This is a genomic window from Bacillus sp. RC51 (assembly GCF_044908115.1).
In the GTDB taxonomy this organism is placed as follows: Bacteria; Bacillota; Bacilli; order Bacillales; family Bacillaceae_G; genus Bacillus_A; species Bacillus_A mycoides.
The window spans coordinates 1-115,343 of the sequence record NZ_JBIYCW010000014.1 but is presented as its reverse complement, the minus strand read 5'-3'; the positions used below and the strand labels follow the sequence as shown (position 1 = coordinate 115,343).

97 protein-coding genes and 6 pseudogenes (1 of these 103 running past the window's edge) are annotated in these 115,343 nt (G+C 33.0%); 19 read left to right on the top strand and 84 right to left on the bottom strand.

Annotated features, from left to right (window positions below; translation table 11 throughout):
• Positions 1 to 211 carry the 5' portion of a hypothetical protein gene (locus ABH959_RS23415; RefSeq protein ID WP_000237377.1) on the bottom strand. 5 nt of this gene lie to the left of the window's left edge, so only the first 211 of its 216 coding nucleotides appear in the window; the start codon lies at positions 209 to 211; its stop codon lies beyond the left edge, outside the window.
• 431 nt (positions 212 to 642) lie between these two features.
• On the opposite strand from ABH959_RS23415, the gene ABH959_RS23410 reads away from it, so the two are divergent.
• Entirely contained in the window at positions 643 to 840 is a 198-nt protein-coding gene (locus ABH959_RS23410) for a hypothetical protein (RefSeq protein ID WP_113936464.1), read from the top strand.
• A gap of 286 nt (positions 841 to 1,126) precedes the next feature.
• On the opposite strand, the gene ABH959_RS23405 is transcribed toward ABH959_RS23410, so the two are convergent.
• From ABH959_RS23405 to ABH959_RS23345, 13 genes are all read right to left on the bottom strand, one after another.
• Entirely contained in the window at positions 1,127 to 3,067 is a 1,941-nt protein-coding gene (locus ABH959_RS23405; protein ID WP_113936465.1) for an AMP-binding protein, read from the bottom strand.
• 49 nt (positions 3,068 to 3,116) lie between these two features.
• Complete coding sequence (locus ABH959_RS23400; protein WP_113936466.1) at positions 3,117 to 4,658, bottom strand: acyl-CoA carboxylase subunit beta; 1,542 nt, start codon at positions 4,656 to 4,658, stop codon at positions 3,117 to 3,119.
• A 2-nt stretch (positions 4,659 to 4,660) separates the two neighbouring features.
• The gene (locus ABH959_RS23395; protein WP_113936467.1) at positions 4,661 to 5,449 is read right to left on the bottom strand and encodes an enoyl-CoA hydratase; all 789 of its coding nucleotides are present in this window, start codon (positions 5,447 to 5,449) and stop codon (positions 4,661 to 4,663) included.
• Between the two features lie 4 nt (positions 5,450 to 5,453).
• Positions 5,454 to 6,365 carry a hydroxymethylglutaryl-CoA lyase gene (mvaB, locus tag ABH959_RS23390; RefSeq protein WP_113936468.1) on the bottom strand — a complete coding sequence of 304 codons (912 nt, stop codon included), beginning with the start codon at positions 6,363 to 6,365 and terminating at the stop codon, positions 5,454 to 5,456.
• Positions 6,366 to 6,386: 21 nt separating this feature from the next.
• Positions 6,387 to 6,602, bottom strand: a complete 216-nt coding sequence (locus tag ABH959_RS23385; RefSeq protein WP_001985297.1) for an acetyl-CoA carboxylase biotin carboxyl carrier protein subunit — start codon at positions 6,600 to 6,602, stop codon at positions 6,387 to 6,389.
• A 26-nt stretch (positions 6,603 to 6,628) separates the two neighbouring features.
• Complete coding sequence (locus ABH959_RS23380; protein WP_113936469.1) at positions 6,629 to 7,966, bottom strand: acetyl-CoA carboxylase biotin carboxylase subunit; 1,338 nt, start codon at positions 7,964 to 7,966, stop codon at positions 6,629 to 6,631.
• A 15-nt stretch (positions 7,967 to 7,981) separates the two neighbouring features.
• Positions 7,982 to 9,127, bottom strand: a complete 1,146-nt coding sequence (locus ABH959_RS23375; protein ID WP_002032227.1) for an acyl-CoA dehydrogenase — start codon at positions 9,125 to 9,127, stop codon at positions 7,982 to 7,984.
• 216 nt (positions 9,128 to 9,343) lie between these two features.
• Positions 9,344 to 10,312, bottom strand: coding sequence for a YbgA family protein (locus tag ABH959_RS23370; RefSeq protein WP_113936470.1), 969 nt, complete (start codon positions 10,310 to 10,312; stop codon positions 9,344 to 9,346).
• 4 nt (positions 10,313 to 10,316) lie between these two features.
• Positions 10,317 to 10,970 carry a TetR/AcrR family transcriptional regulator gene (locus tag ABH959_RS23365; RefSeq protein ID WP_002065518.1) on the bottom strand — a complete coding sequence of 218 codons (654 nt, stop codon included), beginning with the start codon at positions 10,968 to 10,970 and terminating at the stop codon, positions 10,317 to 10,319.
• A gap of 24 nt (positions 10,971 to 10,994) precedes the next feature.
• On the bottom strand, positions 10,995 to 12,014 hold the full coding sequence (locus ABH959_RS23360) for an ABC transporter permease (protein ID WP_113936472.1): 1,020 nt from the start codon (positions 12,012 to 12,014) through the stop codon (positions 10,995 to 10,997).
• Positions 12,011 to 12,736 (bottom strand): ABC transporter ATP-binding protein, encoded by a 726-nt coding sequence (locus ABH959_RS23355; protein ID WP_404493228.1) that lies wholly within the window; start codon positions 12,734 to 12,736, stop codon positions 12,011 to 12,013. Before ABH959_RS23355 ends, ABH959_RS23360 begins: the two co-directional genes overlap by 4 nt.
• 183 nt (positions 12,737 to 12,919) lie before the next feature.
• Complete coding sequence (locus ABH959_RS23350; protein WP_002017002.1) at positions 12,920 to 13,171, bottom strand: hypothetical protein; 252 nt, start codon at positions 13,169 to 13,171, stop codon at positions 12,920 to 12,922.
• A 216-nt stretch (positions 13,172 to 13,387) separates the two neighbouring features.
• Positions 13,388 to 14,230 (bottom strand): metallophosphoesterase, encoded by an 843-nt coding sequence (locus ABH959_RS23345; RefSeq protein ID WP_113936474.1) that lies wholly within the window; start codon positions 14,228 to 14,230, stop codon positions 13,388 to 13,390.
• Between the two features lie 599 nt (positions 14,231 to 14,829).
• On the opposite strand from ABH959_RS23345, the gene ABH959_RS23340 reads away from it, so the two are divergent.
• Positions 14,830 to 15,399, top strand: a complete 570-nt coding sequence (locus ABH959_RS23340) for a hypothetical protein (RefSeq protein ID WP_002065511.1) — start codon at positions 14,830 to 14,832, stop codon at positions 15,397 to 15,399.
• A 421-nt stretch (positions 15,400 to 15,820) separates the two neighbouring features.
• Positions 15,821 to 17,236 (top strand): phosphatidylinositol-specific phospholipase C, encoded by a 1,416-nt coding sequence (locus ABH959_RS23335; RefSeq protein ID WP_404493227.1) that lies wholly within the window; start codon positions 15,821 to 15,823, stop codon positions 17,234 to 17,236.
• Between the two features lie 152 nt (positions 17,237 to 17,388).
• On the opposite strand, the gene ABH959_RS23330 is transcribed toward ABH959_RS23335, so the two are convergent.
• Complete coding sequence (locus ABH959_RS23330; protein ID WP_063218804.1) at positions 17,389 to 18,765, bottom strand: lytic polysaccharide monooxygenase; 1,377 nt, start codon at positions 18,763 to 18,765, stop codon at positions 17,389 to 17,391.
• A 288-nt stretch (positions 18,766 to 19,053) separates the two neighbouring features.
• A complete protein-coding gene (locus ABH959_RS23325) occupies positions 19,054 to 19,629 on the bottom strand; it encodes a TetR/AcrR family transcriptional regulator (protein WP_002136431.1) in 576 nt (191 codons plus the stop codon).
• 147 nt (positions 19,630 to 19,776) lie between these two features.
• Here ABH959_RS23325 and ABH959_RS23320 point away from each other — a divergent pair, with 147 nt between their 5' ends.
• Positions 19,777 to 20,901, top strand: coding sequence for an alpha/beta fold hydrolase (locus ABH959_RS23320; RefSeq protein ID WP_113936476.1), 1,125 nt, complete (start codon positions 19,777 to 19,779; stop codon positions 20,899 to 20,901).
• A gap of 182 nt (positions 20,902 to 21,083) precedes the next feature.
• Here the strand turns inward: ABH959_RS23320 and ABH959_RS23315 are convergent, their stop codons facing one another.
• Positions 21,084 to 21,377, bottom strand: a complete 294-nt coding sequence (locus tag ABH959_RS23315; RefSeq protein WP_113936477.1) for an ArsR/SmtB family transcription factor — start codon at positions 21,375 to 21,377, stop codon at positions 21,084 to 21,086.
• A 459-nt stretch (positions 21,378 to 21,836) separates the two neighbouring features.
• Here ABH959_RS23315 and ABH959_RS23310 point away from each other — a divergent pair, with 459 nt between their 5' ends.
• From ABH959_RS23310 to ABH959_RS23290, 5 genes are all read left to right on the top strand, one after another.
• A complete protein-coding gene (locus tag ABH959_RS23310) occupies positions 21,837 to 22,160 on the top strand; it encodes a hypothetical protein (RefSeq protein WP_002127477.1) in 324 nt (107 codons plus the stop codon).
• 1,697 nt (positions 22,161 to 23,857) lie between these two features.
• Positions 23,858 to 24,901: a Fic family protein gene (locus ABH959_RS23305; RefSeq protein ID WP_016091364.1), complete on the top strand. Its 1,044-nt coding sequence runs from the start codon at positions 23,858 to 23,860 to the stop codon at positions 24,899 to 24,901.
• 842 nt (positions 24,902 to 25,743) lie between these two features.
• Positions 25,744 to 27,252, top strand: coding sequence for a spore germination protein (locus tag ABH959_RS23300; RefSeq protein WP_113936478.1), 1,509 nt, complete (start codon positions 25,744 to 25,746; stop codon positions 27,250 to 27,252).
• Positions 27,239 to 28,342, top strand: a complete 1,104-nt coding sequence (locus ABH959_RS23295) for a GerAB/ArcD/ProY family transporter (RefSeq protein WP_002085467.1) — start codon at positions 27,239 to 27,241, stop codon at positions 28,340 to 28,342. The genes ABH959_RS23300 and ABH959_RS23295 overlap by 14 nt, the downstream gene beginning before the upstream one ends.
• Entirely contained in the window at positions 28,339 to 29,466 is a 1,128-nt protein-coding gene (locus tag ABH959_RS23290; RefSeq protein ID WP_404493226.1) for a Ger(x)C family spore germination protein, read from the top strand. Before ABH959_RS23295 ends, ABH959_RS23290 begins: the two co-directional genes overlap by 4 nt.
• 426 nt (positions 29,467 to 29,892) lie before the next feature.
• Here ABH959_RS23290 and ABH959_RS23285 read toward each other — a convergent pair whose 3' ends face one another.
• Entirely contained in the window at positions 29,893 to 31,329 is a 1,437-nt protein-coding gene (locus ABH959_RS23285) for an MBL fold metallo-hydrolase (RefSeq protein ID WP_016101976.1), read from the bottom strand.
• A gap of 66 nt (positions 31,330 to 31,395) precedes the next feature.
• Positions 31,396 to 32,595 (bottom strand): NAD(P)/FAD-dependent oxidoreductase, encoded by a 1,200-nt coding sequence (locus ABH959_RS23280; protein ID WP_113936481.1) that lies wholly within the window; start codon positions 32,593 to 32,595, stop codon positions 31,396 to 31,398.
• A gap of 511 nt (positions 32,596 to 33,106) precedes the next feature.
• On the opposite strand from ABH959_RS23280, the gene ABH959_RS23275 reads away from it, so the two are divergent.
• Positions 33,107 to 33,373 carry a DUF5065 family protein gene (locus ABH959_RS23275; RefSeq protein WP_087944691.1) on the top strand — a complete coding sequence of 89 codons (267 nt, stop codon included), beginning with the start codon at positions 33,107 to 33,109 and terminating at the stop codon, positions 33,371 to 33,373.
• Positions 33,374 to 34,054: 681 nt separating this feature from the next.
• On the opposite strand, the gene ABH959_RS23270 is transcribed toward ABH959_RS23275, so the two are convergent.
• From ABH959_RS23270 to hblC, 4 genes are all read right to left on the bottom strand, one after another.
• Positions 34,055 to 36,664 (bottom strand): putative mucin/carbohydrate-binding domain-containing protein, encoded by a 2,610-nt coding sequence (locus ABH959_RS23270; protein ID WP_113936482.1) that lies wholly within the window; start codon positions 36,662 to 36,664, stop codon positions 34,055 to 34,057.
• A gap of 511 nt (positions 36,665 to 37,175) precedes the next feature.
• Positions 37,176 to 38,309, bottom strand: coding sequence for a hemolysin BL binding component B (hblA, locus tag ABH959_RS23265; RefSeq protein WP_113936483.1), 1,134 nt, complete (start codon positions 38,307 to 38,309; stop codon positions 37,176 to 37,178).
• A 31-nt stretch (positions 38,310 to 38,340) separates the two neighbouring features.
• Positions 38,341 to 39,567 carry a hemolysin BL lytic component L1 gene (hblD, locus tag ABH959_RS23260; protein WP_002136363.1) on the bottom strand — a complete coding sequence of 409 codons (1,227 nt, stop codon included), beginning with the start codon at positions 39,565 to 39,567 and terminating at the stop codon, positions 38,341 to 38,343.
• Positions 39,568 to 39,632: 65 nt separating this feature from the next.
• The gene (hblC, locus tag ABH959_RS23255) at positions 39,633 to 40,952 is read right to left on the bottom strand and encodes a hemolysin BL lytic component L2 (RefSeq protein WP_404493225.1); all 1,320 of its coding nucleotides are present in this window, start codon (positions 40,950 to 40,952) and stop codon (positions 39,633 to 39,635) included.
• A gap of 603 nt (positions 40,953 to 41,555) precedes the next feature.
• Here hblC and ABH959_RS23250 point away from each other — a divergent pair.
• A pseudogene (locus ABH959_RS23250) lies at positions 41,556 to 41,645 on the top strand (undecaprenyl-diphosphatase); the annotation flags it as partial.
• Positions 41,646 to 41,652: 7 nt separating this feature from the next.
• On the opposite strand, the gene bla reads toward ABH959_RS23250, so the two are convergent.
• Entirely contained in the window at positions 41,653 to 42,579 is a 927-nt protein-coding gene (gene bla, locus ABH959_RS23245; protein ID WP_395922005.1) for a class A beta-lactamase Bla1, read from the bottom strand.
• Between the two features lie 392 nt (positions 42,580 to 42,971).
• Entirely contained in the window at positions 42,972 to 45,107 is a 2,136-nt protein-coding gene (locus ABH959_RS23240) for a peptidoglycan D,D-transpeptidase FtsI family protein (protein WP_404493224.1), read from the bottom strand.
• 434 nt (positions 45,108 to 45,541) lie between these two features.
• Between ABH959_RS23240 and ABH959_RS23235 the strand changes: the two genes are divergently transcribed.
• Positions 45,542 to 47,302, top strand: a complete 1,761-nt coding sequence (locus tag ABH959_RS23235; RefSeq protein ID WP_404493223.1) for a peptidoglycan D,D-transpeptidase FtsI family protein — start codon at positions 45,542 to 45,544, stop codon at positions 47,300 to 47,302.
• An 11-nt stretch (positions 47,303 to 47,313) separates the two neighbouring features.
• Here ABH959_RS23235 and ABH959_RS23230 read toward each other — a convergent pair whose 3' ends face one another.
• From ABH959_RS23230 to ABH959_RS23095, 28 genes and pseudogenes are all read right to left on the bottom strand, one after another.
• Positions 47,314 to 48,141, bottom strand: coding sequence for an SH3 domain-containing protein (locus tag ABH959_RS23230; protein WP_113936486.1), 828 nt, complete (start codon positions 48,139 to 48,141; stop codon positions 47,314 to 47,316).
• Positions 48,131 to 48,664, bottom strand: a complete 534-nt coding sequence (locus tag ABH959_RS23225; RefSeq protein WP_002127457.1) for an RNA polymerase sigma factor — start codon at positions 48,662 to 48,664, stop codon at positions 48,131 to 48,133. The genes ABH959_RS23230 and ABH959_RS23225 overlap by 11 nt, the downstream gene beginning before the upstream one ends.
• Before the next feature lie 203 nt (positions 48,665 to 48,867).
• The gene (locus tag ABH959_RS23220; RefSeq protein ID WP_016101987.1) at positions 48,868 to 49,548 is read right to left on the bottom strand and encodes a lipoprotein BA_5634 family protein; all 681 of its coding nucleotides are present in this window, start codon (positions 49,546 to 49,548) and stop codon (positions 48,868 to 48,870) included.
• Positions 49,549 to 49,583: 35 nt separating this feature from the next.
• Positions 49,584 to 51,521 (bottom strand): FtsX-like permease family protein, encoded by a 1,938-nt coding sequence (locus ABH959_RS23215; protein ID WP_404455302.1) that lies wholly within the window; start codon positions 51,519 to 51,521, stop codon positions 49,584 to 49,586.
• A complete protein-coding gene (locus tag ABH959_RS23210; RefSeq protein ID WP_002017024.1) occupies positions 51,496 to 52,266 on the bottom strand; it encodes an ABC transporter ATP-binding protein in 771 nt (256 codons plus the stop codon). Before ABH959_RS23210 ends, ABH959_RS23215 begins: the two co-directional genes overlap by 26 nt.
• A gap of 128 nt (positions 52,267 to 52,394) precedes the next feature.
• Positions 52,395 to 53,381, bottom strand: a complete 987-nt coding sequence (locus ABH959_RS23205) for a sensor histidine kinase (protein WP_404448875.1) — start codon at positions 53,379 to 53,381, stop codon at positions 52,395 to 52,397.
• A 2-nt stretch (positions 53,382 to 53,383) separates the two neighbouring features.
• Positions 53,384 to 54,088 (bottom strand): response regulator transcription factor, encoded by a 705-nt coding sequence (locus ABH959_RS23200; RefSeq protein WP_002085493.1) that lies wholly within the window; start codon positions 54,086 to 54,088, stop codon positions 53,384 to 53,386.
• A 396-nt stretch (positions 54,089 to 54,484) separates the two neighbouring features.
• Positions 54,485 to 56,458: a penicillin-binding transpeptidase domain-containing protein gene (locus tag ABH959_RS23195; RefSeq protein ID WP_483862348.1), complete on the bottom strand. Its 1,974-nt coding sequence runs from the start codon at positions 56,456 to 56,458 to the stop codon at positions 54,485 to 54,487.
• Between the two features lie 451 nt (positions 56,459 to 56,909).
• Complete coding sequence (locus tag ABH959_RS23190; protein ID WP_113936488.1) at positions 56,910 to 57,503, bottom strand: SGNH/GDSL hydrolase family protein; 594 nt, start codon at positions 57,501 to 57,503, stop codon at positions 56,910 to 56,912.
• Between the two features lie 169 nt (positions 57,504 to 57,672).
• The gene (locus ABH959_RS23185; RefSeq protein WP_113936489.1) at positions 57,673 to 58,704 is read right to left on the bottom strand and encodes a VanZ family protein; all 1,032 of its coding nucleotides are present in this window, start codon (positions 58,702 to 58,704) and stop codon (positions 57,673 to 57,675) included.
• 162 nt (positions 58,705 to 58,866) lie between these two features.
• Positions 58,867 to 58,998: pseudogene (locus ABH959_RS23180) on the bottom strand (Fic family protein); the annotation flags it as partial.
• A gap of 89 nt (positions 58,999 to 59,087) precedes the next feature.
• Positions 59,088 to 60,245, bottom strand: coding sequence for an acyltransferase family protein (locus ABH959_RS23175; RefSeq protein WP_113936490.1), 1,158 nt, complete (start codon positions 60,243 to 60,245; stop codon positions 59,088 to 59,090).
• Between the two features lie 142 nt (positions 60,246 to 60,387).
• Positions 60,388 to 60,903 (bottom strand): transglycosylase SLT domain-containing protein, encoded by a 516-nt coding sequence (locus ABH959_RS23170; RefSeq protein WP_002141806.1) that lies wholly within the window; start codon positions 60,901 to 60,903, stop codon positions 60,388 to 60,390.
• Between the two features lie 754 nt (positions 60,904 to 61,657).
• Positions 61,658 to 62,971 (bottom strand): D-alanyl-D-alanine carboxypeptidase family protein, encoded by a 1,314-nt coding sequence (locus ABH959_RS23165; RefSeq protein ID WP_002185854.1) that lies wholly within the window; start codon positions 62,969 to 62,971, stop codon positions 61,658 to 61,660.
• 523 nt (positions 62,972 to 63,494) lie between these two features.
• Positions 63,495 to 64,574, bottom strand: coding sequence for a HAMP domain-containing sensor histidine kinase (locus ABH959_RS23160; protein WP_404493222.1), 1,080 nt, complete (start codon positions 64,572 to 64,574; stop codon positions 63,495 to 63,497).
• Positions 64,571 to 65,257 carry a response regulator transcription factor gene (locus ABH959_RS23155; RefSeq protein ID WP_016126979.1) on the bottom strand — a complete coding sequence of 229 codons (687 nt, stop codon included), beginning with the start codon at positions 65,255 to 65,257 and terminating at the stop codon, positions 64,571 to 64,573. The genes ABH959_RS23160 and ABH959_RS23155 overlap by 4 nt, the downstream gene beginning before the upstream one ends.
• Positions 65,247 to 65,834 (bottom strand): class I SAM-dependent methyltransferase, encoded by a 588-nt coding sequence (locus ABH959_RS23150; RefSeq protein ID WP_016126978.1) that lies wholly within the window; start codon positions 65,832 to 65,834, stop codon positions 65,247 to 65,249. The genes ABH959_RS23155 and ABH959_RS23150 overlap by 11 nt, the downstream gene beginning before the upstream one ends.
• A 160-nt stretch (positions 65,835 to 65,994) precedes the next feature.
• Positions 65,995 to 67,146, bottom strand: a complete 1,152-nt coding sequence (locus ABH959_RS23145; RefSeq protein WP_420196575.1) for an ABC transporter permease — start codon at positions 67,144 to 67,146, stop codon at positions 65,995 to 65,997.
• A 26-nt stretch (positions 67,147 to 67,172) separates the two neighbouring features.
• Positions 67,173 to 67,847, bottom strand: a complete 675-nt coding sequence (locus tag ABH959_RS23140; protein ID WP_016126976.1) for an ABC transporter ATP-binding protein — start codon at positions 67,845 to 67,847, stop codon at positions 67,173 to 67,175.
• Positions 67,844 to 68,947 carry an efflux RND transporter periplasmic adaptor subunit gene (locus ABH959_RS23135; RefSeq protein WP_078422521.1) on the bottom strand — a complete coding sequence of 368 codons (1,104 nt, stop codon included), beginning with the start codon at positions 68,945 to 68,947 and terminating at the stop codon, positions 67,844 to 67,846. Before ABH959_RS23135 ends, ABH959_RS23140 begins: the two co-directional genes overlap by 4 nt.
• A gap of 207 nt (positions 68,948 to 69,154) precedes the next feature.
• Positions 69,155 to 70,237: a HAMP domain-containing sensor histidine kinase gene (locus tag ABH959_RS23130; protein ID WP_404493221.1), complete on the bottom strand. Its 1,083-nt coding sequence runs from the start codon at positions 70,235 to 70,237 to the stop codon at positions 69,155 to 69,157.
• Entirely contained in the window at positions 70,234 to 70,920 is a 687-nt protein-coding gene (locus tag ABH959_RS23125; RefSeq protein ID WP_113936495.1) for a response regulator transcription factor, read from the bottom strand. Before ABH959_RS23125 ends, ABH959_RS23130 begins: the two co-directional genes overlap by 4 nt.
• A 344-nt stretch (positions 70,921 to 71,264) precedes the next feature.
• The gene (locus ABH959_RS23120) at positions 71,265 to 72,431 is read right to left on the bottom strand and encodes a hypothetical protein (protein WP_113936496.1); all 1,167 of its coding nucleotides are present in this window, start codon (positions 72,429 to 72,431) and stop codon (positions 71,265 to 71,267) included.
• A 538-nt stretch (positions 72,432 to 72,969) separates the two neighbouring features.
• Positions 72,970 to 74,817, bottom strand: a pseudogene (locus ABH959_RS23115) (FtsX-like permease family protein).
• A 16-nt stretch (positions 74,818 to 74,833) separates the two neighbouring features.
• Positions 74,834 to 75,556, bottom strand: coding sequence for an ABC transporter ATP-binding protein (locus ABH959_RS23110; protein WP_404455278.1), 723 nt, complete (start codon positions 75,554 to 75,556; stop codon positions 74,834 to 74,836).
• A gap of 722 nt (positions 75,557 to 76,278) precedes the next feature.
• On the bottom strand, positions 76,279 to 76,938 hold the full coding sequence (locus ABH959_RS23105; protein ID WP_113936498.1) for a CatB-related O-acetyltransferase: 660 nt from the start codon (positions 76,936 to 76,938) through the stop codon (positions 76,279 to 76,281).
• Positions 76,939 to 77,692: 754 nt separating this feature from the next.
• Complete coding sequence (locus tag ABH959_RS23100; protein ID WP_002069316.1) at positions 77,693 to 77,842, bottom strand: hypothetical protein; 150 nt, start codon at positions 77,840 to 77,842, stop codon at positions 77,693 to 77,695.
• 359 nt (positions 77,843 to 78,201) lie between these two features.
• A complete protein-coding gene (locus tag ABH959_RS23095) occupies positions 78,202 to 79,671 on the bottom strand; it encodes an aminoacyl-histidine dipeptidase (RefSeq protein ID WP_016102002.1) in 1,470 nt (489 codons plus the stop codon).
• A 251-nt stretch (positions 79,672 to 79,922) separates the two neighbouring features.
• Between ABH959_RS23095 and ABH959_RS23090 the strand changes: the two genes are divergently transcribed.
• The gene (locus ABH959_RS23090; protein ID WP_033733970.1) at positions 79,923 to 80,312 is read left to right on the top strand and encodes a YxeA family protein; all 390 of its coding nucleotides are present in this window, start codon (positions 79,923 to 79,925) and stop codon (positions 80,310 to 80,312) included.
• A gap of 19 nt (positions 80,313 to 80,331) precedes the next feature.
• Here ABH959_RS23090 and spoIISB read toward each other — a convergent pair whose 3' ends face one another.
• From spoIISB to ABH959_RS23025, 13 genes and pseudogenes are all read right to left on the bottom strand, one after another.
• Positions 80,332 to 80,508 (bottom strand): stage II sporulation protein SB, encoded by a 177-nt coding sequence (spoIISB, locus tag ABH959_RS23085; protein ID WP_172798766.1) that lies wholly within the window; start codon positions 80,506 to 80,508, stop codon positions 80,332 to 80,334.
• Positions 80,509 to 80,583: 75 nt separating this feature from the next.
• Positions 80,584 to 80,709 (bottom strand): hypothetical protein, encoded by a 126-nt coding sequence (locus ABH959_RS23080; RefSeq protein WP_000588712.1) that lies wholly within the window; start codon positions 80,707 to 80,709, stop codon positions 80,584 to 80,586.
• A 112-nt stretch (positions 80,710 to 80,821) separates the two neighbouring features.
• Positions 80,822 to 81,562: a type II toxin-antitoxin system SpoIISA family toxin gene (locus ABH959_RS23075; RefSeq protein WP_113936499.1), complete on the bottom strand. Its 741-nt coding sequence runs from the start codon at positions 81,560 to 81,562 to the stop codon at positions 80,822 to 80,824.
• Between the two features lie 337 nt (positions 81,563 to 81,899).
• Positions 81,900 to 82,637: a 2,3-diphosphoglycerate-dependent phosphoglycerate mutase gene (gene gpmA, locus ABH959_RS23070; protein ID WP_113936501.1), complete on the bottom strand. Its 738-nt coding sequence runs from the start codon at positions 82,635 to 82,637 to the stop codon at positions 81,900 to 81,902.
• 153 nt (positions 82,638 to 82,790) lie between these two features.
• Positions 82,791 to 83,267, bottom strand: coding sequence for a MarR family winged helix-turn-helix transcriptional regulator (locus tag ABH959_RS23065; RefSeq protein WP_002017049.1), 477 nt, complete (start codon positions 83,265 to 83,267; stop codon positions 82,791 to 82,793).
• A gap of 450 nt (positions 83,268 to 83,717) precedes the next feature.
• Complete coding sequence (locus ABH959_RS23060; protein ID WP_113936502.1) at positions 83,718 to 84,131, bottom strand: VOC family protein; 414 nt, start codon at positions 84,129 to 84,131, stop codon at positions 83,718 to 83,720.
• Between the two features lie 118 nt (positions 84,132 to 84,249).
• Complete coding sequence (locus ABH959_RS23055) at positions 84,250 to 84,960, bottom strand: class I SAM-dependent methyltransferase (RefSeq protein WP_113936503.1); 711 nt, start codon at positions 84,958 to 84,960, stop codon at positions 84,250 to 84,252.
• A 106-nt stretch (positions 84,961 to 85,066) separates the two neighbouring features.
• Positions 85,067 to 85,828: an ABC transporter ATP-binding protein gene (locus ABH959_RS23050; protein WP_113936504.1), complete on the bottom strand. Its 762-nt coding sequence runs from the start codon at positions 85,826 to 85,828 to the stop codon at positions 85,067 to 85,069.
• 12 nt (positions 85,829 to 85,840) lie between these two features.
• Positions 85,841 to 88,179 (bottom strand): annotated as a pseudogene (locus ABH959_RS23045) (ABC transporter permease).
• 6 nt (positions 88,180 to 88,185) lie between these two features.
• The gene (locus ABH959_RS23040; protein ID WP_269729734.1) at positions 88,186 to 89,448 is read right to left on the bottom strand and encodes an MFS transporter; all 1,263 of its coding nucleotides are present in this window, start codon (positions 89,446 to 89,448) and stop codon (positions 88,186 to 88,188) included.
• Between the two features lie 46 nt (positions 89,449 to 89,494).
• The gene (locus tag ABH959_RS23035) at positions 89,495 to 90,130 is read right to left on the bottom strand and encodes a TetR/AcrR family transcriptional regulator (RefSeq protein WP_002069302.1); all 636 of its coding nucleotides are present in this window, start codon (positions 90,128 to 90,130) and stop codon (positions 89,495 to 89,497) included.
• Between the two features lie 256 nt (positions 90,131 to 90,386).
• Positions 90,387 to 91,739: a DEAD/DEAH box helicase gene (locus ABH959_RS23030; RefSeq protein ID WP_002141774.1), complete on the bottom strand. Its 1,353-nt coding sequence runs from the start codon at positions 91,737 to 91,739 to the stop codon at positions 90,387 to 90,389.
• A gap of 73 nt (positions 91,740 to 91,812) precedes the next feature.
• The gene (locus ABH959_RS23025; RefSeq protein WP_113936506.1) at positions 91,813 to 92,082 is read right to left on the bottom strand and encodes a hypothetical protein; all 270 of its coding nucleotides are present in this window, start codon (positions 92,080 to 92,082) and stop codon (positions 91,813 to 91,815) included.
• A 62-nt stretch (positions 92,083 to 92,144) separates the two neighbouring features.
• On the opposite strand from ABH959_RS23025, the pseudogene ABH959_RS23020 reads away from it, so the two are divergent.
• Positions 92,145 to 92,910 (top strand): annotated as a pseudogene (locus tag ABH959_RS23020) (hypothetical protein).
• A gap of 40 nt (positions 92,911 to 92,950) precedes the next feature.
• On the opposite strand, the gene ABH959_RS23015 reads toward ABH959_RS23020, so the two are convergent.
• On the bottom strand, positions 92,951 to 93,640 hold the full coding sequence (locus tag ABH959_RS23015) for an MBL fold metallo-hydrolase (protein ID WP_219302269.1): 690 nt from the start codon (positions 93,638 to 93,640) through the stop codon (positions 92,951 to 92,953).
• Positions 93,641 to 93,883: 243 nt separating this feature from the next.
• Here ABH959_RS23015 and ABH959_RS23010 point away from each other — a divergent pair, with 243 nt between their 5' ends.
• Positions 93,884 to 94,213, top strand: a complete 330-nt coding sequence (locus ABH959_RS23010) for a YkvA family protein (RefSeq protein ID WP_404493220.1) — start codon at positions 93,884 to 93,886, stop codon at positions 94,211 to 94,213.
• A gap of 273 nt (positions 94,214 to 94,486) precedes the next feature.
• Here ABH959_RS23010 and ABH959_RS23005 read toward each other — a convergent pair whose 3' ends face one another.
• The 10 genes from ABH959_RS23005 to ABH959_RS22960 all read right to left on the bottom strand — a co-directional run bounded on the left by ABH959_RS23005 (position 94,487) and on the right by ABH959_RS22960 (position 104,146).
• A complete protein-coding gene (locus ABH959_RS23005; protein WP_242311341.1) occupies positions 94,487 to 95,722 on the bottom strand; it encodes an MFS transporter in 1,236 nt (411 codons plus the stop codon).
• Positions 95,723 to 95,930: 208 nt separating this feature from the next.
• Positions 95,931 to 96,401: a MarR family transcriptional regulator gene (locus ABH959_RS23000; RefSeq protein ID WP_404493219.1), complete on the bottom strand. Its 471-nt coding sequence runs from the start codon at positions 96,399 to 96,401 to the stop codon at positions 95,931 to 95,933.
• A gap of 240 nt (positions 96,402 to 96,641) precedes the next feature.
• On the bottom strand, positions 96,642 to 97,643 hold the full coding sequence (gene tdcB / locus ABH959_RS22995) for a bifunctional threonine ammonia-lyase/L-serine ammonia-lyase TdcB (protein ID WP_404493218.1): 1,002 nt from the start codon (positions 97,641 to 97,643) through the stop codon (positions 96,642 to 96,644).
• A gap of 106 nt (positions 97,644 to 97,749) precedes the next feature.
• On the bottom strand, positions 97,750 to 99,333 hold the full coding sequence (locus tag ABH959_RS22990) for an aminotransferase class V-fold PLP-dependent enzyme (RefSeq protein WP_404493216.1): 1,584 nt from the start codon (positions 99,331 to 99,333) through the stop codon (positions 97,750 to 97,752).
• A gap of 90 nt (positions 99,334 to 99,423) precedes the next feature.
• Positions 99,424 to 99,972: a glycerol-3-phosphate 1-O-acyltransferase PlsY gene (gene plsY, locus ABH959_RS22985; protein ID WP_404493215.1), complete on the bottom strand. Its 549-nt coding sequence runs from the start codon at positions 99,970 to 99,972 to the stop codon at positions 99,424 to 99,426.
• A gap of 138 nt (positions 99,973 to 100,110) precedes the next feature.
• The gene (locus ABH959_RS22980; RefSeq protein ID WP_404493214.1) at positions 100,111 to 101,010 is read right to left on the bottom strand and encodes a BadF/BadG/BcrA/BcrD ATPase family protein; all 900 of its coding nucleotides are present in this window, start codon (positions 101,008 to 101,010) and stop codon (positions 100,111 to 100,113) included.
• A gap of 18 nt (positions 101,011 to 101,028) precedes the next feature.
• The gene (anmK, locus tag ABH959_RS22975; protein ID WP_219302264.1) at positions 101,029 to 102,180 is read right to left on the bottom strand and encodes an anhydro-N-acetylmuramic acid kinase AnmK; all 1,152 of its coding nucleotides are present in this window, start codon (positions 102,178 to 102,180) and stop codon (positions 101,029 to 101,031) included.
• 21 nt (positions 102,181 to 102,201) lie between these two features.
• Complete coding sequence (locus ABH959_RS22970) at positions 102,202 to 102,468, bottom strand: hypothetical protein (RefSeq protein ID WP_404493213.1); 267 nt, start codon at positions 102,466 to 102,468, stop codon at positions 102,202 to 102,204.
• A gap of 77 nt (positions 102,469 to 102,545) precedes the next feature.
• Complete coding sequence (locus tag ABH959_RS22965; protein WP_404493212.1) at positions 102,546 to 103,829, bottom strand: PTS sugar transporter subunit IIC; 1,284 nt, start codon at positions 103,827 to 103,829, stop codon at positions 102,546 to 102,548.
• A gap of 11 nt (positions 103,830 to 103,840) precedes the next feature.
• The gene (locus tag ABH959_RS22960) at positions 103,841 to 104,146 is read right to left on the bottom strand and encodes a PTS sugar transporter subunit IIB (protein ID WP_404493211.1); all 306 of its coding nucleotides are present in this window, start codon (positions 104,144 to 104,146) and stop codon (positions 103,841 to 103,843) included.
• Positions 104,147 to 104,372: 226 nt separating this feature from the next.
• On the opposite strand from ABH959_RS22960, the gene ABH959_RS22955 reads away from it, so the two are divergent.
• Positions 104,373 to 105,932, top strand: a complete 1,560-nt coding sequence (locus ABH959_RS22955) for a glycoside hydrolase family 10-like protein (protein WP_404493210.1) — start codon at positions 104,373 to 104,375, stop codon at positions 105,930 to 105,932.
• Positions 105,933 to 105,988: 56 nt separating this feature from the next.
• Here ABH959_RS22955 and ABH959_RS22950 read toward each other — a convergent pair whose 3' ends face one another.
• The 3 genes from ABH959_RS22950 to ABH959_RS22940 all read right to left on the bottom strand — a co-directional run bounded on the left by ABH959_RS22950 (position 105,989) and on the right by ABH959_RS22940 (position 108,901).
• Positions 105,989 to 106,822 (bottom strand): DUF3974 domain-containing protein, encoded by an 834-nt coding sequence (locus ABH959_RS22950; protein ID WP_002035109.1) that lies wholly within the window; start codon positions 106,820 to 106,822, stop codon positions 105,989 to 105,991.
• 24 nt (positions 106,823 to 106,846) lie between these two features.
• Positions 106,847 to 107,959: a toxic anion resistance protein gene (locus ABH959_RS22945; protein ID WP_002119468.1), complete on the bottom strand. Its 1,113-nt coding sequence runs from the start codon at positions 107,957 to 107,959 to the stop codon at positions 106,847 to 106,849.
• A 348-nt stretch (positions 107,960 to 108,307) separates the two neighbouring features.
• Positions 108,308 to 108,901, bottom strand: a complete 594-nt coding sequence (locus ABH959_RS22940; RefSeq protein ID WP_002085565.1) for an O-methyltransferase — start codon at positions 108,899 to 108,901, stop codon at positions 108,308 to 108,310.
• 305 nt (positions 108,902 to 109,206) lie between these two features.
• Between ABH959_RS22940 and ABH959_RS22935 the strand changes: the two genes are divergently transcribed.
• A complete protein-coding gene (locus ABH959_RS22935; protein ID WP_002085567.1) occupies positions 109,207 to 109,365 on the top strand; it encodes a hypothetical protein in 159 nt (52 codons plus the stop codon).
• A 34-nt stretch (positions 109,366 to 109,399) separates the two neighbouring features.
• On the opposite strand, the gene ABH959_RS22930 is transcribed toward ABH959_RS22935, so the two are convergent.
• The 3 genes from ABH959_RS22930 to ABH959_RS22920 form a co-directional block, all read right to left on the bottom strand.
• Positions 109,400 to 110,269: a sigma-70 family RNA polymerase sigma factor gene (locus ABH959_RS22930; RefSeq protein WP_404493208.1), complete on the bottom strand. Its 870-nt coding sequence runs from the start codon at positions 110,267 to 110,269 to the stop codon at positions 109,400 to 109,402.
• Positions 110,247 to 111,557: a phytoene desaturase family protein gene (locus ABH959_RS22925; RefSeq protein ID WP_113936516.1), complete on the bottom strand. Its 1,311-nt coding sequence runs from the start codon at positions 111,555 to 111,557 to the stop codon at positions 110,247 to 110,249. Before ABH959_RS22925 ends, ABH959_RS22930 begins: the two co-directional genes overlap by 23 nt.
• Positions 111,558 to 111,629: 72 nt before the next feature.
• On the bottom strand, positions 111,630 to 111,953 hold the full coding sequence (locus ABH959_RS22920; protein WP_113936517.1) for a luciferase domain-containing protein: 324 nt from the start codon (positions 111,951 to 111,953) through the stop codon (positions 111,630 to 111,632).
• Positions 111,954 to 112,188: 235 nt separating this feature from the next.
• Here ABH959_RS22920 and ABH959_RS22915 point away from each other — a divergent pair.
• Both ABH959_RS22915 and ABH959_RS22910 read left to right on the top strand, forming a co-directional pair.
• Positions 112,189 to 113,343, top strand: a pseudogene (locus tag ABH959_RS22915) (HD domain-containing protein); the annotation flags it as partial.
• Positions 113,344 to 113,456: 113 nt separating this feature from the next.
• A complete protein-coding gene (locus tag ABH959_RS22910; protein ID WP_002136296.1) occupies positions 113,457 to 114,089 on the top strand; it encodes a cupin domain-containing protein in 633 nt (210 codons plus the stop codon).
• Between the two features lie 618 nt (positions 114,090 to 114,707).
• On the opposite strand, the gene ABH959_RS22905 is transcribed toward ABH959_RS22910, so the two are convergent.
• Positions 114,708 to 115,343: exosporium glycoprotein BclB-related protein (locus ABH959_RS22905; RefSeq protein WP_404493207.1), on the bottom strand; the 636-nt coding region annotated here is incomplete at its 5' end.

The window sequence follows — 115,343 nt, the reverse complement described above, 5'->3', positions numbered from 1 at the left end:
TATTAGTAAACGGTAGTCCTACTCCAGGAGTAGTAGTCAGTTTTTCATTTAGTAACCCTTCTCTTGCTTTCATGGTTCCTCTTGCTGTCATTACCAATGCTTCAGGTAACTTTACCGCTGTATTTCTAGCCGCTAATGGGCCTGGAACAGTAACCGTTACTGCTTCACTTCTTGATTCTCCTGGAACAATGGCAAACGTCACTATTACCATTGTGAATTGTCCGTAACGGTTTTATTTTTAAGGACTAAGCAATTTCTGATAAGATGAGCACAGATTTACAGTGCTCATCTTATCATTGGGATGTTCCTTTCAAATGAAATTTCGTAGCATCCAACGAATGGGATCTAGTTACCACTAATAGAAATGTTCAAGTAACCCCCATTCATTATCTGTTGTCCTTTTTGAAAGGACTTGTTCCGTACAACAGGTCCTATTTAATCTGCGCCCTACTAAAATAACGCTTTTATTAAGGACTAATGATCTTTATATTTCTTAAGCTTGTCATCACAAGTACTTTTTATTATTAGTTAAATTCTCAATATAGTTTGTGTATATAATTCCATTCAAAGATACATAATACCCACGTAACTATTTAAAAGCACTTCGTTTTTATATCTAAGTTCAAAAAGGAGCTACATAACATGGATAAAAAAGATTTATTAAGTCAACAACTTGATCCTGTGTCATTAGATGCGCTGAATACTCCTAGTAAGGCCCAAGAACAACTGCAAGAAGCATCTCAGGAGGCACATGATTCAAATAAAAAGGACAGTACTCAAGCTTTACATGGCGAAGATTTACCAATTTCAGATGTATATAGAACAACGAACAAACAGTAAATTTAAAAGGGAAAAATCTTAAGAACGAGTGAACTTAATTCTTTTCCCTTTTCCTATTTAAATAATGTTTTTATATGAAACACGTACACATTTTTGACACATCCACTATCACAATCTCCTGAAAATTCGTGATAATATTAATTTGTCGGATACGCCAAATTTCGACATCGAACGACAATATTATCTCCCTTATCGAATCCCTGTCCCCCAGGGATTTCTCCTTTTATTCATTACTTTTTGTGAACATTAAAAATAAGCTCTATTTACATAGAGCTCATTCGTAATGTTATAGTTTGCTAGACTGTAGTCCTTGAATGAAGGGTACTACTTCAGGATTTACTAGTGACGATAAATCGCCTAACTCTTTTCCTAAGTAAGCTGCTTTAATAACACGTCGCATTACTTTAGAATTACGTGTTTTTGGTAAATCTTCTACAACATGAATATCTTTTGGACATAATGCTTTTCCGATATGAGAATTTACTAAACTCATTAATTCTTTCTTTAATTCTGCTGTAAATATTACACCGTCTCGTAATACTACAAAGCAATGACAAACCTCACCTTTAACATCGTCAGGTACACCAATTGCAGCTGCTTCTATTACATTATTATGTTTCACAAGAATAGATTCATATTCAGCAGGTCCAATACGTTTTCCAGCAATGTTTAACGTATCATCTGAACGGCCTGTAATGATATATTGTTCACCGTCATAAATGACCCAGTCACCATGAACCCATTTATTTTCAAAGCGTGACCAATATGTGTTTACATAACGTTCATCATCTTCCCAGAAACTTTTCGTCATACCTACCCAAGGTTTTTCTAAACATAATTCTCCGACTTCATCTCGAATTGGTTTACCTCGATCATCAAGTACAACCGCTGCCATTCCTGGTAAAGATGCGTTAAAACTAATCGGTGCGATCGGCTTAATTAGGACATTCCCGAAAATCCCACCTGAAATTTCAGTTCCACCTGAATAGTTACAAATTGGTACTTTACCTTTACCAACTGTATTAAATAACCACATCCATGGGTCTGGATTCCAAGGTTCTCCTGTTGATGCGAATACTTCTAAACTCTTTAACGAGTGTTTATTTACATATTCATCACCTTTTGCCATTAATGCACGGATTAACGTTGGCGAAATACCGAGATGAGTAATTTCATATTTATCAACTGTCTCCCATAAGCGATCTGCTTCTGGGAAGTCTGGAACACCTTCGTACATAACCATTGTTGCGCCATTAATTAAAGAGCCGAATAGTAAAAATGGTCCCATCATCCAGCCCATATCAGTTACCCATAATACGCGGTCGCCTTGTTTTATATTCATTCCAAATCCTGCATCAAATGCAGATTTTAGCGGGAAACCAGCATGTGTGTGTACTGTCCCCTTCGGCTTACCAGTCGTTCCAGATGTATATATAAGCATTAATGGATCATCACTGTTCATTTCTTCAGCATGTCTAAATGGTTTTTCTTTTTCTAACGTACTCCATGAAAAATCATAATTATGCGGTGTAAAATCATTTCCTGCATGACGAACAATTACCACCTTTTCAACAGTTGGACAATGTTCACAAGCTTTATCTACTTCATCTTTTAATGAAACAATTTTCCCACGGCGTGAAAAGCCATCTGCGGTAATAATCATTTTTGAACCAGCTGCTTGTACACGTGTCATTACTGCATCAGCAGCAAAACCTGAGAATATTGGTGAAATAATCGCTCCAATTTTCATTACCGCTAACATAGCAACAACTGTTTCAGGAATCATTGGCATGTAAATTGTTACACGATCACCTTTTTCAATACCAGCATGTTTCAAACCGTTGGCAACACGGCTTACCCAGCTATCAAGCTCTTCATATGTAAATGATTTTGAAGTTCCGTTTTCCCCTTCATACATAAGTGCTGCTTGTGTTTTCATTTTATCGTCTGCAAGCCAGCGAGATAAAGCAGATTCTACAACGTTACAAGTTCCCTCAGTATACCACTGTGCAAACGGTGTACCATTTTCTAAATCTAACACTTCTGTATATGGTTTCATCCACTGATAGCCAACTGCTCTCTCAGCTTCTCCCCAAAACCATGCTGTTTCTTCAATTGACTTATTATAAAAAGCTTCGTAATCTTCATAGCCTAATGATTTCATCCAACCAAATAAACGCGTTTTTTCTTTATATTCTTCTGTTGGAAACCAAACTGCTTGTTTCAATGTTTTCCCCTCCTTGACTTTTTGAGCAAGAAAGCCCTAAATAGGGCTTTTAAACTGGATATACAGGATGTTTACGATCCGTGAATACTTGATATTTACTCATATACATTTCGAATCGTCCTTTTAACTCTTCACGTAAATTATTTGGATGAACAATACCATCGATCACCATCTCTGATGCTAAACGGTAAATATCAATATCTTTCTTATACTCTTCTCGTTTTTCAGCAATAAAGCTTGCACGCTCTTCTTCTGGTAAAGCTGCAATTTTATTTGCATATACAGCATTGACTGCTGCTTCTGGACCCATTACTGCAATAGAAGCTGTCGGTAATGCTAAGCAGCAATCTGGTTCAAACGCTGGACCTGCCATTGCATATAAGCCAGCTCCATATGCTTTTCGAACGACGATAGAAATTTTCGGTACAGTTGCTTCACTCATTGCAGAGATCATTTTTGCACCGTGACGAATAATTCCGGCACGTTCTACTTTTGTACCAATCATAAATCCAGGTACATCTGCAAGGAATAATAATGGGATATGGTATGCATCGCATAAATTTATAAACTTCGCTGCTTTATCAGCTGAATCGTGGAATAAAACGCCGCCCTTCATACGCGGCTGATTTGCAATAATGCCAATTGGCTTACCATCAATACGCGCTAAACCTGTAATTAGTTCTTGAGCAAATAATTTTTTCACTTCAAAGAAAGAACTTTCATCAATAATTCTGTTAATGAGATCTTTCATATTGAAAGGAGCATTTTGATTTTCTGGAATGATTTCTTCTAACGTTTTATCGAACTGTTTCGGTTCTTGAGGTGTAATCAAAGGAGTCTTTTCTAAATAGTTACTTGGAAAATAAGAAATATATTGTCTTGCTTGCGTAATTGCATCTTCTTCTGTTTTACATAAAACATCTCCGCATCCTGATACTGAGCAATGCATACGTGCTCCGCCCATTTCTTCTAAAGTTACCTTCTCACCGATAACCATTTCAGCCATACGCGGAGACCCTAAATACATAGAAGCATTTCCTTCAACCATCATAACAACGTCACAAAATGCTGGAATATACGCACCACCAGCCGCTGAAGGTCCAAATAATAAACAAATTTGTGGCACTTTACCAGATAATTTCACTTGGTTATAAAAGATCCTTCCTGCACCGCGGCGTCCAGGGAACATTTCAACTTGATCTGTAATACGTGCCCCAGCAGAGTCAACTAAATAAAATAACGGTACACGTAATTTCTCAGCCGTTTCTTGAATACGTAAAATCTTTTCAACTGTACGTGCTCCCCATGATCCAGCTTTTACAGTCGAATCATTTGCCATTACGCACGCAGTACGACCATGTATTTTACCAGTCGCAGTTACAACACCATCAGCTGGTAATCCAGTTTGTTCACAATTTGCAAATAATGCATCTTCCACATATTCACCATTATCGAATAAAAGAGCTAAACGATCTCGAACAAAAAGTTTCCCTTTTGCTTTGTTTTGTTCATGATATTTCGGTGCCCCGCCTTGCTTAATTGTTTCAACCCGTTCTTCAAATGAATTAGATTGTTGTTTTTGATCTAACATATTTACTCCCCCTTATACATTGGTTTGCGTTTTTCCTTGAATGCCTGTAATCCTTCTAATCTATCTTTCGTATCGATTACGCCCTCATACGCCTGTTTTTCCATTTGTAAGCCGGTATGTAAATCTACTTGAATACCATTTGAAATTGCTTCTTTTGCTAATCGAACGGCAATTGGACCATTATTAGCAATTCGATCTGCAATTTCAATTGCTTTCTCTTCTAGTAAATCAGCTGGTACTACGAATTCTACTAAACCATACTCTTTCGCTTCTTGCGCCGAAATACGTCTTCCAGTATAAATTAATTCTTTCGCTCTACCAACTCCAATTAATCTAGGTAAGCGCTGAGTACCACCCGCCCCAGGTATAATTGCAAGGGAAGTTTCAGTGAGACCTAGACTTGCAGTGTCAGAAGCAATTCTAAAATCACAAGCTAAGCTTAATTCAGTACCTCCACCAAGTGCGATTCCATTAATAGCAGCAATAACTGGTTGTGGTAATTGTTCCACCATCTCCATAGTAGAACGAATCATACCCACAGCATGGCGAACTTGTTCTTCACTCATGTTGGCACGCTCTTTTAGATCAGCACCAGCGCAAAATGCTTTTTCGCCATCCCCTGTTAAAATAACAACGCGCGTATTTGATTCTTCGTTTATTTGAGTTAATATAGTTTGTAATTCTTCTAATAATGCCAAGGATAATGAGTTTGCTTGTCTTTCACGATTTAACGAAATCTTTACAACGTGCGGTGTAACATAGTCAACTGAAATGTTTTGTAATTGTAGCATCTTCTCACCTACTTATCGTTTTATGTTGAAGCGCTCTATACACATGACTCGGTAATTGGATATTTAACTTACTTTGAATAAACTGACTAGCTCTCAATAACTTTTCTTCATCAATATTAGTTTGGACTCCCAGCTTATGGAGCATATGCACTAAGTCATCAGTAGCAACATTACCCGATGCTCCTGGTGCATAAGGACATCCTCCGAGTCCACCACAAGAACTATCAAACGTTGTAATACCATATTCTAAAGACTTAACTACATTCGCCAGAGCCATTCCATACGTATTATGAAAATGCATTGCAAACTGCGAAGCATCATACTTCTTTAATAGATGTTCTAATACTTGTTCTACTTGTAATGGATTCGCTACACCAATCGTGTCACCGAGAGAAACTTCATAAATGCCGTATGAAAATAGTTGATTACATATTTCGTCAACTGCTGTGGCACTTATATCCCCTTCATAAGGACATCCAAATACAGTAGAAACATAGCCTCTTACCTTTTTACCTCCGAATATTGCCTGTTTTGTTATATCTTCAATTACAGCTAATGCTTCTTTAATAGATTTATTAATATTACTTTTATTGTGAGATTCACTTGCTGATAAAAAAACATTCACCTCATCTACATTTTGCAAAAAAGCTCGTTCCAAACCATTTTGATTCGGAACAAGCGCTGCATATGTAACATTTGGATCCCTTTTTAGCTCAGAAAATACATCACTTGCATCTGCTAATGCAGGAACCCATTTAGGGTGAACGAATGAGGAAACTTCAACGTACGACAATCCCGCTTCTGTAAGTAGTTGAATCCATTTTACTTTATCTTTTGTGCCAACAATCTTTTTTTCATTCTGTAAGCCATCACGCGGCCCGACTTCTTTAATGACAGCAAAATTAGGTAGTTTCAATTCGCTTCCCCCTATATCTCCCTATTCAATTTCTAGTAATACATCTCCTTCATTTACAAAATCGCCTTCTTGTACGTTAATTTTCATAACAGTTCCGGCTTCTTCTGAAACGATTGGAATTTCCATTTTCATAGATTCCAAAATGACGACATCCTGCTCTTCCTCTACTGTATCTCCTACTCCTACAACAATCTTCCAAACATTTCCTGCCATCGATGCATATACTTTCGTCATCATTTTTTCCCCCTTAATATTCATAACTCTTATTTTTTAACAAGTTGTTTCGCTACAAAACCCGTTGTATAAATACCACTTTTGAACACATCGTCTCCGAGTACTTGCAGTAACATTGGTGTGTTTGTTTTAATACCTTCTACTTTTAACTCTTCTAGAGCAATTTTTAATTTTGAAATCGCTTCTTCACGAGTTTCACCATGAGCGATTACTTTCGCAATCATTGGATCATAGAAAGGTGTAATCGTTACTTGATTCTCCAAAAAGTGATCAATACGTATATTTGTCGGTAACGTTAAATCTGTAATTTTCCCAGGTGATGGGAAGAATGTTTTCGGATCTTCTGCATAAATACGAGCCTCAATGGCATGACCACTACGTTTTACATCATCCTGTGTAAATGATAGCTTCTCACCATATGCGATAAGTAATTGTTGTTCAACTAAGTCTAACCCAGTAATTTCTTCTGTAACTGGATGTTCTACTTGTAATCTCGTATTCATTTCTAAGAAATAAAAGTTCTTTTGATCATCTACAAGAAACTCAACTGTACCTGCATTTGTATAACCAAGTGCTTTAGCAGCTTGTACAGCAACTTCTCCCATAGCCTTTCGTGTACCCTCATCTAAAAATGGTGAAGGTGCTTCTTCAATTACTTTTTGATTTCGGCGCTGCACTGAACATTCGCGTTCCCATAAATACACTGTATTACCATGTGTATCTGCTAAAAGCTGAATTTCAATATGATGTGCATCTGCTATATAGCGCTCTAAATACATTTCTCCGTTACCAAAGAAATTTTGCGCTCTTGTTTTATTACTTTCAAATGCTTTGGTGAGCGTTTGCTCAGTTTCCATCAACTGCATTCCAATGCCTCCGCCGCCCGCGGATGCCTTAAGCATTAATGGATAACCAATTTGTTTTGCAATTTCAATTGCTTCTTCAGCAGTTTCGATATTTGTAGTAATGCCTGGAACTACTGGTACATCTGCTGCTTGCATTGCTATACGTGACTCAATTTTACTTCCCATCTTAGTAATGATTTCTTCTGAAGGACCGATAAATACGATTCCTTCTTCTTTACAGCGAATCGGAAAAGATGGATTCTCTGATAATAATCCGTACCCCGGATGGATTGCTTCAGCATTTGTCTTCTTAGCTATTTCAATAATTTTTTCAAGGTTTAAATAGCTTTCTTGGACACGTGGACCGCCTACTAAGTAAGCTTCATTTGCCAATTTTACATGAAGGGCATTTTCATCAGCCTCAGAATAAATAGCAACGGTACGAATGCCAAGTTTTTGACAAGTTTTCATAATGCGAACTGCGATTTCCCCGCGATTAGCAATTAATATTTTTTGAAACATAGTGATTCCTCCTTTTTATCTACATCCTAAATGTCTTGCAATTACGAGACGTTGAATTTCAGAAGTTCCTTCACCAATTTCTAAAAGTTTTGCATCACGAATATATCGTTCAACTTCATATTCACGCATATAGCCATATCCACCATGAATTTGTACTGCATGATTTGCTATACGACTTGCAGCTTCAGATGCAAACAACTTTGCCATAGCCGCTTCTTTACCGAAAGGTTTATCGTTATCTTTTAACCAAGCTGCTTTATGTACTAAATTACGCGCTAATTCTACTTCAGTCGCCATATCAGCCAATTTAAATTGAATCGCTTGGAAATTAGAAATCGGTTTTCCAAATTGTTGACGTTCTTTCGCATATTGCAATGCACGTTCAAATGCAGATTGTGCAATACCTACTGCTAATGCTGCAATTGAAATACGTCCTCCATCAAGTGTATATAAGAATTGTTTAAATCCTTTATTTACATCACCAAGAATATTTTCTTTCGGTACACGTACACCATCAAGTACGATTTCACAAGTATTAGAAGCACGAACACCCATCTTATCGTAAGGGCTTGAAATCGTTAATCCTTCACTAGTAGTCGGTACGATAAATGCAGAAATACGTTTTTTACCATTGTCTTCAAAACCGTTGATAGCGGTTACAATAATTGTATTTGCATACTCTGCGTTTGTAATCCAGCACTTTTCACCACTAATAACATATTCATCGCCATCTAAAATTGCTTTCGTTTGTGTGCCCCCTGCATCAGATCCAGCATTTGGCTCCGTTAATCCGAAAGCACCTAACGTTTTACCTGACGCCATTGGAACTAAAAATTTCTGTTTTTGTTCTTCTGTACCGAAATAATAAATTGGAGAAGCACCTAATGAAATTGTTGCAGCATAGCTTAAACCTGTTCCACCACAAGCACGACCAATTTCTTCAACAGCTAACGCGTACGATAACGTATCGCCACCTGAACCTCCATACTCTTCCGGGAATGGGATACCTAATAATCCTAGTTCGCCCATTTTTTGAAATGTTTCATATGGAAATTCCGCAGTTTTGTCATAATATACAGCTTTCGGTGCGATTTCCTTTTCAGCAAAATCACGTACCATTTCTTTAATCATTTGTTTTTCGCGAGTTAGAGTAAATTCCATTCCGCTACACACCCCTTATCGAATATTGAGTTTCGACAGCGTGCGAGTTTCTACTACAAACATTACTTCTTAAAAGACACGAATATTAGTTAGATAATTGCTATAATTCTGTCATAACTTAATTTTAAAACAGATTCTGTACCAATGCACAAAAAAATTCCTACATTGTTCTACAACAACATAGGAGATTTTGTGTCGAATTATGTAATTTATTGTTTAATAATCTCTACCTTTTCCCGAATCAGAAATTTCTACTAACCCTTCAGGGTATGGCTCAAAATATGTTTGTCTTAATAAATACTTTTCATCAAATCGAATGGCCCATGATTTTAAAATTGTAAGCAAACTACTAAGTGGTATTTTCTTTTCTGCATATTTTTGTATCAGTTCTAGAAAATGATCTTTTTCTTGTTTTTTTAGCTTTGTTTTAAAATATCCGAAAATGTGCTCACATACATTTACATTCGATGTATAGCGAGGCGCGCGCATAAATAATTCATATAAAGTCTTCTCATATTTATCAAATATGACTTCCATTGTTTCATTTTTTTGATTTGCAATAATACGCCCTAATTCTTTTTGTTTCATCTGATTATATGCCATAAATAAATACTTATAATCTGATTGAAACGCTACGAGTTCTTTTATGTTTTTAGTATGTTTAATCATTTTGTAATGCGCGATTGTAAACAATCTTGTAAAGAAATGCTCTCTAATAATAAAATTCGACAATCTACCTTCTTCTTCAATTGGAAGATGCGAAAATTTTTTTATTACTGCTCCACCAAATAATCCAGTTCCTTTTCCTTTTACTGGCCCTTTTTCAAAACCAGAATAGATTTTCACATCACGAGTTCCGCAACTTGGCGAACGATTCTTCAAAATAAAACCGTCAACTTCAGGTAATGTTTGTAAAAACGCATTTGAAAATTCATTCATTTTTTCAGTTACATCTTCTCGTATTGACGGTTGTACAAGCATATTCGCACCATTTTTTTCTACAATACGTATCGTTTCACGAGGAGTCCCTAAACCAATTTCTACTTCAGGACATACAGGTATAAATGTAACAAATGGCTGCAAGTTTCGAATTGTTAAATCTGGAACCATCTCTCCATTATAACGACAGGCATCAAATTCTAAACATTTACTTACAACAATTATCGGTTTAGCAAATTGTCGCATCACATTACCTCCGTGGCGTTAGTCCATACAATATAAATTGAATCGTATTTTCAATTTCCACTTCATCGTCCCATTTCTCTTCCGGTAATAATAAAAACCTCGTTAAGAGCAACCCTAATACAGCTGATAAAGTAAGACGTAATACGGAAGATGGCGGAAGTTCAATAATTTCCCCTTCTTCTTGAAACTTTGCAATCAGCTTTTTAAAATGTACAAGCAGTTCTGTTTCTATTAATTGTTGTATTTCACTTTTTAGTTCCGGCTGAAATGGTACTTCTTGAATTAATATTTTTATCATTGGAAAGTGCTTTTTAGCAAATTCAAATCTATTTTGAATTATTACTCTTAAAAGCACTTCATACGATTCATACTCTGTTTTAAATATTTCTTTTGCAAAGGCTTGTACGAAAAATGGTGCAGCAAACTTTGTTAAGGTCGGCATCACGACTGCAAACAATAAATCTTTTTTCGTTTTATAGTAGCGGAAGATTGTTCCTTCCGCTACACCAGCTCGCTTTGCAATTTCACTCGTTGAAGTTGAGGCGTACCCTTTTTCTCCAAACATATCAACAGCTGCCTCTAATATACGCATTTGACGTTCATTACGTTTATCAGTATTCGTTGCGGCAACTAATTCTTCCAGCCAATCCTTCTTCATTTATTGTGCTCCTTTTTATCATCATTATATTTTGCGATGTTTCTTTAATGCAAATACATTTCCTACTGCAAATAATAGTGAAAAAAGTAGTAATACAGTAAGATCTAATGCAATCTCTGTAAACCCTTGATTCCGAATCATTACTTGTCTCATAGCGTCAGCACCATATGTGAGTGGAAATAATTTACCTAACATTTGTAACCATGTATTCATGGATTCCATTGGAAACAACCCAGAAAAGAAGACTTGTGGCACGATAACAAGCGGTATAAATTGAATCATTTGAAATTCATTATTTGCGTATGCCGATAAAAATGTGCCTAATGTTAGTGCAGTTAAAGAAAGCATACATGTTATAAGTAGCGTTAGCCATATTGAGCCAGCTACATATAAATCTAAAATATAAACTGAAAAACTTACAATTATAATAGATTGTATAAATGCAAAGATTCCAAAACCAATAATATATCCTAAAACTATTTCCCATCTTCTCACTGGTGTGGACAATAATCTCTCTAATGTACCACTTAAACGTTCTCTTACAAAAGATACTCCGGACAATATAAATACAAAGAAAAATGTAAAGAAACCAATTAATACGGGACCAAGCCCATCGAACATCGTAATGTCTTTAGAGCCATGTAAATAATCCACTTCAGGCTTCATCATTGATACATCATTCTTCTCTGTACTCTTTTGCAATACTTGAAGTACCGCACGGTTTTTTGATGAATCACTGCCTTCTAATAGAAGATTCATTTTTCCATTTTCTAAATGAATTACTGCATCTACCTTTTGCTTTTCTAATTCCGAAATTGCTTTGTCTTTACTATATTCATAAATTGATGCTTCTTGATTTTTCATTGCTTTTACTATAGGAGCAGGTACATCGACTACAGCAATATGCGGTATATAGTCTTTTTGTGTAAATACTAGCGATAATAACCAAAGTAATAACATTGGTGCCCCAAACATCATTGCTAAAGAACGCTTATCTCGAAAAAATTGACGAATGATACGGATGACTACACCATTAACTCTCATGATTCAATCACTCCTTCTAACATAAAGACATCTTCAATTCGTCCAGAAGATGTTTGTTTTTTCAATTCCTCCGGTGTGCCAATCGCAACTAAATTCCCTTCTCTAATTAGCCCTAGACGTTCGCAAAACTCAGCTTCATCCATAATGTGCGTTGTTACAATAATAGTTGTTCCTTTCTTTTTAAGGTCATAAAACTTCTCCCAAATCGATTTTCGAAGTAGAGGATCTATCCCAACTGTTGGCTCATCTAAAATTAATATTTCTGGTTCATGAAGGAGTGCTATCGCCAATGATAAACGTTTTTTCATTCCACCTGAAAAATGCTGTACTTGCTTTTTCATATGCTCTGATAATTGCACAAGTTCAAAAACTTCTACGATTCTCTCTTTCTTACGCTTACCTTTTAACCCATACATCGTTGCAATAAAATCTGCATTTTCATATGCCGATAGTTCTTCGTATAATGCATCAGCCTGAGCCATATAACCAATTCTTTTCATTTCATTTAGATTAGGCATGTTTGTATTAAAAACAATTACATCCCCTGTAGTTGACTCATTAATACCTGCAATCATTTTAATGAGTGTTGTTTTCCCTGATCCGGAAGGTCCAACCAAGCCAAAAATGTCTGCTTTTTCTACTTGCAGCGAAAGGTTATGCAAAGCTTCTTTTTTCCCAAAACTTTTTGATACATCTCGTAAAATAATTGAAGGTTGCTGCACTAAAAATCCCCCTTTTCTTTAAAATGAGTGAGTACTCACTTTTATTTTACTCTCGAATTATTATATGTCAAACTTTTCAAATATATTTTTTTCTGTTATTTACTAAATCAATGAAACAGAGTCGACATTAGAATATCTTTTCTTAAAGTCGACTCTGTTTCATTGTAAATTATTCGATTTTTGTTATGTTTTTAAATTTAAATACCTTCTAATTCTAGCAACATCTAAAGAATATTCGATAACTATTTGCTGTATTGGTAATATAACCGTTTCCGGATATAAATGTGCATATTGTAACGTTTCTGCATACTTTTCCAACCGTTTTTCTAAATACTTTACAATTTGCTCAGGATGACTTACTAATAAAGACGTACTATAATAATGAATTTGCTCCTCAATCGCCGTATATTCTTCAATTTCAAATTCTTTATGCATTTGTACACCCCTTTATATTTTTAATATTGCTTAATAATAACTATTTTAACTCGACTAATTTTTAAGTTTTTTGATTATTTACACTATAACAAACTCAATAGGTCAAATTTTGTTACTTTATGTAACCTTGAAAAATTTTAACAAAATTGTAATGGAAACTTGTACTCAAGAAAAACTACCTTTAAATTATTCACCTGAACAAAAAAGCCGTACAGATTAATTTAACTGTACGACTACAATCTCAGGTCTATTAAAAACTCTTTGCGGAATGATACTATTGCCTAATCCTCTACTAACTATCATAGACGTATTTTGTTGTTCATATAAACCCGCTGTATATTTTGGCAGTATTCCTTGATTAGGAGCAACTAATCCCCCGATAAAAGGTAACCGAACTTGTCCCCCATGTGCATGACCCGATAACACTAAATCTACTTTCTCCTCAGCATACTCTTCTAAAAATTCAGGCCTATGGGATAATAATACATTATACCTATCTGGCTGCGTTTCAATTTTTGCTTTTACAATTGCATCTTTTACAATACTTCCTTCATCAATATCTCCAGTATTAAATTCCGGATCATCAATTCCTAACAAGTTTATTTCGTGTCCTCCCTTTTGTATTATTACATGTTCATTTCTTAAAACAGTGACATGCTGTTTCTTTAATTTTTTTTCTAAACTGTTATATTTTCCTGACCATTTTTCATGATTTCCTGTCACAAAATATACCGGATATTCCTTTACAAGTTCTCGTATTACTTGCATACTAATTTCTGCATCGTACGATTTACTGTCTATTAAATCACCCGTAATAGTAATAATATCTGGATTTATGCTTTTTACTTTTTGAATTAAAACGTCTTGATTATCACCAAATTTTTTATTATGTAAATCTGAAATTTGTAGTATTTTATATCCTTTAAAAGAAGAGGGAATTTTACTAGAGGTTATTTTAACCTCAGTTATACTTATTAAATTGTTTTGTAAATATAAAAAGATACTAATGCCTACTAATATACCAATAATTAATATGATTCTTTTAGTCTTCTTGTTCATATTTCCTCCTAAAATCTTGATCAGTACTACAGTTCACAATAAATATTACGTGCCCTTCGCATTCAGAATAACTGAAATTTTTTAATTGATTTGTAGTATTTGTTATAGTTTTATACGCCACTTATAAAATTTTTCAATCGCATGCGTGTATGATGTCATGCTCATTTTTCAGTAATTTTATAGCAGATCACTGGAATTTTTTCATAATATTAACATTTATCTTACTTAGTTTGATAACTATATCATGATAATTCCTATAGTTTTTTATAAAAATATTGTGTACTTTTCTCGAAGTATATACGACATTTGATTACAAATATATTATTACCACTACGATTTTAATTTGTTTAAAACGTACAAAGAGAGAATTGAAACACTAAATTGCCTTATGAAAAGGTATTACTGTACTATTTGTTAGAAAATTGAAAAAACATGTGTAGATAGCTATCATTGTAAGTGCATATATAATTAACTTTAATTTCCTGACATAATTTCACATAATTCTTAACCTAGTTTTTGCGTGCATTATGAAATAAAATATTGTCCCATGTCAGTCTTTAAAAAATTATATATCATAACTTTAAGGGAGGAAGAAAACTATGAAGATGAAAAGAAAAATCATGATGACGACAGCACTTGCAGCTACATTAGCTACAGGTGCACTACCGACTACATCGGTGTTTGCTGCAGAAAAAGAGGCTCCTATCCAACAAAAAGAGGCACAAATGAGTATTCAACCATTCGCACAAAATAATCTGGAAACAGCAGTTAAAGCTGCCTTAAATGGTCCAGAAGTTAAAAAAATTAAAGTATTTGAGCATGAATTTAATGTAAAACCAATTGAAGTAGTAAATTTAGGTGGCGGTAAAACATATGTTAAGGGACAAATTTCTCATCATTTAAGTTTTCGTCCAGATGATCAATTTTATTATGAGTTTACAGTGCAAGATGGAAAGGTAATAGATAAGCCTGTATTTAATATTGATAGAGGTGGTTGGACACCATTTGCTGCTCCACTTTTATCAATTCTTGCTGCGTATAATGGGATTCCAGTAAATCCAAATGATTTAAATGCACTTGGTCAACAAATTGGGAAAGTTATAGATGGAAGCTGGGAACATGCAGCCCAATCTATCGCAACTGTAGTTAGTTTAAGTTTTAATGAATAGAATTTTTAAATTTTTATTAGCATTGTAGAGATCCACTTTTCCTAAGTAGCCTTGTTATAAGAAATTCTGAAACAGCTATAAATAGATTTTTACCACTCAGTCACATTATCTTGATTTGTTAACCACCTTATCATTCATTATATGTCACAAAATAGAAGTCTTTTTTAAGACTTCTGTTTTGTTTGTATACAGTACAGCGGAAAGTTTGTTTTTTACCTATCTATGCTTCAATTCTTTAAGAATCCGTTTGACTATTAGATACAATTTATTACAACAAACTATTAAAATCTCAAATAACTTCCTACCCTATTTTGATTTTTTCAAACACAAAAATTCATTACTTTAAGAATGAAAACAATAGATGTAGTAAAAAATCATCTTGTTTTATTATATCTATTGTTTAAAAGTCAGGAGAGATAAAATGAACAAAATAAAAATGAGGAATTTTTTTAAAATTAGTATCCTTACTTGTTTCACACTAGCAAGTTTAAGTACACCATCTACTATTTTTGCTGATAGTCATCCAGGTTATTCCTATGAATCCAATATAGGCTATCAAAACCCAGCATGGATGTCGAAAGTAGCAGATTCAACAAAATTGAGTGAAATATCTATTCCAGGGACTCACGGTACAATGGCTTTACATGGAGCAAGTTTTCTTGATGAAAATTTGACAAGAAATCAAACTATGAGTCTACCACAACAATTAAATTCCGGAATTCGATATGTAGATATGCGTGTTAAACGTGTAAAAGATTCTTTTGCAATGTACCATGGGATTGTAAATCAAAAAGCAATGTTTGAAGATGTATTAAAAGAGGCAATTCAATTTTTAAAAGATCATCCTACAGAAACAATTTTAATGCGCTTAAAAGAAGAAACTACTCCTGAAAGTGGCTCACTATCATTCGAGGAAATACTTAATAAATACAAAGACCTTAATTCTTCCTATTTTTGGGATCCGAGTTCTGTACCAACTTCAAAAAGAAATAATCCTACTCTAGGAGACATCCGAGGAAAAATTGTAATCTTACAAAACTTTACAGCCTCTCAGCAATATGGTATTAATTACGATAGCTTAAATATACAAGATACATTTGAAATTGAAAACGGACCAGACGGAATGTATGAAAAATGGAATGCGGTGAGAACCCACCTTCAAAATGCAAATAATAATTTTAACAATGATAAAATCTATCTTAACCATTTTAGTGGCACAGGTGGTGCTGCTGCATTATTAAATAATGTTTATCCTTGGTTTGTTGCAAGTGGTAAAGAGAGCAGAAATACTGATAGTAACCCCAAGATGATTCAAAAAGCTACAACTAATGCGTGGGAAGATTTCCCTCGTAATATAAATGGTCAAGTATTTTATGGTGGAATGAATACACTTGGGACCGAACTCTTGCAACAAGGTGGAATTAAACATTCTGGTATTATCGCAGCTGATTTTCCTGGTCCAGGTTTAATTGATAGTATCATTAAATTAAATGGTATACATTCGAATGAAAAAGAAATATTAATTTCGCAAACTTCATCCGAATCTAGCCCTTTATCCGGACAACAAAATCGATCCAGTCAAAACTTTAAAATTGATAGTTTACCTGTAGGTACTAAGGAATTAAAATGGATTATTGAACCTTCAGAAAAAGATCATCCTTCTTCTATCTCTTTCAATGTAATGATTGACGTTTCCCTAGGTACAGATTCTACTCGTTGGAAAAATATTTCACATGGATCTAGGACTGAAGCTTATACGAATACTAAATATTATATTGCAAGCCCACTTGGTGCCACTAACAAATTTACAGTGAAAATATACGCTATTACAAATTAAAAAATAAAGAACCCAATGGAATTCCTTTTTGATGGAATACCATTGGGGTTCTTTAATAATTTCATTTCGTATATATTGGGATGAAGAGTAACAATTGCACCCCTGTTCCGGTATTGCACATAGAATAAGTGATAACTACCCTTTTCCACTTATCATTTATTTAAAACTGGCTTCCAAAGCGATAGTGCAAAAATCCAATTTGGATCGCCGTTCCCTTGATAACTTTGAACCGCTTCATACACTTTTCCCTCATGTACTACTTTATCACCTTTATTGTATGCTTTTCTTGCATCCCATTTTTCATAAGTAGACCCCTCTAGTTTTGTTGCTACAGTTAAAACATCACTTCTACTAGACTCATTTCTAGCTAAATCAACCGCTGTCACTACATATTTGTACGATGTATTTGCCTTTAAATTTTTATCCACAAAGGATGTATTATCCGTTGTCCCAATTTTATTCATAACCCCTGCGTTTTCTCTATATACAACATAATGGTCAACACCTACATTATCTTCAGACGGACTCCACATCAAATCAACAGTTGTCGCTGTTGTACCCATACTATGTAATCCTTTTGGTTGAGTCGGAGCCTCTTTATCTGGAATTTCATTTGTTGTCTTAGCCTTTAGTTTTTCACTTTCTTTTGATATGTTTCCAGCAGCGTCTAATGCCTTTATTGTATAGGTATATTCCGTATTTGCTTTTAATTTTTTATCAGTAAAAGTTGTACCTGGTACCGTACCAATTACTTCTCCATTACGTAACACTTGATATTCTTTTACGCCTATATTATCAGTAGAGGCCTTCCATGTTAGTTCAACACTATTGGCAGAAACTTTAGACGCATTTAATCCCGTTGGTTGACTTGGAGCTACTGTGTCGGGAGTTTCATTATTTACTAAATTCACATCAATTACGTTATAAAACGCATTTGACGTATCTGCTACATCCCATACAGCTAAAATAACATGATAACCATTGCGATCAGTTGGTACATTAATTGTATGTGTTAAATTATTTGATGCTGCCGAACCGTCATGATTCACAGTTCCAATTGGTTCTAATTCAGCACGTGTTAATGGTTTATTAGGATCCCATCCCTTTTTTGTAATGTAATAATGCCATTTACTTGTAGAATGTGCCGCTGTGTATTTCCATGTAAATGTATTTGCTCCCCCCTTTATTGTGTTTTTGAACCAGCGATTTGATGTTTGTTGATCAAGAATCCCTCCAAACAATCCTCCTGCCGAAGCAATTTTCCCATCAATCGGTCCACCATCTGGGAATCCTTTAGGTGCTTCTAGACTTTGAGGTTCGTACATTACATTTCCACAATTTAAATTTAATGCTCCATAATTCTGACTACATAAAGCAGCACGACTACTCGGCTTTTCAACAAACCCATGTGCATATGCACTTTGAGGAATCATTGTAATTGCCGTCACCCCTGCAGCTAAAACACAAGCACCAATTCCTTTTTTACTTTTTCTTAATCTTTCTAACTTAGATGTTAATTTCAAATTCATACTTGTCCCCCCAATATATTGTTTACGCTAATATAATAGCAATATAGGGATAAACGAACAAATCACCTACTAATATATTAATAGTTCAATAACATAAACACATTTAGTTTATTTATTAACCTGATATGGGGCTAAATTAAGCAAATTAATTCTATTTTGTAACATTATGTAGTAAGGAGTTTATAAAAAACCAATAAAGATTCACAAAAAATCCAAATATCGATTACTTAATTTTTTACAACCACACCCCACACGATAACTACATTATTAAGCAGGTTTCATGATTTATTACATTCTCTCGCCACCTGACAAAATCAGATCAAAAACATATCCCTGCATATTATCAATTAGTTTAACCACATCTGGATTTTTATCGTTGCTCAGCGACCAATTAATTGACACCATTGCGTTTGCTGTATACAACTGAGCTACAAAGTCAATCGGCACACTTACTTCAACCTGCTGCTCTTTCAAATAGGAATAGCAGGCATTATATAAAATGGATTCTAATTCTAAACGTAAATCCGCTGAGGGAACACGTACATGGAGTAAAGTTGCAACCTCTTTTTTTCGCGCTGAGATCTTATCGGTTATCATATTAATAGCTTGAGCCACATTTCCATTCTCTATTAATGCGAAACGAAATTCAATTTCTTCCTTGAACCAGCAGACATAATTTTGCACTAATTTTTCCAAAAGATCATATTTATCTGCAAAATGGCTGTAAAATGTGGACTTACTCACCATAGCATGTATGCAAATATCTTTAGTTGTAATTCGCCCAAACTCTTTTTCGTTCAAGAGGGTAATAAGTGTATTAGAAATATTTTTCTTCGTTTTATAAACGCGAACATCCTCTCCCATTAATAATCAATCTCCTTCCCAAAGTTGCTTATCAAACCATTTATATCCTTATGGTTCGATTTCGTACTTCTTACCCTTTCCTGCTTGTTGTTTCTTTAATATACTTCTCTTATCCTTACCTTGTAGTCAAATATAAGGAGGGATTTTATGTTTAAACAGTATGTAAACAACGAACAGTTCAATTTGCAAATTAACCGTTTTTTCAACGATTTCTATCAAGACGATGAGCGGGCAAATCAGGATTTGCAAGCCATCATCCCAAGACTTACAGACACGGACAGCTGGTATAACACTTGGATAGAATATGCAGCAATGCGGGAGCATCAGAAAGACTTCGATCTGGCTTCGGTTTATTATCAGGCTGCCGAGTTTTATATGGAATCATCCGATCCAAAAAAAGAAAAAGTGTACCAAAAATACCGTGAAACTTTTTATAAGGGCTTTCATGACTTTGAGTATGAAACCTATCAAATTCCTTATGAAGATTCCTATCTTCCTGCAATCAAATTCATGACACCAGGCGCATGTAATACACTACTTTTCTTTGGAGGCTACGATTCCTACATGGAGGAAATGATGAAGATGATGAACTACCTCATAGGAATCAATTATAATATTATAGTTTTTGATGGACCTGGACAAGGAACAGCACTGAAAAACGGCTTAAAATTCATCCACAACTGGGAGAAGCCCGTTTCCACAGTCATTGACTATTTCAAACTTGACCGTGTTAGTATTCTCGGAGCTTCTTGGGGCGGCTACTTGGCAATGCGTGCCGCCGCTTTTGAAAAACGAATCGACAAAGTCATCGCCTTTAATATTTTTTATAGTGGCCTTGATGCACTCAAGATGCGCATGCCGGATAATATCTGGAATAAATTGACCACGCTTCTGACTACTAATGAAGCTGACAAAATTAATACCATGTTTAAACAAATGATGGCCACCAGCATCGACCTGAACTGGAAAGTTAAAAAAGGTATGGAAAATACAGGTGAAAAAACGCCATTTAACTTACTTAAAAACTTTGAAAAACATACGATGGCAGGAATCGGTCAGTTCATAAATCAAGAAGTATTGCTCCTGGCTGGTGAAGACGATCAGTACGTTCCAATTAGCCGATTACCGCAAATCGAATCGGAGCTATGTAATGCAGCCTCCATCACTTCTGTAGTTTTCACTAAGAAAACTGGTGGTGAACAACATTGTCAGGCTGGTCATCGTCACTTAGCTTTTGATGAAATTAAAAGATTTTTGCGACATAACTTCTAGTGAATAATATCAAGCATTTTAGCACTTTCAAAATTTTTCATATACTAACACATTAGAACATGGTGACTATCGTGACACTCCTCAAAAAAACTGATATTTTGTCATAAAAGAAATCCCCCACTTATTTGTGGGGGGATTATTCTGTGCTTTACTTATAATGATATGTGTGAAGTTTTGTTTATTTACAAACCTAAAATCCCTACAATCTGACTCGCCTTTAAATTAGTAATATAATTGTACATCTCTAAGCCTTTTCTTTCAGCCTTTAGCACCTTGCCTCTCATTTTCGATAAATGTTGGGAAACAATAGATTGTGGAATTTTTAAAAGCTCCGTCAATTGTGTAACATTACATTTTTTATACTGAATTAACTCGTTTATAATTTGCAATCGAATTGGATGTGCCATTATTTTTAACATATCTACATCCTCTTCAGTTATTACACTCTTTTTCATTTCACCTTTATACATTGTCATAAGAAATTCTCCTTTATTATCCGTGCATTTCCGCACGTCTTTTAATTAGAAGTATATTCTAAAATTATTACGGTTTAATATTCTTATTTTTTGGTATATTGAAGTTTATATTTTTAAAATAATATAATTCCAGAAACGCCTTACACTCATATTGTACAATTCCAATATGCGATTCATATGAACTTAATATACGGTTTAAATGAATCTTATATAATGAATCTCACTTCACTATGGAGACACTGTTGAAACGTTACTTCAATAACTCTGTAGGAAACTTATAAACAACTAAAAAAGGACACACCTATAGCATATGTATGCGTAGGTGTGTCCTTTTCTAAGATAAATTTTAAAGTATTAACTTCTTTTTATCCTATCGTATAAGATAACTATTTAAATTTCAAAATATATAGTATAGAATAGGAACATTCGCTATATTTATGTATGAAAGGATTTTTGGAAATGGACTTGTTGCAAATCAAGAAAATGGAAAATTTAATTTGGACTATTGAACATAGTAGTGACCTCTCAAAAAGGTTTTACATAATAAAATTTTTTGATAGAGAAAATACAATTAAGCCAATTGAAACATTAGAATTTGGAAATAGAAATATCGACAAATTTGAATGGGTGTTTATTAATATATTTCCAAGGGTAGTAACAACTTATGTCCCTTCCACTGGAAGGAAACCTGATGAATCATTAATAGATACAACTAGAGAAAACAGTAAAGAATCACTTATTTTACAAGGAATACGAACCTACACCAAGTTTTGGTCATGTTAACCCCCACCCTTCTATAGCAGCAAGTATAATTTTGCATAAAATGTGGATTTTTGAGTTAAGGTGAATTCTATATGTAAATTCTGCTGAGAGTTTCATTCACATTGTATTGTTCGTTATTTGAAGAACAAGGAGTTTTTTATAATATACGATATATCAATTTTTAAAATGTATGTTTATACTTATTTTTTTAGGCATTTTATTTTCTTAAGAGCATCCACGCAAATACATGCTCTTAAGAAAATAAAAGTAGTACGCATGAGATTGAATGAATATTAAATAAAACACTTTGGATCTGGAACTTACCTTACACTTTGTTTTATATACATAAAAGAAGAGTAGAATATCCTTTTTTATTTTTATATTTTCCTACTAACACTTCAAACAATCTATCAGGACGTTAAGTAGTGAATAGTTCAATTTAAGGGGATTGTTTTAGTCTCTACTAATTTAGCAGAAAATTCAGTTTCATATTTAACCTTTCTAAATTCTAGATGATTAAACCCTTGATTAGCGCCTCATCGGTTGAATCAAAAAGGGTATGCACTTTAATACACCTAGTCCAACAAACGTAAATATTACTCCTACCAAATCAAACAAAAAAATTTGAGTAGCCCCCTATTTATTGCACTAATTATAACTAGAGCTAGCCCTTTCCCTTTCTTTTTCTTTAAATTCCTACTTTAACTAGAACATACGGACGTTAAGTGATATGAATTCATTTTATAATGGGGGAATTTTTCACTTTTTTTAAACAACTTATTATATTATTTTTATCTAATAAGGCACAGAAACAAATTAAAAACCTTTAGTGCTCCTGAGAAAATCTCTTGAGGAAAAACGTTTTTAGGGTGAAACATTTTTCAGGGTACTTTTATACTGACTCTTTTCCTTAAAATGTTTCTGTACCTAATATTTAAATTAACTTATGTCAAAATATTTCGCAATACAAGTGCTAAATGCTACATGGATATATAGAAAATGACACTTTTTATGAGCATACCCCATCAAATACTTATATTAAATATAGAAAAGTCACCTTACTATTATTAAATTTGTTAAATTAAATAATAGAAATGGAGAATGCTAACTTTATAATTGTCACAATTTAATTTATATATCTAACTCTTTTATTACTCGTAAAAATCATTTGATAATTCCTTCAATATTAATTTATGAAATACAGAGACCATCTAAAGCAACAATTTTCTTACATTAGATTGTTTTTCTATCTATTTTATTTTGTCGAAAAAAGTCGATATTTTCATATTTTTTTCATTTAATTATTGTACATTTGCACATTTAATGTTAGGATTATGCCTATTCAAATTAGATCCTATTGATTCCTCTTTAAGATTTCTTTATTTTATTTTTGAAAATTAGTTACTTTCTAGTAAATTCCCAGCAATAATACAGCAAACTACACTAATAATAATTCTAAAATTATATTTTCATCTCGTAAATTCATAAAAAGGAATTTAAGTCAAACTATCTTTTCTATCTGTGTATATTCATTCTTTATTCAAACATGATTAATCATAAGTTCTAACTCGTTAATCAAATTTAAATAACAATTTTGATTCTAAAATAAGTTCAAAATCAAAATAAATATATTGTTATTTCAAAATAATGTTGTAAACTATCTTTAGAATGGAAAGATTTATGTAACAGCATGTTAAGGGGTTACAGGGGGAATAAAAATGAGAAATTTTTTCGATGACAGGTATAAAAATATTGAATTAAAAAGGAGACTATTAAATATAATTAGTGAAATTAGTGAATTAAAAGGAAAATTAGCTGCTTATCAGGAACAAAATCCTGATATATTTACTAGCTTAGAAAAAACCATACCACTTCATTACATAAAAAACTTTACTACTACCTATGAAGATATAAAAGTCCCTAATAAAAGATTAAAAGAACTTATTTTAGATGATATAGTACCTCAAAATATTTCGGAAGATGCTATCTTTTGTTTTTATCAAACACTTACTTTTGTACATAAGAATTCCTGTGATTTATTAATCAATCCAGAGACTATACAGGAATTACATTTTCAATTAATACATTACATTACCTCTGACAGTGCCAAATGGCGCGAAAAACCGTTTACTATTCCAGGTATTCCTGAAAACGGAATGCACTTAAATAGTTACCGCATTCTTCCACATGAGCTTATTCCACAAGTAATGGAACAATTATGTGATCAATATAACTCATTAAATTCTAGTAAGGGCCATCATTCACTTTTATTAATAGCTCGTTTTATATTTAATTTTTATTGCATAGTCCCTTTTAATCAGGGTAACGGCAGATTGGCACTTATGTTAATGCAATTGCTATTAATTAAGAGTGGAAATACATTTGTAAAATATGTATGTCTGGATAAATACATTAAGAAAAATGAATCTGAATATTACAATTCGATTTATAAATCTTCGGTAAATTGGTACTGTGAGGAACATAATAGTAGCTTTTGGTTAAAAACCTTTTTAACTATTATATTAGAGGCGTACAAAGATCTTCATAATACAGTTCTAGATTCTATATGTAAGCATACTAAAGTGGAGAGAATTCAGGATTTTATCCTTAAACAAAAACAACCCTTTACTAAGGAGTGTATTCGTAACACATATCCAGACATAGCAGAGAGTACAATCAGTAAGGCTTTAAATTCCTTGCAATTGTTTGGCCATATTAAGCTAGTGACAAAAGGAAGAAATGCTAGTTGGATTAAAGTTTAACTATACTTGTAAAACACTTACAGTTCAAAAAAGAAAATTATAACTTTATCATTTAAATTCATGCCTTTGGACTCTTATTCATTGAATTTCACTTTAATATATTAAGCTATTATTACTAATTTAGTTATTTCTAATTCCTACAAAACGTTTTATAGGAATATTTGTCGAAAAAAGTCGCATTTTAATATTTTTTCTTTATTTTCTGGTTGTAAACGTTTCATTTTCGTGTTACCATCTTAATCAAACAATAGATGGTAATAAAAATGAAAATATTTCTTTCCCTTAGAAACATATAAACGTACGGTCATATCAAGAAAATAAGGCCAAAGAAATATTTGATACCTATCCAAATTGCCAATAGGAATTTTGCCGCATTAACTTTCTGTTATTTCAGAATAAAACTTCACATTTTGTCCCTAAACAAAATTTGTTAGCGTGCAAAATTCAAATACACTAAAACACCCAAATAAATGAAATGTCCTTTTTTATTGAGCATTGAGGTATGAAAAAATAATTCTTCCTAAAAATTCAGCTGAGTAACATAGAGACATCTAAATTACTACCTTTATCGCCATCTATTGTTGACAACATATTTACCAACTATTAAAAAGAACCTATCAAGGGTTCTTTTTTATTATAATCATTCAAATTTCACTTCTATCTTGATACTTAGATTTCTACACAAATTACATCTACTTTTTTACTCTCAATTATTGAATTTATAATATAGTACTTCAATTTTAGTTATTCTTGATCTCAATTCGTTTAAATTAGTGAATAAAATTCAAACATATAAAAATAATAACTACAACTAATCGTTATATATTAAAGAGGTGTCAATTTTGTCCTTAAATGAAAAGACCCTAGAAACAAAGACAGATAAAGCCATTGAAAAAATCCAAACAAGTAACTTAAAAGAACTTAAAAATACATTAGATAACATCTTTGATATTAGTGCAGATTTGATTGAACATCCTTTGCAATTAAAAACAAACACGAATATTTTACTATATTATTTTGAAGGCCTTACAGATGGTGTTGCATTAAAAGGAAATGTTGTTACACCATTATTACAAGAAGTAAATGAAGACAGTCAAATATTTAATTCTAATATTATTGCTACTCATACCAAAATAGTATATACGTGGAATGAAATTAAAGAAGGATTACTTGAGGGACAATGTGTACTGTTTATGGAAGGAGAAAAGAGGTCCCTTCTAATAAATACAAAAGGCTGGGCAGAAAGAGCGATTCAAGAACCCATTTCAGAAGTTACTATTAAAGGCTCACATGATGGGTTTATTGAGAATGCCACAAAAAACATAGGCTTAATTCGTCGATATATTCCTTCTACTGAATTGAAAATTAAAAAAATGACAATTGGAGAACGTGCCACTTCTTTAGTCTATTTAATTTACTTAGGGGATGTAGCAAACGAAGATGTGGTCCAAGAAATAGAAACTAGAATCTGTAAAATTAAAACGGATGCGGTATTGAGCATTGGAGAACTATCTAATTTTACAAAGGATCAAAATTGGACTCCTTTTCCACAGGCTTATTTAAGTGAACGCCCAGATGCCATTTCTAATCATATACTTGATGGAAAAGTAGCAGTGTTAATTGATAGATCTCCTGGTGCGATGATTGTCCCAATGAATTTAATTGGATTTTTTCAGACTCCAGATGATTATAATATACATTGGCTCATTGCATCATTTTTTCGCTTATTACGATTTGCAGGATTTATTATAGCTATTTTTTTACCCGCAATTTATATTGCTATAGTCTCTTTTCACTTTGAAATCATTCCTTTAGATCTATACACTTCTATTGCAACGTCAAGAGTTAAAGTCCCTTTCTCTCCTTTATTGGAAGCTTTTATAATGGAAATCACACTAGAAATGCTACGTGAAGCTGGTATTCGCTTACCACAACCAATTGGACAAACAATTGGAATTGTTGGAGGGATTGTAATTGGGCAGGCGGCTGTTCAAGCTGGGCTTGTAAGTAACGTTATGGTTATTATCGTATCTATTACCGCCATTGCATCATTTATTGTTTCTAATTATGATTTATCAAGTTGTATTCGGCTTATTCGTTTTCCAATGATGTTATTGGCCTATTTTTATGGGATTGTAGGTATTGTTAGTGGATTAATGCTCTTATTTGCTCATTTTGTTTCATTAACTTCCTATGGTTCACCATATGGATTGCCAATTGCACCATTTCGTCTCCAAGAGTTAAAAGATTCTTTTGTAAGATTTCCTATTTCCATGATCACGACCCGCTCGAGTACAGGACAGCCGAAACAAAAAAAGAAAAAAGAAGGTGGTTCGCATGGGGAATCTTAAATTTCAAAACATAACTTTATTTGAATTTATTGTTTTCATCCATTCACTGCAACTTGCATCAGGTATGTTAATTATGCCAAGCCCACTTGCTACTACCGCTGGCACAGATGGCTGGATTTCTATCATTCTGGGATGGATGGTTACTTCTATAATTGGCGTATTTATTGTATTAATGTTACAAAAAAGTCCTAGCAAAAATTTCTCACAGATTTTAAAAACATACTTTGGTAAATGGCTAGGAACAATTTTTCTTCTTTTATATGCCTTTTATCTATTTTTTGCTGGTTTTAATACTTTATTAAAGGCAACTGACATTATAAAAGTGTGGATATTCCCTTCCACTCCTGCTTATCAAATCGCCATATTATTACTATTGCCTTTTATTATTTTATCATTGAGTGGGATAAGGGCTCTTACTAGTTATTCTATGCTTGTTTTCTTCTTCACTGCTTGGATGCCACTATTTCTTCTGTTTTCATTAAAGAGTAACTACAATCCTTTACACCTACTACCTATTTTTAAAGATGGCATATCCCCTATTGTAAAGGCAACAAAAGAAACAATTACCCCTTATGCTGGCTTAGAAATTGCATATTTTATTTATCCGTTCTTACAAAAAAAACAAAAAGCCATAAAAGGAATACTAATAGCGAATACTGGAACCATGTTTTTCTATCTATATGTGACTATTCTTTCTTATATATACTTTAGTCCGGAGGGGATAAAAGACGTAATTTGGCCAGTATTTCATTTGTTAAAAGGGGTTCGTTTTTCATTCATAGAACGATTAGAAATTATATATATCGCTTACTATTTGATTGTATTTTCTACTACAATATATCCGTATTTATTTTTCAGTTTTGAATCTGTGACCATTTCACTTCAAAAAAATGCTCGCAATTGGGTGCTCGTTAGTTTTATGTTTTTAATAGTCGGCTTATTTATTTTTCTAAATCCCGACGTGGATCAATATTTGTTTATATATTCTCTTATGGATATCTTAAATATCATTTTTTTTATTCTATTACCAATCTTTTTTTTCGCATACAGCATTCTTTTCACTTGGTTAACTAGGAGGAAACAACTTTGATTCGAAAATGGATATGGATTGTAACTTGTTGTGTATGTTTAATCGGTTGTAGTCAAAAAATCCCTCTTGAACAGGTTTCATTAATCCTGTTAATCGCCTTAGATAGAACTTCTAATGGAGACATAAAAGTGGGCACAAGCATACCACTCTTTCATCATAAACAGCAAAGAAGTACTATAGAGCAATGGGCGCGGGCATCCACTGTATATAATGGATTCAGTAAAATAGATACGAAGTTAACGGGCTATATGACAGCCTCAAAAGCTGAAATCATTTTAATTGGGAAAAAATTGGCCCAAGAAGCAAATTGGATGCAGGAGCTTGATTCTTCTTACCGTGATCCTTACGCTACCATTAATGCTAAAGTAGTACTTGTTGATGGACCTGTAGAAGAAATTTTCACAATTAATAAGCCCGATAAACCATCACTACCATCTTACATAAGTAGTGTAATCGAATCCTCCATTCAAAATAATCAATCCGTTTCTTCCACGATTCAACAATTAATGAGAGAAAAAAATGAAGAAGGAATGACACAAGCTGTTCCAGTTATAAAAAAAACAAAGAATGAAATCGACACGGTAGGAATTGCACTTTTAGATCGACAAGGTAAATATTTAAGCCGTATCCCTAAAAAAAATGTTAAGTTCTTCAATCTTTTAAATAAGCCCAAAAATAAAGGCCGGATGATACTACACCTTGCGCTTCCACCTAAAAAATCCAGCCAAAAACCAAACACTTCTATATTAATACAGAATGCGACTAGGAAAATAGATGTTAATTTTCAAAAAGGAAAGTTTGTATTTAATTTCGATATAAACGCTAATGTAGCTGTAATAGAAAAAACTAACGCACATTTAATTAAGGAGCATTATGATAATAAAAAAAACATACATAATTTAGAAAATGAGGTTCAAAAAGAAATTAATAAGAAATTACAAAATATGTTGTATGAATTACAAAAGAATAAAATTGATCCTATCGGATTATCGTTATATGCTAGAGCTTTTCAATATAAAGAGTGGAAAAAAGTAAAAGGAAATTGGTTGCGAGCGTTAACAGAGGCTAAAATAAATGTAAAGACACACGTCAAAATAAAAGATACAGGGACCATTAGAAATTAGATTAGCCTATTCTTTTATTTGACAGCATTTCTCAGTCGAATTTCCCTTCCTCAATAATTATGATATAAAAGACGCTAATTCAAAGAAAAATCTTTCGGTTAAATGCTAACCAATAGATTTTTCTTTTTTCTCTAACCAGTTCTTTTAAAAGGGCAACAATTTAACTACGGTAATCAAGTACAAGTTTCTAATTTAAGGGGTTTCGGCTTTTTGAGTTCGTTCGAATATCTTAGTTTTAGTTTTATGTACTTTGATAGAATAGATACACATCAGCATATTGTGCTTAATTTTATCGTTTAATGCGGCTTTAATAAATCATTTTTAGTTTATATATCCCATACTGATAGCAATTGAATTTTATTATTTATCCCCTTAGATTATTTCAAATGATTCTATTTTCTTTCCATTTGACTCTTTTGATATATTTCAAATTTCTTGATTACATGTTGTATAGGGGAGCCCTTCTTTTTTCCACGTAAGAAATCCTCCCTTTAAATTAACTACTTTCTTTATATCAGCTTTTTGTAAAATGCTAGCTGCTATAGCGGAACGTAACCCCGTTCGACATTGTAAAACTATTGGACAATTTTTCGGTACATCATCTAGCCGTTCAAGTAGATTGCCTAAAGTGATATGTATTGCATCATGAAGATGTCCTTCATCCCACTCTTTTTTACTACGCACATCGATAACCTTTACACTTCCATCTTTTATTAACGGATATAATTCATTTGATGTTTTTTCCTTATAAATCTCTAAACTATGGAATCTTTGAATTACCTTTGAAGGTGCAAAAGCAATAATATTATCTAAGCCAATGGACTCAAAGTCTCTAATAACTTCCTCCACTTTAACATTTTCCGCATCCAAAATTATTAAAGTTTCTTTTTTATAATCTAATATCCCCCCACACCAAGTTGTGAAAGAATTGTTATAAGGTATGTTAATTGACTTCTCGATGTGGCCAGCAGCAAAACACTCTACATCCCTTATATCAACTATTTGCTGAACACCCCTCATCACTTCTTGAAGTTCTTCTATTATATAAATAGCAGTAATCTCTCTCTTCTTACGAGTTGGTGGACCATACTTATTTAAATGCTTCATTAATGGAAAATACTTTGGAGGCTCTGGCTGTCCCGTCAATAAATTCGATATAAAATTATCTTCATCATTACATTGAAACGCCCAATTAAACATCTTTTCATAACCTAATGTGGAAGTTGGAATTGCTCCTAATGCTTTTCCACATGCACTTCCTGCACCATGTGATGGCCATATTTGCAAATAATCGGGGAGTATTTTTATTTTTTGTATAGAATCAAATAATTGTTTCGCTCCTATTTTTGCGGTATCTTTAATACCAACAGCAATTTCTAATAAATCGGGTCTACCTATATCTCCTACAAATATAAAATCACCTGTGAATATTCCTATCGGTTTATCATTCATATAATTATTTTGACTTGTATCGGTTACTAAAAAGGAAATACTTTCAGGCGTATGCCCTGGGGTATGAATGACATTGAATTTTATATGACCAACCTTAAACTCTGTTCCCTCTCTAACCAAATTGTATCGGCCCTCATTAAGATTTTGATATTTCCAATCACTATCTCCTTCATCTGATACATATAAATTTGCATTAAAAAGAAGGGAAAGTTCTCTAGACCCAGATAGAAAATCTGCATGAATATGAGTCTCAGCCGCAGCAATTACTTCCATTCCCTCTTTCTTAGCAAATTCTATATATTGTTCTATATAGCGGCTGGGATCAATAACAATTGCTACGCCTTCCTTCTGACAACCAACTAAATAGGAAGCATGAGCTAATTTTTCATCATAAAAATATTTTAAAAGCATAGCTATTCCCTCCAAATGCTTATTTCAAATTACTTCTCGGTTGTTACAACAACTCTCTATCTTTCCTTATAGAATCCCTTTCAACATTAAATTCCAATACATATAGGGCAACATATACCTTTTAAGTAAAAACATACTATACCGTTCTTTCGCTTGATTAAACGGAAACGTTTCTTGAGGCTCATGCTCATAGTTAAATTCAGCGAGTATAAGACTTTTATATCCTGTAACAATCGGACAGGATGTATACCCATCATAATTAGCCTGCAAGTCTCTTCCATTAAGTACGTCCAAAATATTTTGTTTTAAGACAGGTATTTGTTTTCGAATTGCCGCTCCAGTTTTAGATGTAGGTAAATTGGTACAATCTCCAAGTCCAAAAATATTCTTATATTTTACATGCTGCAAAGTATAAGGACTTATATCTACCCACCCCTGATGATCACTTATCTCACTTTCTTTAATAAAGTTAGGTGGCCCCATTGGTGGAACAACATGTATCATACTATATGGTACTGTTTCTCGTTTCAGTGTTTGCGTATCTTCAAAAATTGCTTCTCTCTTTTCAGCGATAATTTCTACTAAGTTTTTATTATAGTTCGTTATAATTTGCTTTCTTTCTATTACTTGTTCTAATGTTTCAGCATAACGCGGTACCTGAAATATGTTAGCGTTCGCAGAATAAAACATTACTTCACTTCTGTTTTTCAAACCGCCATTACAAAAATACTCTTCTGCTAAATACATAATTTTTTGTGGGGCGCCACCACATTTAATAGGAGTATTGGGGTGGGTAAAAATCGCATTTCCTCCTTTGAATTTTTCAATTTCTCTCCAAGTAGAATCAACATATTTATAAGAATAATTGCTACAAATCCCATTAGTCCCAATAGACTCCTTTAAGCCTTTAATACCACCCCAATTTATTTGTATACCGGCTGCTACAATAAGAATCTCATATTCAAGTAGCATTCCATCATCTAAAAGTATCTTATTTTGATCTGGAAACAACTTAACAACACTTTTAGGAATCCACGTTGCTCCTTTTGGAATAAGTGATTCTTGATCACGCATCGTACATTCCTTTGAAACAATTCCTCCCCCAACTAAACTCCATAGTGGTTGGAAGTAATGTTTTTTAGATGAATCGATAATAGCTATACTTTCTTTCAATAGGGATACATTTCGTAACAAATGTGCAGTAGAAGATAGTCCTGCAGTCCCAGCACCAATCACAATAATTTTATAATTATCTCTGGTCTTCATTATCCTCTTCCTATCTGAATTTAATTTTTAAGTTAACTAATTATTAGCCTTATTTCATCGTAGTAACAATATTATAAGATTAAAATACTATTATTTTATCTTATTAAAACGAATATTCCGTTAACTTTATCCGTCGACATTACTATATGCGTAAATCCCTTATGTTACTTCTTTAATTTGTTTCAAACTCTACAAACTTTACATTTCTCAATATTAGCCTGTATCCTATCTCACTTTAATGACATTACACTTCTATAGATAATGAAATGCAAGTTTCTTTGGTATGGTTTGTCCATCCTCCTTTTCAGGAGATAGACAAAAACAATCTTATTCCAATAGCTATATTACCTATTCTTTTTTGAATCTTTGTTATAAATATCTATACATGCATTTGAGAACGTCTTTGTTGTTTTTCCAGTCCCTCAATAATGTGAGAATTGCTATTACCATATTTCCCGTAGCCTTTGATTTATAGGGAGCTGAAAATAGTACATACCAACCCGACTGGAATATTGAACACCTCATAACAGGAGATACTTTCTACTTAACTCAACGTTTTGGTAGAGCGCATTTTGGTGCCAAAATGAAGATTTTCAAGGTTCACCCTGACGGTACTTTACAACGCTTTATTACAATTGAACCAGAATTTATTACTACGCCTAAAGGGTTAGAAATTTGGAGAACACCAATTACAAATGTATATACTAAAGGGACATATATTGCAGTAATTAAGTATAACGGAGAATTTACCTACTCAAATCATTTTCAAATTAATTAACTCTTTCCTACTCAGTAGCTAGAATTGATTAATTAGGTAGCTATGAAGAATTAAGATCTTAACCAGCTTCAATTGGATTTTAACTTTTTTAATATAAACACATTTTACTTTTAATAGAAATAAGTTAACTATTATATCCACCTACTCTTCGTATGCAATATTGCATACGAAGGGCCTTAAATATTTTGGTATACTATGCATGTGGATTTTTCATCCAAAATTCCACTCAAACGCATATTTATGTATATGCCGACCCTAATTGCTAAAAGTGAGAAGAATGTTATTCATTCTTCTCACTTTTTTTATTTAAAATGTGTGCTTGAACTTAGGTCTTTAGATATTTTACATTTTGAATCTTAATACTAATCCACGTATGTGAATTTCCTTATAAAAATAAACTCCAAAATAGAATTAATCTTCCAAATTCCACCTATGGAGTCAGTTGTTTTCTAAAAAACATTCCAGCGTTTTTATCAATTGATTTTAGAATAGTTAAATAACAATACCATATACAAGCTCTGCATAAATTATTCATTTTCTTTTATATAATACCTACCTTTTTACTTCTGATAAATCATTAAACATTGGATTATATTTCACTTTTATATAAATAAAAGCCAAATAGCCGTTCATAATGAACGACTATTTGGCATCTTACTAATAATTTGAAGTTTATTCATATTAATCTATTTTGCTTAATCCCGTAGAAGTAACTTGATAGGTTCTTTTCTTACCTATATATTCCTGTTTACTATTCTCAAGGTTAATAAGTGTAGCCCGTGTCTTTTCCTTTACTGCTTCCCCTTCTATATGGGTAAACTCGATATAATCTCCCACTTTGACTGGCACAGTTTGTCTTTCAGCAGTTTGCTGTCTATTTCCCACTATTTCCTTATTGTACACAACACTACCGGATGAATTCTGTACTTTGATACTTGCATACGTATTATTAAAATAAGAATGTGGTACGCCTGCTTCTAAATTTACCTGCATTTTCTCTGTAGCCCTATTATAATCTACTTTTGCGATTTCTCTATCACTATATCCTTTTAAAGACCAACCAAATTGATTTCCGTCTAAAACCGTTGCTTCTGGCATCTTTTCTACTTTCTTCAGACCTTCTTTTGTAACTTCGTACATTGCTTTTTTTCCAAAGCTCTCTTGTTTACTGTTGTCTACATTTGTGAAAGTAGCTCTATGCACACCTTCTAGATGTGTTAACTCAATATAATCGCCTACTTTGACTGGAACTTTTTGCGATTCAGCATTTTGTTGTTTGTTTCCATAGATGTCTTTATTGTATACTACTTTTCCTGATGCATTTTGTACTTTAATACTCGCATATGTTTCATTAAAATAATGATGCGGTACACCTGCTTTTAAGTCCACTTGCATTTCTTCTGCCGACTTATTGAAATTGATTTTAGCAAACTCGAAATCACTAATTCCTTTTAGTGACCAGCCAAATTGATTTCCATCTAAAATTGTTGCTTCTGGCATTTTTTCTACTTTCTTCAAGCCTTCTTTTGTGACTTCATACATTGCTTTTTTTCCAAAGCTTTCTTGTTTACTGTTGTCTACATTTGTGAAAGTAGCTCTATGCACACCTTCTAGATGTGTTAACTCAATATAATCGCCTACTTTGACTGGAACTTTTTGCGATTCAGCATTTTGTTGCTTGTTTCCATAAATGTCTTTATTGTATACTACTTTTCCTGATGCATTTTGTACTTTAATACTCGCATACGTTTCATTAAAATAATGATGTGGTATGCCTGCTTTTAAGTCAATTTGCATTTTTTCTGTCGACTTATTGAAATTGATTTTAGCAAATTCGAAATCACTAATCCCTTTTAGTGACCATGCAAATTGGCTTCCTTCTAAAATATTATTTTCATTAGGCACATCTGGTTTAATTGGATTAGAATCCGTACCCTTCCAAATCTCTGCTGTTAAAATTGGATATCCTAATGCAGCCACTTTTTGAATGGTATCGTTATTTGGACGTAATCCCCACTTCTCAAAGAAAGGTATCAAATTTTGTTTGGCTATTTTTGATGCCGAAATCATAAATAATTGTTTTTTATTTTCATCAGTTTGTGGAAGTTCACTTGAAGACATGTCTCTATACAATTGATGCAATTTAGGATAGAAGTCCTCTCCATATGCTAACTGTAGTTGCCAAAGCATAACAAGCTTAACAAAAACATCACTAACTTCGTCATAATTTTTATTAGGTTGTTCTAAGTATTGAAATGCCTTAGTATAAGCACCCTCCTGTTGCAATCTAAAAGATTGATTAGATGTAAATACTTTTTCTACAGAAAGGCTGTAAATATTATTTTGTACTTCTGTCATATTATAAAACTTCCAAGGTGATTGCTGTCTCAAATGCCCTGCCTCATGCCAAGGACCCCAGCCATCTTTTATAAATTTATTAATATCTAACACGTATTGGATTGCATCTCCTACATATGCGGTTCGATAAGAAGTTGCATACATATAATAATCGGGAGAATGATTTTCTTCTACGTAATGAATATAATGTTTATCTACTTGTTCCTCGGATAAACCAGCTACTTTGTCTTGAATTCGAGTAGCTTCATCCATCTTTTTTAAGAGTTGTACAGGATCTGTATTAGAACCTAACAAATATTTCTTAACACGTGCAGGGCTGGCCGTAATTAATACACGTTCTCCTTTTAACTCCACTGCATGTGCATTGGGATATTGGTCCAGCATGTTTATTAAATCTTGTTTCGTATGCTTTCCTAGTTCAAAAAAAGGAGTAGTCGTTCCACCTGTTGTGACTGTTGTTCGAATGGTACCACCTTGTTGTTTATTATAAAAATAAATCATCCCCCCATTTGGAGATTGGATTGTGTTTATACCAGGTTTTAATGTAAATGATTTTATTTTAGAATCTTCTCTCCAAGAAGCATCATACGAATACGTTCCAATGTATGCTTGAATATTTTGATTTCCTTCTACATTAATCGTTATTTGTTCATTTGGCTTTGCATATAAACCAGTGGGTTCATATGGACTAAATGCCATACTTTTTCTTTCCTGTTGTTTTAGTACCTCAACATCCCCTTTTCCTGGGACTGTATATGTTCTATTTTCTAATTTAACTGACTTTTCTTCTTGCAGTGATGTTGATAATTTTTTTTGCTGCTGCATTTCCTCTGCAAAGACATCCGGTGAAGAAATCATTCCAGTCGCAAGCATAGTTACTGTAGCAGTAGCTGCAAGTATTTTTCTAGTTTTATATTTTGAATTATTCCCCATATTATCTCCCTCATTTTTCCTTAGTGCATGTAAGGATTATTATTTTATTTATTATGTTTTTACACCGAAAATCATTTACGCTATTTATGTTGTATCTAATACTCTATTTTTTCTCATAATAATCTCCTTTTCTTTATTTCTAATTGTTTATAAATGTTATTTGATGACACATAAAATAACAACTTTGCGATAAACTCATCAATAACAACCTATTATGTTTTGATTTAGTATTGTTAACTTCCATCTAATTGTATAAAAGTATTCAATTAGGAAAATAAGAATATAAAGCTCACTAATCATAGATTATGTTTTGCGGAAAAATTCATAAAAATCATTCACCTTAAAAATTCAAACTTGTATAACTACTTTCTACATATAGGATGGAATTATAAAAATATTTCAATAAAATAAAAGACAGAGGCCTGATTATACCTCCGTCTTTTCAATTTATAAAGAACAAAAAATCATTTTATAGCTGTATAAATGCCCTTGCAACAAATACCGTATTCCGCTATTTTTTTGAAGAAACAGGATCCATTTTTAATGTTTTTATCCCTTCTTTTAATGTAAACGCATCCGCGCTCAATGTTTTCCAACTATCTTTCGCTGCATTCAAATTAGGTTTTAGGAATTTGAATTTATTTTGATCCGCTTTTTGGGACGCTTTGTCAATATGACTAAGTACTCCTGAATATTGAGAATCTAAATCATGCCATTGTGCAGACATATAAGTAAGAGCATTAATAGCCGACCCAATTGCATTGTGCATTTCATTAATGTTATTATACGCAACACCGACTACACGATTTAATGTTACTTTATAATCTATAGTCTGACGTAATTGTGCTAACAACGGCTCTAACGTACCTAAATTATTTCTTGCTACCCCTATCATTACACCACCAGCAATCCACGTAGGAATTGAGGGAATTGATACAGTTATTATTCCATCTGATTCTACTTGTTTAAAATGTCTTACTTGCTCTAAAACTTCATTTAGGCGCTTTTCATCTTCATCAATTCCAGATGCTTGGTTTTTCAGAATCGAATGCAAAATATCTTTATGACCTGCAAATGCTCGGACATCTTCTCCAATACTATCTCTTAACTTAGCTAATTCTTGTATTAAATTCTGTGTATACGCTTGGTTTTGTTGAATCTCTTCTTGTAAATCTGTAATTCCTTCTTTTAATGTATCTCCATCTCCTTCATCAATGGCTTCTACTAGTGTATCGTAATAATTGTCAAACTTGGTATCATACTCCACAATACCCGTCAACGTATCTAAAAGTTGTCTTTTTATGTGCGTATCCCATTTAGTAGCATGCTCTCTTGCATTCTTTTGATCTTGTAGAATTTGACTAGGTAGATTTGTATATCCTTTAATGTCAATTCCTTCAAAGTTAACATCTGGGTTTTTAATTAACAAATAAGAGTAATCATTCATGGATTTTGCAAATACCCCAGCATCTTGCAAAGCTTTTTTCATCTTTTCGCTGTTTACAGAAAGAGATATATCTTCGGTACTAGTTTGTTCCATTTTACTTTCACTTGCGAAGGCTGCCACTGGAGAAACTACAGTAGTTGTTGTCAGAGTTAAAAACGTCGATACAGCAAGTAGTTTATAAGGAAAGTTTTTATTCATTTTAATTCCTCCTATACATATATATTGATTTTTAATTTGTTTTTTCTTGTTTAAAAGCAATGTCTTTTGAAATGAATTCTGCATCCTTATGAATATCATTCCAACTTTGTTTAGCAGCTTTTAAATCATCAGGTATTAAAGAAAGTTTATGTTCTTGCATTTGGTCGATATTATCATATAAATCTTTATAATTCGCTCCCATCGTATTCCATTGTTGCTGAATATTCGTTAGAGACATGATTGCTTGATCCACTGTCTGATACAAATATGTCAATGTGTCTTTTGTATTAGTAAGTGAAATAACTGCTTGGTTAGCAAGATCGGCTTTCATACTTAATTCTCCAATTTTATTAGAAATTTCGTTATAGGAGTTCATATGATTAGATGCCGCAACACCAGCTGCTGTTCCTAAACCGATACCAGCTGCCCCTAGAGCTGTTAGACCACCAACAACAGCTGGTGTCGCTGTGCCACCGGTCACAACAATTACTACCGCTCCTGCAATCGTTCCAATAACTAAAATAGCTGCTCCTAATCCACCACCAATTGACCAGGCTAATACATTATCAAAATGTGCTTTCTGCGTAGAACGTAAATTCTCAATTTCGGCCTGAAGTTGTGGGACTAGTGCTTGTTTTCCCGCTAATATAGCAGTTAATCCCCCTTGTCCATCTGGACCTCCAACATTATTTTTAAAATCTACAGTATTTGTATACAACTTTGTTTTGAAAGCTTCTAACATCTTAATAACTTCCGTAACTTCATTTGAATTTGTATGAATTGTACCGATTAAATCCCCTATTCCTTCTTTGAGGCCCGCCTTATCTTTCTTTTTTACAGTATCTACTAGTGTGTCGTAATAATTTTGAAATTGTTCATCATAATTTACAATATTACGTGCTGTCTTTTGAATGTTTGGCTTCGCTGTATCTAGCCAGTAATTTGCATTGATTCGTGACAGTTCCTGATTCAGGTGAATGTTTTTGATTAATTCTCCCCCTCCTGAACCTAAATCAATGTTGGATAAATTTACATTCGGTTGCTTAATCATTGTTTTTGCGTACAAATCCATTACAAGAATATGAGAGCCTGTTTCAGCCAACACTTTCTTTAATCCTTCAGGTCCTAACGTATAATTTTCTATTTTCTGTTCTTGTGCTGTCTGTTCTTGTGCAAGTGCGTGAATAGTACTACCATTCGTAGCAGTTATAACCGTTGCTAAAGCGGCCAAAGTTATGACCTTAAATGGAAATTTCATTTTTTGATTCTCCTCCTTATTTTCAGTTGCGTTATAATTTTTTCATTAAACCTTATTTCTTAATATTAAAATTTATTAACTTGTTCTTCGAGCTGATTTGTTACATTTTTTAGTCGTCTTAATGTATCTTTTTGAGACTGAGTGTTATTAGTATCAACTTCAGTCAATAATTTTGTAATACTATTATTTATTAGATTCAAATCCTCTTTATAACGTTTCATTAGCTCAATTTCTCCATCTACTTGATTAGCAAATGTATGCAAATCATTTTGCATGAAAAGAATCATTGATTTTTGTAAATCTGCTACTGTTAATTTAGTTGTTAAGTCATATAATTTTTGATTTTGTTTCTCTAGATCATCTAAATGCGCTCGTTGCTCTGCTGTTAGTTTATTAATTTCGGCAAAGGTACTATATGTTTTTTTAATTTTTTCAGGATCAATTACTTTCATAAGATCATACTCTTTCGTTTTTGTAACTGCAGCTGCAGCAATTTCACCTTTTTTACTTTTCTCTATCGCTTCACGTACTTCTTTTTTGGCAGCTTCAATTTCTATAGCTGATTTTCCTTTTTCTGTTGCTTCTTGCTCTGCTTTCTTCTCTGCTTCTACAATAGCATTGTTTATTTCTTTTCCTTTGCTATACGCTACTACCGCTGTTTGAGCAGCCGGTTCAATGATATCTTTTGATAGGCTATAAATTTCTTGGAATACCTTTAGCCCTTGTTCATTTAAAGCTCCTGGTAATAATGCTATTTGCTCTAAATCATTTTGAATTGATTTTTTTGTATTTAGCATTTCATTTTTTAACTTGTCTATTTTTCCTGTTCCCTCTGAACTAAGTACACTCTGTGCTTTTACCACATCTGTATCAAGATTTTTCAGTTTCTTATCTACCTGTAGTTTAAGATCTGTTAACTCATTAATCTGACGTTGCACGTTTTCTTGGTTTGTTATAGTCATATCTTGAAGAACTTCCAGTCTATTTATAAACCCTTCTTTATCTTCCTTATTATCTACAAATCCTTTTAATGTTGGATAATAGCTATTAAATTTGGTTGCAAATCCTTTACTTTTTGAATTTAGTAGAATTAATTTTGGATATAGTTCTGATGACCACTCTTTCATATCTTGTTTAATTAGAAATTGAGTTGTATTTAAAGATGGAACTTCTTCAAGTTGCACATTCGGACTTGCTAAAGCTCCATCGATAAAGGTTTGTGTTAACTTGGAGTGTGCACCTATTTTTCGTAATGCTGAGGAAATATCTACATTATCTTGTTTTGTTTCTGCCTGAACGATTGGCGTTGCGAGAGTATTGATAGGAATAGTCGCTCCAGTAACGATTGATGTTATTAAAAATCCTGTCATAATTTCATTCTTCATTCCGTACACCTCTTCACTATTGTTTTTTACAGTTTTAATCGTAAATGTTGTACAACCTAACGTTAGGATTTCTTCACATATACTTGAGGATAGAGATTTTTTCAAAAAAGTAATTACATCTCGTTTTTTATTTATTTTTGATAGAATATAAGGACCTTACTTCCCCCTCATTTTAAACACTATGTTTTTCATAAGTAAACCAGAAAATCGCTTTGATTAAATTTGATTTTTCAGATATTTATTATTCAAATTATAAAATATTATATTTAAAAAAGTTAAATCCAAATTTCATTTCATAAAGTGAAATAATTATACTATGATAATTAATCATAAAAATCCTTTTATTCCCCAAATCCTATATGAATCCCTCACCCAAAAATGATTTTAATATAATTTAATAGTGATTGACGCATATGTGTCTTTTATATGGATATGTAAAATTACATATCCATATAGGAGTAACTAGCATACATACGCCAAAATATTATTATCGTATATATAATAATCATGTTACTACGAACACCACAGGAGAAAACTCCCCTCATGCACTTTAGAGGATAAATTATCCATGAAATAATAATTTTTGCTTATATACTTACTATTATTATAGGAATACAAAAAAGCGATTCTTTTCACAGTAAAAAGAATCGCCTTCTAGGTTCCTATTTTCAATTACATTACATAAAGAATTGAGAAATTATCATTTAAGAGCCTTAACTATCACTTCAGTTGCCTCTGCAATTAGTTGATTATCATAGGCAGCCTCTTTTTCATCTTTACTAGATAAAATTGCGATGATAATGGGTGCTCTATTTGGCGGCCAAACGATAGCAATATCATTGCGTGTCCCATAACTTCCAGCTCCTGATTTATCTCCAACTACCCAGTCAGTTGGTACGCCTGCACGAATAAGTTTGTCTCCTGTAGCATTTCCTTTCATCCACTCTGTAAGAATTTTACGTTTATCAGCTGGAAGTGCATTTCCGACCGTAAAAGCTTTAAGATTCGTAGCAATGGCTTTCGCTGTACTAGTGTCACGGATGTCTCCTGGAGTAGCTTCGTTCAACTCTGGCTCAAAGCGATCAGCCATAGTAACCCGATCGCCCATCTGTCTAAGTGCTTTTTCATATCCTTTAGGTCCGCCTATTTTATTAAATAAAATGTTCCCGGCGGTATTATCACTGGAACGAACAGCCGCCTCTGCAATTTCCCCAAGTTTCATGCCTGTATCTACATGTTTCTCTGTAATGGGTGAATATTCCACCAAGTCGTCTTTCGTATAAGTGATAACTTCATTTAATTTCTCAGTTGAGTTTTGCTGTAGCAATACTCCTGCCGCTAATGCCTTGTAGGTTGATGCAAAAGAAAATCTTTCGTTAGGTCGATAAGCGATTGTTCGATTTGTACCAGTATCAATAGCATACACACCTAATCGAGCATCAAATTTTTTCTCAAGTTGAAAGAATTCTTTATACGTCGCATGATTTTTATGTTTAACTGGTCCGGTCTTTTCTTTCGCTTCAACTTGCAATGCCCCTCCTGTAAAAGCTTCTAGACTTGTAAGACTTAAACCTAATATACCAACGCATATACCTATTTTTAGCATCCTCTTGTTTTTCAAAATCATCATTCCTTTCAAATTTTCAATACTGAAAACAAGTAGTAAATTCAATACACTGTATCCTATTTGAACACCTGTTTTTATACGTACACATAATAGACCATCTAAAAAACAAGTTTGTTCCATAAAGTGAAACTTTAATCAGCCCTCACCAATCGGGCTTTTACGGGCAGTTGATCTCCCGCCTAACTTCTTTGCTCCAGCTGAATTTTGAGGTGGGAGTTTTACTACCCGGCAAATAGCGGGATAAATTTAAAACCTTTTTAACTAGTAGCCAAGGTATTAACAAAAGTAAGAGATAGCAACTATCTCTTATTTCAAATCTTACTTTTTCTTTAACTTATAAAGGCTTTTATATAAACAGGGTCTCTTCCCCTGAGAAAAGTGCACAAATTTTACTAATTTTGATTCGAACTATCTGTACTAGCAGCTTCACCATGTATACGTTGCTTTTTTAAATCAAAGTATACATCTAAAATTTCCTTTCCAATTATAGAATTAATTCCATTTTTATCATCATGAAGCCATGGGACTACTACAGAAAATGCTACTTCTGGATTATCATATGGAGCATATCCAACTAATGTTAAGTTGTAACATTCCATACGTTCTCCTTTTGCATTTCTACCAATTGGATCATCTCCACCATATACAGTTTGAGCTGTCCCTGTCTTTCCTGCTGGTTTATATGGCGCATTTTTGAAATACTTCACGCCAGTTCCATCACCTTCTTGGAATACCCATCTAAAGCCTTCTTTTATCCGATCAATATGTTCTTTCTTCATATCAACTCGATTTAATACGACAGGCTCTATAGAGCGTATAACTTTACCGACCTCTTCTTCTTTTATTGATTGCTCTCGTATTTCTTGTACAATTTGGGGTTGCATTCTATATCCACCATTTGCAATAGTTGAAATATATTGTGCCAATTGCAATGGCGTATACGTATCATACTGACCGATAGAAAAATCTAGTAAAAACCCAGGTTGACTATCTACTTTTCTCGTTTGCCCAATTATTTCATTCGGTAAATCAATACCTGTTGGTACCCCTAAACCAAATTGTTTAAAATAATAACGCATTTTATCAAATGCTTCTTGTTTAATATCCAATGAACCATTCGGTACGTAATTAACTCCCGCAATTTTTAAAGCTGTCTGGAACATGTATACATTCGAAGATACTTGTAAAGCTCGTAAATCATTAATATTACCAAATCCGGATACATTCCATGATTTCTTGGCTTGTGTACCTTTAAATTTCATCGGTGCATCATAAAATTGATCTCCTGGCTGTATTGCCCCTGTCTCATATCCAGTTAATAACGTTGCGCCTTTTACAGCTGATCCTAGCTCATACGAAGTTGTCATGTTACCTAATGCCAAATCCTCAATCTCTATTTTCCCTTCTTTTTCTACAATCTTTTTGCCTGCCATAGATAAAATCTGTCCGTTATTCGGATTTGTCATGACGACAAACGCTCGGTCCAACAATGGCTCTGAACTCTTAAAAGCTCTCAAATTTTTCTCTATACTTTCTTCCACTTTCTTTTGTAATTCCATATCAATCGTTAATGTTAAGCTACTACCACTTTTTCCTTTAGAGATTATTTCTGTGTTTATAATGTTTCCTGATTTATCAGTAATGTTTTTCACTTCTTCTTTTGTGCCGTGTAATACATCTTCATATCGTTGTTCAATATAACTTTTTCCTACACGATCATTACGGTTATATCCACGTATCAAATAAGAATCTAAGTTTTCTTTCGGTAATCCTTCTTCACTACTTGTAATATTACCTAACACGGAACGAAATAAATTACCATTTACATAATTACGTTCCCAATCAACTGTTGTATCTACTCCTGGAAACTCCGCAAGGTTTTCACTTATCCGCGCATATTCTTGATCTGTCACATCTTTTTTAATAATTTGTGGTGTCAGTTGATAACCTGAACTCATTTTACTTTTAATAGCTAACACCTTTAAATCTTGTGCTGTTAATTCTGCCAATTCTACTTCTGTGACGCGACTTCGTCTTAAGTCTTGAATTTTTTTGTCTAGTTCTTTTCCCTCTATTCCCTTTTCTTTAAACTTTCCTATGTCTTTTTTAGTAATCTTTGATTCCGCACGTTTCGTATTCAATTGCATCCAGAAATCTTTTTTATCGATATCGGTTAATTTATTTATATCTTGCTCAGGCATTTCAAGTACTTTCGCCAAGTCTTTTGCTGTTTTTAAAATATCTTCACTCGTAATCCCCTTCACCCTTGTATACGTAATTGTGCGAAGAGATTTATTATTAACGACCGTTTTCCCTTCTCGATCTAGAATCTGTCCACGTGGAACTGGTATACTAGTTGTTTCATTTTGACTGTTTTCCACTTGGTTCTTATAAGCCTCTCCCTCAACGATTTGTACTTTTCCTAGCTGCATAATAATAGCTGAGAATAGTACAAATATGCAAAGGAACATTATATTCAATCGAATAGATATATATGTCTTCTGTTTCTTTACTTTTTGTTCTTTCATAAATCCTCCATATAATTCTTCAGGAAATCCTCACTAATACTTAGTAAATAAATATACTAAAAGCGTTCCCTATATATTAGAAACCACTATTCAGTTATAATAGTGTCTTATCTTTTTTGTTAAATCCTTGTAAGCATCCATTCCTTTTGGTTTAGCCGTGTAATTGATAAATCTCCCTTCCTGTTTTTTTCTCTATTTTTTTGTCACCTGCATTAGAAATGCTAAACTGTATAATGACTCATATTAAACTTACACATAGACTTACACATAGACTTACACATAGACTTACTATTAACATGTACTTTTTTTCATACTGATTGTTCCTTTCTTCATGCTGTAATACTTAATAGACAACCTAAGTAATAAAGTTGTTCCACATTTACAAAAAAAAAAATTAACTATAAGATGGAATAGGCTACATAAGGGAGGGTTATATGTTACATACGAAAAGATGGAGATTTTTTGCGGTTCTTTCTATTGTAAGTGTGATTTTACTAATTTTATTAAAAATCAACTTCATTTCAATTACTATCGCAACTTCTTCAGCTGAAAGAGGAAAAATTCTTGATCAAAATGGTGTAATACTAGCTACAAATAAGAAAGTTAAGTCTCTATATTGCACTTCTAATGATGAAAAACTATCGAATAAAGATACATCAAACACATTAGCTTTTTTCAATCAATTTTCAAACGAGTTTCAACATGACATTTCTACAGAGGACATAAAATCTCAATTACAACAATCCTGTAATAAGCAGACTATGAATGAAATATCCTTATACTCTGATATAAATAAAAATGAAATTTCATTCATAAACAAGAATAAACCTAAAAATGTAGTGATCAAAGACGAATTCATTCGATATTATCCAAAGAACGAAATTGCTTCACAAGTAATTGGGTATGTAGAAAATGACCTTAATTCTAAAAATGTACCTGTTGGTAAAAGTGGGATTGAGTTTCAATATGAAAATGATTTAAAAGGAAAACCCGGAAAAACTCTGATTTTTAAAATGAATAATAAAAAGTTCTTATGGAACATTCAAAAAGTACAAAAAGGAAAAGATGTCCGGCTAGCTTTAGACTCTAAATTGCAGCAAAAAACAGAGGAAGCACTAAGATCTCAAATTAAGAAAGTACCTGATGCTAATGCTGGTTATGCAGTAGTAACCGATGTAAAAACTGGCGCAATATTAACTATGGCCAATTCGGCAGTTTTTGATCCAAATATATTAAATACACATGTATCATCTAAAAAAGAAAACATTAAATCCCTTTCGCAAAATAAAGCAATTCAAAAATTAAAGTATGGTGAATCTTATGTAAATATGGCCTCTACTATAAAGCCACTTACTATTTTAATCGGATTAAACGAAAAGCTTTTTCAACCTGAGGATACATATTTGGATAATGGTAGTTTTCAGTATGATAATCAAAATAACATCATTAATGCTCCTGGAACACCAACAGGTGAAATTACACCGAGTCAAGCTATCATTAATTCATCAAATACATTTATGACGGCAAAAGTAGCTCTCCCCTTATTCAACCGAAATAATGGGAATATAGAAAAAGTAGCAAATATATGGACAGATTATTTAAAGCAATTTGGCCTCCGCTCTAAAACTGGTATTGATTTACCCTTTGAAGAAGACGGAGAATATGAATTTCATCCATCTAATAAGTTTGAAAATGGAATCTCTGCTTTATTAAATGCATCTTGGGGAGGAAATGAAGTACACACCCCTCTACAACTTGCTCAATATGCAGCAACTTTGGCAAGTAAAGGTGATAAATATAAACCTCAAATCGTAAGTGCTATTATTGGTCAAGACGATAAGGAAACAAAAAAGTTTAAACCACTCTTAGAAAGTTCAAATCGTTATCCTATGAAATTTTGGAGTGTCGTGCAAGGTGGGATGAGTCAAAATATAGAGGAGATTAAAAACTTGCCCTTTCATGTCGCGGGTAAAACAGGGATAACTGGCTCTCCGAACGAGCAAGAAAGAATGATAAATCATTCTCTTTTCATTGCATATGCTCCTACCGAAGATCCAAAAATTGCTATTTCTGTCGTTATTCCTGGTAGTAATTCGGAAAAAAATATTGCTGCTCTCGTTACATCAGAAATTTTAGAGTGCTGGAATTCACTTCAAAAAGAGGATAAAGATAAAGAGGAAGGTTCATTAAAGTGAACCTTCCTCTTTTACCATATAGAATCTATATTCGTTATTTCCCATATACCTTCATCATTCTTTTCAAATATGAAAGAATATTTAATATCAGTTAAAACATACTCTTTTTGTACATATCCAGTATGACCGTTAATTGTCGATACTTTTATAAATCCATCATTCCGTACTTTTTCTGGAATCAAAGCTTTTACCATTTCATTAGATACTTCATATAAAACTTGTGATTCTCGTTTTGGTTCAGCTAAAATTTTCGTTTTATTTCCAGTAACAGTTGCATATATAAAATGCGATTGCTTTGGTTGGTTACTTTCTGTCAATCCACTTGGTACTTTGTATGCTTTCTTTGTATCATTTGCAAATTCTCCCCCCATTGTAAGAGCGACTTGCAACTCATGAAAAATATCCTCATCAAACTTCAATTCATCCTTCTGATAACTTTTCCCTTTAAATAGAACTTCATCATTTAACGCTCTATACAGGTCATTTTCATTTTTTGAATTTGTACTTCGATATAACTCATTCATAAATTGTTTTAATGATGGATCTTGAGCAGACTCATCTTTTGTTTTGGGCTTAATTTGAGTACTACTTTGTACCGGTGATTTATTATCATCAAGCCAAGGTTGTTGAACAATAAAAAATAACATTGTACAAACCAAAACAACTACAATAGGCAATGCTTTTTTACGAAATGGTCTCTTGTATGGTACAGAGTCTACTTCACTATTTTGGTATATCGATTGCTTTATTTTATAAATAAATGCTTCTTCATCTTTACGACGCTCCATTGGTCCATTTTTTAATTTGCTATACCAGTCAGGATTTTTTTTACTGTTCATCACTTCTACCCTCCCCTATTAATTTTGAAACTTTACTTCTTGCTCTGCTTAACCTAGATTTGACTGTTCCAATGGATACACCTAATGTTTCAGCCATTTCTTCATAAGATAATTCATATTTCGCGTCCAATATTAGTATTTCGCGGTGTTTTTTAGGTAGTTTTAATACAACATCCCACACATCATTCATTTCCTCTTGATTAAAAAATTCTTGTTCTGCCGATGGAGATTGCTTATCGTCACTAAAAAATCCCACTAAAGATATCCTTTTAAAATAAGAGGATTTCAAATAGTTTATTGCCGTATTTCTTGTAATTTTTAATATCCACGTTTTAATAGATGACTCCTTTCGAAACGAATTCCAATGTTTAAAAACCTTAATAAATACATCTTGTGTGATGTCATCTGATAAGTGTGGATCTTTCGTAATAATAAATGAATAATTCCATACATCTTGCCAATAGTCTTTTATAACATAGTCAAGCTCATCATGATTACATTTTTCAATAAACTTCTGTTCCATTTCCACACCTCAAACTTATTTGAATAAACATAAAGCTGCCCTCACTTTTAATATGGTTTCAATATATAGACATGATACAAGTTTCATTTGTTCCATTGTTTATCTTTTTTTTCGACAGATGATATTTCTAAAAAAATGTAATAAAAAAGACCAGGATAAATTCTTAAAATCATCCTGGTTTTTCTGTATTAAATATATTTTCATTATTTTTTTATAATAGAAACCGCATCTAATACATCCACTTGACTCCCCATAGTTTTAGTGAGTTTTTTCCATTCAGTTTCTGCTTGTACAGCCGTAACATCATCTGTGTTATATGGTCTATCTTCACCATACGATTTATTGAAATGAAGGATTTCCATTGATGTTTCATTTACAGGGATTTGATTGAAAGTTGCATTATCAACAATTACAATCAATTCCTCGTAATTTGGATTACGATAGTGACCAAACCAAGTATCACTAGCATACTGGACATCTATTTTCTTTTCATTAATTGTTAATTCCTTGATTTTTTTATTTTTCTTACTAGCTAGTAAGACAGCTTTACCTTTTGGAACTGAAGGTACTGACTTAATTGGGTCTGAACTCCATACTTCATCATCATTATCTGACTCTCTTAATACACCTAACCCAACCATTTTTTTCGCTGTTTTTTGATCCATCATTAATACTTGTTTACCATCAATTTCTGCTTGCTTCACTTTATACAAAGTGTTGGTCTTAATTTCACTTTTATGTTGATTTACTATTCCTTTTAATGATTGTTCTCCTCCAATTAATAAAGCGGCATTCCTTGGTTCTTCTTTCTTCCCAAAAGAACAAGCTCCTAACATAGAAATAGATACAATCCCTGCCACGCACACTTTCATTACTTTTTTCATTGCTTTTTCTCCTCTTTGCTTGTTTTATCAATACGCTACATAATTTTTTTATATAACCGTTGTAAATAACGCCAACGGACAGTGAAAAAGTACACACTTTGAATGGATATAAAGGCTAGTATAATTAAAATCGAAATCTTTAAAACAGAGTAGTCAATTAGCTGTTGCAAGGCTATAAAAGCGACCCCGCTATGAATAATCGCTATAATGATAGGCAAGAAGAACATTAGTATAAGCTGTCGTGTTACGATTTTCTTTAGTTCTTTTCTACTTAGACCGACCTTCGCAATCATTTCGTATTGTTGTTGTTCTCTTTCTAAATCTGCATATAGCCTGAAATATAATAGGCTGGCTGCAAACGTAAAGAATACGATCCCTACTAATACACTGACAATAAGTAAAATACCGTTCTCTTGTTTCGAAGAAATCCATTCAGAATACAACGCTTTAAAATAATGATGTGCTTGCCCCGAATTATGATTACCCATTGTTTCTTCTAATTTTTTTGTAACCACTCTTGATTTCTCCCAATTTTCCACGACAAAACCATATTGACTTTTCATTACGTAAGAATCATCTTCCGTCTTTCTGTTAGGGATTTTATCGTACAGAGAATCCGAAACAACAATAATGGCTCCAATTGAATTTGGGAGAACTATATGTGGGACCGCCTTCTTGACCCGGAGGGACATTTCTAAGTTTTCCTGTACTACATCTATTTTCTCGGGTATATCTTTTCCTCTTGCATACTTTTCTTTTTGCGAAATGATTGAGGGTACTATAATCGCTTCTTGATCATTATCTATCTTTTCCATTTCATACCCGAAGATTTTTGCAAACTTGTTATACTCTGATACTTTGATTAGCACTAAATTATTTTCCGTGAATTTAGGATTCGTAACCGCTACCTGATAAGAGAAATTTGAGCGAGTAAGTTGTTTTTTTATTTCTGTAATGTGCTCTTCTTCTTGTGCATTTTCTCCTAACGAAGTATATGTAAATGCAAATGGGTTGGTCATTTCGGTTAATCCCTTATTTCCCATTGCTAGGCATGTACCAATCCCTGTGAAGGCCACAGCGGAAACAATCGCTAGCATAAAGAACATAGTTGCATTATCCTTCATACGATAGGCCAATTCAGATATAGTAAGAAGGTTTGTTTTATTAAAAAACAAAGTGTCTTTTTTCTTTAAGACACGTATTACATACACGCTCAACTGTGAAAATAGAAAATATGTCCCTATCACTACAAAGACTACCCCTCCAAGTAAGTAAGGCATAATGAAGTTTCTTTCTAGTACGAAATAGAACACACATCCATACCCTAATCCAATTAATAATACGGAAAGGAATGCTAATGCTTTTGATGCCTTTGGCTCTGGTTTTGGCTTTTCCTCTGATTTCATCAAATCAATTAACTTGTTTGCTTTTACCATTTTAGAAGTAAACAACGAAATGACTAGAAACAGAATCAAAAATGCGCCAGTTGTCGTAAAGACAGCTTTTATAGGAACGTAAAAAGGAAGACCCTTATCAATCGCTAATATATTTTCACTTGCCAATAAATTGAGCTTTGAAAATATCAAACCAATTAAGATACCAAATGTAATTGAAGCGACTCCAATTAACATATTTTCTAAAAAAATTAATTTATTTAACTGCGCCGGTGTCATACCATGCATGATTAAAATTCCAAATTCTTTTTTTCTTGTTTTTAAAAAAGAACTCACCGAATATAAAAGAAAGAAGAATGAAAATACAAAAATGAGATATTGAGAGATTTGCATCCCCATTGTTCCTAAAAGGCTCATTGTTTTACTTGTGGAGGCTAGTTCTCCTTGTAAATCAGGATGAAAAAGTAAGAGTGAATATGTGAAAAAAACCATAACTGAAAATGAGCTACTTAGAAAGTGTGCAGCATAAGTCCGCTTACTTCGAATGATATTATTAAAAGCGAATCTTTGAAAAGTCATGCTTACGACCTCCTAGTAATGCAAGTACATCTATAATTTTTTGATAAAACATTTGTTGGTTTTCTCCGTTATAAATTTCGTTATATAATTTTCCATCTTTAATAAATACAACGCGATCACAAAAACTTGCAGCCACTGGATCGTGCGTAACAAGCATCATTGTTGCATCTTGTTCTTTATTTAATCGTTTTAATAACTCCATTACATCATTAGCCGCTTTTGAATCTAAGTTTCCTGTCGGCTCATCTGCAAGTAATAATTTAGGTTTATGAATTAGAGCACGTGCAATTGCTGTTCTTTGTGCTTGTCCGCCCGATATTTCATATGTTCGTTTATTTAATATATCTTGAATGCCTAATTTTTCTGCAATACCTTCTACACGCTGATTCATATCCTCAACTTTAGTACCATCTAACGTCAGAGGAAGAACAATATTTTCTTTTACAGTTAATGTTGTAAGAAGATTGAATGCTTGAAACACAAAACCTAATTCACGTCTTCGAAATAATGCCAGTTCATTTTGAGATAATTGATATGGATTTTCTCCATTAATCAATATTTCTCCTGATGTGGGAGAATCAATAGTAGAAACCATGTTCAACAAAGTAGTTTTTCCACTTCCTGATGGTCCCATTATTCCTACAAACTCCCCTTTTTTCACACTCAAATTAATGTCGGCGAGCGCTTCATAAGATACCTTTCCTGTATAGATTTTACTCAGTTCACAGACCTTTAATATTTCCATATCGTTTTGCTCCTTTTTATCTTTTAATAACCTAAGTTTATCTAAGCGTCCCTTCTTCTCATATCGATTAACCTTTCATATATCTAACAGGTCTGTAATATTTCTGAAAAATCAAACTAAACACCGTTCTAACGATTTGCATAAGGGAAAATAATACAGATTGTTGTTCCTTTTCCTACTTCCGACTTTATTTCAATATCATGTTCCAATCTTTTTATAATATTTTTCACAAGATATAATCCCATCCCAGTAGATTCCTTAAATTTCCGACCGTTTATTCCCGTATAAAATGGGCGGAATACTCTCGGGAGGTCTTCTTTTGGAATTCCCACACCATGATCGTGTATTTCAAGGATTACTGAGCGCTCTTCTTCTAATGTAGTAATAGTAACGTTTTTTCTACTTCCTGCTGAATACTTAATGGCATTGGATATCACTTGATGAATAACAAACCGAAGCCACTTTCTATCGGTTTCTACCATAATAGTTTGTTTTACTTTTACTTCTGGATAAACATAGCTACGGATAAACAGACGTTTATTTTCACGGATTACTTCTTGAACGATTTCCTGTAACGAAACTCTTTCCACATAAAAATCTTGCTCAAACGTTTGTAATCGCGCCATATATAAGACCATTTCTAATCCGTACTGCATTTGATCTACTTCTTCCACAATACTTTCAAAAACCTCCCCATTCTCTTCTTGTGTGATCAGTTCAATAACTGATAGGGGCGTTTTCATCTGATGCACCCATTGATTAATAAATGTAAGGTGCTCTTTTTGTTTATATTCCCAAGTCTTTAACTGTTGATGATATTGACTGTATTGTGTCTTTAACACACGCTGAAGTGCTACTGATAATGGAGTGGAATCGAGTTCTTCTAAGGAGTCCTCTAATGTTTCAGAAGGGTTGGATAATTTGTTATAAAATCTACGATGGCTAAAGTAGCGATAAAGTAAAAACGCAATTAAAAAGCATCCTCCTAAAAACACACTATATAACGCAGTAGATAAGTGGTTATATCCATCCAGCCAATAAACAGTTAGAACGACAAATAGCTGAATGATTGAGAACCAAATGAAAGGGATATGTTCACGTAAAAATAAATTCATTATTATACCTCATCATTCTTCCAAGTTATTTTCAAACGATATCCAGCACCACGAACTGTTTCTAATGCATTTTTTATTCCGATTTCCTCTAATTTTTTTCGGACACGTGTAACATTTACACTTAACGTATTATCATCTACATACGTATAGTCATCCCAAAGTTTTTCTAAAATTTTCTCTCGACTAACAATACTAGGAGATTGTCGTAAGAGAGTTTCTAGTAAAACAGTTTCTTTTTTTGACAGTATACACATGCTATCATTTAGCTTTAATTCCATTTTTTCTGGATAAAGTATTAAACCGGATTGCTGAACAACTCTTTCTTCCGCTTTCGGTGCGTATTCTCCGTAAATTCTTCGAAGATGACTTCGGATTTTTGCCATTACAACTTCATAATGAAACGGTTTAGTGATATAATCGTCTGCACCATGTTCAAGTGCCATAACTTGCTCCATCTCTCCACTACGTGCTGATATAAATATAATGGGACAAGTAGAGACCGTTCTAATTTGTCGGCACCAGTAGAAACCATCAAAACTCGGTAAATTTACATCTAATAAAACTAAATCAGGTTGAATTTTTTCAAAGTTAGCCAAAATATTTTCAAAATCCTCTGTAATATTTCCTTCATACCCGTACTTATTAATATGGGATTGAAGTAGTTTAGAAATTTTTTGGTCATCTTCTACAATCATGATTTTATACATATATTTAGCTCCTTTTATTTATGTATCTATTTATTATCTAGAAATATCTAATTAATACTTTTATCTTTTAGTATAAAGAAATTCCCCTCTTACTTATATTGAATAACCTTACTTCAAACTAACAGCTTTGTAATATTTCTGAAAATAAAGTTAAGTATAATAGCTCTTATTTTTTAAATTTCAATTATCTAATTTAACATTTAAAAATTTGTTGTTTTATAATTTTTAAATAAAAAATAATCGTATTTAATTGTGTAAAAAAACACGTAATTAAATACGATTATTAAAATCATAAAATCTGCGTTTAGACATAAATTAACCGATTCCTAATATAATCTTGAATCGGTAAGGTTTGTATATTTACTAAAGAAGTAAATTTCACCTTCTAATTAAGTATTATTTCTGAAAAACATGTTTTATTTTTTCACCTGGAACGTTGCTCCCGCCTCTTCCTTTTACATCTTCAATCATCATGGTAACAATCATGTTTGGCGCGCTTGCATCGAAAGCTGCAAACCATCCAAGTTCTTTACCCTCTGCTTCTTTCGATTCTTTCAGTTCTGCTGTACCTGTCTTACCAGCGAGAGTTACACCATCAACTTTAGCAATTCTCCCAGCACCATCAGGATCATTAATAACCTTTATTAACGCATTTTTTAATATCTCTTGATTCTTGGTAGAAATCACATTTTCTTTCCAATTTCCCGCTTCTTTTGTTTTTTTTATAAGATGCGGTGACGGAATGTTACCCTCATTGACAATCGGTGCATAAGTCAATGCTAAATGAAGAGGTGTCATTAATACTTGTCCTTGTCCGTACCCCGTGTCTGCTAGTTGAATATCATTTTTTATCCCATCTTTTGCAATGATTGAAATAGGGAATTCGTATTCAATTGGTAATTTTTCATGAAATCCGTATTTCTTAAATTCATTTACATACTGATCTTTTCCTATTTTCAAAGCTTGTTGAGCAAAATAAATATTATCAGAGTACTTCATTGCCTTATCAAAATCAACTGGACTAGCATCCTTCACACGTGTTACATAATAATTTCCCCAAGATGAATCTTTTGTCCACTTTAATCCTTGAATTTTAAATTCTTCCTTAGGATTTATTGTGTTTGTTTCCAAACCAATTGCACCTGTAATCGTTTTAAATACGGAACCTGGTACAAATGCTTGTGTGAAGCGATTCATCATTGGCAGTTTCGAGTCGTTATTCCATGCTTCCCGTTGAGCTTTTGATGCTCCTCTAACTATTGTATTTGGATTATAAGCAGGGCTACTTACAAGTGCGATTGTTTCACCCGTTTTAGGATTGACCGCTGCACTAGATCCTGCTTCATTTTTCATCTCATTAAAGATTTTTTCTTGAATTGCAGCATCAATAGTTAACGTAACATTTTCTCCTTTTTTTGCTTCTTGTTTTGCTACGTTTTTAATCTCTTTCCCGTTCTCATCTTCCATAAATACGCGTCCACCCTTTTCACCACGCAATTTATTCTCTAATACTTTCTCTAAACCTGTCTTACCCACTAAATCATCTGCTTGATAACCTTTTTTTTGAAGCGATTTTAACTCCTCTGCATTTACCTTTCCTATATATCCCGTTAAGTGTGCCGCTGCTTCTCCTAATGGATACGTACGAATATTTACTGGGCGAGATGAAACTCCTTCTAATTCAATATAATCATTCTGTCTGGTTCCCTCTTTTAAAATACCAATTGGTACAAAGGAATCTGGTTTTATCCATTTCGCTGCGAGCTTCTGATCGACCTCTTCTGTAGACATATCAAGTAATTGTGCTACTATTTCTTTTGTTTGCGCTGCCGTTTCACCTAGTTTCTCTGGAATAATTCCAACTTCAGTCGCTTTACCATTCGTTGCAAGCCCTTTTCCATTTCGATCATATATTTCTCCGCGTTTTCCTTGCTCTGTTTGCATACGTACTTTGTAATCTTTTTTCATACCTGGGAAAATGAAGTCTGGTGTCCAATCTATTTTCCAAGATTCCTTATCTTTATCTTTCACGAGTTTTGCTTCATGGATGAATGAAACTGTTCCTCCATCCGTATCCATATTAACTTCAAAAAGAAAAAGTTCTTTATCTTTAGTATTCTCTCCTTTCGTTTTAATTTTTAAATTCTTAACTCCAATACCCTCATAAATTTTTTGATATTTCTCTGTGAACTCCTTTTTAGAAATCGTTTTTTTTGCATGTTCTGATAAATAATCATACATATTTGTAAATTTTTTATCATTCCATAAATTGATATATTCTTCAAATGCTTGTTTTGGCGGCTCATCTTTATTGCATCCTACCAACATAACTCCAAAACAAAAGAAAAGCAGCATCCATATTTTTTTCAATTCAATCTTCTCCCTTAATTAAAAATGATTATTCCTTTCTAAATATGTTAAATAAAAAATGTTTTAACGCTTAATAGACAGTGTAAGTAATGAAATAGTTCCACATTTACAAAAAAATTAAATTTATGGTTAAGCTGCATTCAAAAAGGGAAGATTTTAAGATTCTTACAAACGACGAATATATTTAGCGAACGTTATCATTATTAGTGTTGTTTTAACAATTCATTTAAAATACCTTTTAGTTCATTTTCGCCAATTTCATCTTTTTTCTTTATAGATTATTGATACAAAAAAAGAATCCTTATAATAAGGATTCTGCAACAGAAAATAACAAAGATATAAACAATAAAAAGAATTACTTAAAGTATAATTTATAGGCACTCTATATCCTTCTTTTTCGCACCAAAAACCCCTGTACAGCATGCGACAGGAGTTTAGGTCATTCTACAGCTTATTTAAAAGAGTCGTGTACAGGCAAACTACTAAAAATCAATTCAGCAACTTTTACATATCCTTTTGAGTTTGGATGAATTAAATCCGTAGACCAAAGCGTATTGTCATTAACTAAATGATGATTCCAAAAGTCAACATGATGAAGCTTATACTCTCTACTCAGTGAAAGTATAACTTCATTTGCCTCTAATAATTGTTCTTTTAATACTTGTTTTTTTTCAGAAGGAAATGGAAGCCTAACAGTAAAATCTGGAAGGTTTGCTATAATAATATCAGCATCTGTTTTACTTAATGTATCTATCATAAATTCCATATCGTTCTTATATGCATGATGATTCCAACGTCCTTTTAAAACATCGTTTGCACCTGCAATTAGACTAACCAAATCTGGATTAAAAGTTAATGCCTGTTCCAATTGCTGTGAGCGAATTTCTTTAGTTACTAACCCACGTTTTGCAAAATTAGCATATTTTAAATCATCTATACACAGTTGAACAAAATGATCTACCCAGCTTTTTAATGCTATTCCCTCAACTTCATCCCCTATCCCCTCTGTAAAACTATCACCAATCGCTACAAATCGCTTCCACATATATAGTCCCCCTTTTTTGTTATTCATATCTACACTATACAATAGCCCACAGCGTAATTGTTCTTCTTAAATGTTTTTCAATTTCAATTAAATTCCATAGGAGATTTTTCAAATGAGAAAGACAACTCGATTAAACTATTTCACATGAACAAAAACATGAAAATCTATGTTATCTTCTCGCAGAAATAGGTTGAGACCAACTATCTTTCCCATTATCATTTAAGCGTACTTGAAAAACATATATAGGTTGAGAAAAGCCTTTTGTATCAGCGTAGTAATCTATATTATAATCTGTAATGACTAATGTATCACCTGCTTTGAAAGATATTATAGGATCAAAGTCTCCTTGTTTTAGTTTTTGAAATACTTCTTTGGGAGACAGAATTTCGACATCTCGAATATGTGATTTTTTTGTAACTGGCTCATTGTCATTAGGCATTTTTGTAATTTCCTCTTTGTAAACAGGCATTTTATTACCTTCGTCTTTTAACTTTATTGATGTTTTTATAGTGACATCAGTCATGTCTGTTTTTGTAATGGGATCTAAAGGCATATTCCCAAATTCCTTCATTTGATACGAAATCATTATTCCAAGTGCAACAAAACTTACTGTAATCGGAAGAAATAAATATGTGATCATTTGTGTATCTGGTTCTTTTTTCTTCAACAATATAAGAACTATATTTAACATAGAATATCCTAGCATCATTCCTAAAGTATTATGAAGTAAATCGGCTAGTTCCATACTTCCACGTTGCATTATAAATTCAAGGATTTCAATCAATAAACTTGCTATAATTGAGCTGATTAACATCCATTTTGTTTTTTGAAAAACATTACTAAATAAAGGTAATAAAATTCCTAACGGAAAAAGCATACCTATATTCACAATGATATGGAAAAAAGAAGAAAATGAAAAGGTATTCCATGCTTTTTTATAAACACTAAGTACATCAAAGTCAATTGTTCTTGCGAAAGTTATATCATCTGGACGACCAAATGAAGTGGCTGATAATACAAGGGAATAATATCCTATTATCAATATAAACAATATAACTTGTTGTGCGGTAAATTCCCCCCCTCCTTTACATACCTTTTTGTATACTACAAAGTAGCTAAAAACAAAAATGAGTAGTAACAAGAATGTGAGTTGTATTGTAGGAATTGCAAAGGTAACAAGTAGTTCGGAAATAAAATTCATTTTACACCTCTGTTTTTACGAATAAAATATTCAATAGTTTTATATAACATTTTAGATATAGATAGCGATGTGTTGTTACCCCTAATAATTATTAATACAGAATTAAACCTGTATACATTGAGCATTTCTTCCTCTTGAAACTAGCTTTATTTGACCAAGCAGCTACAAGGAAACTAGCGTTTTACTAATTGTACTTTCGGCTATGTCTGGAAAAACGTTACGAAGATTCTCTTTAGTAAGAGGATTTTTGGAGTTAAGTATAAAATTAAAAATTTGTTCAATTTTAGTATATTTATATAGAATCCGTAATTGACCGATTCCTAATATACTTAGGAATCGGTCATATTCGTATATTTACTAAAGAAATAAAATTCCTTCAAGCATTACACTTTTTTTCGGGAATTTGTTGTTCTTTGTTTTGCCCAGTTGATACATTTCTTTTCAATTAAATGATACGAAACTATAGAAAAAAGTATTGTCATTGAAATACACAAAGCAAGAAGGAAAAAGATAGGTATCTTTGTATACAAAAGTTTAAATAGTACCATCATGATTGGAAAATGACACAAATAGATACTGTATGAAATTTCTCCTAAGTATACAAATACACTCTTATTTAAAAATGCTTTCACTTTTAGATTACTCATGGCCATTATTATAAATATACTAACACCGATTACGACACCCCAATCTTTTAATAAGAAAGTAGTATCATTGCGGGAAAAACCATAAATTAAAATGGAATATAAATATAGAATAATCCCTAATGCAATAAGAAATCCTTTATTAAATTTTTTCATATTCCTATATAAGTAGATAAGCTTTTCCTGATGCTTAAAAAGTAACATTCCAACCATAAACATCGATGTGAAATGCAGTGTATCGGCATAACCATTATAAAATCCCTCTGCTTTCCCTATATGCAACATATTAAGGAAAACACTAATTAAAGAAAAGCTCAAAGCAAATAGTATCGTTTTCTTCCAACTCAGTTTATAAAAAAGAAGGAATAACAACGGAAACACAATAGATATACGCATTTCTTGAGCCAATGACCAGATAACTGGATTATAATTTTCCGTAAAAAAGTTATTAAGAAGTACAAAATGGTTTATAATATCTATTTTTGTTATAGACCCTTGCCACCTATCATAGAACCAATCCCGTAGTCCAGCCACTTCATACGGCGAGAACAAAATAAATAAAGCAAAGGTAATGATTATCCAAAAATAATAAGGAATATAGATTCGTACAAATCGCTTAATTAAATATCCCCAATAATTTGTTTTTGAATGATAAAGTGCCATAGATAACACAAAACCACTGAGTACATAAAAAACGATTACAGCTTCCCCGCCAGCCCATAAAAACCTAAGCGGAGAAAATTTAATAGAATTAGGTAACGATGGTAGCATTAAACAAAAATGTCCAAATACCACTGTCAGTGCCGCTAACCCTCGTATGGAATCTAATTCTTTTATTCTCTTACTCATAAAATGTTCTCCTTGTAAATTGTAGATTTTGCTGTTAATAAAGGCCACTATACTATTGTAGTGGGAGAATTATACATATTGTTTCTTTAAATTCCTAATATAAGCAGTACAAAGTCAATCTATGTATCTGTTTTAGGAAACTTTCGTATTTAGGCATAAGTTATATAATAATAGAAAGAAAAAAGAAATTTCATTCTATAAAATCATATTGTCGTTTAGAAAACATTTTAAAACTGTTTTCTAAACCCTCGTTATAGTCTGTCTGCTTATTTGTCCATTGAACACCCTTATTCCCAGGCCACCCTGAGGTATTAGCAACATATTTTAATAGCTCTGGTCCTTTTAAATTTTGCTGTAAACCACGGTTATATGCATTTATCATATTAGATATTGCAATTCGAGTATTGGTTTCTGCATTTTTCAAATCTTCGTTCGTTAAATCTTTAGGTGCTAGTCCACCTCGATGAAGCTGAAACAGTCCAAATGATGTCCCCTGATCTCCAATTGCGTTTCGATCAAACTTACTTTCATGGAATGCAATAGATAAAGGAATCCATGGCGGTATACCATGCTCTATTGATATTTGTTGAATCGTGTCTCTTACTTTAACTCGGTTAGTATGATGGTCATATGCGTATTTTGTAAGATATAGCCCTCCTGTTAAAACTAAAATAAATACTCCACTTTTTATTAATGTCCCTCTCATCGACGTCACCTCAATTGTCAGTATCAAAGATTGTCACTAGTAATCCTATCTTTTGGGGATATTAACTCGTAATCATGTATCATCTTGTTATTGTTTGTTTCATTAATTATCGATTTTCAGGTGAAATTATTAGGGGGTTCCCTCCATATAACATTCGCTTTTATCACTTTCGGTACAATTTACTTTTGTATGGGAGAGCGTTTTCTCTGTATGGTACCGTACTTTTTTCTCGAATACCTTGCTTTTTTATTCGATTGAAATTAAAGAATAACTATATACATAGGGATAAACACTATAAAAAGATACTTAAATTTCTTTAAAAAATTCATTTTTCGGCCTCCATTTCTTTATATAATTAATTTAAAACAAAATATTTAATAAGAAGAAAAGATTTTATTAAATTTTTATAAAATTTAATAACAGGAATAAGTACCAGGTATTTATTTTTATTGTCACTTGATGGAATAATGAATGTGTTTTCATCATGTAACTTTATTAAACTAGCCTTGCACCAGAACCCTTTGAATCGAACAATTCATAATAAACGCCATCCTTTCTGTATATTTCTACAAAAAGAATAGCGTTTTTTGATTATATGGATACAAATTTATCTTAGCTTGATTGCAATACCGAAAGTTCCGAAGAACCAGATTTGAGAATTAATGCAATCTTCCATTCCAAGCCATCCACATAAGAATCTATAATACTTTGAAACCTTTTATTTCAGGCTAATATTTAGTTTTATCCTACAAAGTTAGCCTTTTACTATATCAACCGCACTATTCCACATACCGCTAAAGAAAGATCCTATTTCGCGCATAAAACGTGTAAACCAATTTGCTTGTTCTACTTCAGATTTTGTTACAAGGTCTACTTGTAATGATTTACCTGATAAGAACCCAGGATCTGTAATATCTTTAGGCGATATAATCATTTGACTAATTGTTACACCTTTTTTAATAGGCGCTTCTTGTTCTTTATTCGATACTTTAAATTCTTTTTTATAAACGTCTTTGTTGCCCTTTGGCATTGGAAGTGAAACAGCTTGCTTCGTTTGAACAACTATATCTTTGTCCTTTGCATTTGCTACTCGCACTGTTTCATGACCTTTTACTACTGAATCTTTTCCATAGACCTTCTTCACTTCAAAATTCGCAAATCCATAATCATATAATTTCTTTGTTTCATCAAAACGTGCTGTATGAGAGTTTGCTTTTATAACTACAGAGATTAGACGCATACCGTTTTTTTCTACTGTACCAGTAAAACAATCTCCGGCTTCTGGAGTAGTTCCTGTTTTTAACCCATCTACACCTTCGTATTGCTTAATTAAGCCTTTTAACATCCAGTTAAAGTTCGTCATATCAATCGGATACTTGCCACCCTTTTGGAATGTTTTTTTAGGGATTTTTGCTGTATCTAATATTTTCGGGAAATCTTGAATAAGACGTTGTGCTAAAATCGCACAATCTCTTGCGGACATTTTATTTTTCTCGTCTGGAGTTGTCCCTTCTGGGTGATGTCCTTTTAAATCATGGTTTGTTAAACCTGTAGAGTTTACAAATTTATAATTTTTCATTCCAAACTCTTTTGATTTATCGTTCATCATTTTCACGAAATTGACTTCTTTTCCAGCAATCTCTTCAGCTAAAGCAATTGTTGCACCGTTTGCAGAGTAGATTACCATTGCCTCATATAACTCTTTGACCGTATAAGAGCCACCATTTTCTAATGGAACGTTTGATAATGAGCGATCTTGCGAAATCTTATATGCATATTCAGAAATTTTAACTTTTTGATCCCATTTAAGTTTTCCTTTATCCACCGCTTCATGAACTAAGTATTCACTCATCATTTTTGTCATACTAGCAATTGCTAATGATTCATCTGCATTTTTTTGATATAAAATTTTCCCGGAATTTGCTTCTACTAAAATTGCTGATCCTGCTTCTACGTCTATAGCAGGAACTGTTTCCGCTGATGCTCTTCCAAATGTAACGGCCATGCTACAAAATAGTGTAAGCACTGTTACTATTGTAATAAATCTCTTGCAAAACATACTTTTCACTTCTGTTACCTCCAATATCTTTGTACTCAAAAAAACGTTATTTTAACATAATCCTCCAAAAAATAGACAGCGTTATCAAATTCTATATACATATAAGACATTAGAACCACTTTCATATAGACCATCCCATCCCACCCTTTTAGGCACACTGACACTTAGTGTTCCCACACATATCCCTCTTTTTAATACCTTTGTATTTTTCGAAATGATCTGTACTTTCATATCTTTTAGGATTACACTTAATAGACAATCTAAGTAATACATTTGTTCCACATTTATAAAAAAATAAAACCAGTGTGCCCCGGTTGAATACCAAAACACACTGGTTGCTAAATTTACTATCGTCTCTTACATTATTCATATCAATGAACTTCCCCTTTATTCGATTAATCACTTTATAATAATAAATCAAATTAACTTATCAGTATCATGTCTACTATGAATGGCCTACTTGAATTATTAACTTAAGAAGTTTCTTAAGTTTAAAAAAAAGCTTATGGAACCTTTCATTCCATAAGCCATTCTATTTAATTGGATGTTCAACAATAAAGGACATCCAGCCGTCTTTATACTCTGCATGTATATTACCATGATGAAGTTCAACAATTCTTTTTGAGATAGCAAGTCCTAGACCATTTCCCTGGTCATCTTTTCTTGCCTTATCTCCCCTGAAAAACCTTTCAAACAATTTATTTGGATCGCTAACAGGTGGCTTCTCGACTTTATTTGATACTTTTAAAATTGCTTTGTTACCTATTAGTTCAAGACTTATTGATAATTCGGATGGTTTCATGCTGTACTTTATCGCATTCATAAACAGGTTTTCATAAACACGTACCATTTTTTCTACATCCATGAAAATAGGTATTGTTTCTTGTGTGATTGATTTTTGAACGATTAAGCTTTCCTTTTCAAATATAGGAATGTATTCTCCAACTATTTGCTCCAACAAACCTGATAAATCAACTTCATTAAGGTTTAACTTAGCATCGAGGTCTGATAAACGGGTATATTCAAACAGTTCATCAATTAGATATTTCAGTCTCTGTGATTTTAAATAAGTGGTTTCGAGGTATTCCTGTAATTGTGTTTTACTGTCGTATTGCCCTCTTTTTAATAAATCTACATATCCGATAATAGATGTCAACGGTGTGCGTAAGTCATGAGATACGTTGGTAATGAGTTCATTTTTTGTACGTTCCAATTGTCTTTCCTGTTCAAATGTATTCTCCAATTCCTTGGACATATAATTAATATTTTGAGCAAGTTGGGTCAATTCGTCCCTACTTTCTATTCTGATTGTTAAACCAAGTTTTCCATTAGCAATATGGTGAACGCTCTCGGTAATAAGTTTCAAATATAATAATTTTTTCCGCACCATTAACAAAAATACTGCAATAAAGATAAAGATTATGATTGAAAACAAAATTAGCGTATAAATATAACCTGTAACTAGAGTAACTTCGGGCAGATAATTTTTTACGGATAGATGATAAAGCAATTTACTGAAGAGAAATATCGCACCAAGTGAAACAAAAAAACTAATTGCTACCGCAATAAGAAGTTTTGCAACTAACTTATTTCTAAGTTTAAACATCCTCATATTTTATATCCTACTCCCCATACTGTTTTAATGTAGATGGGATGTTTGGAATCTTCTTCTATTTTATCTCTAATTCTTGTAATGTGTACCATTACATTATTATCCGATTTGTAAAAATTCTCCTTCCAAACAGCTTCATATATTTTTTCAATGCTTAAGACCATCCCTTTGTTACGAGCAAGAAGTTCAAGTATATCGAATTCTTTAGGAGTAAGCCTGGTTTCCTTTCCCCTTACCCATACTTGACGTGCATCTGTATTCAAGGTCAAATTACCAATTTCAATAATATTTTTATTCTTGTTCGTTTCAGTATTATATTTTGTATATCTTCTTAATTGAGATTTTACTCTAGCAATTAATTCTAATGGGTTAAACGGTTTTGACAAATAATCATCGGCACCAGAAGTAAGCCCCTGAATTTTATCCATATCTTCGGATTTTGCAGAAAGCATGATAATGGGAATAGTTCGTTCTTCCCTAATCTTCATACATGCTTTAATTCCATCCATGTTAGGCATCATAATATCCAAAATAATGAGATCAAACTCTTTTTCTTCCAACTGTTTTAAGGCCTCAATAGCATCTTCAACCTTTTGAGTTTGCAAACCTTCATTTTCCAAATAAATAGAAATAAGGTTTCTGATTTCTTTATCATCATCAACAATAAGAATTTTAGCTTCCATATTTTTCTCCCTTATTTTTTGGTGTTGAACAGCTAAAAACAAAAGCAGGTGGTACGTTTCTAAGCTCCCATTTCTCATCTATTGTATCAAAAAACTGATTAAGGAACTTCTTTTTAAATTTTGTATATTGAAAAGTAATAAATACCCCATCTTTCTTTAAAATTTTTGTGGTAGTTAATAAAATTTCATCTGAAACATTTTGGGGCAAACTAGCAAAAGGAAGACCAGAAACAATATAGTCTGCATAAGGAATAGAGAAGTTTTTTAGATACTCGTCGATATTTTCCGCAGACCCCCATACAATGAATAAATTTTTCTCTTTTTTAAATTTTTCTTTCAACATTAAATAAAACTCTCTATTATTTTCCACTAGCATAAGAGTGGTATTCGAATTTCGTTTTTTAAGTAATTTCTCAGTGAATACACCCGTACCTGGCCCATATTCAATAATATATTTAGCGTTCTCAAAATTAATGTTTTCCATCATTTTTTCTGCGAGAAACTTTGAACTTGGAAGTACTGCACCGACGTTTCTTGGATTAGTTATACATTGAGATAAAAAAGACAAATGCTTCATATTTAGTCACTCCAATAGATTAACTTTACAACCATAGTTTAAAATCCAAACATGAAGAAACTGGAGTGAAAATCCTTAAGAATCCTTAAGATTTAAAAAAACTGTTAAAATTTCTCGGCTTCAACAGAAAAAATGCAGGAGTTTACACTCCTACGTTTTTTTACTCATATCGTAAACATTCAATTGGATCAAGTTTTGCAGCTTTGTTAGCTGGTAGTAAACCAAATGCAATACCGATTAGCATTGAAATGCCTACTGCAAGAAGTCCAAGTTCTGTTGAGACAACGAGAGGCCATCCGGCAAAGATTGAGACGATCCAAGCGAAGAAAATACCGAGCATGAATCCGATGAAACCACCTAGTCCAGTCAAAATACAAGATTCAATTAAGAATTGTGTTAATACTTTACCGCGTGTTGCACCAAGTGCTTTACGAATACCGATCTCACGTGTACGTTCTGTTACGGATACAAGCATAATATTCATTACACCGATACCACCAACAAGTAAGGAGATAGCAGCGATACCACCGAATACCATTTTCATCATACCGATTGATTCGTCTAATTGCTTCGTAAATTCACCCATATCTTGAGCTTTAAATTTATGCTCAAATTTAGGAGCTTTCATCTCGTTCAAAATAGAAACAGCTTGTTTTTCTACACTTTTACGTTCTGTTGGTGAACTTAGTGTTAATTTTACAGAGTCATACTCAGTTACTCCTGAAATGACAGGAGCATTTTCAAGTGATGTATAACCTGCTGACATAGCCATTCCGGAATCATTTTTTGCTTCATAAACACCGACTACTTTATACGGTTTTCCTTTTATGTCTGTATATAGATTTGGTTCCCAACCATTAAATAATTTGTTGAAAGTTTCTTCATTTAAAATAACTGCAGAGATTGCTTGTTTTAGTTCACTATCGTTTAATTCCCGACCGTGAACTAATTTTATTTTCGCATCTGTCATAAAGGCGACTGTTCCACCTTTTAGATTAAGAGAGACATCTTTTGAACCAGAAGATGCTTTTACTTTCATACTCACATCTGGATCAACATCTTTAACGCCTGGCACAGTTTGAAGACGTTTGAGCATATCAGTTGTGATTTTGGCACTATCTGTTCCATAATCGGGGTTGTTATAGTAAATGGTTACTTCCGTATCTTTTCCTTGCCCTAATTCTTTTTTAAACTTTGCGTTTGTACCATCACCCATTGAAATGATGGTAATGATGGCGCTAATACTGATAATAATTCCTAGCATCGTTAAGATAGAACGCATTTTATGAGCAAAGATAGAGGAAAGGGCCATGCGTATAGTTTCACTCGTGTTCAAAATTAACCTCTCCAATCTTGGACGATATTTCCGTCACGAATTACAATTTGGCGGGCAGCCGCTTCACCGATTTCACGATCGTGGGTAATCATAATGATTGTTGAGCCTTGCTTGTTTAATTCATAAAAGAGGTCCATAATTTGTGTACTTGTTTTCGTATCAAGTGCACCTGTCGGTTCATCGGCTAAAATAAATTTCGGGTTATTTACGATTGCACGAGCAACCGCAACACGCTGTTTTTGTCCACCTGATAATTCATTTGGCAGGTGAGTAGCACGATCAGCTAAACTTACTTTTGTTAAAGCAGCTAATGAGCGCTCACGTCTTTCTTTTTTATCGACTCCAGCGTAAATAAGAGGTAATTCAATATTTTGTAGTGCTGTAAGTCTTGGTAGTAACATGAAGTTTTGGAATACGAATCCGATTTCTTTATTACGAACATGTGCAAGTTCTGTTTCAGACATGTTTGAAATATTTTGACCAGCTAGTTCGTACGTACCTGTCGTTGGTTTATCTAAGCAACCGATAATGTTCATTAATGTTGATTTACCAGAACCAGACGGTCCCATAATAGAAGTGAATTCTCCTTGGTTCAGAGTTACGTCAATTCCGTGTAATATTTGAACGGCTTCTGCACCATTTTGGAAGGATTTCGTGATGCCTTTTAAATTAATCATTCAACGACAACCTCCATACCATCTTTTAAGTCTTTTTCAGGTTTAGAGATAATTTGTTCTCCTTTTTTCACTCCAGAAACTTTTGCTTCGCTATCTGTCTCGAATTCAACAGTAATCGCTTGTTCTTTCGCTTTACTGTCTTTTACAACGAAGACAACATTTTTGTCACCTTTTTTCACGATGCTACTTTTCGGAACAATCGTACCAGTTGCTTCGCCAGATTTACTCGTTACGTATACATGGAAGCCGTTTTGTAATTCTTCACTATTATCTAATGTGACAGTGAATTGATAATTAGAAACAGTTTTATTTTCGTCCATACTCTTTAATGGTGTAGAACCGATTTCTGTTATTTTTCCTATCCAATTCTTACCAGTTACAGTTTTTGATGAGACAGTTACTTCTTGCCCAACTTTCATGCTAGCAAGTTCATGTTCAGAAAGTTGACCTTTTACTTTAAATGGACCAGCGTGACGAAGTGTAATGCCACTCATACCTGTTTTTTCATCAGCAGTTTTTACGATATCATCAATTACACCATCAGCAGGACTCGTTACAGAAAGTGTGTTTACTTTCTCTTTTGCTTCTTTAATCATTTCATCAGATTTTTCAACTTCAAATTTTTTCATTTCAAGTTGTGATTCTAATTGTTGCACTTCGATTTCCGATGCTTTTAATGCTTCCTGAGGAAGACCAGCATTTTTATCTTTTTGTAATTTTTGTTTCGCTGCATCAAGTTGTTTTTGATACAATGTTACTTCTTTTTGTGCGATTTTCTTTTGCATTTCTGCTTCCGTTACACCTTGTTTAGCAGTAGGGGCATTATATTTAAACAGAAGCTGACCTTTTTTCACTTCATCGCCTTTTTTAACAGCTGATTCATACGTACCTTTTGTTGGATCGAATGAAATTGTTTCAATTCCATTTGGAATAACTTCACCGCCAAATTTTTGTGCATTTTCAATTTGTTTTTCTATAACTTTATAACCGCTATATTCCATTGCTACTTCCGAACCGCCGCCAGCAAATGCAAAATATGATCCAGCAGCAATTCCAATTGCTACTACACTAGTAATTAACACTTTATTTTTCTTCTTCATCTATTTATCACCTTTTCAATGAGATTGTCACTATGTATCCACCTGAAAGCTACAAAGAAAATTTTCTTTTTTAATTTCTTCACTCTCCTCATCGCTTTCAATACATACATGATAAACTATGAAAATTAGGAAACACCCCGTAAAATTCTTAAGAATTCTTAAGTTTTATAAAAAAAGCTTATGGAACCTATAATTCCATAAGCCATTCTATTTAATTGGATGTTCAACAATAAAGGACATCCAGTCGTCTTTAGATTCTGCATGTATATTACCATTATGAAGCTCAACGATTCTTTTTGAGATAGCAAGCCCCAGACCATTTCCCTGGTCATCTTTTCTTGCCTTGTCCCCCCTGAAAAACCTTTCAAACAATTTATTTGGATCGCTAACAGGCGGTTCCTCGACTGTATTTGACACTTTCAAAATTGCTTTGTTATCCATTAATTCAAGACATACGGATAATTCGGATGGTTTTATGCTGTACTTTATCGCATTCATAAAGAGATTTTCATATACACGTACCATTTTTTCTACATCTATGAAGATAGGTATTGTTTCTTGTGTGATTGATTTTTGAACGATTAAGCTTTCCTTTTCAAATATAGGAATGTATTCTCCAACTATTTGCTCCAACAAGCCTGATAAATCAACTTCGTTAATGTTTAACTTAGCATCGATGTCTGATAAACGGGTGTACTCAAATAGTTCATCAATTAGATATTTCAATCTCTGTGATTTTAAATAAGTGGTTTCGAGATACTCCTGTAATTGTGCTTTACTGTCGTATTGCCCTCTTTTTAATAAATCTACATAGCCGATAATAGATGTCAACGGTGTGCGTAAGTCATGAGATACGTTGGTTATGAGTTCATTTTTTGTACGTTCCAATTGTCTTTCCTGTTCAAATGTATTCTCCAATTCCTTGGACATATAATTAATATTTTGAGCAAGATGAGTCAATTCATCCTTTCCCTCAATCCCAATTGTCAAACCCAGTTTTCCATTGGCAATATCATTCACATTATCAGAAATGAGCTTCAAATATACTATTTTCTTTCGAACCAATATTAAAAAAATGATAATAAAAGTAAAGATCGCTAACGCAAATATAAGAAATGTAAGTATATTATTTTCAAATGTACTAAGATCATCAAGATAGTGATTTAGATTTAATGGTATTATAATATATATAAAAGTGAGGATTGTTAAACCAAACGAAACAAAAAAACTAACTGCAACAGCACCAAGAAGTTTTATTATTATCTTATTTCTAAAACTAACCTTCTTCATATTTTGTACCCAATTCCCCAAACAGTTTTAATATAAATTGGATGTTTAGAATCCTCTTCAATTTTGTCTCTTATTTTTGTAATATGCACCATGACGGTATTATCCGATTTATAAAAAGCATCTTTCCAAACTGCTTCATATATTTTTGCAACACTCAGAACAATCCCTTTGTTACGAGCAAGTAGTTCGAGTATATCAAACTCTTTTGGAGTTAGCCTTACTTCCGTGCCTCTTATCCATACTTGACGTGTATCTGTATTTATGGTCAAATCACCAATTTCTAGGACACTTTTATCATTATCTGTATTTGTATTATATTTTTTAAACCTTCTTAATTGGGATTTTACTCTAGCGATTAACTCCAACGGATTAAACGGTTTTGATAAATAATCATCGGCGCCAGAGGCTAAACCCTGAATTTTGTCTATATCCTCTGATTTTGCAGAAAGCATGATAATAGGCATATTTCGTTCTTCCCTAATCTTCATACACGCTTCAATGCCATCCATATTAGGCATCATAACATCCAAAATAATAAGATCGAATCGCTTTTCTTCTAACAGTTCTAACGCTTCAATAGCATCTTCTGCCTTTTGAGTTTTCAGACCTTCATTTTCCAAATATACAGAGATAAGATTTCTAATCTCTTTATCATCATCAACAATAAGAATTTTTGACTCCATATGATTCCTCCACATTTTTCTCATATTGAACAACTAAAAGCATAAGCAGACGGTACATTTCTATCCTCTTTTTTGTAAACCTGCAATTGAATGACCAAAAGTAACATAATCGATATAAAAGATAACGTCTTAAATATTGTTCAAAATTTTCTTTAGATCCATTTACAATTAATAATTTTTCTTCTTCATTAAATTTAGCTTTTAATAAAAAAAATTATTTTGAGATTCCTTCTTTTAATTAATTTTTTTTGATTACACCGGTAGTGTATATAACTTATAAAATGAAAAAAGAATCCTCTTCAATACGCTCTTTAAAGAAAATTCTTTTTCAAATCGTATTTTCTTTACTCGTTACTTATTTTCACCAGTTTTTCTCCTTGTTCTAAAAGTGTTTCATAGTCATTGTTCTCTTTAATTTCTTTGATTTTATTTTCAATTGTGGGCGTATTATTTATATTAAAGTACGTATTTAATACTTCATATGGTGTCTTTCCTTGTTTGATTGCACTATCTTCCATAGCTTCTTTCCATGGAATATTTACTTTGTCCATGCTTAATTCAAGGGCTGAACCAGTCTCATATCTCATATTCCGCTCTAAAAACCTTGGAGATTCTGCCTGTCCATTAGCAATGAAGTTGAACGCCTCCATAAAAGTAACATGATATGGCTTCTGTTTCTTTGCAAGTACCATAAGATTTCCACCAGTTAATTTACTATAACGATACTCTAAGTATCGTGCTGAACCTTCTATTGCTTCAGTTTTTGTTTCTCCAATTAATTGAGGCCATTTTTTATAGCGATAGTTACGTACAATTGTCCAATCATATAATGCCTGATTAATACTTTCTGGGTTCGTATCAATCATTGCTTTATCTAATAGCTTAAATTCTAATCCCATTAGCGCGTAATTTTCTTTATTAATCGGATATTCGTGAATAGACTCTCCACCATTTGCATCATATGTCCAATCTTTTTGTTTATAAGCATGAAAACCTTCATGTAATAAGAAAGATGAAAAATCAAAATATAAATCTGGATTACTAAACATTTTAGGATGATATTTTAAATAAAATACATCCATATCGTTAATATTTATTGTCCCAAAGTTCCAAGGAATCCAGGTAGAAATAGTTCTAAAATCAAAACGAGTTAAGCGATAGACTTTAGATAGATGCAGAGAATTTGAGACTTTTATTTCCTTTGCAAAAATACTATTTTCTAATCCCGTTACATTAACTGCATAAGCTTCTTGTCTAAAGAATCCCCCGTCTTTATTACTACGTATCAGAACCAATGGCATTTTTTCGAAGCGATAATCTTCATTCCAAAGTTTATCACTCGATTCTTCGAAGCTCTTATAAATAGTAGATAATTCTTTTAACATGTTTTGATCCGTGTTATCTAAAGACTTAAACTCTGTATGATATGTTTTATTTAAAATTATGCTTCCCAACATAATTCCTATAAATATTACTAATAAGATTAAAATTACCTTTAAAATTTTTTTCAACACACACTCCTTTTCTAAAACGATAATCCTTATGATGAATAAAGTTTACAAGTTTTATGTTTATTTACACTCTTTTGGTGCAAACCCAATTTTAAATAATAGCTATAATAGACACAATGAATACAAGATATTTTTTTGAAAATTGTTCTATCCTGTCAAAATTCCGATAATAGTTAACAATTAATATTGGATGATTATTCAATTTTATTGTAAGGGGATAGTGCAAGAGTTCCTACAAATAAGGTTAAAGTAGTACTCAATGTAGGAACGATGCTATTTTCCCTCTTCTTTTCCCTTCATTATTAAGATATAGAAAGAATAGTATTTTTCTCTTTTAATTGCTCATACATATCTTCTTGTAAGTTATACATGAAATGCGCCCCCTACTTGTATTTACTTTTTTTCTAACACTTTCTGCCGCTCATTGCTGCATATTTGTATCTCAAATCCACTTTCTATTTTGCTTACATGATATTTTTTCACTTCATCATAACGGGGGCCAATTATGATGATACTTAGTATACATAACATTATTACATTAACCTTCTTTCGGAAGTACAATTCTTTTATACAATTGAACTGTAATCCAGTAGTAAATCGAGTAAATCACTATGAAAATAACAATTGGTAACCAAATACGAAAATACGGATCGATTAAAAGAGGGCCAAACATATTCATACCAACTAATATGTGAACAATCCCGATAATTGCTGGGACTAAGAATACGAAGGATAACTCCTTATAAATCGATTGTGTTAATAATTCCTGGCGAACACCAATTTTACGAAGCATTTGGTAACGTATACTATCTTTAGATGCACCAGATAGAATTTTAAACATTAAGCAACTTGCCATCATTGCTAAAGACGCAATTCCAACGAAGAACCCCATAAACATTAGTCCGCTGGAAAAACCTTGATTTGCAATATATTGTTGATACTTACTATACAGCTCTTTAGATTTCACATTTTTATACTTAACTACCTGTAATTCATCAAGTTTTTTCCATTCTTTTAAATATGCTTCAAAATCATCTGTTTTCCCAATAAACACAGTACTTTCTTTACCTTTCATACTATCGTATATGTTTTGATCTACAATTTTTATTTTATGATTAGGATATATATAATTTGGCTGAATTGTTTCGAAAGCGTCGCTCCATTGTTTTGATTTTGCATCCTCTTTACCCCATTGTCTTGACAATGCAAATGCATCCATGGGAATCTCTTCTGAAACTTTCATTATCTTCTCATTTTTTCTATCTTTTACTAAAGGATGATTGTTCTCTAGCTCTTCTTTTATATAATAAACATACTTATCATCTACTTTGTAACGATATTCAAGTTTCTCTTGAAATAAAATACTACTCAAAATGTTCTTTTCTTCTGCTGTTGGATTATGAACTACCGAATCGTAAATTGTTCCTTTATCAGTCTGCTTTAAAACGTCGTTTTTAAATGCCATACCACACGCAATTCCACCTGCTCCAAGGGCTACTAAGATTGCTACCGTCGCAAGCACATTTGTTAAGCCATTAATGCGGAAGTTTAATTGAGCAAAGGTAAAAGCATTAAGCCCTTTTTCACTACGCTTTTTATTACTTTTTATTTTTTTTATCATAACTGGGAGAAGTGATCCAAACAACATGTAAGTACTAACAGTTGCTGCGATTAATCCAAGAGCCATTAATGTAGGAACGGTTCCTAGATTTTTTGCCTGTGGTATATAGAGCAATGATGCATAACCAATACCTAACAAAATCAGACCAAGTAATGCAACTACAACTGTCATTTTTCCTTTTACCGCGCCACGCTCTGTTTGTGCACCTGCATGTACAAGTTATAATATAGAAATACGTGACAATTTAATACTATTCATACTTGCTGATAGTACAAATAATGCAAAGAAGAAGATGCAAGTAACGACCATTGATGGAATGTACAAAGCTTGGTAACCTTCTCCAGTCAACTCCAATTGTTTCATTAATAACTGTCCGATACCTTCTGCAAGTCCTACACCACTTGTAATCCCAATCACAAGTGACGCCGCACCTAATATAATTGTTTCAAGGAACATCAGTAATGTAACTTTATACTTTTTTGCTCCTAACATCATATACATACCAAACTCTTTTTGGCGAAGAGATAATAAGAAAGAGTTTGCATACATAATGTAAAAAAATGTTACAATCGCTAATAAAGAGGAACCTATTTGGAATATTAATACAATAGGACCAATGTTTGCATTAGATTCAAGGAACACTTTATTTAGTGATAGCGTTTGAAACATATAGAAAGTAAAAATAGATACAATAAGACCAATAAGTAATACAATATAATCTTGCAATTTACTTTTCAACCCTGACATGGAAAGTTTAAATAACATGCCCAAACCTCCTTTCTTACGCTTTTTGTGTGCCTAAATCTGCAAGCACGTCTAAAATTTCTTTATATAACTCACCATCTTGAATGAATAAAATACGCTGACAGTAACTTGCACTGTATGGATCATGCGTAACCATCATAATCGATACGCCTTGTTCTTTATTTAAATTTGTCATCGCATTAAGTAAACTAGTTGCATTTTTAGAATCAAGAGCTCCTGTTGGCTCGTCCCCTAAAATAATTGCAGGCTCATGCACTAACGCACGTGCTGCTGCTGAACGCTGTTTCTGTCCACCAGATACTTCAGATGGGTACTTTTGAAGTATTGTTACAATCCCTAACATATCAGCTACCTTTTCTACTTTCGGCCCAATTTTTCGTGATGGGACACCTTGAAGGGATAATGGAAGTGCAATGTTTTCGTAAATAGATAAATTCTCTAATAAATTAAAGTCTTGGAAAATGAATCCTAACTTTTGCGAACGGAAATCAGAAAGCTCACCTTGCTTCATTTTCGTAATATCCGTTCCTGCAATTTCAATAACGCCACCTGTCGCTTTATCAAGAGTTGAAATTACATTTAATAATGTCGTTTTGCCAGAACCAGATGGCCCCATAATCCCAACAAACTCCCCCTCTTGAATCGAGAATGAAACACCTTTTAATGCGTGTGATTGATTCTCACCTTTTTTACCGTACACTTTTTGAATGTTTTTTACGTCTACGACTTGTTTTATCATATATATTCTCCTACGTCTCTATGATTGATAAGCTACCGTTTGGGTTGTTTCTTTTTCTTTTTCGTTTCCACTTGCAATGCCTCATCTGTAAAAGTATTAAACTTGTACCCCACCAATATATATCCTTTTATTTTTCAAAATAATAAGTCCTTTCATATTTTTGCAATACATAAAAATAGATATCAAACGGGATATATTGTATTCAATTTGGACATCCATTTTTAGGAATACACGTAATAGACCATCTAAGTAATAAATTTGTTCCCCGTTAAGATAAGAAAGCACTAGGTATTTTGTTAAGAAAACAAAATGAATTGCATAAAAAAATCCATTTTCGCTATCTCAAAAAAAGAATCATTGCTGCAGATTTTATAAACTGTATAATGGCCGGCTCATGCACAAGTACACATGTTGCTGCCCACTAGATACTTCAGGTGGATGCTTTTAGAGTATCGCTGAAACTTCTAACATATAAACTACCTTTTCTACCTCCGGGCGAGTAATTCGCGATGGAACACCTTGAAGGCAAAATGAAGAAACAATTTTGTGCAATCATTTGAATTATAAATAAAACATATTAAGAACTACTGGTTATATTTCTTAATCTTTCTTAAGATAATTTATAAAAACTAAACCATAATGGGGAGATTATTTCATAATTGTTTCTAGTACAAATAATAAAAAAACTACATCCTATATTGAATGTAGTTTTTCTAGCTGATTTATTTATTTTTTACTTCATTTTTATAAAAATCAAATAATGGTTCAATGGCTGGACTAGATAAAAGAGGAATTGCCTTCTTAATCAATTCTCTATCCCAATCAAACCAACGCATTTCCATTAGCATATTAATTTCTGTATCAGTGAACCGTTTTTTTATTTCCTTAGCAGGATTACCGCCCACTATTGTATATGGCGGAACATCTTTACATACGACAGATCCTGCCGCAACGATTGCACCTTCACCGATTGTAACGCCAGGCATTATTGTAGCATTCATACCAATCCAGGCATCACTTTTAATGACTGTATCACCCTTCGGTTCATAAGATTGTCCGATTTGCTCAGCGAATGGATACACTGTAATCCATTCAGCGTGATGATTATGATTCCCACCCATTAGAATGACAACTCCACTTGCAATACAAACATAATTTCCAATAATGAGCTTATCAAGATGCCAACCCATCTGTTCAATTGGATTGAAAAGTGTTTGGGACTTAGCATCGCCCCATAAATACCTTACACAACCATCTTCAAAATTTTGATTTCCATAATACCCTGAATAATAGGAGTACTCTCCTACTTCAATGAGTGGATTTGTTACTATATCTTTTAAATACTTTGTTTCAGACCAATGATTAAATAATGGATGCTTCATAACTATATTCCTCGCTTCTAAGTATTGTAGATTTTTGCAATTTCCTTAGAAGCTTAATACGACAGCGACATTTTTAAACTTTTTCAAACGACGAATCATTATCTTCAAGCCTTTCAGTTATAATGAAAAATCATAACGTAATAAATTACACAAGTCAAATTAACCAAGTTATAATAAATCCGAGAATGCGGACAAGAAAACCATTTTATATTTTTTTGAAACTCTTTATTTTTTTATTTAAATTACGGTACATGAAATTCACATGACACTTGTGTAGTAATACTTTCTCCTTATCAAGAGGATATAATATTACAGCAGCACTTTTACATAGGTGTAGCTTTTGAATAAAGTTTGATTAACTTAACTTAATAAACCTTGATAAAAGAGCGAATAGAAAAAGCGTGTTTTGAAAAAAAGATTGATCAAAACACGCTTTTTCTATATTCAATTGAATCATCCTTTTATAAAAAATTTTGATGATTTTTGTGAACATCACTCAATTAAAGCGCCCGACTGTGGTAGATACATTATCCTCAATTACTTCTTGGGATAGCGTCAGGAAAATGCGGATTTACAACGCTAAGGAAATGTCACTTATTAAAAAAGCCGATTTCCATCTCAAGGAATCGACTTTTTAGTTCATTAAGTAAGAGGTTTGAAAAAATAGCCTGTATATATTTGAACGATGAATAACTTACCTATTTTCTTGTGTTTGTTTGCATTACATAAAGAAAATTCAGAAAAACATAACGTATTATTTATCTGTTTGTTTTTGCTTCTTTTTCAAATACTCCGCACGCAATTTTTCAAGTTGCTGCTTTTTATCAAATTTGGCAGGCGTCTGTTTTTCATGAAACTTTGCCACAGCTGCCTGACCTTTGTAATCCAATTGATATTTCCCCACTTTGTTCACCTACTTTTCTTGTCTTTAAAGAGAATCTATTCAACAAATATAATATACCTTATTTTACTGAAGTAAACCTTATTAGTCAAAGGAACTTAAAGTAAAAAGCTTGATAATAAGGGGAAAACCAATCTAAAAAGTCGCTTTTCTTAGGTAAGGGAAAGCGACTTTTTTGTGTAGTCTTATTCAATTAAATGGCCCGATTGTTGAAGAAAGAGATACTCTGCAAAATAGATCTTTTTATCAAACTTTATTTTAAATCAACAATAGGTAAATTTCTTGCCATTATTTTGCTTCACATAAAATTCTATACAAAAAAGCAACCTATAAATTTAGGCTGCTTTTTATTCCGTCTTTTATTACTTAGCTAATTCTTTCGTTCCCTGCATTACATCAACGAAAAATCCCCAGTTATTCACAACAGAAGAAATACTAATATGTTCATCTGGAGTGTGAACATTAAAGATATCTGGACCGAATGAAATAGCATCTAACTCAGGCATTTTTTGAACAAATACACTGCACTCAATTCCTGCATGTACTGCGAAGATTTCAGCATCTTTGCTGTATTTTTCTTGGTGCACTTTTTCGAATAAATTACGGATAGGCGAATTAGGATTATATGGCCACTCTGGATATTCAGACTCTTTTTCAAATGTTGCCCCTACTAATTCCGCAATATACTTAATTTCATCTACAATATGTTGTTTTAAGCTACTTACAGAACTTCTCACTTCGCTTCGTAATTTAATCTCATCTTGCAGTGTTTGAATAACTCCTAAATTAGTTGAGCTTTCTACAAGACCTTTAATATCCATGCTCATACTTTGTATACCATTTGGAATTAAGAATAATGAAGAAATAAGCTGTTTTTGTGTTTCTTTAGAAAAGACTTTTTCCGCCTTTTCTTCTACTTTTGTAAGTGAAACATGAACATCCGGATCAACAGCACGTAGCTCTTCTTGTAACATACGTGTCCATGATTTTAGTTTTTCTTCTACTTGCTGTACATCTTCTGCACGTAATAAAATTGTAGCTACACTTTCACGCGGAATTGCATTTGTTTTTAAGCCGCCATGAACTTCACTCATATTAAACTGAATGTGAAGTGATAAATCACGTAAAACTCGTCCTAATACTTTATTCGCATTACCGCGTTGTTTATCAATTTCCAAACCAGAATGTCCACCTTTAAGTCCCCCAACATATAGTCGGTATGTGTCCATATCTACTGACGCTTCATCCCAAATCACTGAAATCGTTTCAACTGCTTTCGCACCACCTGCGCTACTCACTAGTAATTTATGATCTTCTTCAGAATCAATATTAATAAATATTTTTCCGTCAAAATGATTTGAATCAACAGCGAATGCACCGCCCATTGTCGTTTCTTCTTCAGTTGTAATAACAACTTCTAAAGCTGGATGCGGGATGTCTGTTGAATCCAATAATGCTAATGCATATGCAACGGCAATACCATTATCAGCACCTAAAGTAGTTTCGTTTGCATATAACATATCTCCAATAATCCTTAATTCAATTGGATCTTTCTCAAAATCATGAACTGTCGCTTGGTTTTTTTCACACACCATATCAGAGTGCCCCTGAATGATAATAGCTGGAACATTCTCATAACCAGAAGTAGCTTCTTTTTTTATAATGACATTTAACGCTTCGTCTTGAATAACTTCTAAATTACGTTCCTTTGCGAAACTCACTAAGTAATCACTAATTTCTTTTTCATTACCTGATCCTCTAGGAATCTTTGAAATTTCTGCAAAATGATAAAATACAGGGTGCTTTGTTAATTGTTCTAAAGTAGAATACATTTTTAAGCTCCTCTCCAATTGACAAAATAATATGTACGTCCTTTATTATTATACCATGATTCATTATTTTACTTTTATTTTAAGATTTCAAAAATTCATTATAACCTATTCATTCCATCCTCATATTTTTTAATTTATTGTAAATAAGCTATACTCTTACAAGATTGTAAGAGTGCTGTAATCAAAATCGATTTTTCTATTTAAAAAATAACCGCATACTTTAAATACATAATTTAAAGGAGATAATGAAAATGAAAAAATTTTTATCTGTTATTACACTAAGTTTATTATTTTGCAACTTAACTATCGGGTGCGAAAGAGCTTCTCTAAATAGAATCGGTAAGGATGTATATTACGTACAGATAAAAGGTGAAGGGTTTATTGAAAAGATAGAAGGTAGAAACTTACGGAACTACACATTGCCGGCATATGATGAAGATGGAGTAAGAAAACAAATTACATTTAGAAGTAAAAAACAATCAAACGATCAAAAATTAAATGAAAAGGCATTTTTGTGCATTTATGTAGACCAAGAAAATAAAGATAAAAATGAAATATCATCGATTGAAGTAAAATCCTATGAAGAAATTCAAAAAGCGGATTTACCTTTAAAAGTAAAAGAAAAGTTTAATGCAAAATAAAAAATACAGGAAAATGCTCTTATGCATTTTCCTGTATTTTTTTCACTCGAGTATATTTCGAACTATTACTATCCATAAGTTTTTCTAAACGATTTATATTTTCTGTTAATGCACCTTTCACAAGAGAGAAATCTGTATTTGATTCTTCTTTTTTAGTTTTAAAAAACGAAGATTTTTGAGCATTTACTTCTGCCATCTCTTCTCCCCCTTTTCAAAAAGATACAACCTTTTATTTATATTATATAGCAAATGCAGACAGAGTGTACACGTATCATTTTCTTTTTAATTCTTCTTCTAACTCTTCTACTTGCTGCAAAGTATCTCCTTTTATTAAAGAGAAATCTGTTGTATCTTCATTATCTTCTTTAAAAAAATCATTGTCATAATCTTTTATCACTACAATCACCTCTACGTGCTAGTGTAGGAATGATTGTCCAATTTTATACAAGCTTGTCTGAATTTGTTCTCCCTTTATGTATAGGTGAAAAGGACAGAAAAAGATTCTGTCCTCATTTACTAAAATAACTATGATGAATTGTTAAATTATATACATTTTCAAAATCTCGATCTTGAAGGTTATTTTTCTTCCCATCAATAACAATGAAAACATCACTAACTATTTTTGCTGGTATAATTCCGACATTTTCTACTTGCACCGCTTTCTGCTCATTCAATTGCTCGATGTGTTCTAATGGAACCATAATACTAAATTGAGAGCGGATACCACGAAAGTTTGTATTTAATTCCTTCACCGCTTCAAATACAACAATTTTCGCACCAATCTTTTCCCCATATGAATCTAAAAATGTGTTTAAGCTTTTTGTATATTCCTCTTCCGTATGCCATTCCATTGTCCCAAAGGCTGTTGGATTCACATTTTGAATAATTGTCGTATATATTTCTCCCCTTGCTTTTGAAGCAATTAATGACCTTTTAATTGATTGGACCGTCTTTCCAATATCGCTGAATTTTGCGCCCCATATTTCTGAAATATTTGGTGTCAAAATGAATGCAATATCAACGAAAATTACCATCGCAGTAAACATTAAAAGATTTTTCCAGAGGGTTAAATCTATTCCTTTTATCGTGAAATAAACTGTGACTGATGTTATGAACAAACCGTACCACGTTTTTCGAATTCGTTGTTTCTTCTCCTCGTACAACTCTTCATTTCTCCAATAAAAGAAAACAAGAACAATAAAAACGATTGCTAAAATAAATAAGCCAATTCGAATGTTAGAGATCGTCAATCACATCACCCTCCATTCCAAAACTACTCACGATACCATTACATGCACAAACAGCTCTCTTTATGACAAAAGACGTGGACAACCTTCTAAAGTTAGCAACATCGCATATACATTAGAAGCAGGCCACGTCTTTTATCCCGCATTAACGAGCAGTAAGCCCCCCACCTCAAAATTCAGCGAAAGCAAAGACGTTAGGTGCGGGATCAACTGCCCATAAAAGCCCGATTGGTGAAGGCTAATAATCAGTGCGGGATGAACACCCTCCACTGATTAAAGTTTCACTTTATCATGAATCTACATTGTATATGTAGACAAGCATGCGTTTCAAATTTTCATGTTAAAAAGAAATATGTTTCGGAATTTCCCCTTCAGGTACTTCTCCATCCATACTTAAGTAATAATGACGAATCGGACGTAATTTTTCATCTAACTCATAAACAAGCGGAATGCTAGTTGGAATATTTAATGAAACCACACCATCACTTGAAAGGTTGTCTAAGTATTTCACTAGCGAACGAATTGTATTACCGTGCGATGAAATAATTACTTTCTCACCACTTTTTAATGACGATGCAATTTCTGAATGCCAATAATCAACTACTCTTTTCTCCGTATCCTCTAAACATTCAGTCAATGGGAATTCATCTTTTTTTAACGTTTTATATCTTGGATTGTTCGCCTCATATCGAGGATCATCTTCAGTAAGTGCAGGCGGTCTCACATCTATACTTCTTCTCCAAATATGAACTTGTTCATCTCCATATTTTTTTGCAGTTTCGTCTTTATTCAATCCTTGTAGTGCACCATAGTGGCGTTCATTCAACTTCCATGAGTTATGTATAGGGACCCAAGTGAGATCCATTTCATGCAGTACAATCCATAATGTACGAATTGCTCGTTTTAGTACCGAGGTATACGCAACATCAAATGTATATCCATTCTTTTTTAATATTGTTCCTGCTTCTCTCGCTTCACTTAATCCATTCTTTGATAAATCCACATCTGTCCATCCTGTAAATCGATTTTCAAGATTCCACAAACTTTGTCCGTGACGAATGAGTACAAGTTTTATCATTATAATTCCCCTCTCGGAAATATGAATTTTAAAATTTCAATACGTACACATATAAAGTTTTTGGCAATGTGAATTTTTTATCCATAGTTGCCAAATATACAGATAAAAATTTTTGATTTTCCAAACTACAAAACAAGATACTGTTTCTATCTTTTATTCTACTGGTATTTCACGCTTAGACGTCCATGCATCAAATCCTGAACGGCTATTTGCCATTTCATTCATAACTTGATGCCAATTTTCTTCACACGATTCGCCAAACTGTGAGAAAATAGCTCCCATTTGTTCTCTTTGAACATCGCTCAGTTTTTTCTCTAAGTCTGTTCCTTCTTCTGTTAAAGACAGCTGTTTCACACGACGATCATGTGCAGCTTCATTACTCTCAATAAGTCCTTTATCTAACAGTTGGCGCAACGGTCCGTGAAGAGCTTGTTTACTTATTTCTAAAAGTGATAACAGCTCATTTACACTAAGCCCTGGAAAACGAGCGATAAAAAACAGAATTCTATGATGTACACGCTGTATACTATACTCTTTTATTATTTCATCTGGTTTTTCTGTAAAAGTTTTATATGCAAAGTAAAATAATGCTAATGCCTCATTCATTTGCTCTTCTTTATGTTGTGTCATCTACTTTCCCCCTGTATGTAAATTATACCACAACTCAATTATGAATAATTTAGTTGGTATATTGAGCCTAATTTCTTCATTCTAAAACCAACAAATTTCAACTATTATATTTTTTGAAGGTTGTTTAATTCGTAAACCATACCTTCAAATAAAGTATCCAAATTACTTTTTAAAGACTTCTTCCAGTTAATGAATTCCATTACTAGATAAGCTAAAAAATTAAATTAGCAGTTTTATATTATATACAAACCTAAAGGTGTTATAAATACAACGGGTAGCTAAATCTATTTTAATCTTATTGAATAACGATGGTCTTTCTTCTTTAGTTATAACAATGAAACGTTCTTTAAAAACCAGTGACGTTTGTAAAACAAAAAATAAAAGGGATGATACATATTAATCTTGAATCATCCCTTTTGTTATGACGTTAATGTCACCATATTATTTTAATTATTCATCTCCAGCAAGAGTTAACTGCCAAGACACACCATACTTATCATTTAACCAGCCAAACTTTTTACTAAACGGATATGAACCTAAAGACATAAGAACTTTTCCATCTTGTGCTAGTTTATTAAAAACGGTTTCGATTTCCTCTTCCGTATCACAAGTTACATAAAGAGACATAGCTGGAGTGAATGTAAAATCATGCTTTACATAACTATCAATACACATGAACTCTTGTCCATTTAGCGTAAAAGTTGCATGAATTACAGTTCCCTCTTTACCTGGTCCATTCTCATCATAACGAGAGATACTTACAATTTCTGATTGATTAAATAGCGATGTGTAAAAATTCATCGCTTCCTCAGCTTTGCCCTCAAACATTAAAAATGTAGTGATTTTTTGATTTGTGTTACCCATTTAGAGACATCCCCTTGTTATGTATTTATGCAAAACATACATCGGACAATAAAACCGAACGTATATTCTTATAAGTGTATTGTCTATAAAAACCATGAGTTTGTCAATTATCTATGTTTTATTTCTTCTTAAATAATGCTGTCCAAAGAAATGATTCTCCAAACATATTATTTGGTTGTTCAATTTGCTTCATTTTTCTAATTTCAATTACTTCAAATTCTTTAAATATCTCTCTTAACTTTTCTTCTGAATATGCAAGACCACCTTGCAAACTCCATCCTCTATACACATCCCAGTCCGTTATTTCCGATCCATTTCGCTCATTCAAATCACCTGCTGCAAAACATGTTAATCCGAAATAACCACCCGATTTTAATGAGTTTTTAACTAGATCAACATAATTCATTCTTCTATGTGGTGGAACGTGATGCAAGCAACCGGAATCATATACAAAATCATATTCATCTTGAAAATCCAAATTAAAAATCGATTCACAAACAAATTGTATTTCTATTCCGTTTTCTAATGCTCTCTCTTTCGCCCAATTAATACCTTCTATAGATAAATCTACTGCTGTTACATCAAATCCCTCATTCGCTAAATAAATTGCGTTTCTTCCTGGACCACATCCAAGTTCTAATACTTTCCCTTTTGAAACACTCTCTTTTTGTATATACGAAACTAGATTCTCATCTGGAACATTTTCAAAAAACGGAACATCTTTTTCTCTATTCACATAAAATTCATTCCAAAATGGTTCTGCAGGTCTTAATAATGAATCAAGCATTTTTAATATATCTTCTTGTGTACGTAACGTTTCATTTTTCATTTATACCCCTCCATAATCAATAGTCAGAAAATTATTATATCTCTTTTTGAACTTTCAAACAAAGAAAAAACTCCTATATTCAATAGGAGTCAAAAATATTATCTCTTTAAAATCCAAGTACGGTTAACCATTTTAACAACTGCTCTTCTCGCACTTTCAAATCATCGTCTCTATACTTACCCATCTGTATTTCGCTAACAATTTCCCCGTCCACCATAAAAAGAACTCTTTCTGTTTTAGCTGCTACCTTTACGTCATGAGTAACTAGCAAAATTGTAGTTCCCATACGGTTTATATTTGCTAAAATATCCATTACCTCTTCTGTCGCTTTTAAATTCAAAGCACCCGTTGGCTCGTCAGCAAAAATAATATTAGGTTTATTTATGAGTGCTCTACAAATAGATACCCTTTGTAATTCTCCTCCTGATGCTTCAGTTATATTATTAGTTGCAATTTGACTAATTCCCGTTTTTTTCATCAATTCAAGTGCACGTTTATTTATTATTTTCCTGCTCTCAAATTTTGCTAAATACGCAGGCAAAACTATATTATCAAAAAGATTCAAATTTCTAAGAAGATTGCTCTGTTGAAAAATAAATCCCATTTCGCTGAGTCGTAATTTTGCTAACACTTCTTCTTTCATACATGTTATTTCTTTACTATCAACTTTCACACTTCCTGATGACATTTGATCCATTCCGCTAATATTATATAGTAACGTCGATTTCCCTGAACCAGAAGGTCCCATAACCGATATAAACTCTCCCTCATAAATCTCTAAATTTATATTTTTTAACATATGGTAAGTTTTATTTCCATCCATTTCGTATTTTTTATTTAATTGTTTTACTTCTAAAATTTTTTTCAAATTACACACCTCCTACTCCCCATTTAGCTTTAATCATTTGTTTGTTTCACTGTAAAACTACTGAAAAGTGTTGCTACGGTCACAGATATAAATAAAATAGCTGGACATATTACATAAGAAATGATCGGATTAACAACAAACTTTATGTGAGCTGCTCCCATAAATGAACCTAACCAGCTTATTAGTGTTTCTCCAAACGTAGCAGCTATAAATGTCCCTGTTAAAATACCTACTAATACTATAGAGATAGAACGAGTAACATATTGTATACGAATATCTTTGTAGGAAAAGCCGATACTTTTCATAATTAATATTTGCGAAGAATCTTTTACCAATAACATTTTAAAAAACATCGCAGTTATTAAAACCGATATCAATATAGCAATCAAAATTGCCACTTGTGTCACGAGTCTTAATTGTTTAATTGTCTCTCCTAAAGTTTGAGATAAATAATTATCCGTATCTGTTATTTTTGCAGAATTAAAATTTTGTTTATACTCCTTCACTTTTTCTTGTAGATTCACTTTGGGTTTCATATCTACATTTACTACGTACCATAATATATTTTCTTTATTATAAGAAAAACTCGCTTTAGCTGTTTTTCCTCCATTCGTTACATCTTGATATATACCACTAATAGTTAGCATTTTCTCTTTTCCTTCTACAAATAAAACGATTTCATCCCCTATATTCTTTTTTAATTCATTTGCGTTCATATAAGAGAGAGCGATCTCTTTTTCATTTTTTGGTGCCATACCTTTAACATATTCTATTGGAAATTGGGCGAAATCTCCCACTTCTACATTTAAGTTTTCATGTGTACCATCAGCTTTCACCATTTTAAATGTACTCGTTACAAATGCTGCATATTTTTCTACCTCTTCATCGTTTCCGACATACGATATAACGTCATTAAACCGTTTTTCTATATTTTCAGATTGCTGTAAATCTATTCGTATATCACTCTTTCCTGTTCCCATATAATTAACAAATTGCGGTGACTGAATCGTGTACAAAAAGTTAACTGGTACAACAATCATGAACACTGCAATAATTAAAACGATACTTAATACTCGATATAACTTAAATCGTTTCACTACATCTTGTATACCAATAAATATATTTACATTTGTAATTTTAGTTTGATAGAGAGAAAAAAATCTTCTAATCTTTCTTTTTCCTAGTTTATCTCTTGATCGTAAAGCGTCTATTGCTGTAATTCTCCTGAAATTCCGCAAAATGATGCGGCAAAAAAGGATAACGGCTAGAAATAACAATGTTGTGACTATCAATGGCACAACATAATATAAAATACTTTTATTAGCTGTCCCCATATAAAGTGCGATGTTAGAGGTAAATATTTTTGTAACAAATAACGAAAGGATATATCCACATATACATCCGATAGCTGAAATAACAACATATTTTGTTACATATAGTTTTTGAATATCTTTACTTTGAATGCCTATAGCTTTCATAACACCAATTTCCCGATAATCTTCTTCCATTGAAGTCATAATCGTAAATCTAATACATAAAATCGCGATTAGCATTAATAATGCACTTATAATGATCAGCACTGCAGCTATTATTCCATCTGTTAATGAATTGAGTGTTTTAAAGAGTGAATACGTAATAGAGGGACCTTTTTGAGGTAAGTTTGATGACTGGTATAAAGTTTCAAAATCATTTATTTTATTTAAATCTGTTAGCTGGAATTCAATAAGATATTCACTTTCTCCAAAATTCCCCTTTATTCTTTCGAAGTCTTCATCGCTTATTACAAATCGTTTTGAACTAACAAGTGATGGGTTCATTTGAACATCACGAACAAATGCCGAAATAGTAAATTCTAGCTCATTATTATTTTTCACAAGCCTTATTTTATCTCCAATACGCAAATTATATTTTTGCATATAATAAATTGGTACACCTATTTCCCCTTTCCTAACATCTATCAATTCATTATTTAAATCTAATAAAAAGTCAAAAATAGTATTTTGCTTAACGAAGCTAATGTCCATAACACTATTATGTTCCGCTTGATTTTTCTTCTTTATAAAAATGTTAGATCCGCCTATTTGAACCATCTCTGCTGTTTGTTGTTTTTTTACAAAAGGAGTTTGCGCTACAAATGAATCAATTGACTTTTGGTTCATTTCTCCGGCATGCATTTGTACGAAGTGCGGTGCGTCTGATGCTTTAAACAATTGATCCGTTGAGTTCAATAGATTTATAACGTTACTTGAAGCACTTGCGATTAAAAGACTTGATAACATGATAAACATAAATAGAATGGTAATTATCATTTTATTTTGAGAGAAATCTCTTTTTAACATTCTCCTAATCATATGGAGCTAGTTCCCTTCATTCCATAATATTTTCTTCGTCACTATCGCTATTATTATCATTATGAAACTAATAACTAATATAGGTAAATAAATTTTCATACTGAATCCTTCAAACATAAAACCATAAATGACTTGCCCAATTGGTGCCATACATTGAGATACTGCTGTTATAATTGCCATTACTTTTCCTAGGTTTTCATTTGGTGTTTTCTTTTGGACTACAGTAATCACATAGATGGATACAATTGTCACGATCATTGCAATTAGAATAGAAGAAAGTATAAAGAGGATAAATGGTGGATAGTATCCTAAATTAAGAATAACTGGCGTAACTGATAGTGCCATTGGTAGTACTAATAAAGCTATTAAAAGCATCCAGTAATACAATGTTTTCATCTGTAGTTTTTTCGCAAAAAAACCTATTGATAATGCACCCAAAATAGTAGCAAAATCGATCAATCCCATTCCAATTCCGTATAACGTGTCGCTACTTTCCATTGTTACTCGTATAATAATTGGAGCACCAACAACAAATAGCGGTGTAAGTATTAAATTTAGTAATGCAGCTAAAAGCATAGATTTCAAAATAAATGGTTGTTTTAAAACATATATAAATCCTTCTTTCATATCCTTTACAATTGTCGGTATTATATGGCTTTCTCGTGCTCTTTTTATAAAAGGTATTTTAATAAACATTTCTAAAATCGCAGATAAAAAGAAAGCAAGGCAACTTATTATTACGAGCATTTTCAAACCAATTATGCCGTACAGTATTCCTCCTAATACAGGAGCAACTATATTTGACAATGCTTGCACACCATTTACGATACCGTTCGCTTGCTCTAACTTATTCTCTGGAACTAATTGCGGAATACTCGCCATTACAACAGGTGAATACATTGCACTAACGACTGCTAGTAAAAACATAATTGTTCCAATCAATATAATAGATACAGGTCCAGTAAATAACAAAACTATAAAGCTTAATACAATCGCAGCGTTGATAAAGTCAAAAATAACCATTAAATTACGGCGATTGAAACGATCTGCTATCGCTCCGCCGAGAGGAGCTAGTAAAAACGGAATACTCGTTACCGCATATAATCCTGCGAATATATCAGCACGCCCTGTTATATCTAGCACATATAATGACAGGGCAAAACGTAAAAGTGTTGAACCTAAAATAGTAATGATTTGTCCACTCACCATTAAGTGAAAATCTTTCATCGAAGACCTTATACTAGCTGACATACTTATCACACCTTTCATTCGATTCAGACCGACTGCCGGTCGATAATATCCAAACAGAAAATTACTATTTCTGTTTGATTAAAACCTCCACCATGTAATCAAAGGCTCCCTCTTTCGCTCCAACAGATGCTTCCATCATTTTGATATAAGCTTTAGCCCTCCTCATCATTTCTTCCGGCTTCCACTGGAATAAACCCTCATCAAATATGACTTGTGCTGAAGAGAGTAATAATTCAATCGTTTCTTGTGGGTATGGCGTAGAAAATATGCCTTCAGCGATTCCTTGTTCTAAAATCTCTGCTAAAACAGGAGATAAATGAATAATTGATTGTACTATACTTTTTTGATGCATTTCCGCATTATTTGGCTGATGAAATTGTTCAATCATTTTATCTTTTACATCTCCTGATTTTGGTGATTGTTCCATTAAAACTCGAAATAACTTATCCAAAACTGGGATATTAGGGTTAGAGACAATTGCTTTCGCTTTAGCAACATCCGCTTTAATAATCCTCATAATAATTTCATCCATTACTTCTTCTTTCGACTTAAAATAATGATAAAACGTCCCCTTTGCTATACCAATCTCTTTTAAAATGTCATTTACTGTAGTTTTCGTATACCCTTTTGTAACAAACAAACGTTCAGCAGTTTCTAAAATTTCATTTCTACGCTCCCCATATTCTTTTACGATCCTCATTCATGTACTCCTTCCTACGGACCGACTGTCGGTTTATTTAAAGTATATGTTTAGTATGTGAAAAGTTTCCTGTTATCGTACATATACAACAACCTACTTTATATTTCCTTTATGAATTTTAAAATTTATTTTTAATACGGTGAATGAAATTTCAAAGGTTGTTTCTATGCAATCACCCTTGTACTTATATCGACTTCGTTGTATAAAAACAAAAAAGAGCCGCAACACTTTGCGACTCTTTTTGAATAATAACTATTTAACGGCCACGTCTTTGCTGACCTTGTTTTGTACTACTTTTCTTATTACTTGGCTTATTAAATGATCGATTGTTATCATTTCTAGAACTATTTCTTGAATCGTTTCTTGGACCACCTTTTGAACCACTTCTTGAACCTTCACGGCTATCTCTTTGACGATATTGACCTGATTTCTTTGGAGCCGGCTTTTGTACCGGTTTTCCATTTTCATCTACATTTTTTATCATCGGTTGTTCGATTATTTGTCTTTGTATTGGTGCACCAAGCGTTTTTTCAATTTCTTCTAAATGTTTTTCATCTTTCGCTGCAACAAACGTAATTGCAAGACCTGATCCACCTGCACGTCCTGTTCGGCCAATGCGGTGAATATAACTTTCTACATCTTCAGGGATATCAAAGTTAAATACGTGCGTTACACCATCTACATCAAGTCCACGAGCTGCTACATCAGTCGCAATTAAGTACTGAATTTTAGCTTCGCGGAAACTCTTCATGACTCTTTCACGTTTCGCTTGAGGTATATCACCATGAAGTTCAGCACAATTATAACCAAGTCCCTTTAAATCATCATAAAGCTTACTTGCTCTAACCTTTGTACGACAGAAAATAACTGCTAAAAATGGCTGATCACGATCCATAACAAAACGAAGTGCATCTGGCTTTGCACGATCTGTCGTCTCAATGACACGCTGCTCAATTGTATCTACCGTTACTTCTTCACTTTGTACTTGAATCATTTGCGGCTCTTCCATATAACGCTTCGCCAATTTTTTAATATCTTTTGGCATCGTTGCTGAGAATAACATCGTTTGTTTACTATCAGGTGTCTCATCTAAAATATCTTCAATATCATATAAGAATCCGAAATAAAGCATTTGATCTGCTTCATCTAGTACAATCGTTGAAAGATTACTTAAATCAATTGTTTCACGTCGTATATGATCTAATAATCGTCCTGGTGTCGCTACAACAATATGTGTATTACCTTTTAATTTTCTCAATTGTTGTGCTACATCTTGTCCGCCATATATCGCTAGTACATTAATATCTTCTCTTTGAACAAGCATTTTTTTAATTTCAGTTGTAATTTGCAGTGCTAGTTCCCTTGTTGGTGCAACAATTAAAGCCTGAACATCACTAGACTCTGGATCGATTTTTTCTAAAATCGGTAACACGAATGCTAACGTTTTACCCGTTCCTGTTTTCGCCTGCCCAATAATATCTTTACCTGACATAATAACAGGAATTGCCTTCTCCTGAATCGGTGTTGCTTCTGTAATTCCATTTTCACGTAATGTATGATTAAAAGTTTCACTAATTCCTAATTCTAAAAAGTTTTTCAAATAGACCACTTCTTTTCCTTATTTTTCACATTAGCTTTCATTGTACCATTTGTTTCGCCAAATATGAAAAATAAAAAAATTCTTATCTTCTTTTTTTATTTTCATCGTGTATTAGATGCACAAATTCTTTTTGTTTTTTCTCGGATTTTATTAATGCTTCCATGTTTGTCGAATTCAAAATATACTTCTTAATTTTTCTATTACTCCAAATTAGACCTGTATATTTCGGATCTTCGTGTAACCTTCGAAACCACTCAAATTCGCTTAATTTGGCAATATGGTGTTTTAATTTCATGTCATTTCGAGGATAAAATAAAATTATATCCATTATTACATCGAACAATAAACTCATCTTCTCCCCTCCTATACATATATATTTCAAATTTACGGAAACATAGTTAAAGGATGATGAAATTGACCACTACATTCATAAAGATATTTTGCATATTTTTCTTACTATATTTTCAATCGACCTCAATTATTATGGCAAAATCTCAAACAAATGTGATAAGTGAATTTAAACAAGCTTTACTCAAAAATGATAAAAAATTAATGCAGTCATATGTAACAGAAGGGATTGAATTGCCTACTTTCCAAAAGGAAAAACCTATTCATGAAATTAAAATAGTACCATCTCCAAAAGAGGATACTACAATTCTTATTTCTTATTTCTTATTTCAAAGACACTGATGATGGATTTACTATCGGTTGTATTTTAGAAATAGTAACAAAAAACAACAAAATATCTCAAATTAATCAAATTTATGATGGAACTAATCCTCTTATGAAAGAAGCTACTATTGTAAAAGAATATGAAATGAAGTGTAAGGAACATATACTTACTCCTACCAAATTCCCGTTCGAAATTCAGCAATTTCACGGTTACATCTATAACGATAATTTGGAACTACGTTACTATAATGAAAATATTAGTGGGATTTTAAAAATCACGGTTTCACCAGTTCACAATAAATTAGACCAATATGTACACAAGGGAACAAAGTTCTATAATTTTAAAAATAATATGAAAGCATTATATAACCCTCATTTTAATTTAGCATATGAGCTTATATTTCAGAAAGACGGTTTTCAATATACAATCGCAATTGGTAACAAACTACATATAAAAAAAAAATACAATGTTAATGATTTGATTCAAATTGCAGAATCTATGAATTGAAAAACCCTATCTTTCCGATATAGGAAAGATAGGGTTTTTATTATTTTATAGTAAATTCCCCCCCATGATAGCAATAATATCTTTCTGCTTTAAGACATTTAATCTTCTTCAAAGACTGTTCCGCTCTTTCTATATCTAAACAAAACTTTGGATTAGCTATAACTAATTCCCGATTCTCTTGAACCGCTGCGTCTCCCGTAATTACACAGTCTAAATTCGGAAAATATAATGAAATATGCCCCGAAGTATGTCCTGGCGTTGCTACTATTTGACACTCATTATTCAAAATCATTTGACCATTATATACCTGTTCATCAACGGAAATATGTCTTATATTTTTTAACTGCTGTATAAACCATTCGCCAAATTCTTTTTCTTCTTTTGGCATACGCTCTAGCATTTCTTCAGCTTGAACTAATCTCTCTGATTTTATTTCACCATTAATATAGTTTGATTCAATTTCACTAGCAATAACATTAATTTGAGGATATTTCACTTTGAAATCATATAAAGCTCCTATATGATCATCATCATAATGGGTAATAATTATATTTTTTAAGTTTTTCATCTCATACCCATGTTTTACAATTGCATCTTCAATTAAAGGTGAAAAATTCATATAACCTGTATCCACTAAAGTTAATTCATTGTTTACTATAATTAAGCTCGGATAAATACATTGTTTCCCCCCGTTAAATTCGAATTCAATTGGTAGTTCTATTATCTTCATTTTTCTTCCCCCATACCGATTATTAAATGTTTAATAATAAATAAATCATCCACATACATTTTACTGTACATACTTATGTAACGGAACACTGTGAGTCGTTACATAACCAACATTCTATTATTTCGAACAGGTAATTCCCTATTTTTATGGAATATACATAAGAAAAACAATAAAATTGATTATTTCCCTACTTCTTTGTCTATCCTTTTAAAAAATCTATGTTTTTGTAATAGGAGTGTTTATATGGAGAAACAGACCCTTTGGAAAAAATTCAAAAAAAGCTCAGCAAACTTCGGGAAATCAAGCGTATATGAAAGTATTATTTTATACTACACAATGAGAAAAAAAGGGTTACCTACTAAAGCGAAATTCATAATATTAGCTGCTTTATCTTATTACGTATTAGCAATCGACTTCATTCCAGATATAGCTGCTATTATTGGGATCGGCTTATTAGATGATGTTTTAGCAATCGCTATAGCACATAAATTTGTAATGCGCCATGCGGACAGTGAAATTCGAGAAAAGAGTAAAGTAAAAATGGAGTCATTATTTACTTCAGCACAAGCATAATTAAACTATCTAGTCATTTACATAGCTTTTTACTTTCAAAAAAGCTAACTTTAATTATTGATAGTTCTATTTAACCTTCACCATGAGAGCATTACAGAATAAATTCTTAATTTTTCTTAGCTCTCAAACTGTAAACAAATAGGGGCCAGTACTTGTTCCTAAGTTCTGACACCCTATTATTTGTTCTTATATTTATCTGTTATACAATTCATTCAGGAAAGATTCCCGTAGAAACATCCTTATATAAAGAAAGACCATAATAGTGCAGATAGTTTATACAGTTACATGCGTCCCTTTATACAAAACTGCTATTGCAACTACTATAAGAATCATCCCCATAAAAGCAGGAGCAGCATGACCAAGTGATACATAAATTTGCCCTCCAATAATTGGACCAATCATTCTTGCCAAAGCTTGAATAGATTGGCTACCACCTTGAATCCTCCCTTGTTCACTAGAATCGACAGACTTTGAAAGCATCCCATTGAATGAAGGTCCGAAAATCGAGTCACCAAAACCAAACAGTAACATCCCAACGATTAGAAGAGGATATAGGGAAAACAAAGCTGATGCTGCAATAAAACTGTAGCCAATAATCTCCGAAACCATTCCAAGTATAGCTATTTGTTTATCACTAAGCTTGATTAAAAGCTTTGGCATTATAAAAGCTTGTGAAATGATGTCTTGAAAGCCCATAATTGAAAACATAAGTCCGATTAGTGCAGGCTTCCAGCTAAAAGTATCCATCGTAAATTGTGTGAAAATTGCTTGTAAAGATCCGTTAGGTATCCAAAGTAAAAACGCTGAGACAAGTAACCATTTTAAGTTTTTCATGGAAAGTATGTTTGCAAGTTGTACAAAAGGATTTAACCTTACAAAAGTAATCTCTTTTAACCTATTATTTTTGTCAAGACTCTCAGGCATATATTTCATCCCATATAAGACATTTAATAAAGTTATGAACGCTCCAAAATATAAAGGTACAGAATGACCAAACTTGGCAAGTAATCCCCCAAGTGTTGGCCCAATAATGGTTCCTGCACCTACCACTGCACTCACCCATCCAAAGTACTTCGTTCTCTGTTCTGGAGGAATGATATCTGCAAAATATGCGAAAATTGTACTTATACTCCCGCCTGTTATACCTTCTATTATGCGTCCAGCAAATAGTACCCATAAGGCCCCTCCTATACCAAAAACTAAGTACCCGATTGCGGAACCGAAAAGGCATATTAAAAGTAATGGACGACGGCCATATTTATCGCTCAAAGCCCCGAGTGCAGGAGCAGCAAAAAACACGCAAACCGCATAAACAGAGGTCAGTAGCGTAACAACTAGAGCCTGTTCTTCCGGACTACTTATATAAGGCTGCACTAAGAATGGCACTACAGGCATAATGATACTGAAACCTATTCCACAAAGAAATACAGAAATAAGGCCGAATATTAAAGCATGTTTATCTATGTTTTTTTCAGTTTCGCTTTCATTTTGTGATTTAAAAATAGACATTTAACTTCTCCCCTTAAAACATTTTGTTGCTTTGTCAACAAAATGATAACTCTGTTTTGTTGATTAGTCAACAAAAATACAATAATAAAAAGGTAGCCTTACTATGAACAGGCTACCTTTTTATTATTTAAATGTATCCCGCATGAACGGGAAAATAAGTTAGTTTTCGGGATTAACTACCCGTAAAATCCCGAATGCTTCAACTTTATTATGACTTAATATGTATACCTTGTTTCTTTATTTCTGCATCCAAATGCCTACTATACTTTTCCACGAAGTTAATTATACTGTCGAATTCTTCCTCGGTTACTTGCTCAAATACAGCTTTATCCCGCTCTTGAAACTCTTTGTGCAGTTCTTCATGAATTTTATAAACTTCTTTCCCTTGTTCGGTAAGCCTAAAATAAATTTCTTTCTTATTTTCCGACTTTTGATAGCTTTCGATAAGGCCTTTTTTTATGAGCTTCTTAGTCATTCTACTTATTGCACCGCGAGTCACATAAAAAGCCTCTGCAAGTTGTGTCACGTTAGAATCTGTATTGTTTTCAATATATTCAATACAATGTACTTCAGAAGACTTAAAACCCTTCAGACCTGCTTCCATCTTATCCTTATTTAGCCAAACCATCTTATTATATAATTCCCTGAAACCGTTCATGACCTGTTCTTCCTTATTCATGGCCTATCCTCCTAACAGCTCATTCATACATTAAAACCATTATATTAAATTTCTGTTTCTGTTTCGACAATATTGATATAATTATTTGAGTTATCTATGAAAATAGATGCTTAAATAAAATAATTCACTATACGGAAAATACAGCATGTGTATTACAACTTGTACTATACAGTAGACAAAAAGCAGAGCTAAGATTAGTTTTCTTAACTCTGCTTTCATAAAATTTATGTTTTTTAAAGATTATTTCACTTCATTAGCTACAAAAAATTGCTCACAAACACTCGAAATGCGTTGCAAATCTACGTTCCCACCAGATATAACCGCTACTACTTTTTTCCCTTTTATATATTTATCCACTTTCCCTGCAAGTAGAGCAGCAGTAGCTAATGCACCTGCACCTTCTACAACGGCTTTACCACGCTGTAATAAGTCTTTCATCGCTACTTCTAATTCACCTTCTGACACTGTTACAATATCATCTACTAATTCTTTTACAATCTCAAAAGTTAAATCACCTGGTATTTTAACTGCGCAACCATCTGCTATAGTAGGTGCCTCATAATGTTCTACGATTGTCCCTTTATCATAAGATGCCTTCATCCCATGAACATTTTCAGCTTGTACACCAATTATATTGATTGATGGATTAAAAGACTTTAATGCAACAGCAATACCAGAAATAATGCCACCTCCGCCAATTGGTACAATGACCGTATCTACATCCCACATATCATCAAGAATGTCCAAACCAATTGTACCTTGACCAGCCATTACCTCCACATCATCATATGGATGTAAGTATGTTTCACCTGTTTTCCTAATAATCTCCTCACATTTTGCCTTCGCATCATCAAAAGTTTCACCATATAAAATCACTTCTGATCCGTATCCTCTAGTTGCTTCAACTTTCGCCTTCGGTGCAGAAATCGGCATCACAATTTTACTCTTAATACTAAGTAAATGAGCAGATAAAGCAACTCCTTGCGCATGATTACCAGCGGAACAAGCAATTACGCCTCGCTCTTTTTCTTGATCTGTCAACTGTGACATTTTATTAAACGCACCACGAAATTTAAAAGAACCCGTTAATTGCATATTTTCTAATTTCAAGTGAATTTCTCCGCCTGTTTTACTAGTCAAATAAAATGATTTTACTAAAGGAGTTTTACGAGCATTTCTGTCTAAAATGTTTTGAGCTTTTTTAATGTCTGTTATATGTAATGGTAGTTTTTTAGTTATCATGCTAACACCTCTTCTAATAATTTATAATCTACTGTTTGTCTCATTTTTAAGTTTTCGTAAGTAATAATCCCTTTATACGCAACCAACTATGTTCAAAAATCATTGCTCATATATGTACGCCATTCTTTAATGTACATCTGTGTAAACAATTCAACATCCTTTTCATATCACGTTCTTTGTAATGATTCAGGCATGCAATTTGGATCCAGTTATTCTTTTGTAAATACGCTGATTCATAATGAACAATATATCCTTGTAATGCTAATGCATCGCCTACTGCCTTAGAACACTGCCCTTCGTTTAATTGAATGGTAAGAACAATTTGAGCGGCATGATTTTTAGGTGAAACAAGCTTTAAACCCATAGTATTAATAGCTTGTTCAATATAAGCATACGCCTCTTTTATTTTTTCAAATGCCTCTTCATCTTCAAGTCGCTTCAATGCTTCTTGCAATGCATAAATTAAATTCCATGAATGGGAGTATGGAATACTATCATTCATTTCATACATACCGATATCCATATACGCAGGTATTGCTTCGTTTTTCTCTATCATGTGATTATGAAAAACGAAAGATAATCCTGTAAATGATTTAATCGCTTTTCCGCTTACACCACTTGCAAAATATACATCCTTCAAATTTATTGATATTGCTCCAATTGAGCTTATACAATCTACACATAGTTTCATTTGATACTTTTTACAAAGAGTGTTTAGTTCTTCTAAATTATTTAACATTCCAGTTGATGTTTCATGGTGAACAAACCAAAGCCATTCATAATTTCCAGTTTCCATTATTTTCCCTAATTCTGTATAAATAAACGGTTCTCCCATTTCTTTTTCATACGTATCAAAATATAACTGTGCGCGTTTTGCCTGCCCAATTAATCTATTACCGAACTCCCCGTTCGCTAAAACTAGTCCTTTACCTTTTAAAGAACGTAACTGTAAAGCAATTGCATCATTCGCTAACGTTCCTGTTCCTAACATAAGTTGTACACGTTTTGCTTTCGTTATTTGAAGTAATCGTTTTTTTACATTTTCCATCGTCACTTGAAATGACTTAGAGCGATGGGAAATAGGCTTAGTAGAAAATGCCTTTTGGACATTCTCTTCGATGTCTACTGGGCCAGGTAAAAACGTATATTCTTTCGTCATAATCCCCCCAACACTCGACTCTTCAAACATAGCAGGTGTAACATACATTGGCTGGAAAGCTGCTGCTTCTGTACCAACTAACGTATAGAAAGGTTTGAATCCCATTTGCTCATATAAAAGAAGCTCACGTGTTGTGGCTGAAATGAGTGCTAATTCATATCCATTTAGAAGTAAATAACGATGTAAAAAGCGAATTAAGCCTAATAGCGCTCTTCCATTTCGATATTCACTTTCTACTGAGAGCAACCGAATTTCATATACTTTCTCTCCATGCTCTTGTAAATAAAAATCTAAATTTGAAATTTTATAATCTAATGAGAATGGTCGTTTTCCCCGCACCGCGACCATACCTACTAATTTCTCACCATCTAAACAAATTAAATATGTATTTTCTTCATGAAATCGATCTATACGAAAACGGTTTTTCGTTTCTTCATGCTGCGGAATCTCTTCTACAAATGTTTTATAGTTCAATTTATGTATACTTTCAAATTCCCAAGTTTGATCAGCAACTTTATAAATTAACCCCATGTCCTATCCCCTTTATCTCTCTAATTATCGCTCACTATCTATTTAAAAAATATAATAAGTGGAGATTACTCCACTTATTAAAAGTTCACTTTATTCTCGATTTACATATAGAATAAGTAGAATAATAAGTACACTTAAAATAGTCGTAACACTAGAGTAAGAATAAAAAATCATGCAAATTGGTAAACAAGCGATTGTAATTAACCCTGGCTTAGTAAATCCTTTAAATATTACATAAAATACAATAAAAATACCTATTAGAGTAAGCGCTATCAAACAATTAAATGCGATTAATCCTCCAATAAATGTTGAAATACCTTTTCCACCCTTGCCTTTAAACAAAATTGGATAAATATGTCCGATGATAACAGCCAATAATGCCAGCATTACGAATGTAGCATCTTCAAAAAGGTATTTTGCTATATAAACTACAATTGCACCTTTAATCGCATCACCTATAAATGTAGCGACAAAATACCCTTTTCCATATACTCTCCCCATATTTCTTGCACCGGGATTTCCGCTTCCTTCATCACGAATATCAACGTTATGTCTCCATTTTGTTACTATATAAGCGGTCAATATGTTTCCAAACAAATAAGAAGCCACTACATAAAACAATTGCATACTATTAATCATGTAATTATTCACCTTCTACATAGGAATACTTATACAATATTCAATTACTATGTATATTGTACTTTTCTTGCTCTACATTCCTTTATACATTTTAACATCATATTTTTACAAATCATACCAAAAGTCGCATTTGGTTATTTACACATTAAAATATATATCCTTCATTAAATAATATGTTCCTTTCGCTGCAACTTCTGATAATGTTATAAATGTAACTTCTCCCATACTTTTCTCACAGCATTTCTTAAATTCAGCATATATTTCAGGTACTGAACACAATATACTACCACTAACTGCAATTAAAGGTGATAAATCAAACTGCATCTTGTTGTAAATATTCACCGTAATTATCGTTAATTCCTTAGCCGCTTGCAAAATAATTTTATGTGCATCATCATTCCCATTCCTCGCTTCCTCTATAATTAATGGTGCAATTGCTGCAACTTTATCTTTTGAAGAACTATATACTAGTCTTTTTATATGAGATGATGTTAAAAGTCGAAACTCGTCTTGAATCCTTAAGCTTAATGGACAAAGTCTAACTCCTTGATCAAATTGCAATGCCATTTTCTTCAAGGCTTGCAAGGCAATCCAATAACCGCTTCCCTCATCCCCTAAAATATGTCCCCATCCACCGCTATACTCGTACACTTCGTCTTTCTTTCCTATACAAATTGCACCTGTACCACCTATAGTTAATATTCCATTCTTACCTTTTAAAGCAGCTGCATGTGCAATCATTGCGTCATTAAAAACTTCAACTTCCGTTTCATATTTCTTTATTAATCGTAATGTTAATTCATTTGTATTCGCTCCACTTATACCCGCTAACCCTAAACAAATACAAACGCAGTGCCCATCTATTAAAGCTTTCTTGCATTGATCGATCGCCTCCATAATATGCGAAACTGCTTTTTCATAATCTATTAATATATTTCCAAACCCACTCGTACCTCTTACAACTTCGTTTCCGTCTTGATCAAATGCAATTGCTTCTGTCTTCGTGCCCCCACCATCTACTCCAATCATATACTTCATATGTTCGCCTCATTTTCATCATCTTATTGGAGGGAATGTTATATTCCCTAAAACTACAGATTGCTTTGCACCTGTTGCGCTTGGCACATTACTCGGATTACGATGATGCGTTTCGTTTGCTAAAATCGCAAAGGCGATTGCTTCTTTCGCCTCTGAAGAATAGCCTATATCTTCTTGAATGAATATCGCGCACTTTTCTTCCTTCAATCCATTTCGTATCATTTCAACAAGTGTACGATTATAACTGCCCCCACCACCTAAAATTACTTCATCGATTTCATAATACGGCAGAATAAACTCCTTATAATGATGAACAATTGAACTTGCTGTAAACATCGTGACAGTCGTCAAAAGATTTTCTTTACCATGCTTTTCAAACCGCTTCAATAATTCACTTACAAACTCTTCTCCAAACTGTTCTCTACCAGTTGATTTCGGTGGATTCATTTTCAAAAATGGATGGTTCATACAATATGTCAAAATTTCATCTACAACTACTCCTTGTTTTGCAATCCTACCATTTTGATCATATGGCAACTGAAATAATCTTTGACATACATCATCGATTACCATATTTCCTGGGCCAGTATCAAAAGCAATAACGCTCTTATCACTTAGATGACTTGGTATTACTGTAACATTACCGATCCCGCCAATATTTTGTAGTAATCTATTTTTAGTTTGATGACGATACAAAATGACCTCTGAATATGGCACAAGTGGTGCACCTTGTCCCCCTGCTGCCATATCCATCGTTCGAAAATTAGAGATAACCGAAGTGTTCGTTTCATACGCTATAACTGCTGGTTCCCCAATTTGAAATGTTGAAGAAATAATATTACCTTCTGGTGCTGGTTGATGATAAATCGTTTGTCCGTGAGAACCTATTAAATCTAATTGTTTTAGCGACAAATCAGCCTGTTTACAAACTTCCTTTACAGCATTGGCGAAACATAAACCAAGTTTGAAATTTAAACTACATATTAGTTGCACATTTGAATTCTCTATTGATAATGCATGTTGTATCTCATTTTTTATATCATTGCAAAATGGAACAGTAGTAAAATGGATGAGTTCGACCTTAGAATCTACACCGTTCCCTTCTATATGAACGAGCGCTACATCTATTCCATCTAACGATGTACCGGACATTATTCCTGCAATATACATAAAATGCATGCCCCCTATTCACTAAAAAACAATTATGTAAGTAAACAACGTACAACCTACAGAAAACAATATAAATCTAATAAACAACTGGACTTTCGATACAACTGTGCCATCAATGAAAGAAACAACGATCGTAAGCAAAACACTTGCCGCAATGCTTGTAACGATCCATATACTATGCATTTGTGGTAGATTTAGCATTCTTAATAAAGGTACTAAGAGTAAATTTGCACATATTACTCCAAACAATAATATAAATACACCTTTATAACTAAATTTTATATTCATTCCATTTCACCTCTCTCGATTTAATATGAAAGAAGTGATAGACAAAAAGTCTATCACTCAAAATAACAGTATAAAACTTAAGGGCTAACAGATTCCCCGTCACCATTCTTTTCAATTTCAAGCATATTTTTGTCATACATTTTAAAGAATGGTAGGTAAATAAGGAATGATATTGCTATATTTATAAAAACTAATACTACTGCACGCCAATCTCCACCTGTGGCTAAATACGCGCCAATTGGAGCTGGTAATGTCCACGGCGGCATAATATGTGTTGGCGTTACAAATCCCATCGCAGTTGCTGAATATGCAACAGTTGCTGTTACGAGTGGTGTAATGATAAACGGGATAATTAAAATTGGATTTAGTACAATCGGCAATCCAAAAATAACAGGTTCATTAATATTAAAGATACCAGGCACAATACAAGTTCTTGATAATGCTTTCGAATATTTTGATCGACCAAATACAATCATAGCTAATACAAGTCCTAACGTCGCACCAGAACCACCAATCCATATAAACCATTGGTATAATGGTTCTGGTGAAATGAATGGCAACTGGTTTGCTCCACTAGCAACTGCTTCACCATTTTTCCCTAAATATACTTCCCATAATGGCCTGGCAACAGTTCCAACAACCGACACACCATGGATTCCGAATGACCAAAAAAATGTAATTAAAAATACTGGAATGATTACACCGAAGTAACTATCACCAGCTTTTACTAACGGTGCCGCTAATTTATCAACTACATGATGTAAATCAATACTAAAAACGACAGTTACTAAACTCATTAAAATAATAACGAATGCAGCAGGTATAAGTGCTTCAAACGAACGTGAAACAGACGGCGGTACTTGTTCTGGCATTCTAATCATTACATTTTTCTTCTTACAAAATCTTAAAATCTCTACTGATAAAATAGATACGATCATCGTTACGAATAATCCATGCCCCCCGAGATTTGTCATCGGAAGCATAAATCCTTTTTTATCGATTAATTCAGGCGTCAATGTTAAAAGTAGTGCGCATACTGCTAACTGCGCCCCTGATAAAGCATCTAACTTATAACTTTTCGCTAAATTGTATCCTATTCCAAATGCTATATATAAAGACATAATAAACATCGTTAAACGATATGGTATTAATATACTTGTTTGATTTTTCAATGCCCAAACTGATATGAAACTATCTTTCGGTAATGGTGGAAATGCTACTATTAAAAAGAAACTCCCTACGATAATAAATGGTAACGCCGAAATAACTCCATCACGGATTGCTTGTAAATGCCTCTGTTCAGAAAGCCTTGCCATCGGTCCAGATAAGTTTTTATCAAGAAACGTGACAAACTTATTCATAACGCTTCCCCCTAACTAATTAATCCATTTACAGTTTTTAACAAAATCAGACCACCAAGCGGCGTGTATGCTTGCGGCGGAATAATACCGCACGGAATAGATTCTTGTTCTGTAAGTTTTTTTACAGCGTCAAATCGATGTCTAACTTGAGGTGCAACCATTACAACATCCCAACCATTCTTTACTTCTTCCTCCACCTCACTTGTTCCAATAGCATGCACTTCCATGTTCATACCTTTTTTCTCTGCTTCTTTTTTTAAAGCGTTTACAACAATTGCGCTGGACATTCCTCCAGAACAAACGAATAAAACTTTCATTATTGAATCCTCCTATACTTATAAATTGTTTCCTTCAAATGAAAGAAAGTTTCACTTTACTAACAAGCATATGAAGAAATGAAACGATTTAGTTATACTGAAAGTAAATTTCACTAAAAATATTTTTCCTATTAAATTAATGTTTCAATATGCAATTTTCTCTATTGCAAGGCCAACCCCGCCTCAAATAATATATTAGATAATCATATGATAGGGAGGCGTATAAATGATTGTTAAACGTTTATTAATGATATGTTGTACCGTCATCTTTTTTATTCCTTTCTCTTTCATTTCCCCTCACTCTACTTATGCTGAAGTAAATACTACTTACAAAAAACATGAATTACGGGCTGTATGGCTAGCATCTGTTCTCAATATTGATTGGCCTTCAAAAACTGGCTTACCTATTGAAAAGCAGAAACAAGAATTTATAAGACTATTAGACGATGTAAAAAACACTGGTATGAATGCAGTCGTTGTACAAATTAAACCGACTGCTGATGCTTTCTATCCTTCAAATTACGGTCCTTGGTCTGAATACATTACGGGTACACAAGGAAAAGACCCTGGATACGACCCACTCGCATTTATGATTGAAGAAGCACATAAAAGAAATATCGAATTCCACGCATGGATTAATCCATACCGAATAACGATGAATCACACTGATATAAATCGATTATCGGATAATCACCCTGCAAAACAGCATCCCGATTGGGTTGTACCTTACGGCGGGAAGCTATATTACAACCCTGGTATTCCAGATGTGAAAAACTTTATAACGGAAAGCGCTTTAGAAATCGTAAAAAATTATGATGTTGATGCAATTCATATGGACGATTATTTTTATCCTTATAAAGTAGTTGGCGAAGAATTTCCTGATCAAAAAACATTTGAATCATATAATAATGGGAATTTTTCAACTATCGAAGATTGGCGTCGCAATAATGTAAATGAACTCATAAAAGGTTTAAATACTGCTATAAAACAAGAAAAATCATACGTGAAATTTGGCATTAGTCCATTTGGCGTATGGCGAAATATAGCTGACGATCCAACTGGCTCTAATACAACCGCAGGTCAAAGAAACTACGATGACCTTTATGCTGACACACGTGAGTGGATACAAAAAGGGTACATTGACTACATTACACCTCAAATATATTGGAATATAGGTTTCACACCTGCTGCATATGATATATTAGTAGATTGGTGGGTAAAAGAAACAAATAACAAACCGATTCACCTATACATCGGTCAAGCGGCTTATAAAATAAATAACAACTCTGTGCCTGCTTGGTCTGAGCCAGAAGAATATCCAAAGCAAATCGCTTTAAACCATCAATATCCACAAATAAAGGGTAGTATGCATTTCAGTTTAAAAGATATAAATAACAATCCACTTGGAATTAAAGATAGACTCTCAAAAGACATATATAAACACCCTGCATTAATTCCACCTATGCCTTGGCTTGATCATGATCCGCCAAAACAACCTACTTTAAAAGGTGCCATTCCAAGAGATGAAGGTATTGCCGTAGGAATAATTGACAATAGAGATAATGACTCTTCTTATTACGCCATTTACCGTGTGAATGGAAAAAATGAAGTGGATATACAAAACCCAAAACATTTACTTACTACTGTAAGAAAAACAAAACTTGGAGAAATTTACGTAGATAAAACGGCTATTTCTGGAGAAACGTATACGTATGTGGTAACTGCAGTTGATCGATTGCATAATGAAAGCATTCCTTCTAGTTTTACTACCGTTAAGGCAAAATAAAATCTCAAAAAAAACGCCTTAAAGCTGAGAAATACTTAGCTTTTAAGGCGCCTTTTTTATTTATTCTTAAACTTCTCAGTCGCTGCTCTCATCTTCACATTCAAATCATGATCAATGGAGTCGCGAATATCACGCTCTACTACTTCCATTTCTTTTTGGAAATTTTGCAAGTATATTTTTAGTTCTTCTTCTTTTTCAGGACGTTGTGATGGTGGTAATTGTACCACTAATGATAACATCGCTGTTAAATCTTTCATTAAGAACGTTTCAAGTTTATGTTGTTGTTCAAACATGCGTTGTTCTTGATAGTACGGCAATGCATTTAATACTGAAATTGTAATGTCATCAACTGTTCTTTGTAGTGAAGGATTAATCGAGCGTTTATATGCTTGAATTGTATTTAATGCATCTGGATATCGATCATAGAAATACAATTTATAAAACGATAAGTCTGTCGGTTTTACAGTTTGCTGCGTTTCTTGTCTTAAGAAATCTTTCACTTTCATCGCGGCCACATCGATATCTTCATTTGTAAGCTTTTTCGTTGTTTTTGCCATTACATGCACTTTTTTCTGTTTTTCTTTCGGTAACATTGAAAATACTTGTTCTCTCGTACGTTGACCTGATGTACAGAAAAGAGTATTCAATGTATGTTGTTCTTTCTTTCCTTCCGTACGAATCCAGCGATAAAAGAGTGGATGTTGCGTAAACTCTTGTAAAAACGGTGTCGATTTGTTTGATAATTTCTCAATGGAATCTTGTGCTCTCTTATATGGTTTCGTCCATGAAAAATAAAGTTTACGTCCGAAGTATACAACTAAAACAACGACAGTAAATGCGATTAAAAGTAATGATCCTAATAGTAATAATACTCCTTGAATGAAACTCATTTTTTCACCTCCTCTAAAAGTCTGTTATTTCCTTGGACGCTGAATGAGTTTCTGCTTCATCTCATCATTAAATGTATCTAGTTCAATTACAAATTTCTTACTAGACTCAATAATACGTTCTGACGATTTCTCAGATGCTTCAATAGCGGCAAATACATTTTGGAATGATTCACGTAATTTATCCATGCTAATTGCAGGATTTTCTAGGAGTTTTGTTGTTTCTTCTGTATTTTGTTTTAATGCTTGTGAATTGCTTAATACCATTGATTCAATCGCTTCATTTGTTGCATTAACAGCATCAATTGTTTTACGTTGATTTGTTAATGCGAGCTGAATTGCAGCTGAAACCGTTACAACGTTTTGCGTCATCGTAATTGCATTACGAATTGCCTCTGATAGCTTTTCATTATTTTTCTTAATGATGTCTACAGATGCGATAGATTGTAATAATACACTTTTTGCTTGTTGCATATTACGAGTACGCACAAGTATCTTTTCTAATGCATCATTTATTAACGGAATATCCCTTTGACGTTCTGGATTTTGTTTCTCAGCTTCAAGCATACCAGCAAGTTTTCTTCCTAAGTATACTTGTTTATCAAGAGCGTGAATTTTATCGTGTGATTGCTCTTTTAACATTTCAAGACCAACCGTATCCTCTTGCAAGTTATCACGGCCAATGAGAAGTGATCTTATAATCTCCTCGATTTGCTTATCTATAGATTGATATTTATGCACGTAATTTTCAAGCGGATTTTTCTTAAACACTTTAAACATAAGTTTCTTCATACCAGTTGCTTTTAATGAGTTTGGATCAAGTTCTGATACCACTTTTCGTAATTCTAACAATGTATTTGGAATTTCTTCATTCTTTCCATTCATCATCGCTGTCACAGGACGTTTTAAAGCTGATAGCGTTTGTCCTGCCGCTTGTTGCTCTTTATCCCCTAAGTCTCCAAGCTGCGACAATACTTTTGATAAATCTGTATTTTGCTCGCTATTTAACTTTTGTACATAAAGATCTGCTTCTTTATTCAGTTCTTCAAGTTCTGCATCTTTTATTACTGTATCCACTACTACTTCTACATTATTATCTTTCACAATCGATACAGGTTCTTTTTTCTCGAGTTCAGTCAACAAAATCGCTCCTTTATTTATATGTGCGAATTTATGTGCACTATATTTCATCTAATATATCGTATTTCATATACATTTTTGCTTGCTTGAAATCGATTTTTCAAGAAATACCTGCTTATGCAGTCATTCCCTGTTTCATAGTATAAGTATACCTGTTCTCGTCATTATTTTCCTCAGACTTAAGACCTAGAGAACAACATACTGAAGACGGATTCTTCATAGCTTACCTTACTTATCACCACTGACTATTAATTTGAAATTCCATTTAGTTACCTTCTTAAATTCATACAATGCTCTATCTTTTGACATATACTATCTTTCAATGTGATAATTATATTAGGTCCACTTCTAATTATTCTTCCGCGCAACAAATGCTCCCTTTTGAAAAGCTAATAACACGGTTTCAAACGTAACGTCTTCTTCAATCATCTTTATAAATCCAGCTAATTCCCCCGCATGAGAAGTTGCATTATCAATTACAAGAAAACCTTTTGGCTCTAAAATACGTTTTATATGTTCCCACCACCACATGTATTGCGTGCGCTCTGAATCTAGGAAAATAAAATCAAATGAACGATCTACTTGCGAATCTAAAAATGCCCCAGCCTCTTGATTATGAATATCGATTCTCTGTGTAAGATTTGCCCTTTCAAAATTTCCAAGTGCCTCTCCAACCCGTTCTGAAGAAAGTTCTACAGTTATAACATTTCCATTTGTTTCTTCTACCGCATTTGCTAGCCACAATGTAGAATAGCCATTTGAAGTTCCAATTTCTAAAATTTTTTTTGCATTGCAGCCCTTTACTAATACTGATAAAAACTGCCCCATTTCACGAGAAATATTTCTTAATTTTTCTTCTCTTTTTTCTTTATGTCGATCATGCTCTTCTCCATATTGTTCAAGTTGCAATAATAATGAATCTAGAGTATTCATTTTCTCCATCGCCTTTCCAAGCAATATGATGAAAAAGTACATGATGCCCGTCTACTTTTCATTATATGCGAAATGCACACCTTTTTCCTGTTATACGACAAAGAATTAAAATTTTTTATAGCATATTGTTTCGTTTTTTGGTAAAGTTAATTTCTACGTGCAATTATTTAATTCACATTATTTTACAATCAGTTTTCAATTATAAGATAATCTAAACCCCATTTAAATGAATCGGTATTTCTAATTCAACTAAGCGCCCTTTTCGGACGCATTTTCTTTTGTTTATATATTTCTGTAAGAAAGGATGCTTACACATGAACGTGATTAACTTAGATGCTGCTAGAAGACGTAAACAGCATAAAAAACTAATGATAACTATACCGATTATTAAACGCATTTATGAAGAAGACGGGGAAATTAAATTCGAGGTAGCCGGCGAAAAAGATGTACCTCTTGAAATGTTAGAAAAATAAAAAAAAGACGCACTTCTAAAGAAATGCGTCTTTTTTATACTATTACATTTAAGTGCATAAGTTTTTCAGGATTAACCATCATATAAATGTTTGAAATTTTCTCATCCTCAAATATGAATGAAAGTACATACGTCACTTTATTATTTATTGTAACTATAACGCCTGGTGCACCATTTACTATTTTGAAATCAACACTATACTTTTCTGGCAATCGTTTTGCAATTCCAAAGAACAAACGTATAATTTTATCTGCAGAATAAATCGGATTAATTGCAGTTGTAACTTTACCACCACCATCTGCTTTAAATATCGCATCTGTTTTTAATACTTCTAACATGCCTTGCGTATCCCCACACTGTAATGATGATACAAACTTTTCCACGTAGGCAGCCATTTTCTTCGTACTTAATGTTGATTGCTTCGGCTTATCTAAAATACTTTTTCGTGCGCGTTGAAAGATCTTCCGGCAATTCACACTACTCTTATCAACAATTGAAGCTATTTCCTCGTAGTCATAACTGAAAACCTCTCTTAATATGAAAACAACCCTTTCTACCTCAGACAATTGTTGTAAAAGTAATAAATATGCCGTAGAAATTGATTCTTTCATTACAAATGACTCTACTGGCTCATCAGACTCTTCCACAAATGGCTCTGGTAACCACATCCCTACATATACATTACGTTTATGCGCTGCCGAACGTAATGTATCAATTGAACGATTTGTCGCCACTTTACACAAATATGCTTTCATATTTTCTATAGATTGAACGTCCTCCATATTATTAAACGATATAAATACGTCATGGACGATATCTTCAGCATCCATAACACTCCCAAGGATTCTATATGCTAACGAAAATAATAATGGTTGATACGCTTCATATAACTGCTCCGTTTCCATGATGAACTGCCTCACTTTCAAATTTCTTTAAAATGTGTAACGCTGCACGTTTCCCGCTTGCTACCGCAGCATCAGCTAATATTTCATCATGCCCAGCCCAATCCCCTGCAACGTAAACACCTGGCATTTCAGGTATATTAGGGCCCGGTTTTTCAACACGGTCAATATGAGGAAAATCATGTACTACCGTTATTTTCGGTAAATATTGCTTTGCAACAACTTCTCTTTTCCAATTAGGATGTAGCAACTCCATCGTATTTTCTAACTGTTCTTGATCATCATGAAAATGATTTATCTCTAGCATAGGATTATGGTACTTAATTAAACTCACTACAATTGCTCCATCTTCACTTAATTTGGCTGCTCTTGATTGATTCGTGAAAAATATAGGTTGATCTAACCCTAATGCAAATTGATGTGTAGGATTGGTTAAGCGTCTTAAACCAATATCTAATGCAGCGACGGTAACCCCTACCGATTGTTCACTCCATCTACACAAACTTGTTCCTTCTGCACCTTTTATTATTTTACAAGCTTCTTTCGGTGGAATCGTCACGACAACTGCATTAACTTTAAATACTTCATCATCCGAACAACGAATTTTTTGTATACCTTCACAATTTTCTACTTCCAATACATGCTTACTAGCCTGAAATTGCACCCCAACATTATTCGCTATATCTCTTAATTTTGTTATTATCGTCTCCCAACCACCATCTACATAAAATACTCCTTCTTTTATTGAAAGCTGTATTTGCGTTAGTACAGATGATGCTAATTGTATTGTAGGAGCAAACGTATATGTTGTTGTTCGGCATAGCGCATAAAATATATTTCGAACCATCGGATCTTTTATTTCATTTTCTGCCCATGTAGATAAACTCATTTTTTGAACTTCTCCTACATCTAATTTCCCTAAATGAATCATAAGACGAGAGAATTGTACTTTTGCAGACCATGAAAGTAACGGTGTTGATAAAATGGAGCGAAAATCTGTTGGAATGGTAAATACATCCCCTTTCCATATTCCATGTGCTTTTGTAGATGGCATTCCACCTGGAAGATTCAAACCTAACTCATTAAAAGTTAAAAATGCTGCTCCTCCTCTGTATAAAGCATGTGCACCAAGATTCATGCAAATGCCATTTTTATTTATAGTCATCCCCCGACCACCAAAGCGACTGGATTTTTCCAATACAATAACTTTCCTTCCAGATTTCGCTAAATATATAGATGCTGTTAACCCAGCAAGCCCACCACCAACAATTGCTACATCAAATGTATTCATAATAAAATCCCTCCTTATCGTTCTACATACAAGACGAACGATTTAGGAGGGATGTGACATAAAAATAAATTTTTATTTATCTACTTTATTTCTTTTTTGTATTCGGTCATATTGCATACGAAATAACTCAATTGCGAATGGAATATCCTCTTCACTCTTTATATAATAACTTATCCATCCTGATTCAGGTAATACGTGATGTGGTTTCACTAACCCTTCATTCACTAATTCATCTCGCTTTACCTTCGGAAATGGTAAATCAACTAACTTTTCACCATGAAGATGACCAAGTTCTTTCTTACCATAATTTATTTCAATACCACCAAATCGATGAGGTTTTTCAGAAACACCCGCCCAGCTGAGCACTTCATTTCTAATCATTTCACTAAATGACATGAACATTCACTCCTTATTATTGATTGATATAATTTTAAATTAACACGTTCATTACTTTTTCCATCAATCCAAAATATGAATGCGAATACGAATACGAATACGAATACGAATACGAATACGAATATAGTTTAATCTCAATATACTTTATTTTTTTAAACAATAATTACAATTTCAAAAGGTCTTTATCATATTATATAGAATTATTATTAAAAATAATTTTAAAGGATGGATATATATGTGCAAGGTATTATTACGAAAGGCGAATTATCTTCAATCTGAGGAATTAACACTATTTAAAAAAGCTATAAAGTTTGCAGAGCAAGCACACGATGGACAATACCGTCAAACTGGAGAACCATACATCATTCATCCTTTCGCGGTTACAGAAATATTACTAAATTATAAAGCTGACGTCACAACATTAGTTGCTGCGTTATTACACGATGTTGTAGAAGATACAGAGCATTCTCTAGAAGAAGTTAAGTTATATTTTGGTGCGAACGTTCAATATATTGTAGATGGATTAACAAAAGTTAAAAAACAATGTGGTCAAAAGAAAGCATTATACGAAGCAATTAATTTTAAAAAGTTATTACTGGCCTCTCAAACAGATATACGTGTTAGCATTATAAAAGTTATAGACCGCCTTCATAACATAAAAACATTGAGTGTTAAAAAGCCTGCAAAACAAGTAGCTTATGCAAATGAAACACTAACACTCTTTGCACCACTTGCAGAGAGATTCGGTTTATATTCAATCCAGAATGAATTAGAAAACCTTTCTTTTCAATATCTACATAAGGAAAGATATAAAAAAATACATAATCTTCTAACGGAATATGCGCCACACATTCAAAACAATATAACGAATTTAAGAAAAGGCATACTTTCTTTTTATGATACTACCCTGTCATTTGAAATAAGTTATGAACTCAGCCCTATTTACTCTGCTTACTCACAACTACAAGAATCTCAAAACGTATCAAGTGTTTCACGAATATGTATCACCACTGCAAGTGTGCTAGATTGCTATAAAATTCTTGGAATGATTCATCAATTATACAAACCAACTATAAACTATTTCGAAGATAATATCGCTCTTGAAAATAGCCATTTTAATAACAATTTAAAAACTAAAATAAATATGAATGATACTGAACAAACAATTATCATTCAAACGCAATCAGCAAAAACATTAAAAGATAATGGTATTTTTTATTTATTGAATAGTAGAACTGTAGATGTTCAAGCAATATCTTATAAAATAATGAATGATATAATTGTGAATAACAATTTATTAACTACAGATCCAATCGCCTTCCACAATTTAGTATCGTATGAACTATTCGAAAATACTATTACGGCTTATACTACAGATTTACAACCTATATTATTTATAAAACAGGTGAATTTATTATGATACAGACAAATGCACATAACTAACACTAGGCACATATCCTAAAGTTGTATCCATACTTACCTATAGAAAGGCGGGTAATACAATTGACTTCTAATATCGACTACACTTCCCCCTCAACTAATTTCACTCATGATTTAAGTAAAAGTAATTTTTTTAAGAAAGATGCCCAAAATTATATAAACGTACTTGGCATTAAACAATTAAATACTTTAGAAAATACTTCTTTATTAGATATTTATTTAAGTACAGGGAATGTTGTAGAACCACATATTCATCAAAATGCAGCTGAACTTGTTTACTGTATTTCAGGATCTGCTGTTGTTTCTTTACTTAATCCATTTACGAATCAGATATTAAACTTACCGATAAAACCAGGGCAAGTTGCCAACATTCCACAAGCGTGGTGGCATTATGAAATTGCTTCAGCAGATAATACTCATTTATTAGCTATATTCAATGCCCCAACCCCAGAAGTTATTTTTGGTTCTGATATTTTAAGATTAACTCCTGCTAATATGATGGCTCATACTTATTGCCTCAATGAACAACAATGGAAACAAGCAGTATCCCCAATTCAATCCACTACGGTAATTGGTCCTCCCGCAAACTGTAATCAAAACCGCGACATGATAAATCAGTCAACTCAGCCCCCTACTCAGCAACAAAATCTATATTACCAAGATTCTTATTACTTCCCTCTATACTGGGGGTATTAATTAGTATCATTTTAATAGAACCACCATTTATCTCCTCGGAAAATACCAAGGAGATTTTTTATCGTAACAATTAATAGAGTACATACATATAATATTTATATATTTAATTGGAGGTGATAGTACTATGAGTAATTATAACTATCGAAAAAACTACTCTAATAATAAAAATAGTAGCTCTTCAGCATCCTCTCAATCTTCGAACTCTCAATCTTCCGATTCCCAGTCACAAAGAGATTTAGCCGATCAAGGCTATGTAAAGAAAAAGGGATGTAACTGTAATAAAAATAAATAGTTTATTACTAATTTGAGCAATGACATTTCACCGCTCATGATTAACAATTTAACCCACTAGTATATAGTTTATTTAATGGATGAATTCTGTTTTTAATAGAATTCATCTTTTTTGTTTCTATGTAATTTTTCAAACCATATAACTTATTCCATAAACAATAAAGTGTAAATCATAAATTTTGTTTTTTCTTATATACCAACTTAATAAAGAGTAATTTCCCAATTGGTTTATTACCTATCTTTCAAAAAAATATAGCCCCACCTAATAAAATTAGGTGGGGCTATATACAAATGCCTGTTTAAATTTCAAACAAACATTGTAACAAGTTAGACGATATTAATACCTGCACTTACAAATCCAGCAACTGCAGCTATTGGACTAGCAGCTGTTAATGAAACATATAATAATACTTTATCCCCAGCGGCTACCGGAATTGCTTCAGGTATGATACCTGATGCTGTGTCCAAAATAGCTATTATAGCAAATGCTGGTGTTAATAATAAAGGTGCTCCTTGTACTGTAAACGTATTACTTGCTGCTGGTGCAGTTAATATTTGTATCTGCACTTGAACAGGTGATAATGGAGCTAATGCAGCTGTTGCACTAAAGAAGCCAGCCAATGACGTAATAGTCCCTGCGCGTGGTGCTACAAATGCATAATCACCTATCCCTAACGCTAATGTGATACTTGTTCCACCAGTTAAAGCAACTCCAGGCTGACTAAATCCAAATCCAAGAAGAGTTCCTGTATTAGCTACTAATGCGTTAACTAACGCAGATGGTGTTGTACCTGAAGCAAACGGAATAATAGCTCCGCCACCTGTTGCTCCCGTTGCTCCTGTTGCTCCCGTTGCTCCTGTTGCTCCCGTTGCTCCTGTTGCTCCTGTTGCTCCTGTTGCTCCTGTTGCTCCTGTTGCTCCTGTTGCTCCTGTTGCTCCTGTTGCTCCTGTTGCTCCTGTTGC

Bases quoted from the DNA above. Each gene is read 5' to 3' on its own strand.
- hblD (WP_002136363.1), bottom strand. From the start codon at position 39,567: ATGAAATTTCCATTTAAGGTCATAACTTTGGCCGCTTTAGCAACGGTT.
- ABH959_RS22950 (WP_002035109.1), bottom strand. From the start codon at position 106,822: ATGAGTTTCATTCAAGGAGTATTATTACTATTAGGATCATTACTTTTA.
- ABH959_RS23410 (WP_113936464.1), top strand. From the start codon at position 643: ATGGATAAAAAAGATTTATTAAGTCAACAACTTGATCCTGTGTCATTA.
- ABH959_RS23190 (WP_113936488.1), bottom strand. From the start codon at position 57,503: ATGTGGAAGCGATTTGTAGCGATTGGTGATAGTTTTACAGAGGGGATA.
- ABH959_RS23160 (WP_404493222.1), bottom strand. From the start codon at position 64,574: ATGAGGATGTTTAAACTTAGAAATAAGTTAGTTGCAAAACTTCTTATT.
- hblA (WP_113936483.1), bottom strand. From the start codon at position 38,309: ATGAATAAAAACTTTCCTTATAAACTACTTGCTGTATCGACGTTTTTA.
- ABH959_RS23310 (WP_002127477.1), top strand. From the start codon at position 21,837: ATGGACTTGTTGCAAATCAAGAAAATGGAAAATTTAATTTGGACTATT.
- ABH959_RS23110 (WP_404455278.1), bottom strand. From the start codon at position 75,556: ATGATAAAACAAGTCGTAGACGTAAAAAACATTCAAAAAGTGTACGGT.
- ABH959_RS23015 (WP_219302269.1), bottom strand. From the start codon at position 93,640: ATGAAGATAATAGAACTACCAATTGAATTCGAATTTAACGGGGGGAAA.
- ABH959_RS23340 (WP_002065511.1), top strand. From the start codon at position 14,830: ATGAAGATGAAAAGAAAAATCATGATGACGACAGCACTTGCAGCTACA.
- ABH959_RS23315 (WP_113936477.1), bottom strand. From the start codon at position 21,377: ATGACAATGTATAAAGGTGAAATGAAAAAGAGTGTAATAACTGAAGAG.
- ABH959_RS23035 (WP_002069302.1), bottom strand. From the start codon at position 90,130: ATGAGGATCGTAAAAGAATATGGGGAGCGTAGAAATGAAATTTTAGAA.
- anmK (WP_219302264.1), bottom strand. From the start codon at position 102,180: ATGTATATTGCAGGAATAATGTCCGGTACATCGTTAGATGGAATAGAT.
- ABH959_RS23365 (WP_002065518.1), bottom strand. From the start codon at position 10,970: ATGAAGAAGGATTGGCTGGAAGAATTAGTTGCCGCAACGAATACTGAT.
- ABH959_RS23140 (WP_016126976.1), bottom strand. From the start codon at position 67,847: ATGATTAATTTAAAAGGCATCACGAAATCCTTCCAAAATGGTGCAGAA.
- ABH959_RS23060 (WP_113936502.1), bottom strand. From the start codon at position 84,131: ATGGGTAACACAAATCAAAAAATCACTACATTTTTAATGTTTGAGGGC.
- ABH959_RS23280 (WP_113936481.1), bottom strand. From the start codon at position 32,595: ATGAAGACCAGAGATAATTATAAAATTATTGTGATTGGTGCTGGGACT.
- ABH959_RS23345 (WP_113936474.1), bottom strand. From the start codon at position 14,230: ATGAACAAGAAGACTAAAAGAATCATATTAATTATTGGTATATTAGTA.
- ABH959_RS23220 (WP_016101987.1), bottom strand. From the start codon at position 49,548: ATGAAAAAAGTAATGAAAGTGTGCGTGGCAGGGATTGTATCTATTTCT.
- ABH959_RS23010 (WP_404493220.1), top strand. From the start codon at position 93,884: ATGGAGAAACAGACCCTTTGGAAAAAATTCAAAAAAAGCTCAGCAAAC.
- ABH959_RS23270 (WP_113936482.1), bottom strand. From the start codon at position 36,664: ATGGGGAATAATTCAAAATATAAAACTAGAAAAATACTTGCAGCTACT.
- ABH959_RS23105 (WP_113936498.1), bottom strand. From the start codon at position 76,938: ATGAAGCATCCATTATTTAATCATTGGTCTGAAACAAAGTATTTAAAA.
- ABH959_RS23170 (WP_002141806.1), bottom strand. From the start codon at position 60,903: ATGAGAGGGACATTAATAAAAAGTGGAGTATTTATTTTAGTTTTAACA.
- ABH959_RS22935 (WP_002085567.1), top strand. From the start codon at position 109,207: ATGAACGTGATTAACTTAGATGCTGCTAGAAGACGTAAACAGCATAAA.
- ABH959_RS23090 (WP_033733970.1), top strand. From the start codon at position 79,923: ATGAAAAAATTTTTATCTGTTATTACACTAAGTTTATTATTTTGCAAC.
- ABH959_RS23210 (WP_002017024.1), bottom strand. From the start codon at position 52,266: ATGGAAATATTAAAGGTCTGTGAACTGAGTAAAATCTATACAGGAAAG.
- ABH959_RS23205 (WP_404448875.1), bottom strand. From the start codon at position 53,381: ATGAATTTATTTTTACGTGAACATATCCCTTTCATTTGGTTCTCAATC.
- ABH959_RS22970 (WP_404493213.1), bottom strand. From the start codon at position 102,468: ATGAATATAAAATTTAGTTATAAAGGTGTATTTATATTATTGTTTGGA.
- ABH959_RS23230 (WP_113936486.1), bottom strand. From the start codon at position 48,141: ATGAACAGTAAAAAAAATCCTGACTGGTATAGCAAATTAAAAAATGGA.
- tdcB (WP_404493218.1), bottom strand. From the start codon at position 97,643: ATGATAACTAAAAAACTACCATTACATATAACAGACATTAAAAAAGCT.
- ABH959_RS22930 (WP_404493208.1), bottom strand. From the start codon at position 110,269: ATGGAAACGGAGCAGTTATATGAAGCGTATCAACCATTATTATTTTCG.
- ABH959_RS23150 (WP_016126978.1), bottom strand. From the start codon at position 65,834: ATGAAGCATTTGTCTTTTTTATCTCAATGTATAACTAATCCAAGAAAC.
- ABH959_RS22955 (WP_404493210.1), top strand. From the start codon at position 104,373: ATGATTGTTAAACGTTTATTAATGATATGTTGTACCGTCATCTTTTTT.
- ABH959_RS22920 (WP_113936517.1), bottom strand. From the start codon at position 111,953: ATGTCATTTAGTGAAATGATTAGAAATGAAGTGCTCAGCTGGGCGGGT.
- ABH959_RS23370 (WP_113936470.1), bottom strand. From the start codon at position 10,312: ATGCGACAATTTGCTAAACCGATAATTGTTGTAAGTAAATGTTTAGAA.
- spoIISB (WP_172798766.1), bottom strand. From the start codon at position 80,508: ATGGCAGAAGTAAATGCTCAAAAATCTTCGTTTTTTAAAACTAAAAAA.
- ABH959_RS23305 (WP_016091364.1), top strand. From the start codon at position 23,858: ATGAGAAATTTTTTCGATGACAGGTATAAAAATATTGAATTAAAAAGG.
- ABH959_RS23325 (WP_002136431.1), bottom strand. From the start codon at position 19,629: ATGGGAGAGGATGTTCGCGTTTATAAAACGAAGAAAAATATTTCTAAT.
- ABH959_RS23375 (WP_002032227.1), bottom strand. From the start codon at position 9,127: ATGGAATTTACTCTAACTCGCGAAAAACAAATGATTAAAGAAATGGTA.
- ABH959_RS23400 (WP_113936466.1), bottom strand. From the start codon at position 4,658: ATGTTAGATCAAAAACAACAATCTAATTCATTTGAAGAACGGGTTGAA.
- ABH959_RS22965 (WP_404493212.1), bottom strand. From the start codon at position 103,829: ATGAATAAGTTTGTCACGTTTCTTGATAAAAACTTATCTGGACCGATG.
- ABH959_RS23135 (WP_078422521.1), bottom strand. From the start codon at position 68,947: ATGAAGAAGAAAAATAAAGTGTTAATTACTAGTGTAGTAGCAATTGGA.
- ABH959_RS23095 (WP_016102002.1), bottom strand. From the start codon at position 79,671: ATGTATTCTACTTTAGAACAATTAACAAAGCACCCTGTATTTTATCAT.
- ABH959_RS23125 (WP_113936495.1), bottom strand. From the start codon at position 70,920: ATGGAGTCAAAAATTCTTATTGTTGATGATGATAAAGAGATTAGAAAT.
- ABH959_RS23295 (WP_002085467.1), top strand. From the start codon at position 27,239: ATGGGGAATCTTAAATTTCAAAACATAACTTTATTTGAATTTATTGTT.
- ABH959_RS22980 (WP_404493214.1), bottom strand. From the start codon at position 101,010: ATGAAGTATATGATTGGAGTAGATGGTGGGGGCACGAAGACAGAAGCA.
- ABH959_RS23320 (WP_113936476.1), top strand. From the start codon at position 19,777: ATGTTTAAACAGTATGTAAACAACGAACAGTTCAATTTGCAAATTAAC.
- ABH959_RS23065 (WP_002017049.1), bottom strand. From the start codon at position 83,267: ATGACACAACATAAAGAAGAGCAAATGAATGAGGCATTAGCATTATTT.
- ABH959_RS23215 (WP_404455302.1), bottom strand. From the start codon at position 51,521: ATGACTTTTCAAAGATTCGCTTTTAATAATATCATTCGAAGTAAGCGG.
- ABH959_RS23000 (WP_404493219.1), bottom strand. From the start codon at position 96,401: ATGAATAAGGAAGAACAGGTCATGAACGGTTTCAGGGAATTATATAAT.
- ABH959_RS23350 (WP_002017002.1), bottom strand. From the start codon at position 13,171: ATGCATAAAGAATTTGAAATTGAAGAATATACGGCGATTGAGGAGCAA.
- ABH959_RS23200 (WP_002085493.1), bottom strand. From the start codon at position 54,088: ATGTATAAAATCATGATTGTAGAAGATGACCAAAAAATTTCTAAACTA.
- ABH959_RS23185 (WP_113936489.1), bottom strand. From the start codon at position 58,704: ATGAATTTTATTTCCGAACTACTTGTTACCTTTGCAATTCCTACAATA.
- ABH959_RS23235 (WP_404493223.1), top strand. From the start codon at position 45,542: ATGTTACATACGAAAAGATGGAGATTTTTTGCGGTTCTTTCTATTGTA.
- ABH959_RS23145 (WP_420196575.1), bottom strand. From the start codon at position 67,146: ATGGCCCTTTCCTCTATCTTTGCTCATAAAATGCGTTCTATCTTAACG.
- ABH959_RS23155 (WP_016126979.1), bottom strand. From the start codon at position 65,257: ATGGAAGCTAAAATTCTTATTGTTGATGATGATAAAGAAATCAGAAAC.
- hblC (WP_404493225.1), bottom strand. From the start codon at position 40,952: ATGAAGAATGAAATTATGACAGGATTTTTAATAACATCAATCGTTACT.
- ABH959_RS23360 (WP_113936472.1), bottom strand. From the start codon at position 12,014: ATGAGAGTTAATGGTGTAGTCATCCGTATCATTCGTCAATTTTTTCGA.
- plsY (WP_404493215.1), bottom strand. From the start codon at position 99,972: ATGATTAATAGTATGCAATTGTTTTATGTAGTGGCTTCTTATTTGTTT.
- ABH959_RS23225 (WP_002127457.1), bottom strand. From the start codon at position 48,664: ATGGAACAGAAGTTTATTGAAAAATGTAATCATGATGAGCTTGACTAT.
- ABH959_RS23240 (WP_404493224.1), bottom strand. From the start codon at position 45,107: ATGAAAGAACAAAAAGTAAAGAAACAGAAGACATATATATCTATTCGA.
- ABH959_RS23380 (WP_113936469.1), bottom strand. From the start codon at position 7,966: ATGTTTCAAAAAATATTAATTGCTAATCGCGGGGAAATCGCAGTTCGC.
- ABH959_RS23130 (WP_404493221.1), bottom strand. From the start codon at position 70,237: ATGAAGAAGGTTAGTTTTAGAAATAAGATAATAATAAAACTTCTTGGT.
- ABH959_RS23395 (WP_113936467.1), bottom strand. From the start codon at position 5,449: ATGCTACAATTACAAAACATTTCAGTTGACTATGTTACACCGCACGTT.
- ABH959_RS23040 (WP_269729734.1), bottom strand. From the start codon at position 89,448: ATGAAAGGTGTGATAAGTATGTCAGCTAGTATAAGGTCTTCGATGAAA.
- gpmA (WP_113936501.1), bottom strand. From the start codon at position 82,637: ATGATAAAACTTGTACTCATTCGTCACGGACAAAGTTTGTGGAATCTT.
- bla (WP_395922005.1), bottom strand. From the start codon at position 42,579: ATGATTTTGAAAAACAAGAGGATGCTAAAAATAGGTATATGCGTTGGT.
- ABH959_RS22990 (WP_404493216.1), bottom strand. From the start codon at position 99,333: ATGGGGTTAATTTATAAAGTTGCTGATCAAACTTGGGAATTTGAAAGT.
- ABH959_RS22925 (WP_113936516.1), bottom strand. From the start codon at position 111,557: ATGAATACATTTGATGTAGCAATTGTTGGTGGTGGGCTTGCTGGGTTA.
- ABH959_RS23285 (WP_016101976.1), bottom strand. From the start codon at position 31,329: ATGCTTTTAAAATATTTTTATGATGAAAAATTAGCTCATGCTTCCTAT.
- ABH959_RS23005 (WP_242311341.1), bottom strand. From the start codon at position 95,722: ATGTCTATTTTTAAATCACAAAATGAAAGCGAAACTGAAAAAAACATA.
- ABH959_RS22960 (WP_404493211.1), bottom strand. From the start codon at position 104,146: ATGAAAGTTTTATTCGTTTGTTCTGGAGGAATGTCCAGCGCAATTGTT.
- ABH959_RS22940 (WP_002085565.1), bottom strand. From the start codon at position 108,901: ATGGAGAAAATGAATACTCTAGATTCATTATTATTGCAACTTGAACAA.
- ABH959_RS23335 (WP_404493227.1), top strand. From the start codon at position 15,821: ATGAACAAAATAAAAATGAGGAATTTTTTTAAAATTAGTATCCTTACT.
- ABH959_RS23025 (WP_113936506.1), bottom strand. From the start codon at position 92,082: ATGAGTTTATTGTTCGATGTAATAATGGATATAATTTTATTTTATCCT.
- ABH959_RS23055 (WP_113936503.1), bottom strand. From the start codon at position 84,960: ATGAAAAATGAAACGTTACGTACACAAGAAGATATATTAAAAATGCTT.
- ABH959_RS23330 (WP_063218804.1), bottom strand. From the start codon at position 18,765: ATGAATTTGAAATTAACATCTAAGTTAGAAAGATTAAGAAAAAGTAAA.
- ABH959_RS23385 (WP_001985297.1), bottom strand. From the start codon at position 6,602: ATGATGACGAAAGTATATGCATCGATGGCAGGAAATGTTTGGAAGATT.